This window comes from Burkholderia sp. AU30198 (assembly GCF_020419825.1).
In the GTDB taxonomy this organism is placed as follows: domain Bacteria; phylum Pseudomonadota; class Gammaproteobacteria; order Burkholderiales; family Burkholderiaceae; genus Burkholderia.
In genome coordinates, this window is record NZ_JAIZSA010000001.1 from 115,344 (window position 1) to 230,420 (window position 115,077).

Below are 115,077 nucleotides of genomic sequence, written 5' to 3' on the forward strand. Positions count from 1 at the left end.
GCCCGTCGTCGACAAGCCGCTGATTCAGTACGCGGTCGAGGAAGCGATCAACGCCGGTATCACCGAGATGATCTTCGTCACCGGGCGCAGCAAGCGCGCGATCGAGGATCATTTCGACAAGTCCTACGAGATCGAGGCCGAGCTCGAGGCGCGCGGCAAGGATAAGCTGCTCGAGCTCGTGCGCGGCATCAAGCCGAGCAACGTCAACTGCTTCTACGTGCGCCAGCCGGAAGCGCTCGGCCTCGGCCATGCGGTGCTGTGCGCAGAGAAGCTGGTGCATGGCGAGCCGTTCGCGGTGATCCTCGCCGACGACCTGCTGCACGGCGAACAGCCGGTGCTGAAGCAGCTCGTCGACGTGTTCGACCACTATCACAGCTCGGTGATCGGGGTCGAGACGATCGCGCGCGAGGACAGCCGTTCCTACGGCGTCGTCGAAGGCCGCGAATGGGAAGAGGACGTCATCAAGCTGTCGGGCATCATCGAGAAGCCCGCACCGGAAGATGCGCCGTCGAATCTCGGCGTGGTCGGCCGCTACGTGTTCATGCCGACGATCTTCGATCACCTGCGCAAGCTCAAGCCGGGCGCCGGCGGCGAGCTGCAGCTGACCGATGCGGTCCAGTCGCTGCTCGCGAACGAGCAGGTGCTCGCGTATCGCTACTTCGGCACGCGCTTCGACTGCGGCAGCAAGATCGGCTATCTCAAGGCCACCGTCGAGCTCGCGCTCCAGCATCCGGAAGTGAGCCGCGAATTCGAGGCCTACCTGCGTACCTGCTTGCCCGCGCTGGCTGCTGTCGCCTAAGCAGCCGCGCGCTCCGTTGTTTCAGGTGGTGGTTGTTCCGTTGGCCCCGGCCGCTCGCGCGCCGGGGCTTTTTTGCGTGTACGTGTGCCGGATGCGTGATCGAGGTGCGTGCCGTCGGCGGGTTTGCGGTGGCGGGTTCGCTTCGAGCGCTGTGCCGCGTGTGGAGTGGGGCGCTCTGACAAGAACGCGCGTCAAGCCTGAAACCGGTGCCGCGGCAGGCGACCGGGACACCGGATCGGCGGTTCTTCAATTGCGCGATGCACATCGACGTTCGTGACCGCACCGGTTCTGCCGGCGCTGGAAGCTGACGCGAAGCGACGCGTCGCTCGTCGCGCGTCAGCGTCCGGACGTGGCCGGTATCGCGGTTTTCCCGTTCGATCGTTGCCGCGTCGGTGTGGCGTTCAACGCGCCGACGTGCCCGGCCGTGCGACGAAATACCGGGCCAGCATCGCGGCGACCGGCTTCTTGAAGTCGAGCAGCCGCTTTTCAAGATAGCGCCAGGACAGATGCGCGAGCAGCACGGCGAGCGCGAATTGCAGCATCTCGGATAGCGCTTCGCGGACGATTTCCGGTATGGCGACGTGCGCGACGTGCGCGGGCAGTACACCGAAGCGTGCCGGAATCAGGTTGTGGAACAGGTAGAAGCCGTAGCTGATCGTGCCGAGATAGACGAGCGGCGCCCAGTCGAGCAGCGCCACGAAGGGATGCTCGGGTTCGCTGACGATCCACAGCAGCAGCGCGCCGAGCGATGCGGACAGGCCGAGATCCGCGAGCCCCGCGATCGCGTCGGGCAACGCCGTGCACGCGGGCAGCACGAGGAAGAATACGACGCCTGCCGCGCCGAGCCAGCCGGGTGGCATTCGCCGCACGGCAGCCGCGCCGCGATCGGCGAGCGCCATCGCGCCGACACCGCCGAGCGCGATCAGCGCGAAATTCCACGGGGAAAACGCATAGATCAGCACCGGCGACGCATCGGACAGGTAGAGCGCGAGATGCGCGACCGCGCACACCGCGACGGCCGCGATGCCGAGCGCGACGTGTCGCGCGGCGGGCACCGCGAGCAGTGCGAGCGGTGCGATCAGATAGAACTGCTGTTCAACCGCGAGGCTCCAGAAGTGCGACGTGGAGCCGGGCCAGCCGTCCTTGACGACGCCGATCCAGTAATTCGACAGGAACACCGCGTGCCACGCGAGCCCGAGGTTGACGCCGCGCTGGTAGAACAGCGCGTGCGCGATCGCGAGCGCGGCGAGCAGCAGGTAATACACGGGAAAGATCCGCAGCGCGCGCTTCGCGAGGAACAGCGCGAGCGCATGGCGGCGCGTCATGGTGCCGCACTCAACCGCCTGACGGTTGCGATGCAGCTCGCCGACGATCAGGAATCCACTGATGAGGAAAAACGTCCACACGCCAAGCTTGCCGACGTCGACGGCAAGGACATGGCCCTTGTGGGACAGGAAAACGAGGATGACGGCGAGGGCTCGCAGGCCGTCGAGTCCTTTGACGTATCTGGCTTCGCGCATGGCGGCATCCGGGCATTGAGCGAGCCCAGTATAGGTGCGCAAATATCGAACGTAATTCGCATTCGGGTGCCTACGTGAAGGCGTTTTTTGATGCTTAAGCGCCGATGAAATCGGTCGCATGCAAAAAAACCTGCGGGAAACCCCGCGAAAACGCATAAAAGTACTGCACGAAGCGTCAAGGCGCTTGTAGAATCCGGCGTTGAAGCGCGCGCGTTGCACGCTTCGTGTATCCAACGACCACACCTGGTAGGAGAAACATGGCGACTTCCGCAAAAAAGGTGGCCAAGAAGGCTGCCGCACCGGTCACCAAGAAAGTGGCTGCTAAAAAGGCTGCGCCCGCGAAGAAAGTAGTGGCCAAGAAGGTTGTCGCGAAGGCGGCACCGGCTGCTCCGACGCCGCTGAAGGACAAGTTCACGAAGGCATCGCTCGCAACGCACATCGCTGAGCGCGCAGCTGTCGAAGTGAAGGCTGTCAAGGCAGTGCTCGTCGCACTCGAGAACGTCGTGCTGGGCTCGGTCCACAAGAAGGGCGCGGGCGAGTTCACGCTGCCGGGTCTGCTGAAGATCACGGCACAAGTCGTGCCGGCGAAGAAGAAGCGCTTCGGCAAGGATCCGTTCACGGGCGAAGAGCGTTGGTTCCCGGCAAAGCCGGCCAGCGTGCGCGTGAAGGCACGTGCGCTGAAGAAGCTGAAGGACGCGGCAGCGTAATGCCGCGCAACGGCGCCGAATGCATGTCGGCAGCCGTTGCGATGTCCGACGATCCCCGTACGCGAAAGCGTGCGGGGATTTTTATTGCGCTGCGCCAATCGCGCGGCAGCGACCGTGAAGTCGCGCAAGGGCGGCATGCCCGGTTCGACGCGTGACGCACGCGGGATGGCATGCCGCGCACGCGCGATGACGAACGGTGTCCTCGACCGTGCTCGCGGTCGATCCGTCGCGACCCGTCGCGCTCGCTGCACCTGTTGCGCGACCATCGCGAGACACACGCATCGTGACTGAATCCATTCCCGACGAAATCGCGGCGCAGGTCGCCGCCGCGTGCGACACGATCGAGCGGCATCTCGGCGCGACGCTGAAGGCGATCCACCTGTTCGGATCGGCGCTCGATGGCGGACTGAAGCCGCGCAGCGACATCGACCTGCTGGTGACGGTGTCGGCCCGGCCCGACGACTCGACACGGCGCGCGCTGATGCGCGACCTGCTCGCGGTATCGTCGCCGCCCGGTCGCGCCGGTGGCTTGCGCGCACTGGAAGTGACGGTCGTCGCGCACGATGAAGTCGTGCCGTGGCGTCATCCGGCGCGGCGCGAACTGCAGTTCGGCGAGTGGCTGCGTCGCGACCTCGAAGCCGGCATCGTCGAGCCGGCGCTCGTCGATCACGATCTGGCGATCCTGTTGACGAAGGTGCAACAGCACAGTGTCGTGCTGGCCGGCCCGCCGGCCGCCGCGCTGCTCGAGCCGGTGCCCGCGCACGATTTTGTCGCCGCGCTGCTGGCGACCGTTGCTCAATGGAATACCGAACCGAACTGGCGCGGTGACGAGTGCAACGTGGGTGCTCGCGCTCACGCGCATCTGGTACAGCGCCGCGACCGGCAGGATCGCGCCCAAGGACGTCGCTGCGGCATGGGTGCTGGCGCGCCTGCCGGACACGTACCGGCCGGTTGTAGCGGCTGCGCGCGCCGCCTATCTCGGCGGCGAGGAAGACGCGGCGATCCTGTCGGGCGAACCCCTCGCCGCATTCATCGGTCATGCGCGGCGGACCGTCGAATCGATGCTGTCGACGTCGCGACAGATGCCGCGAACGTGATCGCGTTGCGGACGACACCGATGAGGGTCACGGGCCCTTGCACGGCAGCCGCACACACACACACACGCGCTCACGCAGCCGCAGCCGCACACGCATGCCGTCGAGCCGGACGCCGGTCGGTGACCCGGTGCGTCATCGCGCAGGCGCTGTCGCCGCGCGGCGTGCTTCGTCAGCCCGCCGTACCGGCATAGGCGGCCTTCAGCGCGGCGTCGTCGAGCTTGATCATCTGCATCATCGCGGCGGCCACGCGCGCGGCCCTGACCGTGTCCCGGTCGGACATCATCGGGATCAGCGCTTCCGGAACGATCTGCCACGAGACGCCATAGCGGTCTCTCAGCCAGCCGCAGGCGTCGGCCGTGCCGCCGTTGTCGAGCAGGGCGCTCCAGTAGCGGTCGAGTTCCGCCTGGTCGGCACAGCTGACCAGCAGCGAGATCGTGTGGTTGAACGTCTCGGTGCGCGGGTGGCTCATCGCGAAGAACGGCTGCCCGAACAGCTCGAATTCGACCATCCGCGTGCCGTCGGTGCCGGGCACCGCCGTGACGCGCACGACGCGCGAATCCGGAAAGATGCCCGCATAGAAGCCGGCGGCTTCTTCGGCTTCCGCCGCGTACCAGAGGAAGGGCGTGATCTTCTGAATCGTCATGGCGAATCTCCTGTCTGTATGGGCCGGGGCGCACATCGCGTGCCGACCTCGATACGACGGATGAAGGCCGTCGAAATCGACACGCCGGGGCGAACGGCCGTCGCGCCGGGTCGGTGGCACCGACAGTGCGGATGGTAGTCGTCCGGCGCGCACACAGCGAGGGAACCCGGCCTCGGAAAAGCGCGTTTCCGGCGCATGGCAGCCGTCAGGCGCCGCTGCCGGCCGATGGACGTGCATCGGTTCGGCAATCGACCGTCGGCCGCTGCAGGCCGTGTGGGCCCGCTGGCGACGGACGAAAAAAAAGCCAGCCACGGCCGAAACCGATGACTGGCTTTCCAGTTCGGCGGCAAGGCGTCGGAGACGCCATGCACGCCGGGTACGTCGTTTTTAGAACTTGTGGCGCAGGCCGAGTGCGACCAGCTCTTGCGAGCTCTTGCCGGCGATACCGTACGAGCCGATCGACGCTTGCGCATCGCTGCCGTCCGCGTTCTTGCCGCTTGCGTGCTGGTACGCGCCAACCAGGTAGACGTCCGTGCGCTTCGACAGCGAGTAGTCCGCGCCCAGCGAAACCTGATGGTACTTGGCGTTGTTGTCGCCGCTACCCTTCGTGTAGATGTAGCCGAGGCCCAGCAGCAGCGGTGCCGATGCCTGGTACGTCACGAATCCGCGACCGGTGTTGTACTTCTGGTTCGTGCCGAACGCCGAGCTGCCATCCGACTTGTACTGTGCGTTGCTGTAGCCGGCGCCGACCGTCACCGGGCCGAATGCGTACTGGCCGGCCACTTGTGCGATGCCGATCGACGACGACGACGTGAATGCGTTGTTGATGAACGTCGTGCCCGGATCGCCGTCGAAGATTGCGTCGGACGAGCCGGTCCAGCCGGAACGCGTGCCGGCGGTGATCGGAGCCGAGTTGTTGGCGTGGAAGTAGCCAGCAGCCAGGCCGAGCGGGCCGTTGTTGTAGGCTGCTGCTGCCGACCACGTCTGGCCGCTGCCGGTTGCGCCGGCAACACCGCCGAATGCGTACATGGCTTCGACTTGCAGGCCTGCCCAGACCGGCGACGTGTACTTCACTGCGTTGCTGACGCGCAGGCTGTTGTCGTTGTTGTCGACGTCGCCCGGCGTGGCGAACACGCTGCCGAAGTAGTTGTCAGCCGTGACTGCCTGAACCAGGTCGACGAGCGGGTCATATTGACGACCCAGCGTGACCGTACCGTACTGGTTGCTTTGCAGGCCGACGAATGCCTGGCGACCGAACATGCGACCACCCTGGCCCAGTGCGCCCGATGCCGAGTTGAAGCCGTTTTCCAACTGGAAGATCGCCTTCAGGCCGCCACCGAGGTCCTCGGAACCCTTCAGGCCGAAACGGCTGCCTTGCAGGTTGCCGCTACCCATCGACCACGAATTGTTGCCTTGACCTGCGTTACCGTGAACATAGGTGATCGACGTGTCGATCACGCCGTACAGCGTCACGCTCGACTGTGCCTGAGCAGCGCCGGCGGCGCCCAGCAGGGCGAGCGAGAGGGTCGAGAGAGCAAGTTTCTTCATCGTTGAGTTTCTCCACGCAAGTGATTCATCGTTATTTGTTGCGGATTGGAGAATAGCTCAGTGCCATAGACGCAAGAAAGCTTAAAAAATAAAGTGTCTCGAAAAGGTAACAGCGTGAAAAAGTCCATATATATCAAGCACATCAACAACTGTTCCTATTTTTGAAATAGTTGACAATTGCTGCGGCGCGATTGTTTCAACAGGTGATGCACACGGCAGCATCTCGCCGATTTCGGCGTATTGGCGCACAAAAACAAAGGCTGGCAAACGTTTGCGATTGCGGCGGCGATTGCGCGGTCATGTAAAGAACGCATCAACGCCACGCGGATGCGTGGCGGGCAGCGTGGTTGCAACGAGGCGGACAGGTGTGCGGGGTCGTGCGGCGGTGCGGCGAAAGGGGCGAGTCAGTCGTCGCGCAGGCGATCGGTGGGGCGATCGGCTTGCGCAGAAGCGGCCGGTGCGGTGGTGCCGGCGAGCCGATGCGCGTTGCCGCGCGCCGCCGCGAATTCCGCGCCGAGCAGCAGCACGATCGCGGAGAAATACAGCCACATCAGCAGGACCGCGAACGATCCGGCCGCGCCGAATGCGCTGGCGGTGCCCGCATGCGCGAGGTACAGCGCGAACAGCTTCTTGCCGCCGGAAAACAGGATCGCGGACACGATGCCGCCGATCGCGGCGTCGCGCCATGCGACGCGCGCATCGGGCAGGAACTTCATCAACGACGCGAACGCGGCCGCGAGCACCGCAATGCCGACGAAGAACTGCACGAGGTTCGTGACGATCACATACGGCGAATTGCCGAGCAGCCAGGTGCCGACGAACGTGATCGCGGTGTCGAGCACGAGCGATACGATCAGCAGGAACGCGACGCCGAGCACGAGCCCGAACGAGATCAGCCGCACGCGCACGAGCCCGAGCATGCTCGACCAGCGGCTTTCGGTGGCCGGCCAGATCACGCTGAGCGCGGCGCTGAGCGACGCGAAGGTGGCCGACGCGCCGATCGCGAGCGCGGCGAACGAGATCAAGGTTGCGAGGCCGCCACGCTCGCCCGCGCGGTGCGCGTTCTGCACGATCGTCTGGATGCTGGCCGCCGCGTCGTTGCCGATCAACTGGTGCGCCTGTTCGAACACCTGGCCGCGCGCGGCATCGTCGCCGTAGAACCAGCCGGCCACCGCGATCACCATCACGAGCATCGGCGCGAGCGAGAACGCGGAGAAAAATGCGATGCCCGCGGCCATCGCGGAGCAGCGGTCGGACGAGAAGCGCTTGAACGCGGTGAGGGCCCAGTTGGCCTGTTGTTGCGCGAGACGGGTGGCTTCGGAGGTGATCTGTCGTTTCATGACGGTTCGGTTGCGCGCGGAACGCGGATCATCGTGGGTAATCAGACAATTCAGTATTGATCCGAGGATTCGAACATAGTTGCGCGAACTGTCTATAATTCCTTTCAGTTTCCCCACCCCCACAATACCGCCGAGACCGCCATGCTACAAATGTCCCGGCGCCAGTTCCTGAAGGTGACGGCTACGTCGCTTGCCGGATCGAGTCTAGCCCTGATGGGCTTCTCTCCATCCGAAGCGCTCGCCGAAGTCCGACAGTACAAGCTGGCGCGCACAGTCGAAACGCGCAACACCTGTCCTTACTGTTCAGTGGGTTGCGGCATCCTGATGTACAGCCTCGGAGACGGCGCGAAGAATGCGCAGCCGAGCATCATCCACATCGAGGGCGATCCGGATCACCCCGTCAATCGCGGCACGCTGTGCCCGAAGGGCGCGAGCCTGATCGACTTCATCCACAGCCCGAGCCGCCTGACGCACCCCGAGTATCGTGCGCCCGGCTCGGACAAGTGGGAACCGATCTCGTGGAATGACGCGCTCGACCGCATCGCGAAGCTGATGAAGGCCGACCGCGACGCGAACTTCGTCGAGACGGCGGAAGACGGTGCGAAGGTCAATCGTTGGCTGACCACCGGCATGCTGGCCGCGTCGGCGGGCAGCAACGAGGTCGGCTACCTGACGCACAAGACCATCCGCAGTCTCGGGATGCTCGCATTCGACAATCAGGCGCGTGTCTGACATGGCCCGACGGTGGCAGGTCTTGCCCCGACGTTTGGCCGTGGAGCGATGACGAACCATTGGGTCGACATCAAGAACGCGGACGTGATTCTCGTGATGGGCGGCAATGCAGCCGAGGCCCATCCGTGCGGTTTCAAGTGGGTGACGGAGGCGAAGGCGCACCGCAAGGCGCGGCTGATCGTCGTCGACCCGCGCTTTACGCGTACGGCCTCGGTGGCCGACTACTACGCGCCGATCCGTACCGGCACCGACATCGTCTTCCTGGGCGGCGTCATCAACTATCTGCTGACGAACGACAAGATCCAGCATGAGTACGTGAAGAACTACACGGACTTCTCGTTCATCGTGCGCGAGGATTTCGCGTTCAACGACGGCATCTATTCCGGCTACGACGCGGAGAAGCACGCGTACCCGGACAAATCGAGCTGGGACTACGAGCGCGGCGACGACGGCTTCGTGAAGGTCGACCCGACGCTGCAGCATCCGCGTTGCGTGTACAACCTGCTGAAGCAGCACTACGCGCGCTATACGCCGGACATGGTCCAGCAGACCTGCGGCACGCCGAAGGAGAAATTCCTGAAGGTGTGCGAGATGCTCTCGACCACCGCCGTTCCCGGCCGCGCCGGCACGATCCTGTACGCGCTCGGCTGGACCCACCACTCGATCGGCGCGCAGATGATTCGCACCGGCGCGATGGTGCAGCTGCTGCTCGGCAACATCGGCATCGCCGGCGGCGGGATGAACGCGCTGCGCGGCCACTCGAACATCCAGGGGTTGACCGACCTCGGGCTGATGTCGAACCTGCTGCCGGGCTACATGACGCTGCCGATGCAGTCCGAGCAGGATTTCGACGGCTACATCAAGAAGCGCGTGCAGCTGCCGCTGCGGCCGAACCAGTTGAGCTACTGGAAGAACTACAAGGCCTTCCACGTCAGCTTCATGAAGTCCTGGTGGGGCGACGCGGCGACCGCCGAGAACAACTGGGGCTACGACTACCTGCCGAAGCTGGACAAGCAGTACGACCTGCTGCAGGTGATCGAGCTGATGAATGCCGGCAAGATGAACGGCTACATCTGCCAGGGCTTCAACCCGCTTGCGGCGTCGCCGTCGAAGGTGAAGACGGCAGCCGGCCTCGCGAAGCTGAAGTGGCTCGTGATCATGGATCCGCTCGCGACCGAGACGTCCGAGTTCTGGAAGCATCATGGCGACTACAACGACGTCGATTCATCGAAGATCCAGACCGAGGTGTTCCGTCTGCCGACCACGTGCTTTGCGGAGGAAAACGGTTCGCTCGTGAGTTCGAGCCGCGTGCTGCAATGGCACTGGAAGGGCGCGGAGCCGCCGGGTGAGGCGCGTAGCGACCTCGAGATCATGTCGGGGCTGTTCCTGCGCATGCGCAAGATGTACCAGACCGACGGCGGCAAGTATCCGGATCCGATCGTCAACCTGACCTGGCCGTATGCGAACCCGGAAAGCCCGACACCCGAAGAGCTTGCAATGGAGTTCAACGGGAAGGCGCTCGCCGATCTGCCCGACCCGAAGGATCCGTCCAAGGCGCTCGTGAAGAAGGGCGAGCAGCTGGCCGCGTTTGCGCAGTTGAAGGACGACGGCACGACCGCGAGCGGCTGCTGGATCTTCTGCGGTGCATGGACGCAGGCCGGCAACCAGATGGGGCGGCGCGACAACGCCGACCCGACCGGCATCGGCCAGACGCTGAACTGGGCGTGGGCGTGGCCGGCGAACCGGCGGATCCTGTACAACCGCGCTTCGTGCGACGTCGCCGGCAAGCCGTTCGACCCGACCCGCATGCTGATCGGCTGGAACGGCAGCGCGTGGAAGGGGGCCGACATTCCCGACTTCAAGGCGGACGAATCGCCGGAAAACGGGATGGGGCCGTTCATCATGAATCCGGAAGGTGTCGCGCGCTTCTTCGCCCGCGCGGGGATGAACGAAGGTCCGTTCCCCGAGCACTACGAGCCGTTCGAGACGCCGCTCGACGCGAACCCGCTGCACCCGAACAACCCGCAGGCGCTGAACAACCCGGCTGCCCGCGTGTTCCCGGACGACCGCGCGTCGTTCGGCAAGGTGGCGGACTTCCCGCACGTGGCGACCACGTACCGGCTGACCGAGCACTTCCACTACTGGACCAAGCATGCGCGGCTGAACTCGATCATCCAGCCCGAGCAATTCGTCGAGATCGGCGAAGACCTCGCGAAGGAAGTCGGCGTCGCGCATGGCGAGCGCGTGAAGGTGTCGTCCAAGCGCGGCTACATCATCGCGGTCGCCCTCGTCACGAAGCGGATCAAGCCGCTGACGGTCGACGGCAAGAAGGTCCAGACGGTCGGCGTCCCGTTGCACTGGGGCTTCAAGGGTCTGACGAAGCCCGGCTATCTCGCCAATACCCTGACTCCGTCCGTGGGCGACGGCAACTCCTATACACCGGAATTCAAGTCGTTCCTGGTGAAGGTCGAAAAGGCGTAAGGGGGAAGAGATGGCATTGCAATCGCTGGATATCAAGCGCGTCTCGGCCACCACGACGCCACCGCCCACGGTGCGCGAACCGGTGACCGGAAGTGTCGCGAAGCTGATCGACGTATCGAAGTGCATCGGCTGCAAGGCATGCCAGACGGCATGCATGGAGTGGAACGACCTGCGTGACGAGGTCGGCACCAACGTCGGCGTGTACGACAACCCGGCCGACCTGACCGAGCATTCGTGGACGGTCATGCGGTTCTCCGAATACGAGAACCCGGCGGGCGACCTCGAGTGGCTGATTCGCAAGGACGGCTGCATGCACTGCGAGGATCCGGGCTGCCTGAAGGCGTGTCCGTCGCCGGGCGCGATCGTGCAGTACAACAACGGGATCGTCGATTTCCACGAGGAGAACTGCATCGGTTGCGGCTATTGCGTGACCGGTTGCCCGTTCAACGTTCCGCGGATCTCGAAGAAGGATCATCGCGCGTACAAGTGCACGCTCTGTTCCGACCGCGTCGCGGTCGGCCAGGAACCGGCCTGCGTGAAGACCTGCCCGACGGGCGCGATCGTGTTCGGCACCAAGGAGGACATGAAGCAGCACGCGGCCGAGCGGATCGAGGACCTGAAGGAGCGCGGCTTCGAGCATGCGGGGCTGTACGATCCGCAGGGCGTCGGCGGCACGCACGTGATGTACGTGCTGCACCACGCGGACAAGCCGTCGCTGTACCACGGGCTGCCCGACAACCCGTCGATCAGCCCGATGGTGAAGCTGTGGAAGGGGATCGCGAAACCGCTCGCGGTCGCCGGTATCGCGCTGACCGCGCTCGCCGGGTTCTTCCACTATGTCCGGGTGGGTCCGAACGAGGTGAGCGACGAAGAGGAATCGGCCGCGCGCGACGAGGCGCGACGCATCAAGGAGGACGCGAAATGAAACACGACGACCCCAACCTGATCGTCCGCTACTCGGCGAACGAGCGCACGAACCACTGGATCACCGCGATCACGTTCGTGCTGCTCGCGCTGTCCGGGCTCGCGCTGTTTCATCCGTCGATGTTCTGGCTGACCGCGCTGTTCGGCGGCGGCCAGTGGACGCGGATCCTGCATCCGTTCGTCGGCCTCGTGATGTTCGTGTCGTTCGCGATCCTGGTGGTGCGCTTCTGGCACCACAACGCGCTCGACGCGGACGACCGGCAGTGGCTCAAGCAGATCGGCGACGTGCTGACCAACCAGGAAGACAAGCTGCCGCCGGTCGGGCGCTATAACGCCGGGCAGAAGCTGCTATTCTTTACGCTGGTGGCGTGCCTGCTGCTGCTCCTGCTGTCGGGAGTCGTGATCTGGCGGCGCTACTTCTCGTTCTACTTCCCGATCGGGGTGATCCGCGCGGCCGCTGTCGTGCATGCCGTGGCGGCCTTCGTGCTGATCGCGAGCATCATCGTGCACATTTACGCGGCGTTGTGGGTGAAGGGCTCGATCGGCGCGATGGTGCGCGGCACCGTCACGCTGGGCTGGGCTCGCAAGCATCACCCGAAGTGGTTCCGTGAAAGCGTGAAGTAACGCACCGGAGCGGGGCGGCTCGCCGAGCGCGGCGGGCCGGCCCGTCAGCCGTCGGAACCGCCTGAAGCGCCGACTTGTCGGCGCTTGTTTATTTGGAAGACATTTCTGTGACACAACGCATTCTCGAACCGACCGAGATCTCGGCACTCGATCATTCGGCCATCCCGCGCTTTCGCCTGCCGGAGCGCGCCACCGCGTTCTCGGCCCGCGCCGCGCGGCTGCGCAAGCTGGCCGACCTGAACCCGATCAGCGGCTACCTGCGGCTGATGGCCACCGTCGCCGATGCGCAGCACGCGACACTGCAAACGCTCGAACTGCCGCTGCCGTCGAAGGAAGCGATCGCGCGCGCGCAGCAGCATTCGATGCCGCTCGTGCCGGCGCTCGACGGCCAGCGCGATCCGCGCTGGCGCGCCGTGCTGTACGAACTGCTCGACCGCGTCGAAGGCGCGGGGCTCGTCAACCCGCAACTCGCGAAGCTGCTCGACCGGCTGCGCCTGATGGCGCCCGCCGAACTCGACGCGCAGGCCGACGCGATCCTCGCGCTGCGCTTCGCCGAAGTCGACCCGGCCACCGCGCCGTTCCTGATGGCCGCGCTGCAGGTGGTCTGGACCGATCTCGCCAGCCGCGTGTCGCCGGCCGACATCCCGTATCTCGACCAGCCGGGGCTGTGTCCCGTGTGCGGCACGCATCCGGTCGCGAGCGTCGTGCGGGTTGGCGGACAGTACCAGGGCTACCGTTTCCTGCAATGCGGGCTGTGCACGACCGAGTGGCACATGGTGCGCACGAAGTGCTCGCACTGCGATTCGACGAAGGGCATCGCGTATCACGGGATCGAGGGCGGCAGCGAAGCCGTCAAGGCTGAATCGTGCGACGAATGCAAGACCTATCGCAAGATCGGCTATCAGGAGAAGGACTACGAGTTCGAGCCGCTGGCGGACGATCTCGCGAGTCTCACGCTCGACCTGCTGATGAACGAGGCCGGCTACCAGCGCAGTTCGCCGAATCCGCTGCTGTGGCCGGATGTGTCGCGGGAAGCGGATTGACGACACGGGGCCGGAGGCGGTGCGCGAGCGCCGGCTTCGGCCGACTGCGAAGCATGAGACTGGAGCCACCACGACGTGACCGAACCGGGTTTGAATGAACTGAATGCCGTGCTGGCACGCGTACCGTCGGTCGAGCGCGTGCTGTCGTCGGTGCCGTTGCAACCGCTGCTCGCCGACTACGGCCGCACGCGCGTGCTGAACGCGGTGCGTGCCGAGCTGGAACGCTGGCGGTCCGCCGCGCAGCACGATCCGGAAGCGGCCGAGCCGCTCGACGAACCGCGCATCGCCGCGGCCGTCGCGCACACGCTGGCCGCGCAGAGCGCGGGTGCGGTGCGCGCCGTGTTCAACCTGACCGGCACCGTGCTGCACACGAACCTCGGGCGCGCATTGTTGCCCGACGACGCGGTGCGCGCGGTGGTCGACGTGCTTACGCGGCCGGTCAACCTCGAATTCGACCTCGCCACGGGCCGCCGCGGCGATCGCGACGACCTGATCGACGATCTGCTGTGCGAACTGACGGGTGCCGAGGCGGCGACCGTCGTCAACAACAATGCGGCGGCCGTGCTGCTGGCGCTGTCGGCGCTGGCGACGAAAAAGGAAGTCGTCGTGTCGCGCGGCGAGCTGGTCGAGATCGGCGGCGCATTCCGTATTCCCGACATCATGAGCCGCGCCGGCGCCAAGCTGCGCGAAGTCGGCACGACCAACCGCACCCACCTGCGCGACTACGCGGACGCGATCGGCCCGCGCACCGCGCTGCTGATGAAGGTTCACTGCAGCAATTACGCGATCAGCGGTTTCACGAAGGAAGCGACGCTCGCCGAACTCGCGCCGCTCGCGCGCGAGCACGGGCTGCCGGTTGCCGTCGATCTTGGCAGCGGCACGCTCGCCGACCTGTCGCAATGGGGCCTGCCGCACGAGACGACCGTGCAGGAAACCGTCGCCGCCGGCGCAAACGTTGTCACGTTCAGCGGCGACAAGCTGCTCGGCGGGCCGCAGGCCGGCCTGATCGTCGGCGATCGCGCGCTGATCGCGAAGATCAAGAAACATCCGCTCAAGCGCGCGCTGCGCGTCGGCAAGCTGACGCTCGCGGCACTCGAGCCCGTGCTGCGGCTTTACCAGTCACCCGAGTTCCTGCGTGACCGGCTCACGACGCTGCGCCTGCTGACGCGCCCGCAGCGCGAGATCGCCGAAGCCGCCGAACGCGTGCGTCCGGCGCTGCAGGCCGCGCTCGGCAGCGGTTTCGACGTGACGGTCGAGCCGATGTTCAGCCAGATCGGCAGCGGCGCGCTGCCGGTCGACCAGTTGCCGAGCGCCGGGCTCGTCGTGCGCACGGCGGACGGCAAGCGCGGCGGCCGTGCGCTGGCGCAACTCGAGAAACGGCTGCGCGAATGGCCGCGCCCGGTGATCGGCCGCGTGGCCGACAACGCGCTGCGGCTCGACCTGCGCTGCCTCGAAGCCGCTGACGAGGCAGTGCTCGTCGCACAGTGCGTGCCACCCGCAGGGAACGCAGCATGATCGTTGGTACCGCCGGACACATCGACCACGGCAAGACGACGCTGGCGCGTGCGCTGACGGGCGTCGATACCGATCGCCTGAAGGAAGAGAAGGCGCGCGGTATCTCGATCGAACTCGGCTACGCGTATACGCCGCTCGACAACGGCGATGTGCTCGGCCTGATCGACGTGCCGGGCCACGAGAAGCTGATTCATACGATGGCGGCCGGCGCGTGCGGGATCGACTTCGCGCTGCTCGTGATTGCCGCCGACGACGGCGTGATGCCGCAGACGCGCGAGCATCTCGCGATCCTGCAGCTGCTCGGCGTCACGCATGGCGCCGTCGCGCTGACGAAGTGCGATCGCGTCGACGCCGCGCGCGTGGCCGAAGTGCGCGACGAAATCGCCACGTGGCTGAACGACTCGACGCTCGCCGGCGTGCCGATCTTCGAAACACGCGCGACGGCCGCGGACGATCCGGGCGTCGCCGCGTTGAAGCGTCACCTGGCCGACGCGGCGATCGCGTGGCGCGCGCGCCGCGACGACGGGCTGTTTCGGCTCGCGGTCGATCGCGTGTTTACGCTCGCGGGGCAGGGCACCGTCGTGACGGGCACCGCGTTCGCGGGCCGCGTTGCGACCGGCGACACGCTCGCGATCGTGCGCACGGGCGGCGCGGCGCGCGTGCGCAGCATCCATGCGCAGAACCGGCCTGTCGAGACCGGCCGCGCGGGCGAGCGTTGCGCACTGAATCTGGCCGGGGTCGACAAGGCCGATGTCGAGCGGGGAGACACCGTCGCCGATGCGCGGCTCGTCGCGACGTCGCCGCGTCTCGACGTCGAGCTGACGCTGCTCGAGGATGCGGGGCTCACGCTGACGCACTGGGCGCCGCTGCACGTGCATCTCGGCACGCTGCATCGCGTCGCGCATGTCGCGCTGCTCGACGGCGACACGCTCGCGCCTGGCCAGCGGATGCGCGTGCAACTTGTGTTCGACGAGCCGGTGTTTGCGTTGCCGGGCGACCGGTTCATCGTCCGCAATCCGCAGGCGACGCGCACGGTCGGCGGCGGCCGCGTGCTCGACCCGTTCGGGCCGGCGCGCAAGCGTCGGACGCCCGAGCGCCGCGCGTGGCTCGACGCGCTGGCCGAATGGCTCGACGCAGGCCGTCTCGATGCGCTGCTCGCGCAGGCACCGCTCGGCATTCCACGCGCGATGCTCACGCATCTGACGGGGTTTGCGCCGAACGCGCTGGCGTTGCCGGATGACGCGCTCGCGATCGGGCAGCGCGACGCCGCGTCGAACGACGGCGCGGTGATTGCGCATGCGCACTGGCGTGCGTTGCAGACCCGGGCGATCGATACGCTGCGTGCGTATCACGAGCGCATGCCCGACGAGCAGGGGCTCGACGCCGCACGGCTGCGGCGGATGGCTGCGCCGCTCGCCGGCGATGCGCTGTGGCGCGCGCTCGTCGATGCGCTGGTGGCCGGCGGCGAAGTCGCGCGAAGCGGGCCGTGGCTGCACCTGCCATCGCATGCGGTGAGTCTCGAGCCGCGCGAGGAAGCGCTGGCGCGGCAACTGCTGCCGCTGCTTCTTGCGGGGCGCTTCGATCCGCCGTGGGTGCGCGACCTGGCCCGCGACACGGGCGCGGCCGAGGACGCGGTGCGGACCTTGCTGCGCAAGCTCGCGCGGCGCGGTGACGTGCACCAGGTCGTGCGCGACCTGTTCTATCACGCGGACGTCGTGCGCGAGCTGACGGAACTGATCGCGCATCTCGCGCCTTCACGCGGCGGCGGGCTCGATGCCGCGACGTTCCGTGACGCGACGGGGCTCGGCCGCAAGCGCGCGATCCAGATTCTCGAGTTCTTCGATCGGGTTGGGTATACTCGCTTCCACCGCGATCTTCACTTCCTGCGGCCTGACAGCGGTTGGGCGGGTAATCAGGCGTAGGCGCTCGTTGTTCTTTTGGCTTTTTCCCCACGGAAGGCATTCGTATCCGGTGGTACGGCCGGGCTTCAAACCCGGTTGGGGGTGTCAGACACTCCCGGGTAGGTTCGACTCCTGCTGCCTTCCGCCAGTCAAGGCTTCCAGCTCATTCCGATATCTTCCGAAGACGTCCTGTAGAGCGCTGATTTTAATTGCCGATTTTCAGCTTGCCTGTTGCTGACGCGTTGACGCTCTATCTTTGGACCGGTACGAGAGGCGGCGAGATCGTCGCAATGGAGAGAACCGAGGCGGCGGAGGAAGCTGGCGGCCGCTGGTGGACTATTCCAAAACACAAGACGAAGGGGCTGCAAAACGAGAGGGCAACGGATTTGTGCGTACCGCTTATAGGTCGTGCTGAGGTTGTTGTGCGGCGGCGCCTCGATCAGGCCAAGGGAATCTTTTTTGTGTCCACGCGTTACGGCGGGCCGAATCTCTCCGGCCGGCACACTGGCGAGCAAATTCCGCCGATGTGATCTGCGACATTCTTGCGGGCCTAGGGTCATAGCGGCGTATCGGCTAGCTACCACCACCTGCTAATTCCCCGGTGCATCGAGCGCGCTCGTCATTTCCTGTGCGGCGCGCTGCAGCGAAGGCAGAAAGCGTTTCACGGCCTCCGCTGGATTGATCGCGTGTTCGAGGTAGATCACGTTCAGCGCCGCCATCACTCGATCATGCGCGCTGACCGCGACGGCGAGCGAGCCGATTTTGCGTTGTTCGGTCCAATCGCCATGGTTCGATCCGAAACCATCGGCGCGCGTTCGCCGCACGAGATTGCGGATGAATGCGTCGTCCGACGCGAGCCGCTGTTGTTGTTCACCACCAGCACCGGTGCGCAGCAGGTCGAGAATATCCTCGCGCTCCGCGTCCTGGCACGACGCGAAGTAGATGCGGCCCGATGCCGTCAGCAGCATGGGGAGTCGGCGCCCGACCATCGAACGATGAAATGACAGCGGGCTGAACCGATGAGTCGTCTCGCGAATGATCATCGAATCGCCGTCCGGCGTCGTCAGGTCAGACGGCCACACGATTCGCTGCAGCAACGTGGCCATGATCGGCGGCGCGACCGTTGCAATGTGTTCGTCGTCGGTGAACCCTTCGCTCAGCGTGCGCACACGCAGCGTCAGTCGGAACGTGTCGTCCGACTCGCTGCGCCGCACGAATCCGCCTTCCACCAGCGTTTCTAGCAACCGCCGCACGGTCGTGCGGTGCAGCCCCGTGACTTCGCTCAGCTGCTGGCTCGTCGCGCGACCGTTCTCCAGCGCATTGAGGGCCTGCAGCACCTGCAGGCCGCGCGACAATCCTCGGACATTTGCGTACTTGCTCATCGGAAAATGTATTAAAAATCAACGACGTGCATTCCTTGCACATTTGGTTGAAATTGTTGAGCACGCGTCTGCAGCTCCCTAGACTTGCCTCCATCCCGCCGCCACGCGACGCGCCACGGAACCCGCGAAGTACCCCGGCCGGAATCCATCAGCATACGCAGCGACCACCGAGTCGCACGAGGAAGGAGACACATGAATCCCTCACCCAGTCCAGCCATGCATCGCGACCGGCCCGACCCGCTTTCCACCGACGTCGCAATCATCGGCGCAGGCCCGGTCGGCTTGATGATCGCCAACATTCTGGGCCTTCAGGGCGTGCGTGTCACGCTGATCGAGAAGCTCGAACGGATCATCGATTACCCGCGCGCCATTGGTCTGGATGACGAAGCATTGCGCGTGTTCCAGTCGATCGGCCTGGTCGATGAACTCGTGCCGCACACGACGCCCGATCACTGGATGCGATTCGTGACGAAGGACGGTCACTGCTTCGCATCGATCGAGCCGCGCACTGACGAATTCGGCTGGCCGCGCCGCAACGCGTTCATCCAGCCGCTCGCGGATCGCGTGCTCCACGAAGGCCTTGCGCGTTTCCCGCACGTCCAGGTGCTGTTCGCACACAGCGTTGCATCGTTCACGCAGGACGCCGACGGCGTCAGCATCGACGTGGACGATGCGGACGGTGAACGCCGGACCGTGCGCGCGGCGTACATGGTCGGCGCGGACGGCGGAAACAGCTTCGTGCGCCGCGTGCTGAACGTGCCGTTCGAAGGGCGCACGAAGCCGAACCAGTGGATCGTCGTGGACGTGCGCAACGACCCGATCGGCTCGCCGCACATCTATCTGCATTGCGATCACGAACGGCCGTACGTGTCGGCGGCGCTGCCGCACGGCATTCGCCGCTTCGAGTTCATGGTGATGCCGGGCGAGACCGAGGAAGAACTGTCGAAACCAGAGAGCATGGCTGCACTGATGCGCAAGGTGGTTGCGGATCCGGATGCAGTCGACTACATCCGCAAGCGCGTCTATACGCACAATGCGCGTCTCGCGTCGACGTTTCACGTGGGCCGCATCCTGCTCGCGGGTGACGCCGCGCACATCATGCCGGTGTGGCAGGGGCAGGGTTACAACAGCGGAATCCGCGACGCGAACAATCTCGGCTGGAAGCTCGCGATGGTCGCGCGGGGGCTGGCAGACAGCCGGCTGCTCGAAACCTATACCGTCGAGCGCCGCGCGCATGCGCGTTCGATGATCCATCTTTCCGAAGTGGCGGGCGATATATTCGCGCCGACGACACGTTTCGGCGCGCGCTTTCGCGACACCTTCGTGCGTGCGCTGACCCTGTTCCCGGCGGTGAAGCGCTACTTCGTCGAAATGCGCTTCAAGCCGATGCCGCGTTACGAGGCGGGCGCGGTACTGCTGCCCGCGCATGCCCCCAGGCGTGGCTGGCTTGCCCGCGTGCTCGAACGATCGGGCAATTCCGCACCGGGCCGGCTGCTCGGCCTGATGAGCGAAAAGCGCGATTCCTTGATCGGCCGGCTCGCGTACGGTCGCGATCCGTTTGCCGCGTCGCCGGTCGGGCGCATGTTCATCCAGCCCCGCGTGCGGCTGCCCGAGGGCCGCACCGTGCTGCTCGACGACGCGATCGGCACCGGTTTCGTCCTGCTGGGCTGGGGCGCGGATCCGACCTTCGGCATGACGCCGCAGGCGCGTGCGTTGTGGGCGCGGATCGGTGGCCGCTTCGTGATCGCGAAGCCGGACGCCCAGCTCGCTTACGCCGACGACGTGCCCTCGGACGTGCTCGCGATCGGGGACGAGACGGGCCGGTTGAAGGACTGGTTCACCCGTCTGCCGGAGTCGGTCGTGCTGCTGCGTCCCGATCGTTTCGTTGCGGGCGTATGTGCGCCACAGCAGGTGTCCTCGGCGATTGTCGCGTTAGCGGAAAAGCTCGGCATGACGGGGGGCGCGCGGCACGAGCACGGCGACGTCGCGCCATCGTCGCAGGGCCCGGTGTGCGATCGCGATGTCCTCACATACACGGCAGGAGCATGAGTATGCCGATTCATCTCGAATGTCTGTCCCATACGCCGCTGCACGGTTATTTCGATCCGGCGCCCGACGTGGTTGCCGAAGTCGAGCGCATCGGCCGAGCCGCGCGTGAACGTGTCGAGCGCTTCCAGCCTGACCTGATCGTCGTTTTCGCCCCCGATCATTTCAACGGATTCTTCTACGACATGATGCCGCCGTTCTGCATCGGCGCACGCGCCGACGCGATCGGTGATTTCAAGAGCCTGGCCGGCACGTTGCCGGTGCCGGGCGATCTCGCGCACGGGCTGGCGGAAAGCGTGCTGGCCGCCGACGTCGATGTTGCGCTGTCGTACCGGATGCAGGTCGACCACGGCTGCGCGCAGGCACTCGAAGTACTCACCGGCGGACTCGATCGCTATCCGGTGATCCCGGTATTCATCAACTCCGTCGCGCCGCCGATGGCGACGCTGCGCCGCGCGCGTTTGCTGGGCGATGCGATCGGTCGCCAGCTCGCGCGCACCGACCGCCGCGTGCTGGTGGTCGGCTCGGGCGGCATCTCGCACGAGCCACCTGTACCGGAACTGATCGGCGCGACGGCCGAAGTGGCGGAGCGGCTGATCGCCGGTCGCAATCCGTCGGCCGAGTCGCGCGCGGCGCGCCAGGCGCGTACCGTGGCCGCCGCCCGTTCGTTTGCCGCCGGCGACAGTCCGCTGCATCCGCTCAATCCCGAATGGGATCGCGCGTTCCTTGCCAGACTCGCATCTGGCGAACTGACAGCGCTGGACGGCGTGACCAATGACGCGATCACGCGCGACGGCGGCAAGTCCGCGCACGAGATCCGCACGTGGGTCGCCGCATTCGCCGCGCTCGCCGCGTATGGCCCGTACCACGCGTCACTTGACTACTACCGCGCGATTCCCGAATGGATCGCGGGTTTCGCCACCATGCACGCCACGCCGTCGACCGCCGTCGCGGCGCTGGCGTGACAGAACTCCAGGAGACCTCGATGTCCGATTCGAACCTTGTGACGACACTGGCCACGCGACTGCGCGAAGCCGAGGCGTCGCTCAGCACGATCGCGCCGCTGCGCGGCGAGGCCGCCGCGGGCGGCATCCCGCTCGACGCGATGACGATGGCATACGCGGTGCAGCAGGCCAACGTCGACCGGCGCGTCGCGAACGGCGAGCGCATCGTCGGCCGCAAGATCGGCCTGACGTCGCTCGCGGTGCAGGCACAGCTGGGTGTCGACCAGCCCGATTTCGGCGCGTTGTTCGCGAACATGGCTTGCGGCGACGGGGCGCCGATTTCGCTCGCGCAACTGATCCAGCCCAAGGTCGAAGCGGAGATCGCGCTCGTGCTCGATCACGACCTCACGCAAGACCGGCACACGTTCGTCGACATCCTGCGCGCGAGCGCTTATGCGCTCGCCGCGATCGAGGTGGTGGACAGCCGCATCCGCGACTGGGACATCCGCTTCGTCGACACAGTCGCCGACAACGCATCGAGCGCGCGCTTCGTGGTCGGCAGCCGTCCGGTGCCGCTTTCCCGGCTTGATCTGACGGGCTGCGCGATGACACTGGCCCGCGATGGCGAAGTGCTGTCGAAGGGCAGTGGCGCCGCCTGCCTCGGCAATCCACTCAACGCTGCCGTGTGGCTGGCCGACCGGATGGTGCAGCTCGGCACGCCGCTGCGCGCCGGCGACGTGGTGCTGACCGGCGCGCTCGGTCCGATGGTCGCCGTCCGCGAGGCCGGCACCTATGTCGCGCAGATCGACGGGCTCGGCAGCGTCCGGGCAACTTTCACGGCTTAACTCAGGAACTCGTATGGCTTCCGAAAAACTCAAGGCGGCGATCATCGGCTCCGGCAACATCGGCACGGACCTGATGATCAAGATCCTCCGTCACGGCAGGCATCTGGAAATGGCGGCGATGGTCGGTATCGACGCGAACTCGGACGGTCTCGCGCGCGCCGCGCGACTGGGTGTCGCGACCACGCACGAAGGCGTCGAAGGGCTCACGCGTCTTCCGGTATTCGACCAGATCGATTTCGTGTTCGACGCGACGTCCGCAGGCGCGCACGTTCGCAACGCCGCGCTGCTGCGCACGCTCAAGCCGTCGATTCGCATGATCGATCTGACGCCCGCCGCGATCGGCCCGTACTGCGTGCCGGTCGTGAATCTTGACGCACACATCAACGCGCCGAACGTGAATATGGTCACGTGCGGTGGCCAGGCGACGATTCCGATCGTCGCAGCTGTGTCGCGCGTTGCGAAGGTTCACTACGCGGAAATCGTCGCGTCGATCAGCAGCAAGTCGGCCGGGCCCGGTACGCGCGCGAACATCGACGAGTTCACCGAAACGACGTCGAAGGCGATCGAGGTGGTCGGTGGCGCCGCGAAGGGCAAGGCGATCATCGTGCTGAACCCGGCCGAGCCGCCGCTGATGATGCGCGACACGGTCTATACGCTGTCCGACCTCGCGTCTCGCGCGGAGATCGAGGCGTCGATCGAGGACACCGTCGCGAAGGTGCACGCGTACGTGCCTGGCTATCGGCTCAAGCAGAAGGTGCAGTTCGACGAGATTCCGGCGAGCGCACCGATCCGTATTCCGGGGCTGGGAACATTCAGTGGCCTGAAAACGTCGGTGTTCGTCGAAGTGGAGGGCGCCGCGCACTACCTGCCTGCCTACGCGGGCAATCTCGACATCATGACTTCCGCCGCGCTCGCGACCGCCGAACGCATGGCGCAGGCGCGCGTGAGCGCGTAAGGAGCAAACGGCGATGAGCAAGAAACTGTATATCTCCGACGTGACGCTGCGCGACGGCAGTCACGCCATTCGGCACCAGTATTCGATCGCGAACGTGCAGGACATCGCACGTGCGCTGGATCGCGCCAGGGTGGACAGCATCGAGGTCGCGCACGGCGACGGCCTGCAAGGATCGAGCTTCAACTACGGCTTCGGCGCGCATACCGATCTCGAATGGATCGAGGCGGTAGCGGACGTCGTCGAACACGCGAGGATCGCGACGCTGCTCTTGCCGGGCATCGGCACGATTCACGACCTGAAGGCTGCCTACGACGCCGGCGCGCGCATCGTGCGTGTCGCGACGCACTGCACCGAGGCGGATATCTCGAAGCAGCACATCGAATATGCGCGCGAACTCGGCATGGACACCGTCGGCTTCCTGATGATGAGCCACATGACGACGCCGGAGAATCTGGCCGTCGAGGCGAAGAAGATGGAAAGCTACGGCGCGACCTGCATCTACGTCGTCGATTCCGGCGGCGCGCTGACGATGTCGGACGTGCGCGAGCGGTTCCGTGCGGTGAAGGCGGTGCTGAAGCCCGAAACGGAAACCGGCATGCACGCGCACCACAACCTGTCGCTCGGCGTCGCGAACTCGATCGTCGCCGTGGAGGAAGGCTGCGACCGGATCGATGCGTCGCTCGCAGGAATGGGGGCGGGCGCCGGCAATGCGCCGCTCGAAGTGTTCATCGCGGCGGCCGAGCGGATGGGCTGGAACCACGGCACCGATCTCTACACGCTCATGGATGCCGCCGACGACATCGTGCGACCGTTGCAGGATCGTCCGGTGCGCGTCGACCGCGAAACGCTCGCGCTCGGCTATGCGGGCGTGTATTCGAGCTTCCTGCGTCACTCGGAAGCCGCCGCGAAGAAGTACGACATCAGCACCGTGGACATCCTCGTCGAACTGGGCAAGCGCCGCATGGTGGGCGGCCAGGAAGACATGATCGTCGACGTCGCGCTCGATCTGAAGAAGCGTGGCGAGGCCGCATAGGAACGGACGGCAGGACCGCGCACGACGCGGTTCGATACATGCCAGCCGCCGGCAAGAGCGGCCTGCCTATCAATCATTGGAGACTTTGAATGAATACGTCACGAACGGAAGGCGATACCGCGCGACATGGACGCACGGGACACGCGACGATCATGTTGTGCCTCGCGATTGCGTTGCTCGAAGGGCTGGACCTGCAATCGGCGGGGGTGGCCGGCCCGCGCATGGCGAAGGAGTTTTCGCTCGCCGTCGCGCAGATGGGCTGGGCGTTCAGCGCGGGCGCGCTCGGCCTGCTGCCGGGCGCCGCGCTCGGCGGCCGGCTGGCCGACCGGTTCGGCCGCAAGCGCGTGCTGATGTGGTCGGTCGCGATGTTTGGCCTGTTCTCGCTCGCGACGACGCAGGTCTGGAGCTTCGAGAGCCTGCTCGTTGCGCGACTGATGACGGGCTGCGGGCTCGGTGCCGCGATGCCGAACCTGATCGCGCTGTGCTCGGAAGCGGCGGGCCCGCGGCAGCGCGGCACCGCGGTCGGCGCGATGTACTGCGGGATGCCGTTCGGCGCGGCGATCGCCGCGGTAATCGGCATCGCGAGCGCGGGCGATGCGAATTGGCGTCACGTGTTTTACGTCGGCGGATTCGGGCCGCTCGTCATGGTGCCGCTGCTCGGCATGTTCCTGCACGAGTCGCGGCAGTTCGTGGCGACCCGGTCGACCGTGGCGGGCCATGTCGCCGGCCTGCCCGGCGTGAGCGACGCGCTGTGGCGACACGGCCGCGCGCGTACGACCATCGCGCTGTGGATCAGCTATCTCGGCACGCTGGTCGTGTTGTATTTCCTGATGAACTGGCTGCCGTCGATGGTGCTGTCGCGCGGACTGACAGGCGTGCAGGCCAACGTCGTGCTGATGATGTTCAACATCGGCGGTGGTATCGGGGCCGTCGCGATCGCGACGTTGATGGACCGCTTTGGACGGCGCGGCACGGTGATCGGCATGTATGTCGGCGTCGCTGTCGCGCTGACCACGCTGGCGAGCGCGGGCGGCGCGACGTCGATGGCGATCGGCGGTTTGCTGTGCGGGCTGTTCCTCGTCGGCGGCCAGTCGGTGCTGTATGCGCTGGCCGGCCATGCGTATCCGACCGAAGTGCGCGGCACGGGCGTGGGTGCGGCCGTCGCGGTGGGGCGGCTCGGTTCGATTTTGGGGCCGCTGGTGGCAGGGCAGTTGTTCGCGCTCGGTCAGAGCCCGTCGATGCTGGTGTCGGCGAGCATCCCGCTGATCGTGATCGCCGCGATGGCGGCGTTGACGGTGGTGGGCGCGTTTGCGCGCCAGCGCACGGGCGAGCCGCAGCGCGTGTAGCGATTCGGGCGGGCCGCGCGAGTGCGGCCCGCGATCGAGATCATTCATTTTTTCGGAAAGGACATCATCATGACTGCGACTACATCACCGATCACGGAAGCGTCGACGAGCCAGTTTGCACGCGTGAAGGACGGCGATCTCGAATTGCGGATCCACTATAACGACACGGGCGCCGGACCGACCGGCGAGACGGTCGTGATGCTGCATGGTTCGGGTCCTGGCGCGAGCGGCTGGGCGAACTTCAACCGCAACGTCGAGCCGCTGGTCGCGGCCGGCTATCGCGTGATCCTGATGGACTGCCCGGGCTGGAGCAAGAGCGATCCGATCGTCTGCACGTCCTCGCGTTCCGAACTCAACGGCCGCGTGCTGAAGGGGCTGCTCGACGTGCTCGATATCGAGCGCGTGCATATTCTCGGCAACTCGATGGGCGGGCATAGCGCGGTCGCGTTCGCGCTTGGCAATCCCGGGCGCGTGGGCAAACTCGTGCTGATGGGCGGCGGCACCGGCGGCCCGAGCAACTTCGCGCCGATGCCGACCGAAGGCATCAAGCTGTTGCAGGGGCTGTATCGCGAGCCGACGATCGAGAACCTGAAACGGATGATGAACGTGTTCGTCTATGACCCGAGCGCGCTGACGGACGAGCTGATGAAAGCACGCCTCGACAACATGCTCGCGCGGCGCGATCACCTCGAGAACTTCGTGAAGAGCCTCGCGGCCAATCCGAAACAGTTCACCGACTATGGTCCTCGGCTGGGCGAAATCGCGGCGCCGACGCTCGTCATCTGGGGGCGCGACGATCGTTTCGTACCGGTGGATATCGGGCTGCGGTTGCTCGCCGGGATGCAGAACGCGCAGTTGCACGTGTTCAATCGGTGCGGACACTGGGCGCAGTGGGAGCACGCGGACGCGTTCAACCGGATGGTGGTCGACTTTCTGCAGCATTGAGTGCAGCGATGCGGGCGCTGCTTTCGAACGGCATTTCACCGATCCGGGGCTAGCGCGTCGGCCGGATCGTCGCGTTGGCCTCGATTCGGATCACAACGGTCGCTTCCGGCCGCTTCCGCGGCGGCCCCCCTCGGGGGCGTTGTGGTCCGGTTCAACGGGATGATGCCGGCTCGTCTTTCGCGCGGCCGCCCATGATCCTGCGTAGTTGCGCACGATCCGGCCACGTCGAATGCGCTGGGCGCGATCTTCGTCCGACAGCGCATCGTGTTCAGTCATGGCGGCTGAAGGTTGCGCGGCGCATCAGGTCCACGAGGGCGCCCAGCTCCCGGGAATGCGGCTCCGCGCGCGTGACCATCAGCAGATCGATGTGGGGCGGTGGACTGGCAAGCGCGCGGCAGCACATCGATTCACCAACCAGCGCCGCGACGTACGCCGGCAGCAGGGCAACGCCGAGCCCCATCCCGACGAGGTTCAGGTTCAGCAGGATGTTCGTCGCGACCTGCACGACATCCGGGTGGATCCCGTGGTCGGTGAAGTACCGGTCGACGATGTCGTACAGCTGCCCCGCGTAGGCCGGATTGGTCTGGATGAACGCCTGGCCGTCGAGCATCGCGGGTGCGATGCGCGCATGCGCGGCGAGCGGGTGATCGGCCTGCATCAGCACGACGAGCGGTTCGGTTAGCACTACTTCCGCATGCAGATTCGGCGCCTGCACGGGCCGACGCATGAACGCGATGTCGATGTCGCCACGCAGCAGCGCGTCCTCCTGTTCCATCGTCGGCATGCTCCGCAGTTCGACGTGCACACCCGGACACTGCATCCGCAGCTTTGGCAGGATCGCCGGAAAGATGGCCACTTCCGCTGCCGGCACAAATCCGATTCTCACGGTCAGTGCTTGCCGCCGGCCCGTTTGACGAGCCCGTTCGACAGCGCGATCCGCCTGCGAGAGCACCAGCCGCGCTTCCGCAAGGAACACGTGGCCCGCTTCGGTCAGTTCGACCTTACGCTTCGAGCGCTCGAGCAGCCGCGTGCCGACCTCGTCCTCGAGATCGCGAATCTGTTGGCTCAGCGACGGCTGTGCGGTGTGCAGCCGTTGCGCGGCGCGCGTGAAGTTCAGCTCGTCGGCGACGGCAACAAAATATCGTAAGTGTCGGAGTTCCATTCGGCTGTCATCGCCAAAACGTCTAACGGCAAACAAACAAACTATTTCACAACGAACGCACGACCGACGATCATCCTCGCGTGCCTGTCCGTATGGAACGGATGGTGCCACGGAGGAGACGCAAATGACAGAGAAGCTTGACATCGACGCACTGGTCGACTCACGCAACGGCCGCGTGGCGTCGTCGATCTATACCGATCCGGCGATCTACTCGCTGGAGCTCGAACGCATCTTCGGACGATGCTGGCTGTTCCTCGCGCATGTGAGCCAGATTCCGAAGGCCGGTGATTTCTTCAACACGTACATGGGCGAGGACCCCATTGTCGTCGTGCGGCAAAAGGACGGCTCGGTGAAGGCATTCCTGAACCAGTGCCGGCACCGCTCGATGCGGGTGAGCTTCGCCGACTCCGGCAATGCGCGCTCGTTTACGTGCCCGTATCACGGCTGGTCGTACGGCACGGACGGCGCGCTGATCGACGTGCCACTTGAGGCGCGCGCGTTTCCGCATGGCCTCTGCAAGCAGCATCTCGGGCTGCAGGAAGTCACAAGGGTTGCGATCTACAAGGGGTTGGTGTTTGGTAACTGGGACGCCGATGCGCCGGATCTCGACGCCTATATGGGCGACATGGCGTGGTATCTCGATGGCGTGCTGGATCGCCGGGAAGGCGGCACCGAGATCGTGGGCGGCGTGCACAAATGGGTGATCGACTGCAACTGGAAATTCCCGGCCGAGCAGTTTGCGAGCGACCAGTATCACGCGTTGTACTCACACGCGTCGGCGATCGAGGTGCTCGGCGTGAAGGCCGGTGCCGGCGACAAGGCCCTCGGTGCGGGGCAGACCGCGCGCCCCGTGTGGGAGACCGCAAAGGACGCCCTGCAGTATGGTCAGGCCGGCCACGGCAGCGGCTTCTTTTTCACCGAGGAGCCGGACGCGAACGTATGGGTCGACGGTGAAGTGTCCCAGTATTTCCGCGATACATATGAAGAAGCGGAGGCGCGCCTGGGGACGGTGCGCGCGCGCCGTCTCGCGGGCCACAACAACCTGTTCCCGACGATGTCCTGGCTGAACGGCACCGCGACCTTGCGCGTGTGGCATCCGCGCGGCCCGAACCAGGTCGAGGTGTGGGCGTTCTGCATCGCGGACAAGCAGGCGTCGGACGAAGTGAAGGCCGCATTCGAGCGCAGCGCGACACGCGCGTTCGGCCCGGCCGGCTTCCTCGAACAGGACGATTCGGAGAACTGGGTCGAGGTGCAGAAAGTGCTGCGCGGCAACCGCGCGCGCAAGACGCGGCTCTGCGTCGAAATGGGCCTGGGCGGCGAGCGTGTGCGCACGGACGGCATTCCGGGCATTACCAACTACATCTTCTCGGAAACGGCGGCGCGCGGGATGTACCGCCGCTGGGCCGACCTGTTGCTGTCTGACAACTGGGGCGAAGTCGAGCGCCGGACGCGCGAATATGAACAGGAGCTGCTGAAATGAGTGACGCCGCCACGATCGAACGGGTGCCCGTGACAGCGGCGCTGCATCACGACATTACGCAGTTCTTGTATCGCGAGGCCGACTGCCTCGATACATGGCGCTTTCGCGACTGGCTCGCGCTGCTGAGCAACGACGTGCAGTACACGATGCGCACGACCGTCAACGCCCAGACGCGCGACCGCCGCAAGGGCGTTCAGCCGCCCACCACGTGGATCTTCAACGACACGAAGGCGCAGCTGGAGCGCCGCATCGCACGGCTCGAGACGGGCATGGCGTGGGCTGAGGAGCCGCCTTCGCGCACGCGGCATCTGATCGCGAACGTCCGGGTCGAACCGACCGACGCGCACGGAGAATACGACGTGTACGTCAACTATCTGCTGTACCGCTCGCAGAAGGAGCGCGACGAGACGTTCTATGTCGGGGCGCGCCGCGATCGCGTGCGTCGTGCGGACGACGTTGGCGATTGGCACATATGCCGCCGAGAAATCGTGCTCGACCAGGCCGTGCTGTCTTCCCATAACCTCAGTGTGCTTTTCTGATCATGGCTCGAATCCTCGTAGGACCCATCGACGCGCTCGCCGACGGCGACGCGACGCGCGTGAACGGTGCACACGGCGCGATCGCGGTGTTTCGCGTGCAGGGCACGTATTACGCACTGTCCGATCGCTGCACGCACGGCAACGCGTCCATGTCCGACGGCTATGTCGAAGACGATGCGACTGTCGAATGTCCATTGCATGCCGCGCGCTTTTGCCTGAAGACCGGTGCGGCGCTGTGCCAGCCTGCGACGGACGCATTGCGTACGTTCCCGGTCGTCGTCGACGCCGGTGCGCTGTACGTCGACGAGCCGGAGTTCGCATGAGCTGGCTCGATGGAGAAGTCGCGCTGATCACGGGCGGCGGGTCGGGCCTCGGGCTCGCGCTCGTCGAGCGCTTTCTCGCCGAAGGCGCGCGGGTCGGCGTGCTCGAACGTTCGGCGGAAAAAGTCGCCGCATTGCGTGCGCGCTTTGGTGCGGATATCGAAGTGGTGTGCGGCGACGTGCGCGTGTACGACGACAACCGGCGCGCGGTCGACGCGACTGTCGAGCGTTTCGGCAAGCTCGATACGTTCGTCGGCAACGCCGCGCTGTGGGATCACGGCGCGGGCCTGCTGGGCCTGTCACCGGAAAGGCTCGACGCCGGGTTCGACGAATTGTTCGCGGTCAACGTGAAAGGGTACCTGCTGGGTGCGAAGGCGGCTGCAGACGCGCTGGTGGCATCGCAAGGCAGTATGATTTTCACGCTGTCGAACGCGGCGTTCTATCCGGGCGGCGGCGGTCCGTTGTATACGGCGAGCAAGCATGCGGCGGTCGGCCTGATTCGCGAGCTGGCGTACGAGCTTGCGCCGCACGTGCGCGTGAACGGCGTCGGGCCGTGCGGGATGGCGAGCGACCTGCGTGGCCCCGACGCACTTGGACAGTCGCAGCAGCGCATCATGGATACGCGGACCCCGGAGGCGATCGCCAGTATTCTCCCGCTGCAGTTTTTTCCGGCGCCGGCGGATTTCACCGGACCGTTCGTGCTGCTTGCATCGCGTGCGAACAATCGCACGCTATCCGGCGTGATGATCCAGGCCGACGCAGGCCTCGGCATTCGCGGGATCCGTCATGTCGCTGGAGGCCTCGATGTCGCTCGACCGTGAAGCAGGTGGTGCGGCCGGCGAGGCCGCCTGCGTGATCGTGGGCGCGGGGCAGGCGGGCACGACCGCGGCAGCCGAGCTCCGGCGGCGCGGCTTCGACGGACCTGTCGTGCTGATTGGCGATGAACCGCATGTGCCTTACGAGCGACCGCCGCTGTCGAAAGAGGTGTTGCTGAAACCGGATGGCGCGTGCATTGCGCTTCGTCCGGAGACGTTCTACGCCGACCAGAGGATCGAGCGCAGGCTCGGCACCCGCGTCACGGCGATCGATCCGGCGCAGCGCACGCTGACGTTTGCCGATGGGACGCTGCTCGAATTCGGCAAGTTGTTGCTGGCGACAGGGGCGCGGGTCAGGAGGCTGCCGATGCTCGACCGTCTGGGCCCGGGTGTGCATACCTTGCGTACACTCGACGACGCGCATGCGTTGCGTCGAGCGCTTCAAGGCGGCACGCGGCTGTTGATCGTTGGCGGTGGCGTGATCGGGATGGAAGTCGCATCGAGCGCGATCGAGCTTGGGGCCCGGGTGACGGTGATCGAGCAGGGACCAGACGTGATGGCGCGCTGCGCGCCGTTGCCGGTGCGTTCACATTTGCTCGCGCTGCATCGTGCGCGGGGCGTGGATGTGTGGACCGGAGTGAAGCTGCTCGACGCGGCGCGCAACATCGATGGGTTCGTGTTGACGCTCGAAGATGGCACCGCCGTACGCGGCGATGTCGTTGTTTACGGGATCGGCGTCGAACCGGACGATGCGCTCGCGAGGGATGCCGGCCTGTGCACGGACGGCGGGATTCTCGTCGACTCTGCCTGCCGGACGTCGCATCCGGACATCTTCGCCGCAGGCGACAATACGGCCGAAGTAGACCCACGCGGTGGCCCGCCTCTGCGTCGGGAAAGTTGGGATAACGCAAATCGACAGGCCGTGCGTGCGGCCTCGGCGATGCTCGGTGAGCCGGATGACTTACCGCAGATGCCGTGGTTCTGGACCGATCAATGTGGCGTGAACCTGCAGTTCGCAGGCGACATGACAGCCTCCGAGTGGATCGAGCGTGGTGATCTCTCCGGATCCGCGTGCGTGCTGTTCGGATTGCGCGACGGGGTGGTGACGGCTGGTGTGACGCTCAATCGCGGGCGCGACATGCGCTTCGTACGTACCCTGATCGAGCGACGCGCCAGGCTCTCGGTGGACGTCCTCAGCGATTGTGCACAAGATCTGCGTGCGCTCGCGAATAATGTGTGACGTAGAGCGAACTGGTCCGTGATTTCGTCGGCGAGGCATATCGTGAGGTGCGGTAGCGCTATTGAGGTCGACCGCATGCCGTGGGACGCTGCGCCTACGCCAGTCTATTATCCCGTCACGGCATTTTGGGCGTCGCGCGCTTCATCTCCGTCCACAGCGGAGAGCGCGCTTCTGGTGTTGGCATTCGAGATATACCGAGTGGCGTGAGCCGACCGTGCAGGCGGCACCGGGACGGGCCACGGGGCGTTGGCACAGCTGCACGGACGGCGTTTCAATCGGGGCGAGCGTGCGGGTTGCCCGAGAGGGTCGGGGGATGCGCTTCGTTCGGACGTGTCCTGCTGTAGCGCGAATGCCGCGCTTACGAGCCGCTGATTCTCGGGCACGCCTTCGATCTGCGCGCGATCGGCATCATTGAGGTTCTCGCCCGGCGTGGCAGTTGGCGAGCCGATCGGATTGCGGAGCTGCGTCCGTGACAGCACTACGTTTGGCGGTCCGGCATAGCTTTGGCTACGCTCGACATGAATTTTGACTTGACATAAATGTATCTCTCGCCGGATCGCATTCCAGCATCGTACCGGCTTGTGGGGAGCGTCCCGAATGCAGGCGAGTCCGTGAGGGTAGAGTTTTTTGTTGAATTTTTGCGAGAAACTGCTCGGCCGCCGTTTCTCATCAGGGCGTTGCGGCCGATATTGGATTGCCGCTGAGCTCAATATGGGCAGGATTGTGGGTAGGAGGCTATCTGCGATTGCGGGAGTCTTACCTGGCGGATCCGTGCGAGCGATGATCAGAGTCTGCTGCCTGAAGAAAATATAGTGCAGGGCAACGGATAGGTCACTAAGCGCGTCTGCCTGACGCCTGAGCATCGAAAGATGCTGGAAAACCAGGACGTCGGTCCGCCCGGCTACACCGGCGCCGCGCTGTCCGGCGCGCGGCCGGTTTCCGCGCGCGCACGTGGCGCATGCAATGTGACGCTGCAGCCGACGTCGACGTCATCGAAGCGCAGCGTCATCCCGTGCATCGTCGCGATCGCGGCAGCAAGACTGAGCCCGAGGCCGCTGCCCGCCGTGTGGCGGCTCGTCTCCGCGCGATAGAAGCGCTGTAGCACCGCCTGCCGCTCATCCGGTGCGATGCCCGGGCCGTCGTCGACGATCGTGATGCCGATGCCCGTCGAATCGCGAAACGGCTGGATCGACACGTGACCGCCGTCCGGCGCGAACTTGATCGCGTTGTCGACGAGATTGGCCAATGCCTCGAACAGCAGGTTGCGGTCGCCCCGCAATTCAAGCGAAACATCCGACACGCGCCGATAGTCGAGCGTAATGCGTTTGTTCTCGGCAGTCGGTTCGTAGTACTCGACGACATCGTTGGTGACGGTGGCGAGATCCACGACGGAAAAATTCTGCTGGCGCGCGTGCGATTCGATCTCGGAGATGCGCAACATCGCATTGAAGGTGTGCAGGATACTGCCGGCCTCGGCGATCGTGTCGTCGATTGCGGCGCGATAATCGGCCTCGCTGCGCGCGCGCCGCTGCGCACGTTCGAGCCCCGCGAGGAGGCGCGTGAGCGGCGTACGCAGGTCGTGTGCGATTGCGTCGCACACGCCCTTGACCTCGTGCATCAGCCGCTCGATCTCGTCGAGCATGCCGTTGACGACATGCACGAGCCGCCCCATGTCGTCGTGTTTCGTATGGACCGGCAGGCGCTGGCTCAGGTTGCCGGACACGATCTCCTCGATCGATCGCGTGACGGCGTCGAGCCGCCGCACCGCACCGACGCCGACGAACGCCGCGCCGACGAGCCCCGTCAGCAGCATCAGCAGCCCGGCCGTCGCGAGTACGTGCAGCAGTTCCTCGTCGAAGTGGTCGAGTTCGCGCGTGTTCTGGCATTGGATCGCGGTGCGGCCGTCCGGCAACCGCGTGGCGATGCAGCGGCCCGGAACGCTGTGTTCCCCGTTCACGGTCAGCCGCATCGAGAAAGGCTTGTCGAACACCGGGATCGGCGGCCGGTCGCCCATGTAGCCGCCCGCGACGTGCTTGCCCTGCGCGTCGAACAGGCCGAACGGCCGCTGCTGGCGCGGATCGAACTGACTCTGGTGCATGAAGCGCGCGGCGAGGTCGGCGTTGGCGTCGCGCACGATCGCAGCGTGTTCGCGCACGAGCCAGTCGTCGACGCGCTCCGTCTCGAAGCCGGTGATCTCGATGTACAGGTACGCGAACAGCACGAGCGATACGATGCCGAACATCGCGAGGAACAGCGTCGCGAGCCGGAAGCTGGTGGTGCGGTGGAGGTCAGTCAGTTGCACGGAGCGTATATCCCGAGCCGCGTACCGTCCGGATCAGCGACAGCGCGCCGGTCGGATCGAGTTTCTTGCGCAGGCGGCTGACATGCACGTCGATCACGTTGGTGCGCTCGTCGAGCCGATAGCCCCAGACGGCCTCGAACAGCATCGTGCGGCTCACAGTCTGGTCGGCATGCCGCATCAGGAATTCGAGCAGCAGGTATTCGCGCGGCAGCAGCGCGACCGGCCGCCCGGCGCAGGTGACTTCGCGCGTCAGCAGGTTGAGCGACAGCGGCCCGACCTGGTAGGCGTGCTCGGCGCTGGCGGGCGCGTCGCGCCGGCGCATCAGCGCGTCGAGGCGGGCGGTCAGCTCGATGAAGTCGAACGGCTTCGTCAGGTAGTCGTCGCCGCCCACGCGCAGGCCGCGCACGCGCTCGTCGACCGCGGACAGCGCGCTCAGGATCAGCACGGGCGTGGTCACGCCCGCGCTGCGGATCGCCGCGAGCATGCCGAGCCCCTCGAGGCCGCCGGGCAGCATCCGGTCCAGCACGATCGCGTCGTACTGCTTCGCGACCGCGAGCATGAGGCCGTCGCGGCCGGTCCGCGCGGATTCGACCGCCCAGCCGTAGTCGGTGAGCGCGGAGACGATTTCGTCGAGGGTCTGATGATCGTCTTCGACGACCAGGAGTGTGGGCATCTGGGATCCGCCAGGGAAGGTGCATCGGCTCGCCGGCCGCGCGCGAAGCGTAAACTAGGCGCTGGCAGTATGTACCGGCTTGTCCAACATCCGGTTCGCGCCAACATGAAATAAATTTAACCTAATTCGTTCCAGCATGCGGATCCTGATCGTCGAAGACGACGCGCGCGGCGCGCAGTTCATCGCGCGCGGCCTGACCGAGAGCGGCCACGTCGTGGATACGGCGGGCGACGGCGCGCTCGGGCTCGCGCTCGCGCGCGAGGGCATCTACGACGTGATCGTCACCGATCGCAAGCTGCCGGGGCTCGACGGCATCGAGCTGGTGCGGCGCCTGCGCGAGCACGATCGCGCGACGCCGGTGCTGATGCTGTCCGCGATCGCGGGCCTGGGCGAGCGGGTCGCCGGGATCCGCGCCGGCTGCGACGACTACCTTGCCAAACCCTACGCGTTCTCCGAGCTGCTGGCGCGCGTCGAGGCGCTGGCCCGCCGAGCCGACCGCTCGCGGCTGCAAGACGAATTGCGGGTGGCCGACCTGTCGCTCGACCGCCGCACGCGCCGTGCGAGCCGAGGCGGCCGCGACCTGCAGCTGCAGCATCGCGAATACCTGCTGCTCGAGTGCCTGATGCGCCATGCAGGGCAGGTCGTCACGCGCAGCATGCTGCTCGAGGCGGCCTGGGACTACCAGTTCGAGCCGCGCGGCAACGTGATCGACATGCACATGCACCGGCTGCGCGGCAAGGTCGACCGCGATTTCGCGCAGCCGCTGATCCATACCGTCGTCGGCGCAGGCTACATGGTGCGCGCGAGCGATTGAGCCGGCACGCGGCGCACGCCGTCGCGCATGAAATTTAATTCATCTTCGAGCGAAAGGCCGGACAGGAACGCGTCGCTATCCTCGCCGCATTTCAGTCGCGAGGGAGTTGCTTCATGCTTCGGTCGAACGGATCGCCGCCCCGGCGCGCCGCATCGCGCCTGTCGTTTCGTGGCCAGGCCGCCGCCACGTTGCTGGCGGTTTCGCTGGCGCTGGCAGGTTGTTCGTTCGTGCCTGCCTACCAGCGGCCGGCCCAGGCCGCGCCCGCCGCGTGGAACGATGCCGCGCAGGCGTCGCTCGCCGGTACCGTGCCGGTGGCGAGCGGCTGGTGGCGCGCGTACGGCGACAGCGCGCTCGATGCGCTCGTCGAGCGCGGCCTGCAGCACAACTATTCGCTCGCGTCGGCGCTTGCCTGTGTCGACGAGGCGCGTGCCAACGCGGAGAAGGCCGGCGCGCCGCTCTATCCGTCGCTATCGCTGAACGGTACGTTCGACCGTAGTCATCACCGCAGCGGCAGCAGCGGTTCGTCGGGCTCGGGAAGTTCGAGCCGCAGCCAGAGCCTGTTCGCGGAGGCGAGCTACGAGATCGATTTCTGGGGCCGCAACGCGGCCAACGCGAACGCGGCGGGCATGCTCGCGCAAGCCGCGGGCTTCGACCGCGACACGGTTGCGCTGACCCTGACCGCATCGATCGTCGATACCTATTTCCAGGTGCAGAGCCTGCGGCAGCGCGTGGCGCTCGCGCAGTCGATCTCGGCGAATGCCGCGCGCATCCTTGCGTTGCTGCAGGCCCAGCAGGCGGCGGGTGTCGCGACCGAACTGCAGGTGCAGCAGCAGCGCAACGCGCTGGCGAGCTTCGATGCGACGATCCCGGCGCTGCGCCAGCAGCTCGGGCAGAACCTCCATCTGCTCGCGACCCTCGTCGGCGCGGTGCCGGAAGGCTTCGACGTCGCGGCGGTGCCGCTCGCGGGCATCGCGGTGCCGCAACCGCGCCCGAACCTGCCGGCCAGCCTGCTCGACACGCGCCCCGACATTCGTGCGTCCGAAGCGCGCTTGCAGGCGGCCAACTACGACGTCGGTGCGGCACGCGCTGCCTTCTTTCCGAACCTCGTGCTGACGGCTGACGGCGGCCTGAGCAGCGGTGCGCTGTCGCATTTCCTGTCGAGCCCGTTCGCGAGCGTGGCCGCGGCGCTGACCGCGCCGATCTTCGACGGTGGTGCGCTGCGTGGGCAACTGCACGCGACCGAGGCGGCGTCCGCGAAGAGCGTCGCCGACTACCGGCAGACGATCGTCACCGCGCTGCAGGACGTCGAGGACATGCTGAGCGCCGCGTCGCAGCAGCAGCAGGTCGAGACGGCCGACCAGGAGGCCGCCGACGCAGCGGGCAAGGCCGCGCAGCTCGCCGAGGCGCAGTACCTCAGCGGCACCGTCGATTTCCTCACCGTGCTCGATACGCAACGCACGCGCTACCAGTCCGACGACACGCTCGTGCAGACGCGCCTCGCGCGGCTGCAGGCCTCCGTCGGATTGTTCCGCGCGTTCGGCGGCGGTTTCGGCGTGACGGAGCCGCCGCCGGCCGTGGCCAGCGCGACCGTTCCCGCCCCGTTGCCCGACACTTCATCCCATTCCATCGCGCCATGAATCACGCTGCCGATCTTCCTCCGCAACAACCGCCGCGGCACGGCCGCCGCCTTTCGCCGGGGTTCGCCGTCGGCGCCGCCGCCGTGCTCGCGCTCATCGTCTGGTGGCAGTGGCCGAAACACGCGGCCCATGCCGCCGTGCCTGCCGTGCCCGTCGTCGCCGGGCATCCTGTGCTGGCCGATTTTCCGATCCGCGCCGTCGCGGTCGGCACCGTGCAGGCGCGCAACGCCGTCGACGTGAAGGTTCGCGTCGATGGCCAGTTGCAGCGTGTGCTGTTCGCGGAAGGACAGGACGTCAAGGCCGGGCAGCTGCTCGCGCAGCTCGATCAGGGGCCGCTCACTGCCCAGTTGCACCAGGCCGAGGCGACGCAAGGCAAGGATCAGGCAAGCCTCGAGAACGCCAGGCTCGATTTCGACCGCTATTCGAAGCTCGTCGGCATCGGCGCGGCGACGACGCAGAGCGTCGATACGGCGCGCGCGCAGGTCAAGGCGCTGACGGCGACGGTCGCGGCCGATGCGGCGATCGTGCAGAACGATCGCCTGCAACTGGGTTTCACGACGCTGACGGCGCCGTTTGCCGGGCGCGTCGGCGTGCGCGAGGCCGACCTCGGCGCGATCGTGCATCCGGGCGACGCGACGGGTATCGTGACCGTGACGCAGATGGAGCCGATCGACGTGCAGTTCTCGGTGCCGCAGGACGTGCTGCCCGACGTGCTGGCCGGCCAGCAGGGCGCGCCGCTGCCGGTGACCGTCACGGCACGCGCGGGCGGCGCGCCGCTCGCGCAGGGCACGCTGAGCTTCATCGACAGCCAGGTCGACCGTACGACCGGCCAGATCCGGCTGAAGGGCGCGTTCGCCAACACCGATCGCAAGCTGTGGCCGGGCGAACTCGTCACCGCGCAGGTGCTGCTGCGCACCGACCGTCAGCGGCTCGCGGTGCCGAGCCGTGCGATCGTCAACACGCAGGCGGGCCCGCAGCTCTATGCGATCGATGCGTCGGGCACCGCGCGACTGCGCGCGGTGCGGACGGGGGCGGCGGTCGACGGGATGATCGAGATCGCGAGCGGCGTCGCTGCCGGCGATCTCGTCGTGTTCGAAGGACAGAGCCGCCTCAATCCCGGCACGCCCGTCGGGGCAAAGCGGGTCGACGCGCGCGATGAAGCCGTGGCACCCGTGCCGCCCGCCACGCTGGATGCGTCGTCATGAGCCTGCTCGAACTGTTCATCCGCCGACGCATCGCGACGTCGTTCCTCGCGGTCGCGGTCCTGCTCGTCGGGCTCGTCGCGTACTTCATGCTGCCCGTCGCGCCGCTGCCGCAGGTCGATTTCCCGACCATCCAGGTCGTCGCGAAGCTACCCGGCGCGAGCGCGGACACGATGGCGACCTCGGTCGCGACGCCGCTCGAGCGGCAATTGTCGAACATCTCCGGCATCACGCAGATGACGTCGTCGAGCTCGCTCGGCACGACCTCGATCGCGATCCAGTTCGATCTGTCGCGCGACATCAACAGCGCGGCGCAGGACGTGCAGACGGCGATCAACGCGGCGGGCGGCACGCTGCCGAAGAACCTGCCGAATCCGCCGACCTACGAGAAGGTCAACCCGGCGGACTTCACGCTGCTGTCGCTGGCGCTGACTTCGCCGTCGCTGACGCTCACGCAGCTCGACAGCTACGCGGAGAACTTCCTCGCGCAGCAGATCTCGCAGATGCCCGGCGTCGGCCTCGTCGATTTCCACGGGCAGCAGCGCCCGTCGGTGCGGATCCGCCTCGACCCGGACAAGCTCGCGGCGCGCGGGCTTACGCTGGAGGACGTCCGCTCGATCGTCGGCGTGCAGACCGTCAATGCGCCGAAGGGCAACCTCAACGGCCCGGACCGCTCGGTCGTGCTCAATGCGACCGACCAGCTCACGTCGGCGGCAAGCTACCGCAACCTGGTCGTGGCCTACAAGAACGGCGCACCGGTGCGGCTCGACGATCTCGGCACCGTGGTCGAGGCGGCGGAGGACACGCAGCAGGCCGCGTGGCTGCAGCACGAGCGCGCGATCATCATCGACGTGCACAAGCAGCCGGGCTACAACGTCGTCCAGACGATCCGCAATATCACTACGCGCCTGCCGCAGCTCGAGGCGTCGCTGCCCGCGGCCGCGCACGTGCAGGTGGTCGGCGACCGCACGCAGACGATCGACGCGTCGGTGCACGACGTGCAGTTCACGCTGATGCTGACGATCGCGCTCGTCGTGATGGTGATCTTCTCGTTCCTGCGCAACGTCTGGGCCACGGTGATTCCGAGCCTCACCATCCCGCTGTCGCTGGTCGCGACGTTCGGCGTGATGTATCTGCTCGACTACAGCCTCGACAACCTGTCGCTGATGGGGCTCACGATCGCGGTCGGCTTCGTCGTCGACGATGCGATCGTCGTGATCGAGAACGTGATGCGCCACATCGAGGAGGGCGTGCCGAAGATGCGCGCGGCGTTGCTTGGTGCGCGCGAGGTGCGTTTCACGATCGTGTCGATGACGATCTCGCTGATCGCCGTGTTCATCCCGATCCTGATGATGGGTGGCATCGTCGGCCGCCTGTTCCGCGAATTCGCGGTGACGGTGAGCGTCGCGATCGTGATGTCGGCGCTGGTCTCGCTGACCGTCACGCCGATGCTGTGCGGCTGGCTGATTCGCCCGCCGGGCTCGGACGGCGGCCGGCTGCGCACGCTCGAACGCTGGCTCGAAGTCGCGTTCGTCGCGGTCGAACGCCGTTACGAGCGCGGCCTCGACTGGGCGCTCGCGCATCGCAGGACGATGCTCGCGGTGACCATCGGTACCGTCGCGCTGACGGCTGCGCTGTTCGTCACCATGCCGAAAGGCTTTTTCCCGCAGGAGGATTCCGGGCTGATCATGGGCGTCGCGCAGGCCGCGCCGGACATCTCGCCGCAGGCGATGGCGCAGAAGATGCAGCAGCTCGGCCGCATCGTCGAGGCCGATCCGGCCGTCGACAACACCTATTACTGGATCGGCCCGAATCCCACCGTGAGCCAGGGGCGCGTGATGATCAACCTGAAGCCGTTCGGCGTGCGCACGGCGAGTGCGGCGCAGGTGCTTGCGCGGTTGCGGCCGAAGCTGGCGAAGGTGACGGGAATCACGCTGTCGATGCAGGTCAGGCAGGACATCCAGGTCGGCGGACGGATCAGCGCCGCGCAATACCAGTACACGCTGCAGGACGCGGACGTGCAGGAGCTGAACCAGTGGGCGCCGCGCCTGACGAAGCGCTTTGCCATGCTGCCGCAACTGACCGACGTGACGTCCGACCAGCAGGCGTCGGCGACGAGCGCGACGATCGTGATCGACCGCAACACCGCGTCGCGCTTCGGCATCACCGCGCAGGCGATCGACGACACGCTGTACGACGCGTTCGGCCAGCGCCAGATCGCGACGCTCTTCACGTCGCTGAACCAGTATCACGTCGTGGAGGAGGTCGATCCGGCCTTCCAGTTGACGACTGACGCGCTCGCGCACCTGTACGTGCGGTCTCCGCTGACGAGCGAACTTGTGCCGATGAACGTGCTGGTGAGCATCGAGAACAATGTGTCGCCGATCTCGGTCAACCACCAGGGACTGTTCCCGGCCGTGACGATCTCGTTCAATCTCGCGCCGGGGCAATCGCTCGGCAACGCGGTCGCGGCCATTCGCGCGGCGGAGGTGGCCGCGGCCAAGCCCGACACGCTCTCGGGCACGTTCCAGGGCACGGCTCAGGCGTTCCAGGCATCGCTCGCGAGCGAGCCGTACCTGATTCTCGCCGCGCTCGTCGTCGTGTACCTCGTGCTCGGGATGCTGTACGAGAACCCGATCCATCCGCTGACGATCATCTCGACGCTGCCGTCGGCGGGCGTCGGGGCGTTGCTTGCGCTGCAGCTCTTCAGGCAGGACCTGTCGATCATGGGCATGATCGGCATCATCCTGCTGATCGGCATCGTCAAGAAGAACGCGATCATGATGATCGACTTCGCGCTGGTGGCCGAACGCGAACAGGGCCTCGCGCCGGTCGCGGCGATCCGCCAGGCCTGCGTGCTGCGCTTCCGGCCGATCATGATGACGACGCTTGCCGCGCTGTTCGGCGCGCTGCCGCTCGCGATCGGGCATGGCGCGGGCGCCGAGCTGCGCGTGCCGCTGGGCATTGCGATCGTCGGCGGGCTGATCCTGTCGCAACTGCTGACGCTGTTTACGACACCCGTCGTCTACCTGTATTTCGACCGGCTGGCGCGGCGTTTCGAACGTGGCGCGGGAGAGGACGATTCGCTGCTGGAGCCGGTGGCGGAGACGGAGCGGTCGCGGTGATGGCAACTAGGGATGGCTTCAACTGCAGGGAGATGTTCGGCAAGGCCATTCGCCGGCGCGGTTTCGTGGGCGACTTGTCACCTGTGCGGTTCGAGCGGCGCCAAGCGCTGAATGGCTCGTGAGTGTCTATGACACGCTGGCTGGTCAGGCGGCTTGCAGGGCGTCTTGTCTGGCGGGTCTGTACGAGCGGTGGTTGGCGTTGGCCGCCTTCCGCCGCAACAGTTTTCCGCGATGTGAGTGCTGCGGGTGGCGTGCCGTGTATCGCTCGATCGATGTGATCGACGCGTGCACGGGCACGCGACCTGCCATGTCGAAGTCGATTCCTCCGTCGATCCTTTTCAACGCGGTGCGATGCCGCCGGTCGTGACAGGGACATCCCTCCCTCCCGAGTAGCAGGCGCGAAATCTTTCAAATTGGTATTTCGAAGTAAAAGGGCGGCGCGAATTGCCAAGGGGCTGGTTTGGGCAGCAGGATTTCAGCAATTGCATAATAAAGGGGCTTGATTGTGCGGTGCGGAAGTTCTCCGGTTGACATCATCTTTATCGATGATCCGCGCGCCGAATCGAAATGCCTGGATAAATGAATAAGTGAATTAATGCGTTGATTAAAACGCGGCGCGATTGTGTGATTTCCGGAAATTGTCAAGCTGATTGCTGAGCGTATTTCGATTGGGAATGTTTTGTGACATCGGCTTTACAAATCCGCCTCGTCATCCAGCTGGACGGCCGTCCAGCGGCGTGAGAACCCCCATGCGCCGCGTGCAACGAGACGTTCGGCCGCTGATTTTTCTTTCGAAATCTGTCGAAAATGTAAGGCGTTACAAACCGAAATCGTGGACTGATTATTCCAGTTGCTGTGTGTGACTTTATTTGGCAGGATTTTCATCTGGTTGCTCGGTTCAAAAAAACAAAGCGGTCGACAATTCAATTAACCGAAATGACACGCGCCGGGCGAGCAACGGTTTGACAGACGGATGACAAAAACAGGTGGCGAGGCGGCGAACAGGCGACATTGTTCGCAATTGGTGAATCAATCGCTTGCCCGGCAGTGTCGATGCGTCACCGCATCGATGATCCGGGCGAATCCGACGCGGGGCGGTCATGGCGATACTCAAGAACGGTTCTTCCGGGGAAGCGTGCCTGCTTCGCGCATATCACGTGTTCGGTCGCGATGCCGCGCGCTGTGACACGGTCATCCGGGATGCGTCGGTGTCCCGCGTCCATGCCCATATCCGCTGGAGCGGCGGGCAGTGGGAGCTCCACGATCACAGCAGCAACGGCACGCTGGTATCGGGCGTTCCGTTGCGCGACGGCGAGCATGCGGTGCTGCAACCCGGCGACGTGATCCGGTTCGGCCGGGACGGTCTCGCACCCTGGCGTGTCCATGCGCTCGACGATCCGGCCGATACGCTGTGGCCGATACGAGGCGCCGCGCCGCCGATCGTGCTCGCGCCGCGCCAGATCCTGCCGGCCCGCGCTGCGCGGCCGGTCACGATCGTCCGGTCGGCGGTCGGCGAATGGCTGTGCGACGACACGCTTCCGGCTCGCGCGCTCCACGACGGCGATGAAGTGTCGACCGGCGACTTCACGTGGCGCGTGGCGCTCGTGAGCAGAGGCTCGACGATGATGCTCGCCGTGCCCGCCGATCCGGCCGCGCCGGCGCAACTGCTCGAATTCTTCGTCAGCCGTAACGAAGAGCACGTGCGCATGCTGCTGCACGTGCGCGGCGGCGTGGTCGACCTCGGCGAGCGGGCCCATCACTACAGCCTCGTCACGCTCGCGCGCGCACGCTCGGCCGACATGCAGGCCGGCTACGACGCCGCCTCGCAAGGCTGGATCGACCTCGGGCGGCTGGCGCACATGCTCGGCATCGATACGTCCCATGTCAACGTACAGATTCACCGCGCGCGGAGCCAGTTTGCGGCGCTGCCGGGGCTCGACGCGAGCCAGCTCGTCGAGCGCCGGCGCGGCAGCGTCCGCTTCGGCGACTTGCCGTTCCGCGTCATGCGCGGCGAGCATCTCGAATGCCAGTCGGTGCCGGGCGTCGAGCTGCGCATCGGCGCGCATCGTCCGGCGCCGGGCCAGATCGTCCACTACTCGTGAACGCGGACGAGCCGGCTGTGATGCCGATCGTGTCCCGCGCCCCCGTCGAGCCGAGAACGCCTGAATCGCGGCAGCCCGTCGCGCCTTTCGCGGTGCTGGCCGGCAAGTGGCATTACCGGCTCGGCCCGCTGCTCGGCGAAGGCGGCAACGGGGTGGTGTTTCGCGCGACCTGCGGTGAAACGGGGCAAGCGGTCGCGATCAAGCTGATGCGCGACGACGCCGGACGGACCGCGGCGGAGCGCGCGCACCAGCGTGCGCGCTTTCGGCGCGAGACGAGCCTGTGCGAAGTGCTGCGGCACCCGAACATCGTGGCGCTGCTGGATCAGGGGGAAGCACCGGACGGGCGGCTGTTCGCGGTATTCGAACTGGTGCAGGGCCGGACCCTGCGCGACCGGCTCGCGGCGGAAGGGCCACTGTCGGCGGTCGACACGGGGCGGCTGATGACGGAGGTGCTCGACGCGCTCGCGGCCGCGCATCGGTGCGGCATCGTGCATCGGGATCTGAAGCCGCAGAACATCGTGATTGCGATGGCCGACGACGGCCCGCACGCGAAGCTCCTCGATTTCGGCATCGGCGCGTTGCTGCCCGGCACGCAAGACATCGCGCGCCAGACCGCAACACTGGCGACCGAGGTGCTCGGCTCACCGTCATATTGCGCACCGGAGCAATTGCGCAACGAGCCGCCCACGCCGCGCAGCGACCTGTATGCGTGGGGCCTGGTCGTGATCGAATGCCTGACGGGGGACGTCGTGATGCACGGCGCCAGCGTGGCCGACATTCTCTATCAGCAGCTCAGCCCGGTGGATGTCGCGCTCCCGCCTTCGATCGCATCGCATCCGCTCGGTTCGGTATTGCGGCGCGCGCTGAACAAGAATCTGGAGCAACGCGCGGCATCGGCCGACGAACTCGCGGCGCAGTTCCGCGCGCTCAACTTCGCGGCGCTCGTCGGCCGGTTCGAGGCCAGCCGCGCAAGCCGGCGGGCGCATCAGCACCCATTCGCACCGCGCAGCGAGACGATCGAAGCGGCCGACGAGTACCGGCAGGTCACCACGCTGTGCTGCTGCGTGACGATCGCCGGGGAGGGCAGGCAGCGCCATGCGGGACCCGATCACGGCGATTTGCTCGACGGTTACGAGGAGCAATGGCTGACGAAGTGCGCCGACATCGCCGTCGGCTACGGCGGGCACGCCGGCGGACGGCTCGGCGACACGCTGTTGTTCCATTTCGGCTTGCAGGGCGACATCGACCGGCCCGAGCGCCGCGCGGCACGCGCGGCGCTCGACATGGTTCGGATGGCCGAGCGCGCGCGGCTGTCGGTGCCGGTGACTGCGGGCGGCATCGGCGGCGGCGAAGGCTGGCGCGTCGAAGTGGCCGCCGCGATACACGTCGGGCAGGTGCTCGCGCACGCATCGCACATGTCGGGTGTATCGACGCCCGCCGCGGCGTCGCGATTGCTGAGGCTGGCCGGACCCGGGCAGATCCTGATCAGCGACGATGCACGGCTCGCACTCGAACGGCATGCCGACCATCGGCCGACCGCCATGCGGCTGGCGCGCGCGGGCCTCGTGCCGCAGCCGGTTCACGAATTGCTCGGCGAGCGGCGCGCCGATACGCCGTTCGATTCGCTCGACACCGGCATGCGGGCGCCGATGGTCGGCCGCGCGCGCGAACTCGACGCGCTGTTGCGCGCATGGCAGGAGACGCTCGCACGGTATCGCCGCGCGATGCGAGGCGAGCCGGCACCGCACGGCGTGCCGCGGCTGGTCGTGGGCGACGCCGGCATCGGCAAGTCGCGCCTCGTGCACGAGCTGTGCGAGGCCGTGCGGGGCCAGGGCCACGCGTTCGCCCATTGCGGGTGCCTGCCCGAGCGCGAGAATCATGCGCTGTTTCCGATCCTGCGGTTCATCGGCGCGCACTGGCATATCGATGCCGACAGCCAGGCCGGCGGCGCGCTCGCGGCGATCGACGCGATGATCGCGCCGCTCGAATGCGATCATGCGGCCGCCCGCGCCGCGCTCGCGACCTGGCTGGGGGTGCCCTGCGATGTGCAGGGGTTCCTGTGGTCGAGCGCGCGCGAACAGCACGCGCTGTTTGATGTCCTCGAGCAACTGATCGTGTCGCTCGGCAACGGCGCGCCGGTGTTGCTCGTCGTCGAGGACGTCCAGTGGCTCGACCGCTCGACCGAGGATTTTCTTGCGCACCTGCAGCGCTCGCCGCGCGCCGCGGCGCTCGCTGTCGTGTTCACGTCGCGCCCCACCAGGCTGGAGCGCTGGCGCGGCGCGACCGAACGTCTGATGCTGCGGCGCCTGCCGCGCGACGACGCGCAGCGCCTGATGTTGGCGCATCTGGGGCGAGGTGCGTTCGATCCGGCCTGGCTCGACCAGTTGGCCCACCGCACGGCGGGCATCCCGCTGTTCATCGAGGCCGTCGCCCGCGAGCTGACGGCGAGCGGCGCCGACGGCTCGCTCGCGGGGCTGCGGGCCACCGATCCCTGTCCGCTTCCGCTCAGCCTGGGCGGCATGCTCGGTCTCGCGTTCGACCGGATCGACGACGCGCGCGATACCGCGCAGCTCGCCGCGACCATCGGGCTCGAGGTGGATGCGCAACTGCTCGCCGACGCATCGCCTCATGATCGGGCCACGCTCGACGCACACCTGCGGCTGCTGCTCGAAGAGCGGATCGTGTATGCGCAGCACCGGCGCGATCGTGTGTTCTATGCGTTCCGCCACGCGCTGATTCGCGACGCGGCCTATGAATCGATGCCGCTCGCCGTGCGGCGCGGCAACCATGCGCGTGTCGGCCGTGCGCTGACCGCGGAAGCCGATCGCGGCGCCGGTGCGCACACGTTCGGTGTCGCCGGGCACTTCGCGCGTGCGGGAGGCCTGACCGACGCGATCGCCCATGGCATCGACGCGTCGCGTCGCGCGCTCGCATGCTCGCGGTACGACGATGCGATCCGCTATGGGCAGTGCGTGTTCGACTGGCTCGGCAACGCCGACTACGCGCAACGCGAACATGACAGCGCGCGCATCCGTGCGACGTTGACGCACGCGACGATGGCGCGGTTCGGCTGGGCGAATCCGCAGGTGCGCGAACATGCGGAGCAGCTGTTGCGGCAGATGCAGACGCTCGACGACCCGGAGCTCGAGATCAGCGCGCTATGGACCTTGTCGACCTACTACCACGTCGCGGGCGACCGTCCCACCGTGCGCGAGATCGGCTTGCGGCTCGATGCGCTCGCGAGCGAGCGCGGCGATGCCGGGGCTCAGGTCGCGGCGGACGCGATGCGCGGCATGAGCCTGTGGGTCGACGGCCACTATGCGCGCGCCCGCGCCGCGTTCGACGCGGTGCTGGCAGGCTACGACGTGCGGCGCGATGCGGATCACCGGCGCATCCTCGGGCTCGATACGCGCGCGTGGACGATGGCGTCGCTGGCCAGCGTGCGCTGGTGCATGGACGACGATCCACAGGCCGCGCTCGCGTTGGCGCACGACGCGGTGTATTGCGCGACCTGCCTCGATCATTTGCCGACGCTCGGCGTCACGATGATGTACCTCGCGCGCACCTACCAGCTCGCGGGCGATCGCGACGCGGCACTCGCGCTGTCGGAAGCGATCCTGCGGCTGTCGGAGGTCCACCGGTTGCGCGCGGTCGGGCACTACGCGGCGATCATTCGTGCGTGGGCGCAGGGGGATCGTGCGGGGGTCGTCGCGCATCTCGATGCGCAGTGGCAGTCGGGCGGATTGCTCGGGCTGACCTACTACACGTCGTTGCTGGCCGAGCTGGATGCCGCGCGCGGCGATTACGGCGCCGCGCTCGCCCGGATCGAAGAATGCCTCGCGTGGTGCGAGTCGACCGGGGAGCGGTATTACGAAGCGCAACTGCTGCTGAAGAAGTGCGAGTACTTGCGCCTGGCCGATCCGCGATGCGGCGGCGTGGCCGCGCTGGATGCGTGCCGGCGCGCAGTCGAAATTGCAACAACGGCGGGCATGGGCCGCATCGCCAGGTTCGCCGGAGCGCTGTTGCAGTCGTTGCCGTAAGTGGTTCAATTCGTCAATCAGGAGAACAGAGAGATGAGCAAGGATCTTCGATTACCGACGTACGAACAGTTTCTCGAATACCGTGCCACCGTCATCCGGGCGATCGCGCTGGCGTGGCATTCGCCGGCGTTTCTCGACGAACTCGAGGCCGATCCGATCAAGGCGCTGCGCGAGCATTTCGACTATCACTTTCCGTTCCGGCTCGACCTGAAGGTGCAGCCCAAATCGTCGGTGTGGACGCCGACCGTCAACGGCGACTGGACGGCCGGCCGCAGAAACAAGCTCACGCTGTACCTGCCGCCCGCGCCGGCGGACGAGGCGCAATTCGCGCAGGCGCTGGCCGCCTACAACGCGAACCACATCACCATCATGGAATGACCTCGGGGAAACCGACATGGCAAACAACAACGCCAATCCGACGCTCGAATCGATGCTGGAGTTCCAGAAGGTCTATCTGCGCGCCATCGCGCTCTCGTGGCGGGACCCGGAATTCAAGGGCGAGCTGCTGGAGAAGCCGCTGGAGACGCTCGCGAAATACTTCGGTTACCAGTGTCCGTGGATCGTCGACATCGAGGTCGTCAAGACGTCCGGCAATCATGGCTGGACGAACCACGGAAGCGGCAGCGGGAGCTGGAACCTGCCGCGCAACGTGATGACGGTCGGCATACCGGAGCAGCCCGCGAGCCTGGACGAGGAGGCCGTTGCACTCGCGGCCTACTGCGACGCCGGGCCGAGCTACCTGTTCACCTGCTGCTGACGCGGCGCGGCCGCGCCGTGTGCCGTCGCGCGGCCCCGAGGCAGTGCCCCGGGGCCGCGCGACGTTCGTTTACCCGCCGCATGGAACCCGACGATGCTCGATGACCTTTCGCGCGTGTTGCGCTTCAAACCGCATTTGCTCGTGCTCGATGCGGGGCCCGAGACCCTGTTCGTCGTCGACGAATTCAAGCGCGTGATGCTGCCCGGCGCGATCTTCGTGCAAATCGCGGCCTGCTTGCGGGCGCGGATGACGATCGCCGAGATCGTGACGTCGCTCGCCGGTGCGTTCGGCGAATGGGACGTGCTCGCGCGTCTCGATCAGCTGGTGCGTCGCGGGTACGTGCGCGCTGACGCGCCACACGACGACGATGCGGCACGCGGCTTCTTCGAGCGCGCCGGGCTCGACGGCGACGCGGCCTGCACGCACGTCGCGCAATTGCGCGTCGCGGTCGAGCGGTTCGGCGCCGACGACACGGCGCTCAGGCGCGCGCTCGACATGGCCGGCATCGACGTCGTGACGGATGCCGGGCTGACCGTCGCGATCGCCGATACGCACGACCGCGACGATCTCGCCGCGTGCGCCGCCCGCGTTGCGGCGCGCGGCGGGGCGTTGCTCATCGTGACGGCCGGCGGCGTGCAGACGCTGATCGGGCCGTTGCTGGCCGGGAGCGGCGCGCTTGCCGACGCGCCGTGCATCGAATGCGTGCGCTACTGGATTCGCGTCAACCGGCCTGTCGAGGCGCTGCTCGCGCGCCATCACGGCGGCGACGCGGCGCGTGTGCCCCATGCTGCGTCGCGTGCGGCGGCGTCTGCCGCGGCGGCGCTCGTGGCGGCGACGGTCGAGCAGATTGCCGTCAATCCCGCGGCATCGGAACGGGCGCAGACCCATCTCGTGGCGCACCGTATCGACACGCTGGCCGCCGAGCGGCACCGCGTGCTGCGGCGCCCGCAATGCCCGTGCTGCGGCAATCCTGCATGGATGCGCGAACAGGCGGCGCGGGCGCCGCGGCTGACCGATGATGCGCCGCTGGCGCGCGCCGACGGCGGCTACCGCACCGCCGATCCGCAACAGGTGTTCGCGCGTCATGCCCACCTGATATCGCCGGTCAGCGGCGCAATCGCGTATCTGCATCCGATGCCGAAGCGGCACGCGGGCCTGCGCAAGGTCTACGCATCGGGCTTTCTCGTGTGCCCGGCGGCGGTGCCGGGCAGCAACCGGTTCGACAGGATCTGCTCCGGCAAGGGCCGCACCGACGAGCAGGCGCGTGCGAGCGCGCTATGCGAGGCGCTCGAGCGTTTCAGCAGCGTGTATCAAGGCGACGAGGCGACGCTGACGGGAAGCATGGAAAGCCTGCTCGCCGATCCGGCGTGCGACGCCGCCCCGATCCACGTGAACGACCTTCAGCAGTTCAGCGAACGGCAATTCGACACGCGCGAGGCGATCAACGCGTTGACCCGCGATGTGCGAAAGCAGGTGCCGCCGCGCTTCACGGCGCGCGACGTCATCGACTGGACGCCGGCCTGGTCGCTCGTGACCGGCCGGCGCCATCTCGTGCCGCTGAGCTACTGCTATGCGGAAACGCCCGACCGTGCGCAGGCGCCGGCCGCATGCGTGCACAACCCCAACGGCTGCGCGGCGGGATCGAGCGTCGACGAGGCGATCCTGCAAGGCATGCTCGAATTGATCGAGCGCGATGCGGTCGCGATCTGGTGGTACAACCGGATGCCGCGCCCGGGCATCGAACTCGCGAGTTTCGAGGATCCGTATTTCGATGCGCTCGTGCGCGAATACGCGACGTTCGGATGGCGTTTGTGGGCGCTCGACATCACCGCCGATCTGGGCGTGCCGACCGTGGCCGCGCTGGCGGAAAACCCGCAGGACGGGCGCTTCTCGATCGGCTTCGGCTGCCATCCGGACGGCCGTATCGCGGTGCAGCGGGCGCTGACCGAAGTGAACCAGTTGCTCGATGTCGCGGCGGATGCCCCGCACCCGTGGGATCGCGACAAGCTGCCGGATACCGGATTCCTGTATCCGGCGGCGGATGTGCAGTGTACGACCCGCTCGACGTGGCCGTCGATCGACGCCGCGTCGTTGCCGGCGGCGATCGCGGATGGCGTCGGACGCATCGCGGCGGCCGGCATGGATGTGCTCGTCGTCGACAAGACGCGGCCCGACATCGGTTTGTCCGTGGTGCAGGTGATCGCGCCGGGGCTGTGCCATTTCTGGCCGCGTTTCGGCGCGCCACGGCTCTATTCGGTTCCCGTTCGGCTGGGCTGGCGCAGGGAGCCGTGCCGCGAGCCGGAGTTGAACGAGGCGCTGCTGTTTCTTTGATGCGCCGGGCGCAGCGAGCAGGTGGCCCGGCACCGCATCGACGGCGGTCGTGCGGCGGTGCCCGGCGAGCTTGCCCGAGTACCGCCGCACGGTGCCGCGTCAATGCCGGCTCGTGCCGCGACGATCGACCGGCGTCACGCCAGCGCCTGGGCGGGAAGGCGCTTCGCGACGGCCTCGTCGGACTTCAGCGACACGGCCAGATGCAGCGCGGTCGTTGTCATGCCGCCCAGGCCGACGATGACGAGCAACGCGAGGAGCGAGATACCCTCGGTCGCGGCGACCACCGTCTTGACGCCCAGGAAGCGGAACACCTGGCTGGTGATCGTGTCGACGAATGCTTCCGCCGCCTCGAAGCCATCCAGTTTCTCGCCGCTCTTCACGGCCCACACGATCGTCATGGCCAGCCGCGCGCAGCCCCACAGGTTGACGGTGACCTGATCGACTTCCGCGGGGATCTTGTACTTCTTGCCGGCGATCTTGAGCGCCCCGGCCCGTCCGTAGCCCACGACGGTGTTCAACAGCCACAGCAGGTTGCTGAGCCCCTTGGCGTCGTTGCACGAAAAACCGCCCGCATCGCTCGCGATCATCCACGGCACGCTGAAGAATGCGGAGCCGAAGCCCATGAACAGCGAGCCGGTGCTGATTGCCTCGACCTCGACCTCTTCGGTTTGCAACGCGATCTCGATGGTGTCGAGAATGGTCGCGGCAAAGATGCAGACCGACGCCGATACGCCGAAGAAGATCGAGATCGCCGATTTCTGCTCGGCGCTGACCATCAGCGACACTTCGGACTTCGGCGCGATCCCGCTCTGCTCGGCCAGCCACTGCGCGGTGAACGACGACTTGAAGCGGGTCACGCTCGCGGCGTCGGGGAACGGCGCTTCATGTTTCACCAGCTTGTACAGCAACGTGCCCGGGATCGCGACGATGTACGAGAACAGGTCGCACACCTTGAAGCTCAGCGACGAGCCGGTGATCAGCTTGTAAAGCTGCGACACGAACGGGATCTCCCATTCCGTGTTGAACAGGGCCTTGATCGCGTCGATCACGTCGCCGACCAGGTCGAGAATCGTCAGGACCAGACCTTTGGCCGCGCTCAGTGCAAACTGGGTGACGGCTTCCATCACCTTGACGGTGCCGGCGAACAGCAGGTCGAGCACGCGATCGGGGGTGCGGCCGATTTGCTCGAAGTACGTGGCGGCATCGTGGAACGCGTTCTTGCCCTGACCGAACTCGAAGTTGTCGGCGACGTCCTTCAGCTTCTCGCACAGGTCCTGGAGCGGATCGGCGGCGGCAGCCAGCGCATCGCCCCGCGCCAGGACGCGCGTCGCCTTGTAGTTGTCCGAAAATGCGTTGAGCAGCACGTTGTGGCTGGTCGACTCGTCGATGCGCGGGTCGGGTTGATCGACGTTTTCTGCGTACTGGCCGATCGCGAGCTTCGGGTCCAGTTGCGCGAGGAACGTGTTGACGGCCTTGTCGATCTCGGTCTGCAGGTGGTCGAAGCCTGCCGCCACCTGGCCTTTCACCGCATCGACCGCCAGGAGCAGATAGTCGAAGGTCGCGTCGAACGTATGGCGGGTCGCCTCCGCCGACCGCTTGATGTCGCCCCACGAGAAGAAGAAGGCCAGCCACTCGTACAGTTCCTTGAAGAACACCTTGAGCTTGTTCCAGATGCCCTCGACGATGTCGAACGCCTGCTGGAAGAGCTTGATGGTCTTGTCGATCAGGTACGTCACGCCATCGATGAGGAAATTGAAGACGACCTTGATCTCGTTCACGAGGCGCGTGACCGGATCGACGATGGTCGTCACGACGAATTCCTTCAGGCCGTCGACGATGCGGCCGACGCCGTTCTTGATCGCGTTCCAGATATCGCCCCAGTCGATGCCGAGGAAGCCGGCGTTCGCCAGGGTTGCATCGCCGGACGACGCCAGTGTGCGGGAACGCAGCAGGTACGCGCCGGCCTGGTCTGCGGTCAGGTCGTCGTAGTGCACGCCGGTATCGGTGAACGACACCCGCCAGTGCTGCGCGGGCACGTCCTCCGGCACGAGCGCGAACGGATCGGCGGTGCCGCGCACCGTATGCCGCAGCCCGACGACGGAGCGGTTGGCGCCGAGGTACCGCAGGCTCCGGGCCGCCGCGCTCGCCGGCATGCCGAACGACATCGACTGCCGCATGATCTTCGCCATGTTCTCGGCGTTGTCGCGGGTCCGGAATTCCCCGGTCAGCAGGTAGGCGCCGGAGGCGGTCTTCGCGTTCCAGACGGCATCGGTGTCGACCGCGTGCATCTTCTCCTGCAAGGCGCCGTTCGGCTCCACGGTGACGCCTTCGCCCGGCTGCATGTACTGGGTGCGGATGTGGTAGCTCGGGCTCGCGAGGCTGTTGGTGAAGCGCTCGATCACCACCTTGCCGCCGCCGCCCGACAGCACCGGGATCGTGTAGTCGGGGCTGGCCTGGTAGTACAGGCCGTTGATGCGCAGCGGCACCATCGACGCGGCATCGATCTCGACCTGCGCATGGACGGCGAGCTGGCCGGCGTCGTCGAGCACGATGATTTCCGTTGCATGGGTCGGTACCGACGTCATCTCGCCGGAGCCCTGCAGGCGGATTTCCTCGTTGGTCCACTGGGTCGTCTTCGGGTCCTGCCAGAAACGATACAGCTTGCTGTCCGACGACACGGAATACGCTTCCGAGTAGCCGGCGGCGTTGCGGCCGACCGTGAATTTCGTGTTGGGCACCGGGTTGCCGAGCTCGAACAGGCTCGACCAGCTCACCTTGTTGAGCCCGCTGCTGATCTGCCGCGTATGGTAGAGCCGCTGGTCCTTGCCGATCGCGAAGATCTCGAGCAATCCGCCGGCGTTGATGACCGCCCGCAGCGACGTCACCGGGGCCGCGTTGCTGACCAGCACCCAGTCGTCGAACTGGATGCCGGACGAGCTGTACTTCTTCTCGCGCTTTTGCCAGATGCCGAAGTCGGTATCGACGATGAAGATGTTCAGGCGCTTCTCCTGATCGGACACGACGGCGAGGTCGATCGCCTTCTTGTAGCCGAGCGTCGTGAAGTAGGAGAACCGGAAGTCGCTCTGCGCGAACAGCACGGCGTTGTCCGGGCCGATGGCGAACAGCGACTGCTGCACCGGATCGTTCGCGCACATCGCGATGCGCTTGACGGTGGCGTTGTCGGTGCTGTCCTGGCTCTTGCGGATCGGCACCCAGTCGGTCGACCCCCAGGTGCCGTCCTTCCTCAGGTAGCTGCTGCCGACTTCGTCGTTGTCGAGCACGACGTTGACGTAGACGTTGCCGAAATTCCGGGTCGACAGCATCTGCTTGAGCGGGCGTTTGGCGCCGGCGGGCTGGCAGTCGGCCTGCGCGTAGCGGCCATCCTTCCACTGGCTGAGCGTCAGCTTGCCGTTCGTGCCGATGCCGAGGAGGTTGGGGTTGTCGTAATCGTCGCTGCGCGCGAGGTAGGGGCTGACCTGGCTGGCGGTGACGCCGAGGTCGGCTTCGGCCCAGCCGGTGTCCGACTGGTTGTCCGCGCGGATCCGGTAGACCTTTTGCGCGGTACCGGACGAATAGATATCGAGGCGTCCGGCGGAATTGAGGAACGTCGAGATGTCGCTCGCGCCGGTGACCGGGCCGATGATCTCGTAGCTTTCCATCAGACGGGTGCTGACCTGCAGGCCCGATTTCGGATCGGGTGCGTTGCCGTAGAGCGAAGCGGACAGGGACGGCGGGACGGTATGAACGCCAGGCATGGAATCTCTCCAGTTGAAGGGTTGGGCGGTGACGGCTAGGGCGTGTCGCGCGTGAGCGTGCGCGCCGTTTGCAACAGGGGCGCGGTCCAGAGCCAGCGCCGGTCGGTGGACGAGAAGACGGTGGCGTGCGCGCCGGCATGCGGGGCGAGCATGCCGGCCAGCTGCGCGGCGGCGGGTGCAAAACCGGCCACGCCGCGCCGTGCGCCGCGGCGCAGCGCATGCACCAGTTCCCACAGGTCGGGGTAGAAGGCGGTCAGCCGGGTGCGATGCGCGGGGTTCTCCGCGACGAACGCGATGGCGTCGAGCACGGTGTCGCGCGCCGCGCGGCAGGCCGCGTGGCCGGCGCAGCCAAGCGAGGTCAGCGCCGTCGCGACGTTCGCATTCACGCACGCATCCACCGGATTGGGCACCGCACGGCGGTCGAGCCAGGTCCGGCATGCCCCCTGCGCAACCCACGGATCGACGGACTCCGGACGGTAGTGCAGCCGCCACGGATGCAGCGCGCGGTCCAGCGCGTCGACGGCCTGGGCCGCGCTGCGTCGCCCGAACCGGGCGAGCAGCGTCAGCGCGAGCGCGGTGTCGTCGGCGTCCGCCGGCAGGTCGACGCCCAGCCAGGACGGCATGCGGTCGGGCGGGTAGAAATGAAACGCGCCCGCGCAGGTCGGCGATGCGCAGCGTTCGAGGAAGTCGAGGCCGCGGGCGATGGCGCGATCGGCCGGGCCGGCCGGCAGGCGCGCCAGCTCGTCGAGGACCAGGGCCGTGACGAACGCATTCTCGTCCGCGTAGCGGTGGTCTCCGACGGTCACGCTCGACGGGAACGCACCGCTCGGCCGTTGCGCGGCGATGAGCGCGTCGAGCGATGCGCCGGCTGCGCGGGTGGGCAGCGTGGCGCTCATGACAGCGTCTCGGGCTGGTCCGGCGTCAGGCCGATGGCCACGGTCGCGGGCTGGTCCGATGCCACGACGATGCCGAACATCCCGTGCCGTGTCACGAAACCGCTCGCATCGGCCAGCGGTTCGCTCAGCGCGCGATAGAAGTGCGTATTCCATCCGCGGGCGGCGGCGACACGGAGCACCGTTTCGCGGATGCGTCCGTCGCCGCCGAACAGGTCGTTGGCGACCGCGTACAGCGTGAAGGTCGACGTGCCGTCCGGGCCGGCGCCGATGCTGACGCCGAAGTCGGCCGCCGGCAGCGCGGCCTCGATGGCGCTGCAGCAGGCATCCTGCAGCAGACCGAGGACTTCGTCGGCGCGGTGCTCGAGTCGCGCCGACGCCATCAGCAGCGGCACATCCGAGCGGAACAGCCGGCGCGTGCGGAGGTAGAGCTCGGCCCGCCGGCCCGCGGGCTGCCAGCCGGCCATGACGGGCCACGCGCCGCGCCGGACGATGCCGGACAGGTCGCCGAGATGGCGGGTGCCCCAGGCCAGCGCGTGCTCGGCACCGCGCTCGGGCACTTCCGCATAGAGCTTGAAACGGGGCTTGCCGTCGCCGTGCCGGCCGCCGATCCAGGCGCCGTAGGCGAGCGCCGCGTTGTCCTGGAAGGACGCGATCGCCGCGAGATCCGCGGGTTCGATCGATTCGTCCGATAGCGCGGCGATGGCCGCGGCCGCGCGGCTCAACCGGCGTGCGGGCGGAATGTCGGGGCCGGCGGGCTCGACGGTGTAGCGCAGTTCCGGGCGGCCGAACGCGATGGAAATTTCCACCGGAAAGCCGCTGCGTCCCAGCTTGCTGTCGTTCCACGCGGCAGGTTCCGCCGGTGAACGGTCGCGCAGCAGGTGGCGCAGCGCGGCGTCCGGCGCGGGCGCTGCGACCCGGCGTGCCGGCGTCCCGTACGAGGACGCCAGCGCCAGCGCGCGCTGCACTGCCGGGTGGAGTTCGGCCATGGGCATGGTGGGCGATCGTGCGTGAAGGCCGCGGTCAGGAGACGGTCGGCGGCAGCGACAGAGTCGGGTTGTCGCTGGCCGCAGGTGCCTTGTGCAGCGGCGACGTGCCGTCGGCCGGATAGTAGGTCGCCGACCAACGGAACGTCGGGCCGTAGGTTCCCGATGGCGGCACGTAGGCCCACCACGCATCGCCGCTGTTGCGGTCGAAGGCGATGGTCTGTTCGTTCTCCCGTTTCGCATCGCTGCCGGTCCACAAGGTCGCTTCCACGCGGACGTAGCGCTGCCAGGAGACCGACTGGGCGGATACCTGGACCGTCGCGAGCGTGATCTCCGGCCCTGCGGGCGTCATCTCGAATGGCGACCGGGTGAGCGGGATCGGCTTTGTCTTGCCGCCGCCATCGGGCGTTGCCAAACCCGCGAAGATCAGCGCGACCCGCTCCGGATCGACCGCGGCGACGCGCGTTTCCCAGGTCGGCGCGCTCGGGGTGAGGGTGATCGGCTGCAAGCCGGTCTGGAGCTGCCAGCCGGAACCGACCTCCAGCGTCTGGACCGACGTGAGCCTGATCGTGCTGTAAAGCGGCGGCGTGGTCAGCATGCCGGGCGCGAAGACACGCACGAGCCGCGTGCTGAGCGGATAGGGCACCTCGAAGCGGCCCTGCGGCACCGCCTCGCCCTCGAGGTTCGTCGACCCGCTGGACAGTGCATAGGTCAGGCCGACAACCAGCGGCCGCGCGCGATCGTAGTCCTGGCCGGGGCGCAGCAATACCGACCGCTGCGCGCGCGACAGCTCGGCGGTCTTGGGGGTGTTGTTGTACTGCCAGGACAGCGTCACGGTCTCGACCACCTCGAAGTCGATCTCGTCGCTGGCCAGCAGGATGCGGCCGAGATCGTCGAGCACGATCGACCGCGCGCCGTCGCTCGAGCGGGCGGGCGCGATCCACGCCGGCGTGCCGTCGGTATAGGTGACCGTCCAGTCGTAGACGAACCACGCCTGTTTCGGCGGTGCGAACGGCAGCGAAAGCGTCACGCTCGGCCGCGTCTTGTCGAGTTCGGCGGTCCTGACCACGCCGTCGTAGCCGGTCACGCGCAGCGCGACGGCGGCGACCGCGAACGCGTCGAAATCGGCCGCGACGATCGAGAAGCTGACCTCGGCCGGCGGCGCGGGGATGACGGCGACGCCTTGCGTGGCGACGCCCGTGCCGGATCGTTTGGTGTCGTCCGTCATCGTGTAGTCGGCGGTCCATTCGACGATGCCGGGACTGGGCAACGCGAACCACCACGCATACGGCCGCTCGCGGGAGAACGTGTGGGACGTCCCGCCGACGGTGACCCGAACCGAGGAGACGGCGCTCCAGTCGAGCGCGTCGAGCAGCGCCACGACGGAGACGGGCTCGGCCGGTCCGCCGATGGTGGCCTCGGTGCCGATGAAGGCGACCGGGGGGCGCACGACCTGTTCGCTGGCCTCGTAATCGAGCACCGAGGAATAGAACGCCTGCCCGGTGTCGGCCGCGGTCGCGTCGACCTGCCACGTGCGCTGTGGCGTGTCGGCGTCGAGGACGAGCGTCGTTTGCCGGTAGGTGTAATTGACCGGATCCTTGAACTCGAGCAGCAGCCTCGCGCGCCGGGGGGCGGGAGGTGACGCGGAGCCGGATTCGGTCGCCAGCTTGACGGTGTAGGTGAGGGTCGTCATGGTCGTGCGCCTTGGTCGGTCGGGATGGCGGTCAGGCCAGGTCGGTCTCGTCGGCCTCGTCGGTCTCGTCGAGGTTGCGGGTCACGACGTCGCTTGCCGGCAGCCGTACCGAGTAGACCGGCTTCGTCCCGCCTTTCGCGTCGTGGGGCAGGGTCAGTATGTTGCTGTCGTAATTGCCCGCCGGGCCGGGGATGCCGCGTTCGCTCCCGATTTCGAAGTAGGTCAACGCGTAGTGGAATTCCGTCGTCGCATCGACTTCGCGCGAGAAGGTGTAGTAGTAGGGCGACGGGAAGACCTTGGTGCCGTTCGAGAGGGTCACGGGCTTGAAGGTTTGGGAGTCGATGTCGGTCTTGCCGTATTTCGACGTGCGGTACACATCTATCGTGACCTGGACATACGCTTTCCAGTCGACCAGTGACGGGTCGACGGTCACGGTGAACGGCAATTCGACCGGGAACAGGTTCAACGCGAAGATCGGCTGGTTGCCGTAACGCACCTTGCGGACCGCCACGGTTTTGCGCGTGTTGTTCCGGTCGCGGTAATAGACCGTGCCGTCGACCTGAACGGTCGAGGTGCTTCGCTTGACAGCCTGATATTCCCAGGTACTGGTGTAGTAGTCTTCGATCCTCAATTGGGTGAAGTTGTGCGTCTGGTGGTCCGGGCTGTCCGGCTGGTCCGTGTAGTCGGTCGACAGCGAGATGCCGGTGATGGACGGCAGCGCGATACTGCCCCCCGGGATCGTGTCGTTCATGACGGTGACCGTGAAGTCGGCGGCGCCGATCACGCTGTAGACGGTCAAGGTCTTGCTGTTCACCACCGGGTACACCGACTGCGGCTGGTTGACGATGATGTTGCCGTTCGTCAGCACGTAGGTGACGGTGTATGTATAGGCCGCGCCACTCGGCTGATAGCTGTGGCTCCTGAATTGCACGGCCTCGCCGTTCTTGATGACCTTGCGTTGATCGACGTACAGCTTGCCGTCGGTGGTCGGCAGGTACGTGAAGTCGATCAGCACGAAGTCGACCTCGTTCTTCGGGTTTTCCGACGCGAACGCGATGTTCGAGCAGATGAACTCGGCTTGCTGGTAGCCGAGGTCGGTGTTGGAGATCTGAAGCTGGTTGCTGCTGCTCTTGAGCTTCGGCGACGTGAAGGCATCGCCGCTTTCGGGCTCGACCTGGTACCAGTACGTGTATTCCGAAACGAATTTCTTGCCGGCGTCGAAGAAGCCGTTGGAATGGTAGGACCACGTATTGGCGGTGGTGGCCGTGAATGCGTTGGATTCCGCTTGAGCCTTGCCCGGATAATCGATGGTCACGGTGACCTTCTTGATGCCCGCGCTCTTCAGGTCGGCCGACATCGTCACGGCCACGTCCAGCGTGCGGTTGTCGACCGTCTTGTCCAGCCGGCTCCAGACACTCTTGTCGAAGGTCGGCAGGAAGCCCTGCGGCATGATCGTCCAGTCGATGACCTCGTTTTCCTCGTAGACGCGCTGGAACGAGCCGATGGAGTTGATGCTGAAATCGTCGGCTGCGCTCGCGCCGAGGCGGCGCGCAACGTCGTCCGCGGCTGCCTGGACCAGCCCCTCGAGCGTCGTGAACGCCCAGTCATGGACGCGTTGCCGGAACTCGTCCGACGGCTGCACCGACCAATCGAGCTTGACCTTGCCGGAATCCGACTTCTGCATGTATTCACGGATCGTCGTGCGCCGCCCGGTCTCGCTGCCCCAGACGTTGCGGTCGATCTGGACGGTCTTCTGGTAGCTGGCGGCGATCGCGCAGTCGTAGGTCACGGTGGCCTTGACGGCCGGCAGCTGGCTCAGCGTCGTGGCGACGTACTGGATCGACCAGGTCGACAGGCCGACGCCCGTGTCGAAGATGTCGCGGATCGTCTTGACGTCGGCGGCGGTTTTCAGGTCGATGATGAACGTCGCCGCGTTGCTGCCGAAGTTGGACGGCGTCACGTTGATCTGCGTGTCCGGCTGGCCGGACGGGAGCGTCAGCGTCAGGAAAGCCTGGGCGTCGTTCCACGCGAACTGGCCGAATTCGATGCCCTGGCCCAGGACGTTCTTCACGGCCTGGTAGGCCTCCTGGTCGATCACGAGCTCGGCCGTGAACGTCACCGTGCCGGCCGAGCCGCTGTTCGTCCTGAACTCGGTCAGCGAGAAAGCGGGGAGGGTGATGCCGTCGACGGTCTGGGTGGCCAGCTGGGGCTTCGGCACGATATACCAGAGATTGGTGTTCGTGAAATCGCGATAGACAGTGACGCTCTTCTTGTCGTTGTCGTACTTGATGACTCGGGAGTCCTGAATATTGATCATTTCCATCTCCGGTTGAGAACGTGCGGTGTGTTATATCGGGTCCGGCAGGCATTCGCGCGCGGTGTGGCGCGACTGCCTGCCGCGGATCGGAGGCCGGGTTAAGGTGCCGATTTTCTGAAATGCCCCATTCCGGACAGGTGCCGGGTTGATGCGCAAAGCTCGCGGATCCTTCGGGGCGATCGAGCGGGTTGCATCGGCGCGCCGAATGTACAGGTGGAAATTAGGCAGTTTGGAGGGGCGGTTCAATTACACTCGATTACGCCTGGGGCGACGGCGTGAAATCGATAGGCGGCCAGGCGCAGCGCGCGGGCGGGCGGCCGAGAACGGGAAAACTTGATCGGTACAAGCCCTGAAGCCCCGTGAATTATTTCCCGGCTATAGTGGGCATGCTGGCGGCAGGCGCGGAGCTTTTTACCGATACCTGCCAAGGAATGACTGTAGACGGGTGCTGTATGAAAAATAAAATCGAAAAGACTGCCGGACCGATCTGGGGCGTGGCTGCAGGATTGCTTCTTGCTATCGCTGGATTGAGTCTCGGTATTTTCCCGAAGTCCCTGCACAGCTCGGGAAGCGCGAACGACTTCATGGCATCCGGTGTCGCGATGCTGGGGATTTTCCTGGTCGTCTATTCCACGCACGAATTGCGAAGAAGGCGTTCGCACTGAGCGCTCGCGCGTCCGCGGATCCACGAAAAACGACTTGAGCCGGCCGCCGGCTCACGCGTGCGCTCGTCCGTCGCGCGCTACGCCTTGGTGATTTCGTGTTGGTGAACGAGTTCGACGATTCGCTTCGTCGGAATGCTGGCGCGCAATCCGTCGACGCTGTCGATCGGAAACCACTTGCATTTCTCGATCTCGTTGTTCGCTTGCGGCGTCTGGTCCGGGTCGACTTCCGCGAAGAACACGTGATGGATCTTGGCGAGCCCGGTGAACTGCATCGAGTACACGAGATGCTGGCCGGTCATGCCCGTTTCTTCGCACAACTCGCGATGCGCGGCTTCGAGCGGCGTTTCCCCGCGCTTGATCGTGCCGCCGGGTAGGGCCCAGCGCGACGCCGCGCGGGCGACGAGCAGGACCTGTTCGCCGCGGTAGCAGACGATGGTCGCGCGTTCCTTGACCGGGACGGCGCTCGTTTCGGGGGCGGTGTTGGGGGCGGGGATCTGGGGCATATCGTGATTCTAACCAGCACAAAACGATCGGCCAAGGCGGCCTGACCGGGTTTGACGTTTGATCGCCATCGACACGCGGCCGCTTGTCCGGAGACCCGTCGAACGTGCAGGGTGGGGGCGGGACACATGGCATGTGCCAGCCGGCCGGACGCCCTTGCGAGGGGTGGGGGTATGCCGCTTGCATCGCCGCGGTACGTTACGATCGCCGGACTGTCCGTACGCGCTTTCTCTGCGAGCAAGCCTCGCATGGAGCCCGATACGGCGCGCTCAAATGCGGCCGCCGGTAACGTCGCGTCGCGACAACCATCGGGAAACCCGTCATGAGGATCATGATTGTCGGCGCCAGCAGAGGGCTGGGCCGTGCGCTCGTTGAAGGCGTCTGCCGCGCCGGCGACACCGTTATCGGCGTATCGCGCACGCGTCCGGACGCAGTGACGTTGCCGCCGGGTGTCGAGCTTCGGTGGATCGAGGCCGACATGGCGTCGCCTGCCGAAGCCGCCGCGCACATTGCGCAGGCCGCGCCGTCCGCGTTCGATGTGCTGATCTGCAACGTGGGTATCTGGGAGGCGACAGCCTTCACGGGCCGCTACGCGTTCCTGGACGAGCCGGACGATGCGATCGTCGATCTGGTGAACGTCAACATCACGGCCACGCTGCTGCTGCTCAAGCGCCTGGTGCCGCGCTTGCTGCAATCACGCAAGCCTCAAGTCATCCTGACCGGTTCCACGTCCGCGCTTCGGCAAAGCGGGCGGCCGGAAGTCGCGTTCGGCGCGTCGAAGTTCGCGCTGAACGGCGTGGCCGATGCGTTGCGCGAAGGATTCAGAGGGAGCCGGCTGGCCGTCACGTGCCTGCAACTCGGCAACCTGAATACCGACGATGCGTTGTCCGTTCCGATAGAAGAGGCGGCGGCGCGCGGCGATGGCGGGCTGGTGCCGGTTCACGACGTGGTGGCCGTCGTGCGTACGCTGCTGCATTTGTCCGATGCCGCGTTCGTACGGGAACTGGTGATGCCGGCGATAGCGGACGAGCGGTTTTGACGGTGACGCGGCGCGGCACGCAATCGGTGCGACGGGTGGTGTGACCGGAATCGGCCGGTTGGCGATGCGTTGATCGCGCAGCCTGCACCGGCAGCCGCGGGTGCCGGCTGGCACGACACGCGGTGCGGCCCGTCAGGCGCACCGCGCGTCGCGCGGTTGATCCGCTTACTTCTTTTCCGGCAGGAACCAGTTCATCACGAGCGCGCAGATGCCGCCCGTTGCCACCCCCGATTCCAGCACGTTCTTCAGCGCGTGCGGCAGGCTGTTGAGGATGTCCGGCACCTGCGACACGCCGAGGCCGAGCGCGAGCGACACCGCGATGATCAGCAGTGCGCGACGATCGAGATGGACGCCCGAGAGGATGTTGATGCCCGATGCGGCCACCGCACCGAACATCACCATGGCCGCGCCGCCGAGCACGGGTTCCGGCACGGCCTGCAGCACACCGGCGACGACCGGGAACAGGCCGAGCACCACGAGCATCCCCGCGATCCAGATGCCGACGTAGCGGCTCGCGACGCCGGTGATCTGGATCACGCCGTTGTTCTGCGCGAATACCGAGCTCGGGAACGTGTTGAACACGCCGGCCAGCAGCGAGTTCGCGCCGTTGACGAGCACGCCGCCCTTGATCCGTTGCATCCACACCGGGCCTTCGACCGGCTCGTTCGAGATCTTGCTGGTGGCCGTGACGTCGCCGATCGCTTCGAGCGACGTGACGAGGTAGATGATCAGCATCGGCACGAACAGCGACCACGAGAAGCCGATGCCGAAGTGCAGCGGCGTCGGGACCTGGAACAGCGCGGCCTGGTGCATGCCGGTGAAGTCGAGACGGCCGAGGAACGCGGCCGCGAGATAGCCGATGACGAGCGCGATGACGAGCGCGGTGCTGCGCACCCACACGATCGGCACGCGGTTCAGCAGGATGATCGTGCCGAGCACGAGGCCCGATAGCGTCAGGTTCTCCGCGCTCGCGAACGTGCCCTTGGCCATCGCGCCATAGCCGCCGCCCATGCTGATGAGGCCGACCTTGATCAGCGTGAGACCGATCAGCAGCACGACGATGCCGGTGACGAGCGGCGTGATCAGGCGCTTCACGAACGGCAGGATGCGCGACACGCCCATCTCGACGAACGACCCGGCAATCACGACGCCGAAGATCGCGGCCATCACGGTTTCGACCGGCGTGCCTTGCTTGACCATCAGGCTGCCGCCGGCGATCAGCGGGCCGACGAAGTTGAAGCTGGTGCCCTGGACGATCAGCAGGCCGGCGCCCAGCGGGCCGAAGCGCTTGCACTGGACGAAGGTGGCGATGCCGGAAATCACCAGCGACATCGACACGATAAGGGTCGTATCCCGGCTGGACACGCCGAGTGCCTGGCAGATCAGCAGGCCGGGCGTGACGATCGGCACGATGATCGCCAGCAGGTGCTGCAGCGCGGCGACGAAGGCGACCATCGGCGCCGGCCGGTCGTTCGGGCCGTAGACGAGGTCGCGGGCCGAATCTGCGGCGTCGGCGCCGTGGACGGCGGGTTGGGCGGGGGAGGCGGGTTGCATGGCGAGCGGGCCGGACAAGGTGGAAAGTGCGGCATTTTAGCCGAACGGCCCGGCGCCGCCGCCGGGGGCGCTGCAATAGCGGGGATTCGGCGAATCGGGAAAACGGTGGCGGATCGGTAGCCGGGCGGCCGTGAACGCGGCGCCTTTCGGTCAGCGGGCTCGACGCGAGGCGGGCACGGTCGGGGTGGTGGCCGGGGCGGTGGTCGCCCGGAACCCGGGCAGTTCGGGAATCCGCCGCTCCATGAACTGCAGGAACGTGCGGGTCCGCAGCGGCAGATAGCGGCGCGACGCATAGACGAGGTGCAGCGCATGCGGCGGCACCATGTCCCACTTCGGCAGCAACCGCACGAGCTGCCCGCTGTCGATCAGGTCCTGAACGAGCCACGCCGGCCCGCTGCCCACCGCGTTCCCGGCCAGGAAGCATTGCCGCAGCGCCATCGAGCTGTTCACGCGATACCGGCCGTGTACCGGAACGATGGCCTGCTCGTCGCCGCGGGCGAAGGTCAGTTCGTTGCCGATGTCCGCGCGTGCGTAGCCGACATATTCGTGCCTGGCGAGATCTTCCGGCCGGCGGAGCTTCGGTGCCCGTGACACGTACCCCGGCGTGGCGACCAGCAGGCGCGGCGACGTCGCGATGTGGCGCGCCACGGCGTCCGGCGGCAGCAGGTGGCCGAGGCGGATGGCGACATCGACGCCTTCTTCGACCAGATCGATCACGCGGTCGGTCAATTGCAGCTCGACCTCGATCTCCGGCCACGCGGCGAGGAATTCGAGCACGAGCGCGTTCAGCCGCAGCTCGCCCAGCCCGAGCGGCGCATTGACGACCAGCTTGCCGACCGGCCGCACCGTTTGCCCGCGCACCTCGGCGACCGCGCTCGCGTATTCGTCGATCACGCGCTTGCAGCGATCGTAGAACCGGCGGCCTTCGTCGGTGGGCGCGAGGCTCGTGGTCGAGCGTTCGAGCAGGCGCACGCCCAGTTCCTGTTCGAACGCGGCGACGATCTTGCTGATCGTCGGCTGGCCGGTGCCTTCCTCGCGCGCGACCGCCGAGAAATTGCCGAGCTCGATCGCGCGGACGAACACGCGCATGGCTCGCAGCGAATCCATCTTATTCCTTTATGGCATGAACCTTATTCAAGTCTCCCATGTTCCAATGCGTTAGGGAATGACCTAACGTTCGCGAACCTTCAATCCCTGATGAGGAGTCGACATGAACGAGGCAACGCAATCTTCGGCACTGGACGGTGCGCACGTGGTGGTATTCGGCGGGGGCTCCGGAATCGGCCTCGAGGCGGCGGCCGCCGCGAAGGCGAACGGCGCCAGCGTCACGCTGGTCGGCCGGACCCGCGCGAAGCTCGAGGCCGCCGCGCAGGCGATCGGCGGCGCGCGCATCGCGGTGGCCGACATCGCGGACCGGCATGCGGTGCAGGCCGTCTTCGACACGATCACGCGCGTCGATCACCTGGTCGTCACCGCCGGCCGGTTCATTGCCGGCAAGCTGAACGAGACCGATCCCGATCACCTGCTCGCCGCGCTGCAGGAGCGGATCGCCGGGCCGGTCTACGCGATCCGGGCCGCGTTGCCGCTGATGCCCGCCACCGGCTCGATCGTGCTGACCGGCGGGCAACTGTCGGATCGTCCGGCGCAGGGCGTGTCCGTCATTGCCGCCGCCGTGCGCGGCGTCGAGGCGCTGGCGCAGTCGCTCGCGCTCGAATTGAAGCCGATTCGCGTGAACGTCGTCGCGCCGGGCTTCGTCGAAACGCCGCTGTATGACGCGTTCGGCCCGGATATGCGCGACACGATCCTCGCGGGCGCGGCATCGTCGCTGCCCGGCGGCCGAGTGGGGCGTGCCGATGAGGTGGGGGAAGCGATCGCGTTCCTGCTGGGCAACGGCTTCATGAATGGCGAGATCCTGCACATCGACGGCGGCGGCCGGCTGGTCTGAGCCGCGCGTCAGCCTGTCGCGCGCGTGCCGGTGCGGCGCACCGGTGTGCGCGGCGCGCGGCCATCCGGATACGCGCGCTGGCAGACGGCGATGACTGCATCGCGCAGGCGCTGATGTACGGGGTCGCCGTGCATGCGCGGGTGCCACAGCGCGGACACGAGGATCTCGGGCAAGGGCACCGGGATCTCGAAGCGGCGCAGCCCGAGGGCCTCCGTGAGCCCTGGCGAGAAAGCGTTGCCGAGGCTCGAGCGCGGCACGAGCGCGATCAGGTCGGTGCTGGCCGCGACCCGCATCGCATCGGGGTAGCCCGGTACGACGACGTGCACGGTGTGGCCCGAGCCGGCCTTGTCGGTCGAGTCGTCAGCCGGCCCGCCGAAATCGCCGAGCTGCGACGCGATCACGTGACGGCAGGCCGCATAACGCGCAGGTGTGATCCTGCCGGATGCGAACAGCGGATGCCCGGTGCGTGCCACCGCGACGTGCCAGTCGTGAAACAGCATGCGCGTGTGCAGTTCGGGCGCATCGTCGCCGCGCTTGCCGATTTCCAGGTCGACGGCGCCGTCGCGCAGCGCTTGCGGATCGCGGTCGGGCTTCGGGACGAAGCGGATGCGCACCTGCGGCGCGATTTCGCCGAGGGCGGCGACCACCGGGCCGGACAGCATTTCCATGAACGATGCGGCCGCGCGGAGGGTGAACGTGGCCGCGTGCGTCGCCATGTCCACGTCGGCCGTCGCCGGTTGCAGCACCGCGCGTGCATCGCTTGCGATCGCGTGCACGCGGTCGCGCAACGCGGCTGCGTGAGGCGTCGGCACGAGCTTGCGCCCGGCGCGCACGAGCAACTGATCGCCGGTGGACAGCCGCAGCCGCGTGAGCGTGCGGCTCATCGCGGACGTGCTCAGGCCGAGCCGGCGCGCGGCGCCGGTCACGCTGCCTTCAGACAGCAGCACGTCGAGCGCGGTGACGAGGTTCAGGTCGATGTCTTCCATGGCGACAGGATACGCCTCTGCGCGGATTGGCATGGCGTTTGATGCAACTAAGCGTTGAGTTTGGTGCGTCTGGCGCCTGTCGTGGTGCGCACCTATAGTGGCTGCATGACGAATCCCGGCAAAGGCGGAAACCATGCAATCAATCGAATCGAACGGAAATGTCCCCGCGATCCTGCTCGTCGCGGCCTCGCGCGGCCTCGGGCTCGCGATGGCGGACGCGTTCCTGGACAAAGGCTGGCACGTAACGGGCACCGTTCGCGCAGGATCGGGGCGCACGAAGCTGCACGACCTCGCCGATCGGTTCGACGGCCGGCTCGACATCGAGACGCTCGACATCTGCGAGCCGACGCAACTGGCCGCGCTGCGCGAGCGACTGTCGGGCCGGCGCTTCGACATGCTGTTCGTGAATGCGGGCACGACGAACGAGCCGACCGAAACGATCGGCGAAGTGACGACCGACGAATTCGTGCGCGTGATGATCACGAATGCGCTGGCGCCGATGCGCGTGATCGAGACGCTGCAGGATCTCGTGGCCGCGGACGGCCTGATCGGCGCGATGTCGTCGGGGCAGGGCAGCGTCGCGAACAACGTCAGCGGGATGCGCGAGGTGTATCGCGGCAGCAAGGCCGCGCTGAACCAGTTCATGCGCAGCTTCGCGGTGCGCCAGGCCGATACGCGGCGCGCGATGGTGCTGATGGCGCCCGGCTGGGTCCGCACGGAGCTGGGCGGGCCCGATGCGCGCCTGACGATCGAGGAAAGCGTGCCGAGTCTCGTGAACGTGCTGATCGCGAAGCGGGTGCGCCCGGGGCTCGAGTATCTCGACTATCTGGGGAGGACGGTGCAGTGGTGATCGTCGCATCGGCACATCGCGCGGCGGGTAGCGGCCAGTTGCGATCCTCGGGGCCGTGAACGGGGCGCAGGATCCGCGAGGTTGTTCGCGGCGCGGTGGCGGCGCTGCGCAGGCCGTGCCGATTCAATACAATGCGACGACCCGCCAGTGACACGGCGTAGTGCCGTCGCGTTCGAATCCCTCCGGTTCGCCGCGCCTGGCGTGCGTCCCCGTCGTGACGGCCCCCAGTCGAACCCGGAGCGCAACATGAACGAACCCTACCTTCAGGTCATCGCGCATTACTACGCGAAACCCGGCAACGGCGACCGCGTGATCGAATTGCTCGCCGAGCTCGCGCCGGCCACGCGCGCCGAGCCGAAGAATCTCGACTATGGGTATTTCCGGTCGCCGGAGGATCCCGACCACATCGTGATCCTCGAACGCTACCGGGATGCTGATGGCCTCGATGTGCATCGGGAAACGCCGCATTTCCAGCGGATCGGGATCGGCGCGATCATTCCGTTGCTCGATCGCCGCGACGTGTCGCGCTACATGGTGCAGCCGGACACCGGCACGGCGACGCCACCGGGAGGCACCCGATGAACCCGTTTCAATTCCGTACCGTTCCGACGCAGGTCGTCGAATTCGGCGCCGCGCGCCGGCTCGGCGCGCTGTTGCGCGAGCGCTTTCCGGCGCTCGTGCGGCTGTGTGTCGTCACCGACGCGTTCCTGCATCGCAGCGGCGTGCTTGCGCCCGCGCTGGAGAGTCTCGCCGCACATGGCTGGCAGGTTACCGTGATCGACGACGTGATCGCCGATCCGCCCGAGCACGTGGTGCTGGAAGCGACCGAACGGGCCGTCGCGGCCGATGCCGAGATCGTGCTCGGCCTGGGCGGCGGATCGTCGATGGACGTCGCGAAGCTGATCGCGGTGCTCGCGCCGGGGCAGCAGGCGCTGGCCGACATGTACGGCGTCGACAAGGTCACGAGCGCGCGGCTGCCGCTCGTGCAGATGCCGACGACGGCTGGCACGGGCTCCGAAGTGACGGCCGTGTCGATCGTCACGGTCGGCGAGGCGCGCAAGATGGGCGTCGTGTCGCCGCATCTGTTCGCGGACGTCGCGATCCTCGACGCCGAGCTCACGCTCGGCCTGCCGCGCGCGGCAACAGCCGCGACGGGCATCGACGCGATGGTGCATGCGATCGAGGCGTACACGTCCGCGCGGCTGAAGAACCCGGTGTCCGACATGCTGGCCGTGCACGCGCTGACGCTGCTGTCGCGCAACCTGCTCGCGGCGTGCGACGACGGCGGCAACCGCGACGCGCGCGAGGCGATGCTGGTCGGCGCGATGTTCGCGGGGCAGGCGTTCGCGAATGCGCCGGTCGCGGCCGTGCATGCGCTGGCCTATCCGGTCGGCGGGATCTTCCATGTGCCGCACGGGTTGTCGAATGCACTCGTGCTGTCGCACGTGCTGCGTTTCAACGCGCCGGCTGCCGCGCCGCTGTATGCGGAACTCGCGGCGATCGTCGCGCCGTCGGCGACGGGCAGCGACGAAGCGCGCACGCACGCGCTGATCGCCGAGATCGACCGGCTGATCGTCGCGACGGGCATTCCACGCACGCTGCGCGAGGTCGGCATCGGGGAGGGCGACCTGCCGAGGATGGCGTCGGATGCGATGCTGCAGACGCGCCTGCTCGTGAATAACCCGCGCGAGGTAACGGAGGCCGATGCGCTGGAGATTTACCGGCAGGCGTGGTGACGCGGCGGGCGGGCGCGTCGCGCCGCCCGTGATGTTTCGCGATGCGCTCAGGATCGCGAGCGGCGCGCGGCCGCCCGCCAACCCGGCTTACCCGCGTGACGCGTCGGCGCCGGTTGCCACGACATACGCCGAAGCCTGCTTCGTGCCGTCCGGCCGGGTTTCCAGATAGACACCCTGGATTTCCGGCTCGAAACCCGGCAGCGCGTTGATCCCGGCTTCGAGCGCGCGGAAGTAGTCGAGCGCCGGGCCGCCCCATACTTCGCCGGGCACCACGCAGAAGATGCCGGGCGGGTAGGGCAGCGCGCCTTCGGTCGCGATCCGGCCTTCGATGCGATCGAGCGTGACGAGCTCGACGTTGTTGCGGATCAACTCGGCATTCGCGGCCTGCGGCGATATCGCCTGCTTCGGGAATTGCGCGCGCCGGAACATCAGCTTCTGCAGATGCTTCATGTCGTGGCTGCGGTAGAAGTCGTGCATCCGCTGGCACAGTTGCCGCAGGCGCATGTTGCCGTACAGCTCCGGATACGCTTCGCACAATGACGGAATCGCTTCGCGCAGCGGCGTGTCCTGGTCGAGATGACGCTCGAACTGCGCGAGGTGCGCGACCAGATGCTGCAGCTTGCCGAAGCTTTCCGACGGCGTGAGCAGGAACAGGATCGTGTACAGGTCGGCCTTCTCGGGCACGACGCCGTGCTCGCGCAGGTAGCGCGCCAGAATCGGCGCCGGTGCGCCGAATGGCGCATATTCGTGCGTGTCGCGATCGATGCCGGGTGTCGTCAGCAGCAGCTTGCACGGGTCGACGAAATACTGGTCGTCCGCATAGCCTTCGAAGCCGTGCCACGTATCGGCCGGGTGGAAGCGGAAGAAGCGCAGGTCGTCGACGATCTGCTCGGTCGGGTAGTCGGCCCACGGGCGGCCGTCGATCTGCTGCGGCACGAACGGACGGATCTGGCGGCAGGTCTTCATCAGCAGCTTGCGCGCATCGACGCCGTGCGCGACGCAGTCGCGCCACAGGCGCTTGCCGGCCGGGCCCGCATGCATCTGCGCGTTCACGTCGAGCGCCGCGAACATCGGGTAGAACGGGCTCGTCGACGCATGGATCATGTACGCGTTGTTGAAGCGCCGGTGATCGCAGAAGCGCTTCTGGCCTTCGATGTGGCTGTCCTTCTTGTGGATCTGCGACGTCTGCGAGAAGCCGGCCTGCTGCTTGTGCACCGACTGCGTGACGAAGATGCCGGGATCGTCGGGGCCGAGCGTGAGCATCAGCGGCGAGCAGTCCTGCATCATCGGGATGAACTGCTCGTAGCCGACCCACGCCGAATCGAACAGGATGTAGTCGCACAGGTGGCCGATCCGGTCGACGATCTCGCGCGCGTTGTAGATCGTGCCGTCGTAGGTGCCGAGCTGGATCACCGCGAGCCGGAACGGGCGCGGCCGGTCGGCGCGCTCCGGGGCGACGTCGCGGATCGCGTCGCGAATGCGGGCTTCGTCGAGCGCCGCGCTGTCGACGCCGCCGATGAGGCCCCACGCGTTGCGCGCGGTTTCGAGGTAGACCGGCCGCGCGCCCGACAGCACCAGCGCGCCGAGATGCACCGACTTGTGGTTGTTGCGGTCGAACAGCACGAGATCATCGGGGGCGAGCAGCGCGCTCGTGACGACCTTGTTCGACGTCGACGTGCCGTTCAGCACGAAGTAGGTCTTGTCCGCGTTGTAGATCCGCGCGGCATTGCGCTGCGCTTCCAGCGCGGGGCCTTCGTGGATCAGCAGGTCGCCGAGCCGGACGTCGGCGTTGCAGAGGTCGGCGCGAAAGATCGTCTCGCCGAAGAAGTCGAAGAACATCCGGCCGAGCGGGTGATTCGAGAAGAACTGGCCGCCTTGGTGGCCGGGGCAGTCGAACTCGACGTAGCCGCGCTGCACGTATTCGCGCATCACCTTGAAGAACGGCGGCAGCAGGTTTTCGCTGTAGATGTCGGCGGCGGCGGAGATCTGCCGGCCGTAGTAGTGGCGCCCGCCGTGGCGGAGCTGGATCACGCCGCTCGCGCTCGGCAGGATCGATGGCGGCACTTCCTGGTCGGGCTCGACCGCGACGAAAAACGGAATCGCGAATCCGGTTCTTTCGACGGTTTTCAGTACCTGTTGCGCCGAATCGATTCCGACGACGATTGCCGCGATATTCGTGAAATCGGTCTGGAATACATCGACCTGTTCATGCGTGGTGAGGAAGGCGCCAATCAGCGCCGGCTCGACTGCGATTTTCAACAGGCTCACGCGAACTCTCCCGTAAATGTGCGGAAGCGGGAGCCGCATTCGCACGGCTGCATAATCCGCGTAATCCGATACGCGCTGCAGCCGATTGAAATGCTCCCGCGAATGCTGAATGCCGAATGGCGCGCCGCACGAAGAAGCCTTGTCCGGCGAGGCACGGCCGCCATCGGTCAATGCACGGCGCAGCCGATCGTAGCAACAAAACCACGCGAATTCAATCGACCGGAATCGACAATCTCAGTGTTGGATGAGAATGATCAAATAATCAGGAATTGGCATGCTGCAATGCACATAAAAATGAACCAATCGTGAAATACTATTTGAAAACAGTCACCAGTTTCGCCGAATCGCCTGCTGTTCACCGAATGGCATCTATGGCATAGTCGGCACCGAATTGGATGGCGAATCAAATCGGATTTGCGAGCGTCTCACGCCGCCGCCCGTGGCCTGCTGTCCGCGTGCTCGTGAGATGCATCACCCCAACGAAGCATCGGAACAACGAGGGCAACAACATGAATACGTCCGTCGGTGGCATTCGCCGTCTCGGCATGCGCGCGCTTTTGGTCGACGACGAGATCACCCAGGAATCGGCGACCGGGCGTGCGGTCCGCACGCTGAGCGCGGAGCTCGCGCAGCGCGACATCGACGTGCTCACGGCAACCTCGGCCGACGACGCGATCATGCTGATCCGTTCCGATCCGTCGATCCAGTGCGTGCTGCTCGACTGGGATCTCGGTGTGGACGGTCATGGCCCGTCCGAGGCCGTGGTCGACGCGATCCGGCAACGCAACGGCAACGTGCCGATCTTCCTGCTGGCCGACCGCAGCGTCGCATCGACGGTGCCGTCCGCCGTGATGGGCCAGGTCGACGATTTCGTGTGGCTGCTCGAAGATACGGCCGACTTCATCGGCGGGCGCATCCATGCGGCGATCGAACGCTATCGCGCCACCGTGCTGCCGCCGATGTTCGGCGCGCTCGCGAAATTCTCGCGTGTCTACGAATACTCGTGGCATACGCCCGGCCACACGGGCGGCACGGGCTTCCTGAAATCGCCGGTCGGCCGCGCGTTCTTCGAATACTTCGGCGAAGCGCTGTTCCGTTCCGACCTGTCGATCTCGGTCGGCGAGCTCGGCTCGCTGCTCGACCACTCGGGCCCGATCGGCGAAAGCGAGCGCTACGCGGCGCGCGTGTTCGGCGCGCATCGCACGTATCACGTGACCAACGGCTCGTCGACGTCGAACCGCATCATCCTGATGGCGAGCGTGAGCCGCGACCAGATCGCGCTGTGCGATCGCAATTGCCACAAGTCGGCCGAGCATGCGATGACGATGTCGGGCGCGATCCCGACTTACCTCGTGCCGACGCGCAACCGCTACGGGATCATCGGGCCGATCGCGTCGGAGCGCCTCACGCAGACGGCGATCCGCGAGGCGATCGCGTCGAACCCGCTCGCGGCCGGGCTCGCCGACCGCCAGCCGAAGCACGCGATCATCACCAACTCGACGTACGACGGCCTGTGCTACAACGTCGCGCGGGTCGAGGAACTGCTCGGCGCGAGCGTCGACCGGCTGCATTTCGACGAAGCCTGGTACGGCTACGCGCGTTTCAACCCGATCTACCGCGATCGCCATGCGATGCACGGCGACCCGCGCGACCATCGTGCGGACCGCCCGACGGTGTTCGCGACGCAGTCGACGCACAAGCTGCTGACCGCGCTGTCGCAGGCGTCGTACATCCACGTGCGCGACGGCCGCAACCCGATTCCGCATGGCCAGTTCAACGAAACGTTCATGATGCACGCGTCGACGTCGCCGAACTACGCGATCATCGCGTCGAACGACGTTGCGGCCGCGATGATGGACGGCCCCGGCGGCGCGGCGCTCACGCACGAGTCGATCGAGGAGGCCGTCGCGTTCCGGCAGATGATCGCGCGGATGAACGGCGAGTTCAGCGCGAAGGGCGACTGGTTCTTCGAATGCTGGCAGCCCGACACCGTGCTCGAGACGCGCACGGGCCGCACGCTGCCGTTCCACGACGCACCGCCCGAGCTGCTCGCGAGCGACCCGTCGTGCTGGGTGCTGCGCCCCGGCGCGCAATGGCACGGCTTCGGCAATATCGAGGACGGCTACTGCATGCTCGATCCGATCAAGGTGTCGATCGTCACGCCGGGCGTCGCGCCGGCCGGCGGCCTGATGCCGGTCGGCATTCCGGCGAGCGTCGTGACCGCGTATCTCGATGCACGCGGGATCGTCGTCGAGAAGACGACCGACTTCACGATCCTGTTCCTGTTCTCGATCGGCATCACGAAGGGCAAGTGGGGCTCGCTCGTCAGCGCGCTGTGCGATTTCAAGCGCGACTACGACGCGAACCTGTCGCTCGACATGGCGATTCCGTCGCTTGCGAAGGAGCATGGCGCGCGCTATGCGGGCATGGGGCTGAAGGATCTGGCCGACACGATGTTCGCGGCCATGGAGCAACTCGGCACGACGCGGCTGATGTCGGAAGCCTTCTCGATCCTGCCGAAGCCGGAGATGAGCCCGGTACGCGCGTACGAGCATCTGGTGCAGGGCCGTGTCGAGCAGGTCACGCTCGAAGAGCTGGCCGGACGCACGGTCGCCACCGGCGTCGTGCCGTATCCGCCGGGCATTCCGCTGCTGATGCCGGGCGAGAACGCGGGGCCGGCCGGCGGCCCGGTGCTCGGCTACCTGAGGGCGCTCGAAGCATATGACCGGCGCTTCCCGGGCTTCGCGCACGACACGCACGGCGTGGAAGTGGAAGACGGCACGTACCGTGTGTACTGCCTGACGGCCTGAGCATCCGGCCGGACGAACGGACAAACATGCGACCGGCCGCTCCGGCGGCCTCACATCGAAGGATCGACATCATGGAAAACACAGCGCGCATGTCCGGCGCGGCCTCGGCGGCCGCGCCGAAGAACCGGATGAATGTCTGGCAGCTGACTATCCTCACGGCGGTCAACATGATGGGCTCCGGCATCATCCTGCTGCCGTCGAAGCTCGCGCAGGTCGGCACGATCTCGCTGCTGTCGTGGATCGTCACGGCGGGCGGCTCGCTCGCGCTGGCCTATGCGTTCGCCCGCTGCGGGATGCTGAGCCGCAAGCCGGGCGGGATGGGCGGCTACGCGGAATACGCGTTCGGCAAGGCCGGCAACTACATGGCGAACTACACGTACGGGCTGTCGCTCGTGATCGCCAACGTCGCGATCAGCGTCACGGCGGTCGGCTACGGCACCGTGCTGTTCGACGCGACGCTGTCGCCGCTGCAAACGGGCCTGTGGACGATCTTCCTGCTCGTGCTCACGACGGTCGCGAACTTCGGCGGCTCGCGCATCACCGGCCGGATCGGCTCGGTGACCGTGTGGGGCGTGATCATTCCGGTCGTCGTCGTGTCGCTGATCGGCTGGTTCTGGTTCAGCGGCGCGACCTGGGGCGCCGCATGGAATCCGAACCACCTGCCGCTCGGGCCGGCCGTCAGCAGCTCGATCGCGGTGACGCTGTGGGCGTTCCTCGGGCTCGAATCGGCGTGCGCGAACTCGGACGCCGTCGAGAATCCTGAGCGCAACGTGCCGATCGCCGTGCTCGGCGGCACGATCGCATCGGCGATCTTCTACATCGTGTCGACCAACGTGATCGCGGGGATCGTGCCCAACGCGATTCTCGCGAAGTCGAACGCGCCGTTCGGCATCGCGTTCGCGACGATGTTCACGCCGACGGTCGGCACGATCGTCACCGCGCTGATGGTGATCGCGTGCATCGGCTCGCTGCTCGGCTGGCAGTTCACGGTCGCGCAGGTGTTCAAGAGCTCGGCGGATGTCGGCTACTTCCTGCCGGTGTTCGCGCGGGCGACGCGCACCGGCACGCCGATCGTCGGGATGGTGATCCTGCTGGTCGCGCAGGTCGCGCTGGCGCTGATGACGATCAGCCCGGAGCTGAGCAGCCAGTTCCAGAAGATCGTCGATCTCGCGGTCGTCACGAACCTCGTGCCCTACGTGATGTCGATGGCCGCGCTGATCACGATCCAGAAGGTCGCGAAGGTGCCGCCAGCGAAGGCGCTGCTGACGAACGTGATTGCGATGGTCGCCACCGCGTACAGCTTCTATGCGCTGTTCAGCTCGGGCGAGCAGGCGCTGATGCTCGGCGGCCTGTGCGTGTTCCTCGGCTGGACGCTGTTCGGCTTCGTCAGCGCGCGCTTCTACCAGATGGAAGTTGACGCCCATGTGAAGGAGCCGGGGAAGTCGCTGCAAGCGTGACGAGGGCGGCGGTCGCCGCCGTTATCGGGCAGGGCGGGCCAGCAGCGGCGGGAGATCCTGCTTCAGCAGGTCGACGACGGCCCGCACGCGCGGCGGCAGCGGCCGCTGCGCGTGCACGAGCACGTTGAGCGCGAAGTCGGGAATCGCATGCCGCGGCAGGAGCTCGACGAGCGTGCCGGCCGCGAGCGCGTCGGCGCAGGCCGGCTGCTGGACCACGCCGATGCCGCCGCCGGCCACGATCGTGTCGAACATCGGGCGCCAGTGGCTCGTCGTCATGATCGTGCGGATGCGCACGTATTCGAGCGCGTCGCCTTCGTGCTGCAGCGGCAGCCGTTCGCTGGCGAAGACGCCTTTCACGCGGATGAACGGATGGTTCGCGAGCTCGGCCGTCGTGTCGATCGGGCCGTGCCGCTCGAGATACGACGGCGCGGCGACGAGCCGGCGGCCGACCGCGCCGACCGGATGCGCGACGAACCCGCCGTCGCCGAGCTGGCCGACGCGGATCGAGATGTCGACGCCTTCCGTGACCGGATCGACGATGTCGTCGTTCAACACCAGATCGATGTGCAGGCCCGGATACGCGCTGCGGACATGCATCAGCACGCCGGGCAGCACGACCTCGCCGACGCATTGCGGCGCCGCGAGCCGGATCGTGCCGTCGAGTGCGTTTTCCGTCTTCGAGACCGAGGCGACCGCTTCGTCGGCCGCTTCGAGCAGTTCCTTGCTGCGCGCGTAGAAGATCCGGCCTTCTTCCGTGCACGCGAGGGTGCGCGCACTGCGCAACAGGAGCCGCGTGCCGAGATGCTTCTCGAGTCGCTCGATGCGCTCGCTGACGGCCGGCTGGCCCATGTCGAGATCCCGCGCCGCGCCGGACATCGTGCCGCGCTCGACGACCCTGACGTAGATACGCATCGTCGCCAGCAAATCCATGAAGTCGCGCCCCTTGTCCGGTTCCGGTTGATGCCGATCGACGGATGGTACCAAAGCAGGGCGGCCCGAAGGTGGGCGGCGAGCCGATACTGACCATCGGCTGCCGATGCCGCGTGTGTTCGCCGGCGCGATGCGCGACAATCCGCTTCCGTGCGATCGACTGGAGACGACGACATGACGCAACAGGATGAAGCGGTGCGCACGCGCTGCGTCGCATGGCAGATCGTGCAGACGTGGCAGGCGGCCGAATGGTGCAGGCTCGTCGAGTCGCGAACGGGAATCGACCTGTCGGGATCGGTGTCGGGTGCGATCGACGGCGCGCCGTTTCGGATCGATTACACGATCGCATGCGGCGCCGACTGGCGCACGCGCTCGGCACGCATCACGCAGTGGGGCGGCACGCAGCCGCCGCGGCAGTGGGCGATCGCGTGCGACGCGGGGCGGTGGACGATCGACGGCGTCGACGTACCGGCGCTCGCGGGCGCGACCGACCTCGATCTCGGTTTCAGCCCGTCGACGAATACGCTGCCGATCCGGCGGCTCGGGCTGGCCGTCGGCGAGGCGGCCGTGATCCATACCGCCTGGCTGCGCTTTCCGGATTTCGAATTCGTGCGCGGCGAGCAGCGTTATACACGCACGGCGGCGCACGTGTACCGCTACGAAAGCGGTACGTATGCGGCCGATATCGCGGTCGACGAAGCGGGCCTCGTCACCGACTACGACGAATGGCGGCGCATCGGCTCTGCTTCCGTGCGCTGACGCGTGCTTGCCGCGCCTTGCATCAGCGAGCGCTCGCCACCGACAGCTTGCCCGGAATCAGCTTCAGCGTGCTGAACGCATCCGCGATGTTCTGCTGATACGCGAGCGTCGCATCGGTGATCGGCTGCACGCCGTAGCCGGCGCGCTTGAGCGCGACTTCGAGCGTCGGCGCGTCGAGGCCGACGAGCGGCGACAGTTGCGTGGCGACTTCCGCTACATGGTCGCGCGCCCAGCGATCGACCGCGTCGACTTCGTCGAGCAGCGCGCGCAGCACCTGCGGGTGAGCGGCCGCGTACTTGCGTGCGGCGAGGTAGTACTGCGTATTGCGCACGAGCCCTTCGCCGTTCGCGATCACGCGCGCGCCGATCTGCCGCTCGGCGGCGGCCAGGTACGGATCCCAGATCACCCATGCATCGACGTTGCGCTGCACGAACGCGGCGCGCGCATCGGCGGGCGTCAGGTAGATCGGCTGGATGTCGGCGTACGTCAGGCCCGCGTGTTCGAGCGCCTTCACGAGCAGGTAGTGGACGTTCGAACCCTTGTTGAACGCGACTTTCTTGCCGCGCAGCTGCGCGACGTTCCGGATCGGCGAATCGGGCAGCACGACGATCGCTTCGCCCTGCGGCGCGGGCGGCTCGTTGCCGATGTAGACGAAATCGACACCGCCCGCCTGCGCGAAGATCGGCGGCGTCTCGCCGACCGTGCCGACGTCGATCGCACCCGCGTTCAGGCCCTCGAGCAACTGCGGGCCGGCCGGAAATTCGAGCCATTGCACGGTGACGCCCTGGCTCGCGAGCCGCTTCTCCAGCGTGCCGCGTGCCTTGAGCACGACGAAGTTGCCGTATTTCTGGAAACCGATGCGCAACCGTGTGCCGCTGTCTTGCGCGTGTGCCGGCAGGCCCGCGAGCGGGCCGAGCGCGAGCCCGGCCAGTCCGGCGGCCGCGCCTTGCAGCCACTGGCGGCGCTGCGGATTCGCCGGTGTCGGTTCAACGTCTGCGTGCGGTGTGTCGTTCATCGAGGCGTCCTGCGTGCGGGTTCACGGGCCGCGCGATAGGCGGCGCGGTCGGCGCAGGGCGGGGCCCGATGCGGGCGTTGCGCGCCACGGGCCGGCCCGCGCCGGATTCAGGACGATACGGCCGCGCGGGCCGGCGGCCAACCAACGAATCCGCATATGCAAATCAGCGGCGGACTCGGTGGCGTCGTTCGGACGGGTGACGCGCACGGGAACCGGCCGGAACGCGCCGGCACGGCGGGCCGAGCAGGCGACATCGCGGCGTCGCACGCGCGGCCGCCCGGCGCGCGACGCACGGCTGCCGCGAGGCTCAATCGGAGCCGGCCGGGCTTTCCTCGATCGAATCGACGCGATCCGGATAGAACGCGAGGTGTCCGCGGATCGCATCGACGGCCGGATACGGCGCTTCATAGGTCCAGACGGCATTGATCGCTCGCTCGCCGCCGGCCGGAATCGAGTAGTAGGCGGCGTCGCCCTTGTACGGGCAGTACGTCGCGTGATCGGTGCGTTGCAGCCGCGTCATGTCGGCATCCTCGCGCGGGATGTAGAGCACGGCCGGATAGCTGGCTTCGCGCAGCGCCAGCGCGCGGCGCGTATCGGCGACGACCTGGCCTGCCACCTTGACCACGACGCGCTGCGGATGCGGTTCGACCGTGATCGGATGATCGGGGCCCGGCGATTTCACGGGACGAGAAGACGTATCGGGGCGGATCGACATCGTGTGTGTCCTCCAGGAAACGGCGGAGCGGCGCCGCCGGGCGGATCCCGGCGCGCCCGAGCCGGCGTGTGCCAGCCGCTACGATGCGCCATTTCGGGAGAATCTGCAGGGGGCCGGAAGAGAGCGGCGGGAGAAGGCCGCCTGGCGCTCGCATGGACATTTTCATGCACGGGCAGCGGGATGCATTCACGGCGATAAGCAACGCGAAATTAATTGGTAAGCGATCGGCGAGCGACGCGCGAAGATCGGCCGTCGTCAGTTGCATGACAGCCCTCTCTCATCTCCGTCGCCATGAAGAACGCTTTCGTTTCGCCCGCTGCGCGTCGCGCGCGTGGCATCCCTCATGCCGCTGCCGCCCTGCGCTGCATCGCGGCGTCGCTGCTGTTCGCCGGCGCGGCCACGCAGGCGCTCGCCGCGCCGGCCGGCAAGACGCTCGTGTATTGCACCGAAGGCAGCCCGGCCGGCTTCGATCCGGGCCAGCATACGACGAGCACCGATTTCGATGCGAGCACGTACCCGGTCTACAACGGGCTCGTGCAGTTCAAGCGCGGCACGCTCGATCTCGAACCGGCGCTCGCGACGAGCTGGGACGTGTCGCCCGACCAGCGCACGATCACGTTCCACCTGCGGCGCGGCGTGAAATTCCAGACCACCGCGTGGTTCAAGCCGACGCGGCCGTTCCAGGCCGACGATGTCGTCTTCACGTTCCGCCGGATGCTCGACCCGGACGATCCGTTTCGCAAGGCCTATCCGGTCAGCTTCCCGTATTTCAGCGATCTCGGTTTCGACCGCAATGTCGAGCGTATCGACAAGGTCGACGACTACACGGTGCGCTTCGTGCTGAAGACGCCCGACGTCGTGTTCGTGCGCAACCTCGCGATGGCGTTCGCGTCGATCCTGTCGGCCGAGTATGCATCGCAGCTCGCGGCGCGCCATCGCGAGGCCGACATCAACCAGTTCCCGGTCGGCACCGGGCCGTTCCTGCTGCGCACGTACCAGAAGGACGCGCTGATTCGCTACGACGGGAATCCCGACTACTGGAAGCCCGACGACGTGAAGCTCGCCCATCTCGTGTTCGCGATCACGCCCGATCCGGCCGCGCGCCTGCAGAAGCTGGTGGCCGGCGAGTGCCAGGTATCGGTGTTCCCGCGGCCGGCCGACCTCGACACGGTGCGGCGCGACCCGAAGCTGACGTTGTTCTCGGGGATGGGCTTCAACGTCGGCTTCGTCGCGTACAACACGCAGCATGCGCCGCTCGACCGCGTCGACGTGCGGCGCGCGCTCGACATCGCGATCGACAAGTCGGCGATCGTGAAGACCGTGTTCAACGGCGACGCGAAGATCGCGACGAACCCGATGCCGCCGTCGCAATGGTCATACAACCCGCGCCTGAAGGACGCGCCGCGCGATCCCGCCGCTGCGAAGGCGCTGCTCGCGCGGGCCGGGTTCCCGAACGGCTTCGACCTGACGCTGTGGGCGATGCCGGTGCAGCGCCCGTACAACCCGAATGCGCAGTTGATGGCGCAACTGATCCAGCAGGACTGGGCGAAGATCGGCGTGCGAGCGAAGATCGTCAGCTACGAATGGGGCGAATACAACCGCCGCGCGAAGCACGACGGGCAGCACGACGCGATCCTGTACGGCTGGTCGGGCGACAACGGCGATCCCGACAACTGGCTCGGCACGCTGCTCGGTTGCGACGCGGTGCACGGCAGCAACCTCGCGAAGTGGTGCAACCAGGATTTCGAGAAGCTGGTGGACGCGGCGCGTTCCAATGCGGACGTCGCGAAGCGCACGGCGCTGTACGAACAGGCGCAGGTCGTGTTCAAGGACCAGGTGCCGTTCACGCCGATCGCGACGTCGATCGTGTCGCTGCCCGTATCCACGCGCGTGCACGGGCTGACGTTCTCGCCGCTTGGCGGGCACCGCTTCGATGGGGTCTGGCTGGATTGAAGGAAGCGCCACGCGGACGATGGTTTCGTCCGCGTGGTGTGACGGCGGGAAAGGCCGGCGCGATGCAGTGCGCGCCGGTTTTCGTCAGGTCGGGCCGGTTCAGTTGAGCGCGACCGCCGCCGCGGCTTCGACCGGCGAGCCTTCGAGTGCGACCGATGGCCTGCCGTCAGGGCCGACGGGCACGTCGCCGGTGAGCGTCGTGCGATAAAGCTGGCGGTCGAAGTCGAGATCGAAGATGTCGACGGGCGCGAGGTGGGCGGTCGCGCGGTTGTCCCAGAACGCGATGCTGCGCGGTTCCCACTTGAAGCGGATCGTGAATTCCGGCCGTGTCACGTGTTCCCACAGCAGTTCGAGCAGGGCCTGGCTCTCGCGCGGTGTCAGCCCGACAACCGATTTCAGGAAGCTCGGGCTCACGTACAGCGCGCGTTCGCCGGTCTCAGGATGCACGCGCACGAGCGGATGCTCGGTCACGAGCGGGCGGCGTTCGACCGCCTCGTCGAACGCACCGGTGGCGCGCGCGCCGGCCGGCGGCGTGAAGCGGTGAATGCCGCGCAGGCCGTCGACGAAGCCGCGCAGCGGCGCGGACAGGGTGTCGTACGCCCGCACGAGGTTGGTCCAGTGCGTATCGCCGCCGTAGGGCGGGATCGTCACGCCGCGCAGGATCGACGCCCACGGCGGGTTCACGGCGGCCGTCACGTCGGTGTGCCAGCCGGTCCACGGCCGGCGCACCGGCTCGCCTTCGAAGCGCGTCGCCTTGCGATGCTTCGCGACCGAATAGACGGCCGGATGCCCGTCGACGTGCCCGAACACCGGGTGGCCGACCGTCGGCTCGCCGAACTGCGCGGAGAACGCGACGTGCTGCTCGTGCGTGAGGAACTGTTCGCGGAAGAAGATGACGCGCCATTTCAGCAGCGCGGCGCGGATCGCCGCGATCTGCGGCGTGGTCAACGGTTGCGTGAGGTCGACGCCGCGGATTTCCGCTCCGATATGGGCGGACAGCGGGATCACGTCGACCGGCTGGGAGACGGGTTCGAGTAGGGCGCTCATGCGACGCTCCTGGCGGAAGTGAACGGGATGGAGGGCCGACATCGTTGCGCGTGCAGGCGTCGGTCCGGTGGCGGGAAGGGCATGGTCGGTGTCCGGTAGCAGAAAGCGGGGCGGGCGCGGCGGCGCGCACGGCGCGCCGCCGCCGCGGGACGCGCGCGTTATTGCAGCGTCGCGCCCGGCCCCTTCAGCACGACGCTCTGGCGGCCGTCGATGCCGACCGGCACGTCGCCGTGCACGGTCGCGCGGCGCACGACACGGCGCGCATCGCCGTAGTCGTTGATCGCGTAGTGCTGCGTCGCGCGGTTGTCCCAGATCGCCACGTCGCCTTCCTGCCAGTTCCAGCGCACGGTGTTCTCGAGACGCGTCACGTGCTCGTGGAACACCTGCAGCAGATGCGCGGAATCCTGCGCCGACAGCCCCTTGAGCCGCTGCACGAAATGCCCGAGCACGAGCGTGCGTTCGCCGGTTTCCGGATGGACGCGCACGACCGGGTGCTCGGTTTCGTAGACGGTCGACGTGAACACTTCGCGGTAGCGCTTCAGTTGCGTATCGTCGGCATGCACGTGCGTCGACGCGTAGTCGTACGCGTTCGTATGCAGCGCCCACAACGTGTCGGCGAGCGCGCGCAGCGGGTCGGGCAGGTTCGTGTACGCGGCGGCCGTGTTGGCCCACACGGTATCGCCGCCGAACGGCGGAATCACGACCGCGCGCAGGATCGAGATCTTCGGGTACGCATCGACGAACGTCACGTCGGTGTGCCACGAATTGGCGCGCGCGCCGTGCGCGGAATCGAGTTCGAGCAGGTGTGCGCTGCCGTCGACGGACGGCACGGTCGGGTGCGCGACGGTCGTGCCGAAGCGGCGTGCGAACGCTTCCTGCGCGGTGTCGTCGAGATGGTGCTGGCCGCGGAAGAACAGCACCTTGTGGCGCAGCAGCGCGGCCTGGATCGCGTCGAACGTCGCGTCATCGAGCGTGCCCGACAGCCGCACGCCGGCGATCTCGGCGCCGATCCGACCGGCGACCTGGCGAAGCTGGAGCGGAGTGGCGGCCGTGCGCGGCGCGGCGTGCGAAGCATGCGAAGACGGGTGAGCGGCGTGCTGGACTTCGGACATCGGGAGTCTCCTGGAGTCGGGTCGGTCGAGTCTCCATTCAAGCAGGGACCGCGCGCAATCGGAACCGATGAATCGTCACAACCTTAGCGTGTGCGCAGCGACGATCGATATGCATCGTCATGCTGAACAACCCGGCGCGTCATGCGTGCTACCACGCAAGCCGCCACTCGCCGATCCGGTGCGGGCGCGGCGTGTCGATGCGCTTGCCGCCCGGGCGATCGTCGCCCGGCGGTTCGCTGTCGTCGAAATCGGCGAGCACGGTGTCGCGCAACCGCGCGAATTCCGGCGAATCGCGCCGGCGCGGGCGCGGTAACGCGACCTCGACGATGCGTTCGATGCGGCCCGGGCGCGGCGCCATCGTCACGACGCGGTCGCCGAGATACACGGCTTCGTCGACGTCGTGCGTGACGAGGATCATCGTGATGCGCTCCTGTTCCCAGATGCGCAGCAGTTCGTTCTGCATCCGCGCGCGCGTCTGCGCGTCGAGCGCGCCGAACGGCTCGTCGAGCAGCAGCACGCGCGGGCGGTTCACGAGGCCGCGCGCGATCGCGACGCGCTGCGCCATCCCGCCCGACAGCTGGTTCGGGTACGCATCCTCGAAACCGTTCAGCCCGACCAGCGCGATGTGATCGGCAACCGCGCGCCGCTTCGCGGCCGCGTCGAGTGGCGCGTTGCGCAGCGCGGCCTCGATGTTCTGCGCGACGGTCAGCCACGGGAACAGCCGGTGATCCTGGAACACGATCCCGCGCTGCAGCGACGTGTCGCGCACGCGTTCGGCGCCGGCCCGGATCTCGCCCGCGTAGTCGGCGTCGAGCCCGGCGATCAGCCGCAGCAGCGTCGACTTGCCGCAACCGCTCGCGCCGACGATCGTGACGAATTCGCCGGCGCGCACGTGCAGCGACACGTCGTCGAGTACGGCGAGCGTAGCGCCGCGTTGCGCGTAATGCTTGCTGACGTGGAGGATGTCGAGCGAATCGGAGGCGAGGGTCGTCATGGCGGTGCGAGGAAGAGGGTGGCGGGGAAGGAACGGTCGATCAGCGCGGCAGGTCGCCGCGCCGGGCCAGCACCTTGCGTTCGATCGCCCGTGCGATCGCGTTCAGCGCCCAGCCGGTCACGCCGACGACGATGATCCCGAACAGCACGAGATCCATCCGGAACTGCTCGCTGCCGTCGATCAGCGTGTTGCCGATCCCGCTGCCGGCGACCAGCAGGTATTCGGCGCCGAGCGTCGCGAGCCACGAATAGATCAGGCCGAGATACAGCCCGGTGAAGATCGACGGCAGCGCGGCCGGCAGGATCACATGGCGGACGAGCTGAAGCCGCGAGTAGCGCAGCGCGCGGGCGACGTCGACATAGGCGCGCGGCACCGCGTGAATGCCGTCGCAGGTGTGCGCGGCGACGGGCAGCAGCGCGGCGAGCGACAGGAACACGACCTTGGCGACGTCGCCGAGGCCGAACCACACGGAAATCAGCGGAATCCATGCGAACAGCGAGATCTGCTTGAACGTGTCGAAGCTCGGGCCAACCATCCGCGCGGCGACGCGCGACAGCCCGAGCGCGGCGCCGAGCAGCAGCCCGCCCGTCGCACCAAGCGCGAAACCGCAGGCTTCACGTGCGAGCGACGCGGATAGCGCGCGGCCGAGCGCACCGCTCGTCGCCTGCGCCCACGCGGTGTGCAGCACGTCGGCCGGGCCGACCAGCAGCCCGCTGCTCACGAGGTGGGCGGAGGCGATCGCCCACCACAGCGCGAACGCGACGAGCGGCAGCACGAAGCCGCGCCAGTCGGGCGCGCGCAGGCGGCGGGTGGCCGTAGAGGCAGGCGGGGTGGCGTCAGGCGCGGCAGCAGGATACGTCAAGGGTGGGACTCCTTCGGTGGCGCGGGCAGGGCCGGCGGTTCAGCCGCGGAACGCCGACGGCACGCCGCGGCGCAGGCGCGCTTCGAGCGCGTCGAGCAGCCGGTTGATCAGCAGGCCGACCGCCCCGACGACGATCACGGCCGCCATCACGAGATCGAGCTGGAACAGTTGCCGCCCGTACACGATCAGGTAGCCGAGCCCTTCGGACGATGCGACGAGCTCGACGACGACGAGCGCGAGCCACGATTTCGTGAACGCGAGCCGCACGCCGGTTGCGAGCGTCGGGATCGCGGCAGGCAGCACGACGTGCGCGATGCGTTGCCGGCGCGTGTAGCCGAACACGCCGGCGACTTCATCGAGCGCGGGCGGTGTCTGGCGAAACCCTTGCAACGTGCTCAGCGTGACGGGGACGAGCGCCGCATGCGCGATCAGCAGGTACTTGAGCGGTTCGCCGACGCCGACGAGCAGCAGCAGGAACGGCAGCCAGCCGAGCACCGGAATCTGCACGAGCGCATTGAAGCTGGGCAGGACGTACGCTTCCAGCGTGCGCGACAGGCCGAGTGCGACGCCGGTCGCGAAGCCGAGCAGCGTGCCGGCCGCGAAGCCGACCAGCACGCGCTGCAGGCTGATCAGCGTGTGGCGCACGAGATCGCCGCTCGTCGCGAGATCGGCAAGCGCGTCGAACACGCGTTCGGGTGGCGGCAGGATTTGCGGCGCGATCCAGCCGCGCGCGCTGCCGATGCTCCACAGCGCGAACAGCAGCGCGGGCAGCAGCCACGGCGCGAGCCGCCACGACCACCGTTTTACGCCCGCCGCACGGTGCGGCGACGCGGCGAGCGCGTGGCGCTCGGATGACGGGATGGAAAACGCGGTGTCGCTCATCGGGGGCGGGTCCGGGTCAGGAAAGGGGCTTGCCGGCCGCGTCGTAGCGTTGCCAATAGTTTTCGAGCTTCAGCGTGCGCAGCGCATTGTCGACATACTTCGGCTCGAACCAGCCGTCGACGTCGACCGGCTGGCGGATCAGCTTCAGCGCCAGCGCATCCTGCGCGACGGACTTGTAGCGCGCGACGACGAATGGATCGATCAGCGGCGACAGGCGATCCTTCAGGCGCTGGTTCGCATAGTCGGCCTGCCACGACGAAACCGGCACGCCGCTCTTCGCCCACAGCTTGAACAGCGCATCGCGGTTCGCTTCATCGGACGACCATTGAGCGCCCTTCACGAGCGCGGTGACGACACGCTGCACGATGTCCGGATGCGCGCGCTCGAAATCGTCGAGCACGAGCAGGTGGGTCTGGCGCGTGAGCTGCGGGCCGTCGTTCTGCGATTCGTAGATGATCTTCGCGAGCCCGGCGTCGCGCAGCTTGTACAGCTGGTAGTCGCCCACCGACGCGTCGATGCCTTTCGACGCGAGTGCGGCGAGCGCGCTCGCGGCGTCGAGGTTGATCACGCGCAGGTCGCGTTCATTGAGGCCGTTTTTCGCGAGCGCGTTGTCGGCGACGAGCTGCAGGTTGGTGCCGCGGAAGATCGACACGCGACGGTCCTTCAGATCCTTGATCGAGCGAATGGTGGAGTCGGGCGGCACCGCGATCTTGACGCCCGAGCGCACGCTCGCGGCGAGCAGCAGGCGCGTCTTGATTCCGTTCGCACGCGCGAGCACGGCGGGCAGGTCGCCCTGGTATGCGAAGTCGAGCGCCTTGTTGGCGATCGCCTCGTTGACGGCCGGCCCCGCGCCCTTGAAGAACAGCCACTGCACCTTGATGCCGTCGGCCGCGAATTCCTTTTCGACCAGCTGCTGCAACTGCGCAGTGGCGGCGCTCGATCCGCCGAACGTCGGCGGATCGCCGGCGCCTTGCTGGGCGACGCCGATGCGGATGGTGGCGGGCTTGTCGGCGTGCGCGGCGGCAGCCGGCAACGCAATGAGGGACGCGATCAGCAGCGATCGAAGCAGACGCAGTGGAAGCATGAATCGATGGATCCGGAACGTTGGGGAGCGAGGCCGGGCGGCAGCCCGTCGACGCATTCTCGATGGCGCCCCGGGGCCGGACAAGCAACGATTTGAACTATGCTTATCGCCGCTTGGCGGGTTGCCGCGCCGGGCGTTTCGTTCTATCCGGATGAGAACGGCATTCACATGCATCTGACATTCAATCAGGATTCCAATCAAGTCGATTGAAGCCGGCCGCGGAATCAGGCAATGGAAGATTGAAAAGTCGCGCTGAAGGCGAGCGTAGATTCACGCGGGGATCACTGGCCGAATCAGGGTGGATAAGCGCGGGCGGGTCGCGGGGGAAACATGATGCGAGGCCGTCATGTTTGCCGGGAAGGCAGGCCGGGCGCGGCGAGATGCGCGCATGCGGATCGACCCCGCATGCGATAAATCGAATGAAAACAGGGTCGGTAAATCGCGCGATGCAACCGTCGCCACGTTTGTTCCGATAGGCGAACCATTCGACCTGCGTCGAGAAAAAATGACCGCAAATGAACGGATGGATTTCATCGTTGCAGGGTGGAATCCATAAATGCATTCCGACGCCAAATAATTTGAATTCGCCTGAAAAATTGTCTATACCCTAGACGAATCAGCGCGGTTGCATCGTGCGGGAATACCGCCCCACGGATGCAGACACGCAACGACCCATGTCGTCGTTGCACGCCGCGTGTTGCAGTGATCGAGAGAGAGAATTCCGGGGGATGCGAACGACCTTGTGCCAGGGTCGCACGCATGGATAGCAATGGGCGAATGCCCTGCGCAACCACCGGAGCAACGGAGCGTCTTTGCGTTCAACGGTCGGTCACCGACCCGTTACACGGAGGTTGCCATGCTGCAATACGTCAAGTCCCTGCTGCGTGACGAACGTGGCGTCAGCTCGCTTGAATACGCGGTGCTCGCCGGAATCGTCGTGGTCGCGCTGGCGGCGGTCGGCGTGATCCTCAGCAGCACCAGCGGCGGCTTGCCGAGCGTGTTCACGACGCTGATCAACAAGGTGACGAGCCTGATCTGATCCCCTGAACCCGCGCGCCACCGACGAACACCGGGATTCGCAGCGGTAGAACGTATCCGGCCGGGGCGTGTCGACGGACGGCTCTCCCATGCTCACGCTCGTGCAGTCGGTGGCCACGGTCTTGCTGGCCTCGCTCGCCGCGCAGGATCTGCGCGACCGGCGCCTGTCCAATCGCGTGGTGCTGGCGTTCGCGGCGCTGTATTTCGTCGCGGCGGCGCTCGCACGCGACGGGTTCGCGCCGCTGGCCGGCCATGTCGCGACCGGCGCGGCGATGCTGCTGCTGTTCGCCGGCATGCGCCACGCGGGCTGGATCGGCGGAGGCGATGTCAAGCTGGCGGCGGCGGTATTCCTGTGGGCCGGCCCGGCACTGGTGTTTCCGGTGCTGACGGGCATCGGCGCGGGTGGTGCGTTGTGCGGCCTCGCGTTGCTGGCGTCACGGCCGCGGCGCGCCGCGCCGGTCCGCGCGGTCGCCGCACGCGGCGTGCCGTACGGCGTTGCGCTCGCGCTCGGCGGCACGCTGGCCGTCTGGGTATCGTTTCCACACACGGTTTCGCTGACCTAGCCGGGGGGACGCACGCCGCCATGCCCAAACCGCTGAGACTGGCCGTGCTCGTCGTTGCCGCCGGCATCGGTGCGTTCATGCTGCGCGAACTGTACGTCGCCGCGTCGACGCCGTCGGTGCCCGCCGAAACGGATCAGGCGCGTGTGCGGGTTGCGGCTGCCGATCTGCCGGAAGGGCTGCTGCTGCGCGACAACGATCTTGCGTGGAAGCGCATGCCGCGCGCGCAGGTGCCGGCTGGCGCGTTCGTCGAGTCGCAGCCGGGCGCGGACCTGAAAGGTGCGCTGCTGCGCAGCCACGTCGGTGCCGGCGCACCGATTCGCGTCGAGAACGTGATTCCGGCCGGTGCGCCGGATTTTCTCGCGGCCGCGCTGCAGCCCGGCATGCGCGCGATCTCGGTGCCGGTCGACGACGTGTCGGGCAACGCGGGGCTGATCCAGCCGGGCGACTTCGTCGACGTGCTGCTGACGCAGCAGATCGGCGGCTCGGCGACGTCGCCCGGCACGTTCGAAGCGGAGACGGTGGTGCGGCGCGCGCGCGTGCTCGCGGTCGGTTCCGAATTCCAGCGCGTGAAGGCGCCGGCAAGCGCGCCGGACGCGACGGCCCGCGCACGCACGGTCACGCTCGAGGTCGCGCCGCGTACCGCGCAGGTCGTGCTGGTGGCGACACGCCTCGGCTCGCTGTCGCTCGCACTGCGCAGTTTCGCGACGAGCGACCGGCGGCAGCCGGCGGGCGGCGACGAGCAGGAGCCCGATACGCAGCCCGTGTGGGCCGGCGACGTGTCGCGCGCGGCCCGCGAGGTCGCACGCGAACCGTCCGCCCGGCCGGAGACGGGCGCGCGGCCGGCGTGGCGGAGCAATGCGGTCGTGATCTATCGCGGTTCGTCGGTCGACGACGGATCGCGTGGCGGCGGTACCGGCACGCCGGGCGTGCCACCGCTGCCGTCCGGGCTGCCGGCCTGGCCGGCGATACCCGCGATGCCCGCGATGCCCACGACGACGGGCGGCGCCAATGTCGCGGCGGATGCGACTACGCAGCCGGCAGGAGTGGCGGCGCAGTGACGGATTGACGATTCGGGCCGGCCGCCCGGCGGCCGGCATTTGACGGGAACACGCATGGTGCGCATGGTTCGTTGGATCGCTTTCTGGTGCCTGGCCTGCGTCTTTGCGTCCGGGGGCGCATTCGCGCAGGTCGCGCGGTCGCCGGACGCGGGCGCGGCGCTGTCGATCGCGACCGGCAAGGGAGAACTGCTGTCGCTGCCCGAGCCCGCGACCGCGATGTTCGTCGCCGATCCGGCCATCGCGGACATCCAGGTGCCGTCGCCGCGCACCGTATTCGTGTTCGGCAAGAAGGCGGGCACGACCACGCTGATCGCACTCGGCGCGAACCATCGTCCGATCCTGCGCAAGACGGTGATCGTGCAGGTCGACACGGCGTCGCTGCAGGGTGTGCTCGACAGCCGCTTTCCGCAGCTGAAGCTGTCGGTGTCCGGTGCGCCGGGCTCGCTGATGGTGTCGGGCAAGGTGCCGAGCGCGGCCGACGCGGACGCCGTGATGCAGTCGCTCACCCCGTACCTGCACGACAAGGAAAAGATCGTCAACCGGCTCACGCTGTCGCGCCCGATCCAGGTGAACCTGCGCGTGCGGGTGACCGAGGTGAGCCGCAACATCACGCAGCAGCTCGGCATCAACTGGAGTTCGCTGGGCGGTGCCGGCAACTTCGTCGGCGGGCTGTTCAACGGACGCACGCTGTTCGATCCGACGAACGGCCTGTTCAACCTGTCGCCGACGGGCGCCTTCTCGGTGCTCGGCGGGTTCCGCGCGGGGCGCTGGTCGATCGACGTCGTGCTCGACGCACTCGACCAGGAGGGCTTGATCACGATGCTCGCCGAACCGAACCTCACGGCGATGTCCGGCGAGACCGCGAGCTTCCTCGCGGGCGGCGAGATTCCGATCCCGGTGGCGCAGGCCGGTTCGTCGACCGGCGCGATCACGGTCGAGTTCAAGCCGTTCGGCGTGTCGCTCGACTTCACGCCGACCGTGCTCGCCGACAACCGGATCAGCCTGAAGGTGCGGCCGGAGGTGAGCGAGGTCGATGCGAACAACAGCGTGACGACCGGCGGCGTCAAGGTGCCGGGGCTCACGGTGCGGCGCGTCGACACGACGGTCGAGCTGTCGAGCGGGCAGAGCTTCGCGATCGGCGGGCTGCTGCAGAGCCAGACGGCCGACACCGTGTCGCAGATTCCGGGGCTCGGCCGGCTGCCGATCATCGGCCGGCTGTTTTCGTCGAAGAACTTCCAGGACAACAAGACCGAGGTGGTCGTGATCGTCACGCCGTACATCGTGCAGCCGGCCGGGCCCGGCCAGCTCGAGCAGGCGATCGACACCGTCGCGCGGCCGAGCAGCGACCTGGAGTTCGCGGTGCAGCACAACCTGGGGCTCGACCTGCTGTCGGGCGACACGCCGCGCCTCGTCGGCGCCGCGGGCTTCGTGTACTGAACCGGAGGAGCGCACATGCGAACCCGATCGACCGTTGCCGCCCTGCTGCCGCTGGTGCTCGCAGGCTGCCTGTCGGCGCCGCCGCCGGTCAACCTGCCCGATGCGCGGTCGATCGGCTTCGACGGCACGCATGCGGTGCCGCCCGATTGCGCGAAGCTGATGCAGCCGTCGCATCTCGTCGACGCGGGGTTTGCGCGGCCCGGCATGCCGTTCGGCTGCGCGACCTACTCGAACCTCGCGGCAATGCTCGCGCGGCCGGAGGATCTCGTCGCGCCCGTACCGTACGGTGGCGCGGACGCGCAGACCGCGGCCGACGCGGTGCGCCGCTACGTCGAGGATCGCGTGAAGCAGCCGACGCCAGGCAAGACGCTGACGACCGGCTCGCCCAGCCATTGACCGGACCCGGATGCCATCACGATGCCGCCCATGAACCTCCTCGACCGTCAGAACGCCCGGCGCGCCGTGTCCGCGGGCGCGGCCGATCTCGTCGCGGTCGTCGCCGATTCGGGCAGCGAGGACGTGATACGCCGCGTCGCGCAGGAGCTGTCGATCACGCGCACCCACCTGCAGGCGGGCACCTGCGACGATGCGATCCGGCTGCTGCAGCAGTACGAGCGTTCACCGCGCCAGCTCGTCATCGACGTGTCGGATTCGGTGCTGCCGGTGTCGGACCTGATGCGGCTCGCCGACGTGTGCGATCCGTCGGTGCGGGTCATCGCGATCGGTACGCAGAACGACGTCGGGCTGTTTCGCAACCTGCTCGGCATCGGCGTGCAGGACTACATCGTCAAGCCGCTGACCGTCGAGCTGATGCGGCGTGCGCTGACCGCGACGGAATCGGTCGTCCAGGCGCGCACCGGCAAGGTCGTCAGCTTCGTCGGCGCGCGCGGCGGCGTCGGCGCGACCACGATCACGGTGAGCCTCGCGCGCTTCCTGGCGGGCGAGAAGCGCCGCCGCGTGGCCTACGTCGACCTGAACCTGCATGGCGGCGGCGCGAACTCGATGTTCGGGCTGTCCAGCAACAACGGGCTGATCGAATTGCTGAACATGGGGCAGCGTCCCGACGACGCGTTGTTCGAGCGCATGTTCGTGACGAAGGGCGACCGGTTGCACGTGCTGTCCGCCGAACTGGCGTATGGCGCCGACGCGCCGTTGGTCGACGAGGCCGTCGCGCGCCTGGTCGACATGCTGAAGGACCGCTTCCATTACGTGCTGTTCGACGTCGGGAGCGGCGCGGGCAAGCTGCTCGAGGACGCGCTCGCGGCGTCCGATCTCGTCCATGTCGTGGTCGACCGTTCGGTGCATGCCGCCTATGAAGCCGCGCGGCTCGTGCGCTTCGTGCGGGAGCTGCCCGGCGAGCGGCTGCTGTCGATGGTGCTGAACAATCCGCTCGCGCCGGTCGCGGGCCGCGTCGAGCCGGTCGATTTCGAGGACGCGTTCGGCGGCGCGAAGCTGCACGAGCTGCCGCACGAGCCGCAGACGCTCGCCGTTGCCGAGAATCTCGGCGAGCCGATCGAAGGCGCGAAGCGGAACGGCTTCCTGGATCAGATCCGCCAGCTCGCGAACGGCATCACCGGCGAACCGATGGTCGTCGCCGAGCCGTGGTACGCGCGGCTCGTCAAGTGGAGGAAGGGATCGTGACGTTCGGTACCCGCAACCGGCCGCCGGCGGACCCCGTGCCGGCCGTGACGCCCGCCGTGGCGAACGAGCCTGCCCCGGCGCCGGTGGACGCACCTTCGCCCGAGTCTGCGCCGGCCCCGACCCGCACATCGGTGGCCGCCGATACCCACGCGCTGATCCGGTCGAGCAAGTTCGACGCGATCCGCACCGCGGTGTTTGCGTCGATGAACATGTCGGCGGCGCTGATGAAGACGCGTGACGAAGTGCGCGCCGGCATCGAGCAGGTGGCCGCGCACACGGTCGATCGCGAGCGGCTGAAGATCACGGCCGGCGAGCAGGTGCTGATCGTCGATGCGATCCTGAACGACATGTTCGGCGTCGGGCCGATCGAGCCGCTGCTCGCCGACGACACGGTCACCGACATCCTCGTCAACGGGCCCGACCAGGTCTACGTCGAGCGCGCGGGCCGGCTCGAACTCACGTCGCTGAAGTTCCGCGACGACGCGCACGTGGCGAGCGTCGCGCAGCGGATCGCGGCGGCGGTGGGGCGTCGCGTCGACGAGAGCAGTCCGATGGTCGATGCGCGCCTCGCCGACGGCAGCCGCGTGAACGTCGTGCTGCCGCCGATCGCGATGCGCGGCACGTCGATCTCGATCCGCAAGTTCGCGAAGCGCGACATCACGCTCGCGCGGATGGCGCAGCAGGGCAACATCTCGCCTCCGATGCTGCAGGTACTGAAGGTTGCGTGCGCGTGCCGGCTGAACATCGTGATCTCGGGCGGCACCGGCTCGGGCAAGACGACACTGCTCAACGCGCTGTCGCAGCACATCGAGCAGCACGAACGGATCGTGACGATCGAGGATGCGGCCGAGCTGCAGTTGCTGCAGCCGCACGTCGTAAGCCTCGAAACACGGCCGGAAAATACCGAGGGGTTGGGCGGAATTTCCCAGCGCGATCTCGTGCGCAACGCACTGCGCATGCGGCCCGACCGCATCATCCTCGGCGAGATTCGCGGCCCCGAGGCGTTCGACGTGCTGCAGGCGATGAACACGGGGCACGACGGCTCGATGACGACGATTCACGCGAATTCGCCGCGCGATGCGGTCAGCCGGCTCGAGAGCATGGTCATGATGGCGAACGCGAACCTGCAGTTGCTGTCGATCCGGCGCCAGATCGCGAGCGCCGTGCACCTGTTCGTGCAGATCGAGCGAATGCGCGACGGCGTGCGGCGCGTCACGCGAATCACCGAGATCGTCGGGATGGAAGGCGAGGTGGTCATCACGCAGGACCTGTTCGTGTTCCGTCAGGAAGGCGATACGACGCGCGACGCGGTGAAGGGCGTGTTCGACGCATCGCCATTGCGGCCGGGATTCGCGGCGCGCGCCGCGTATTACGGCGTCGAGGATGCGCTCGCCGAGGTGTTCCGGCAATGAGGGCCGCCGACCTGTTCGCGGCGGGCGCGTTCGTGATGATCCTCTTGATCGGGCTCGCGCTGTCGTCGTGGTTCGATCGCGCGAGCCACACGCCGGCCCAGCGCATCCGCGCCCGGATGCGCCGGCTGTCGCCGTCGCTCGCCGGGCATGACGGGCGAGCGTCCGCCACGCCCGGTGTCGCGCTGTTCAACCTCGAGCGCCGGCAAGGCCGCCTGCGCGCGTGGCTGCAGCGCCGCGTGACGCGCGTGCGTGCGGTCGGCGGCAAGGGCGGCGTGAGGATCGTCGTCGCGAGCACGATCGCCGGTGCGATCGCGGCGATCGTCGCGGTGAAGCTGATCGGGCCGCCGGGCTTCCTGCGTCCGTTGATCTACGCCGGGCTGCCGCTGGTCGCGATGCGCGCCAGCTACCGTGCGCTGGTGGAGCGCTTCCGGATTCGTTTTCTCGAAGCGTTCCCGGACGCGATCGACGTGATCGTGCGGGCCGTGCGCGCGGGCATTCCGGTCACGCAGGCGATCAGCATGGTCGGCGACAGCGCGGCCGAGCCGGTACGCGCGACGTTTCGCTCGATGGGCGACAGCCTGCGTGTCGGCGCGGATCTCAAGGACGTGCTGACGCACGCGGCGGATCGGCTGATGATCGCGGACTTCTCGTTCTTCACCGTCTACCTGCTGCTGCAGCGCGAGACCGGCGGCAGCCTCGGCGAAACGCTCGACGAGCTGTCGAGCATCATCCGCACGCGCCGCGACATCCGCCTGAAGACCCGCGCGCTGACCGCCGAAGGGCGCATCACGACGAACATCATTTCGGCGGTGCCGTTCGTGATGATCGGCGCGCTGTTCCTCGTGAACCGCGACTACGTGATGCTGCTGTTCACGACGCACCCGGGGCACACGATGCTGACGCTCGCCGCCGGGTTGCTGACGGTCGGCCTGCTGGTGATCCGCAAGATCTCGAAACTGGATACCGCGCGATGACGATGTCGATACTGGCCGCCCGTGGCCTCGAGTTGCTGTTGTTGCTCGGCTGTGTCGCGGTGGCGCTCGCCACGCCCGGCGGCAGTACCCGCCAGCGAATCGCCGCGCGCGTGCGGCTGGCCGCCGGGCAGCATCCGCCGGCACCGGTGGCGGGGTGGCTGCAGCCGGGCGGCGTCCGCCTGGACCTGACGCGCCGCCTCGCGCAGCTCGGCGAACGGCTGCCGGTGCTCGACCCGATGCAGCGCGTGAAACTCGGCCTGCAGCTGACGCGCGCGGGCTTTCGCGAACGCCGCGCGGTGTCGGTGATGATCGGGATCAAGCTGAGCTGCGGCGTGCTGTTCGCGTGCGGCGCGATCGTGTTCAGCCCGCTGATTCCGCGCTTCGGCGAATACTTCGTGATCCGCGCGCTGGCGATGATCGCCGCGTTCGTGATCGGCGTGATCGTGCCGGAATACGTGCTCGGCGCGATGATCCGGCGGCGGCGGCGCATCATCGCCGCGTGCTTTCCGGATGCGCTCGACCTGCTGGTGATCTGCACGATGGCCGGCAACAGCCTCGCGTCGGGCATCCGGCGCGTCGCGCACGAACTGGCGCGCATCTGCCCGCCGCTCGCGGACGAGCTGACCGTGTGCGCGGACGAGCTGACGCTGAGCGGCGACGTGTCCGCGACGCTCGCGCATTTCGCGACGCGCGTCGATTTCACGTCGGCGCGCTCACTCGCGACGACGCTGACGCAGTCGCAGCGGTTCGGCACGCCGATCACGCAGGCGCTGCGCACGCTGTCGCGCACCGAGCGCACCGAGCAGATCGTCGCGCTCGAGGAACGGGCCGCGAAGCTTGCGCCGAAGATCACGCTGCCGATGATGCTGTTCATCCTGCCGACGGTCTGCCTGATCGCGGCGGGCCCGGCGGCGATTCGCCTGCTTGAGGTATTCAGATGACACGATCCGTCGCACGTGCGTTCGCGCTCGCGGCCGTGCTGCCGGTGCTGGCCGGCGGCTGCGGTGCGCCGGGCATCCAGACGCGGCCGGTGCTGTCGCACAAGAGCGACGATCCGCAGGCCGAATTGCGCATCGCCGACAGCGCGCTCGCCGGCGGCAACGTCGATCTCGCGTCGACGCTGTACGAGAAGGTGCTCGCGAAGCATCCCGATTCGCTTGCGGCGCGCCTGGGGCTCGGCGACGTCAACTACCGCGCCGGCGACCTGGAGCGCGCGCGGATCCTGTACGACGAAGCGCAGCGGCAGGCGCCGGCAGAGCTCGGCCCGCGGCTCGGGCTGGCGCGCGTCGCGTTGCGGCAGCGACGCCTCGACGAAGCCGCGCAGCGCTATCGCGATCTGTTGGCCGCGCAACCGAACCATCCGCTCGCGGCGGAAGGGCTCGGCACCGTGCTCGACCTGCAGGGGCGTCATGCGGATGCGCAGGTCGTGTATCGCGACGCGCTGCGCGCGCATCCGGACGCGCAGGGGCTGCGTGTCGACCTCGGGTTGTCGCTCGTGCTGAGCAACCGGCCACGGGAAGGCGTGAACGTGCTGCTCGACGTCGCCGGGCTGCCGTCCGCGCCGTGGCAGGCGCGCCAGAACCTCGCGTTCGCGTACGGCGTGCTCGGCAACACCGATTCGGCGAAGAAGCTGCTGGCGGCGGACATGCCCGCGTCGGCGGTGGCCGACAACCTGCGCTTCTACCAGGCGGTGCGCGCGCGGCTTGCGTCGCGCGGGGGCGCCGGGGTGGCCGGTCGCGCGCCGCCGTTGTCCGGCGCGGCGCTGGAGCCGGGCGTCGTGCCGCCGGGTGCGGGGGCCGCAAAATGACACGCGGGGCGACGGGCGCCCGCCATGCGCGCGGCGTCGTGTCCCTCGAATTCGTGCTGATGCTGCCGTTCCTGCTGATGGTGCTGATCGGCATCATCGATACGAGCCTGCTCCTGTGCGACAAGGCCGTCATCACGAACGCGAGCCGCGAGGCGGCGCGCGCCGGCGTCATGTTGCGCGTGCCGATGCTGACCACGACGCAGATCGCCAGCATTGCGCAGAACGCGATGCAGAACAGCCTGATCACCGGCGGTGCCGCGACGACACCGGCGGTGACCGTGACGCAGGCGAACGGCACGACGGCGGGCACCGCGCTGACGGTGACCGTGACCTACACGTATTCGGGGCTCGTGCTGGGTTCCGCGTTCAGCGCGCTCACCGGCCCGGTGACGGTCTCGGCGACGTCGGTGATGCTCTATGAGTGACGTGACCGCCACACCGTCCGTCGACTCCGCACGGCAGCGCGGGTCGGTGGCGCTGTTCTTCCTGCTGTTCCTGATTCCGCTGCTGTCGTTCGGCGCGCTGGCGATCGACATCGCGTGGGTGGTCACGGTGAACAACCAGTTGCAGAACGCGGCCGACGCGGCCGCGCTCGCGGGGGCCGATGCGATGATGTCGCCGAGCGGCGGCGCGGTGAACTGGTCGCAGGCCGCGCCGGCGGCGAACGGTGTGATCGCGCAGAACTCGGCGGCCGGCGCGGCGCTGTCGACCGGCACGGTGACCACCGGATACTGGAACGTCACGCGCACCCCTGCATCCATGCAGCCGACGACCATCACCCCCGGCCAGTACGACGTGCCGGCGGTACAGGTCACCGTGTCGCGCGCACCCGGCGTGAACGGCGGCTCGATTCCGCTGCTGCTTGGCGGGCTGCTGGGGATCCCCGGTGCATCCGATAGTGCGACCGCGGTGGCGGTGCTGGCGGCGCCGGGCGGGGTCGGGGCAGGCGGGCTGTTTCCGGTCGCGATCGACCAGTGCGTGTACAACCTGTACTGGAACGCGGCGACCAACCAGCCGCTGATCAATCCGCTGACGGGCCAGCCGTTCGAATTCTCGATCACGAACGGCCAGACCTACGGCCTGCTGTGCATGGGCGGGCAGTGGACGTCGTTCCAGTCGACCGCGACCGACACGACGACGATGGGCGGCCTGATGGTGACCGGCAACCCGACGACGCTCAACATCGGCGACAGCATCAACCTCGCGACCGGGGTGAAGGCGACGCTCTATACGTCGGTGCCGGTCGGCACGACGGTGGTGCTGCCGGTCGTCACGCAGACCGCGACCAGCACCAGCGTGCCGATCGTCGCGTTCGCGCCGTTCCATATCGACGTGTCGCTCGGCGGCTCGTACAAGTACATCCAGGGCCATTTCGTCGCAGGCGTGAAGATGACCGGCGTCGCGACCGGCGTCGGGCCGTACTACGGCATATACGTGCCGCCGCGGCTCGCGTTTTGAGCCCCCGGGCCGGCGCGGCGCAGCAGCACGAGGAGCGCGAACAGCGTCACGGCCGGGCCGATCTGCGGCCAGTGCAGCCAGGGGTTCAGGTATTCGACCGCCGGCAGCAGCCACATGAGCGCGATCGCGGTCTGCTCGCCGCGCAGCCAGCCGTCCTGCCAGCCGATCGCCAGCATGCACGCGATCGCGATGCCGAGCCAGGCGAGTTCGTAGTGCCACACGTACGGGTTCGCCGCGAGCGTCGCGACCGCCAGCACCGCCGCGCGCAAGCGGATGTCGCGCGAGCGCGTCCACACGAGGCAGGCGACCGCAATCGCCAGCGCCGCAATGCACGCTTGCGCGGCATACGCGACGCCAGGCGGCAGGCCGGCGAGGCGGAACGCGGCGAACGGCGCCGGCGACGCGAGCCAGAACACGACACCTTGCTCGAGGAGGAGCGACCGCGCGAGCGCCGTGCCGGCGACGAACAGGCGTAGCGACTCGATGCCGCAGATCAGGACGCTCGTCGCGGCGAACGCGGTGGTGGCCAGCGCGGCCCACGCGATCGTGCGCCATGCGCGCGTGGCGACCAGCACGAACGGGAACAGCAGCGCCATCTGCGGCTTGGCCGACAGCAGGCCGATGCAGAGCCCGGCCCACATGGGCCGACGGTCCGCCCAGCAGACCGCCAGCGCCGCGCACGACGCGGTCAGGAACGCGTTCTGCCCGAACATCCCGGTGACGAACACGCACGGGGCGGCGACCAGCGCGAACCCGCCGATGCGCGAGGCGCCGGGGATCGCGCCGAGGCCCGATACGCGGGAGGCGGCGAATCCGAACACGACGACGCCGAACGCGACGAACAGTGGATAGCCGACTGCATACGGCAGCAACGCCAGCGGCGTCACGAGCAGCAGGTTGGTGGGCGGGTACAGCCACGCGACGAGGTCTTCGCGCCGGAACTGCGGAAACAGTTCCGCAGCCAGCCGCGAGAAGGTCGGCAAGTCGTACGCTTGCCACGGCGAGCCGTGCAGCATCACGTACGACGCCGACCAGAACACGGCGTAATCGGGGCCCGGGCGCGACAGCGCGGTGGCGGGCGCGTGACGGACGACGGAGACCCAGATGGCGACGAACAGCGCGTAGCACGCGAGCGCGACCGCACTGTACGCAACGACGCGCCGGGGTGTCAGCCAGGCGCGGACGGGCTGGTCCGCCGATCGTATCGATTGCCGGATGAGATCCATGCGTCGTGCGCGCGGTTACTTGACGGATGCTTTCCGCGCGGCACCGTGGCCGGCGGCTGCGGGTATCGCCGTCCGGCGGCGGGCCGCGTGCGCGCGCTTGAGCGGAAACTGCAGCAGCTTCGATGCCGGATGCGCGGCGGCGTCCCGCTGCGCGTGATAGCGCCGCCGCACGAGATAGACCGGGCGCTGCTTCGACTCGTGATAAATGCGGCCGAGGTATTCGCCGATCACGCCGATGCCGATCAGCTGGATGCCGCCGATGAACAGCATCACGGAGATCAGCGACGCGTAGCCGTGCACGGGATTGCCGAACAGCAGCGTGCGCATGACGATGAATGTGCCGTAGACGAACGACAGCGCGGCGAACGCGAGGCCGATGTAGGTCCACACGCGCAGCGGCACGGTGCTGAAGCTCGTGATGCCTTCGAGTGCGAAGTTCCAGCGCCGCCATCCGGAGAATTTGGAGCGACCGCCGCTGCGTGGCGCACGCGTGTATTCGATGATCTCGGTGCGATAGCCGACCCACGCGAACAGGCCTTTCATGAAGCGCCGCCGCTCGGGCAGCGCGCGCAGCGCGTCGACGACCTGGCGGTCCATCAGCCGGAAATCGCCGACGTTTTCGGGCATCTCGACTTCGGAGAGCCGGTTGTGCACGCGGTAGTAGAGCGCGGCGGCCACGCGTTGCATCAGCGGGTCGCACAGGCGATCGGTGCGCTTCGCGGCAACGACCTCGGCGCCGGCGAGCCAGCGTTCGATCATCGCGGGGATCAGCGCGGGTGGGTCCTGCAGGTCGGCATCGATCAGGATCACCGCGGTGCCGGCGGCTTCGTCGATGCCGGCGGTGAGTGCGGCTTCCTTGCCGAAGCGCCGGGTGAGATCGACGATGCGCACGCGCGCGTCGCCCGCCGCGACATCGATCAGCCTGCCGAGCGTATCGTCGCGGCTGCCGTCGTTGATGCACACGATCTCGAAACGGACCGACTCGACCGATTCGAGGATGGGCAGTGTTGTTGCAAAGAACACGTCGATTGCTTCGTCCTCGTCGTGGAACGGCACGACGAGCGAGACCAGTGGCTTTCTGGCGTGCGCGGACATACGTCCCCCGAGAGATCCGGCCTGTGCTGCACCGTATGGATCCGGTTGCCGTCCGTTGCAGGCCGGACGACTGGCGTTCTGAACATTGTAGGCAGGAATCGGGGATTCGTAGCACGAATCGATGCCGGTGCGGCGGATGCGTAGACGGGCACGTCGACGTTGCGTGACGCGGCGGCGGGGTTCCGATGGCTGGCAGCCCCGTGCGGAGGACGCAGGGCGTCACGCTTCAGCAATATGGCCGGCACGCTGGCAGGGCGCCGTGGCGTCATCGGAGACGCAACGGACGCGCGTGCAACGGTTAGCATGTCGACTTGACGACGACGGTCACGGAGACAGTCATGCAAGTCCAGGATCTGACAGGTGCGCCGCTGGATTACTGGGTCGCGGTCGCGGAAGGCCACGACGCCCCGCGTGCCGATGCATCCGGATGTACGTCGATTCGCGCGGCGGGCGGGGTGCCGACGCCGTTCGCACCGTCGACCTCGTGGACGGACGGCGGCCCGATCGTCGAGCGTGTGCCGTTCGCCGCATTCGAGCGCGACGGCGGGCACGGCGCGTGGCGGGCCGTACTGCACCGGGCCGTGCCGGCCGCGGGCGAGCGCTGCACGTTCAACCAGTCGGGGCCGACGCTGCTGGTCGCCGCGATGCGCACGCTCGTCGCGTCGACGTTCGGCGACGACGTGCCGGACCTCGACATGGCGCGGCCACGCTGAGCACAGCTACGCGCGGCATCGTTCAGGCCGACACGTTCCGGATCGCGATCGATGCGACATCGACGCGCCGTGGCAGGATCGCGTCGGCCGCCGCGCGGTCGGCGACCCGCTGCAGCACGTCGATGTCGGCGCCGCTGAGGCTGCGCTGCGCGAGCGCGGCCCGGCGCACGATGTCGGTGGCCGCATCGGGAGGCAGGCGCGTGAGCGACGCATACACGTTCGCATAGTCGGCCGGATGGGCGAGCGCCCATTGACCCGCGCGGGCGAGCCGCGCCAGCACGTCCGCGAGCGCCGCGCGCTTGGCGCGATCGTCGAGCGTTTCGACCGGCGACGTGAGGAACGCCAGCCCGGAATTGATGCCGCTGCCGTCGCGGAGGATGCGCGCGCCGCGCCGTACCGCATGCCCGTAATACGGGTCGAACGTCGCCCAGATGCCGATCCGCTTCGCCTCGAACGCGGCGAACGCGTCGACGGGCAGCACGAAGCGCACGTCGACGTCGCGCGGCGCGAGGCCGTGTTCGTGCAGCGCGCCGTACAGCTGGTACTGCGAGATGCTGCCGCGCGCGGACGATACGACGACGGTCTGCCCTTTCAGGTCGGCGACGGTGCGGACCGGCGAATCGGGCTGCACGACGATGCCGAGCGACGCCGGTGATCCGACGCGCGTCGCGACGATCCGCAACGACGGGTCGCCGAGCGCGGCCGTCAGCACGGGCAGGTCGCCGGCCGGCGCGAGATCGATCGCCCCCGCACGTTGCGCCTCGAACAGCGGCGCGGCACCCTGGAAGTTGGCCCAGCGGAACCGGTAACGCGTACCGTCGAGCACGCGCGCGGCTTCGGCGAGCGCGCGCAGGCCGCCGGCCTGGTCGCCGAGCACGAGCGTGACGCCCGACAAGTCGGCGCCGGCCGCATCGGCGGGCAGGGCGATGCCGCCGGCAAGCGGCGCGGCGGCGAGGGCGGCAAGACGCTGCAGCACGCGGCGGCGCGCCGGGGCGGAGGATGGATTCATCGGCGGGGTGTCCTCGGTGATCCGCGCGCAGGCGGCGCGGCTGCCGGGCAGGTTACGGAATCGGTTTCCGGCCGACAAACATCGAATCGTGCAATGCATATTCACGCCGCAGCGGCCAGCACGGCCGCCATCGCCGCACGCGGGCGTTTTGTTTGGCGTCTTAAGCAGGGTCTTGCGCGGCGGCCGGAACCGTCCGCAGGAACGCGCGCACCGCCGGCGCCTTTTCGAAGCGCCGGTGCACGAGCGCCAGTTCCGACGTGATCGGCTTGCCGGCGATCGGCCGGTACACGACACCCGGCAGCGACACGCAGCCGGCGAGCGCATCGGGAATCACCGCGACCCAGCCGTTCACCGACACGCACGCGAGTACCGCCAGCAGGCCGCCCGGGCGCGCGGCGATCAGCGGGGCGAAGCGGCCGCGGCGCGCGACTTCGAGCGTGCCGCGCTCCTGTTCGGGCACCGCGAAGCGCGCGTCGGCGAGGTCGGCCGCACGAAGGGTGGCCAGCGACGCGTAGCGCGACCCGGCCGGCACGGCCGCGACGAACACGTCGCGCTGCAGCGTGACGATCCGCAGGCCGCCGGGCAGCGGCAGCGGCGGGCGCACGTATGCAAGATCGAGCTGGCCCGTGTCGAGCTGGTTCGCGACGTCGTCCATCGGCACTTCGCGCAGGTTCAGCTCGATGCGCGGGTGCGCGGCACGAAATGCGCCGACCGTGCGCTGCAGCGTGCCCGAATAGACGGCCGACGACACGTAGCCGATCTCGATCCGGCCGAGTTCGCCGCGCTCGGCCAATGCCGCGAGTTCGCGGCCGCGCTGCAGGTGTTCGACCGCGGCACTGGCCTCGGCGAGATAGGCTTCGCCGGCCGCACTCAGCGTGACCGCGCGGCGCGACCGGTGAAAGAGGCGCACGCCGAGCACGCGCTCGGCCTCCTGGATCTGCCGTGTGAGCGCGGGCGGCGCCATGTCGAGCGCTTCGGCCGCGCGGGCGAAGTGCAGGTGCTGCGCGACGCTCAGGAATGCGCGCACGTGACGGAATTCGAGCCGATCCATGATTGCAATTTTCGTCAATAAAACAGCATCGGAGTGTCAATGACAGGCAATACGGGACAAGCCTAGCATACGGTTCGTTCATCCTGTTCCGGAGTAGCCGATGTCCCAGCCTTCACCGGCGTCGCGCACAGGCGCGGCTGCCGCCCTGCGCACGGGCGCCCGCCTGCCGGCCGCCGCGACACTCGCCGTCGCGTCCGCGACCTGCTCGCTGATCGTGCTCGACACCAACGTCGTCGCCGTGTCGCTGCCGAGCATCGCGCGCAGTTTCCATGCGAGCTTCGCCGATATCGAATGGGTCGTGAGCGCGTACATGACCGCGTTCGCCGCATGCCTGCTGCCGGCCGGCGGGCTCGCCGACCGCTTCGGGCGCAAGCGGATGCTCTTCGCGGGGCTCGCGCTGTTCTTTCTCGCGTCGCTCGGCTGTGGCGTTGCGCCGTCGGCCGGCTGGCTGATCGCCGCGCGGGCAGTGAAGGGCGGCGGCGCCGCGCTGCTGCTGACGGCCGCGCTCGCCGTGATCGCGAACCGTTTTCCGGAAGGGCGCGAACGGGCGCGCGCGTGGGCGATCTGGGGCATGTGCATGGGGATCGCGACGGCCATCGCGCCGCTCGTCGGCGGCGCGATCACGCAATGGATCGGCTGGCGCTGGGTGTTCCTGCTGAACCTGCCCGTCTGCGTGCTGCTCGCGGCCGGCGCGCGCGTCGCGATCGACGAGTCGCGCGATCCGCACGCGAAACGCGTGGATGCGGCCGGCAGCCTGCTGTTCGGCGCGGCGCTCGCGTGCGCGATCGCGGCGCTGATCGGCGCACCGTCGCACGGCTGGCTGTCGGCCGCGACGCTCGGCCGGCTCGCGCTCGCCGCCGCGCTGTTCGCGGCGTTCCTCGGCGCGGAGCGCTGGCAGGCGCGGCCGATGATCGATCTCGCGCTGTTCCGCCAGCCGCGCTTCGTCGGCGCCGTGCTCGCGATGTTCGGCTATGCGGCATGCGCGCAGGTGATGATGACGTTCCTGCCGCTGTACCTGCAGAACGCGTTCGGGATGTCGGCGATCGACGCGGGGCTCGGGATGCTGCCGTTCGCGTTCGCGATGATCGCCGGGCCGTCGCTCGGCGCGGCGCTCGCCGCGCGCGTGTCGTCCGGCGGCGTGCTGGCGGGCGGGCTCGCGCTGATCGGCGCGGGCAACCTCGCGACCGCGGCGCTGACGGCCAGCGGCGACTACCGGCTCGTCGCGCTCGGCATGTTCGTGACGGGCTGCGGCGCGGGCATCATGAACGGCGACACGCAGAAAGCGATCATGGCGTGCGTACCGCCGAACCGCACGGGCATGGCGTCGGGCATCAGTACGACGACGCGCTTCTCGGCGATCGTGACGGCCGTCGGCGTGCTCGGCGCGGTGCTGGCGGCGAGCACGCAGGCGCGGCTCGACCGGCTGCTGTCCGCCGCGCCCGGCTTGCGCGCGTTCGCCGATGCGCCGTTCATGTCGAGCCTGCTGGCCGGCGACCTGGCGCGGGCGCTCGAGCGCGTGCCGCCGTCGGCCGCCGGTTCGCTCGCGCAGGCGGCGCCCGTCGCGTTCGCGAGCGGGTTCGCCGATGCGCTGACGGTGAGCGGCGTGCTGGCGCTCGTCGCGGCCGTCGTTGCCTACAAGTTGCTTACGCAACCGATGCGCGACGGCGCGTGACGCGCGGGGTGGCACGCGCCGCGCATTGGACGCGACCCGGCGGAACCATTAAGCTGGCGCGTCCCGGTTTCACGCAGCGTATTCCAGATGTCATCGACGATCGAGATTCTGTTGCCCGTGTTCGGGCTGATCGCGGCAGGGTTCCTGTGCCGCCGGCGCGGCGTACTCGGACCGGCGGCGGCCTCGGAACTGAACCGCTTCGTCGTGTGGCTCGCGCTGCCCGCGCTGCTGTTCCAGATCATGGCGCACGCATCGTGGCACCAGCTTTATCAGCCCGCCTTCGTCGCCACGTTCGCGCTGACCTGTGCGCTCGTGTTCGCCGGAGTCCTCGCGTGGCGCCTGTTCGCGGGGCGCGGGCTTGCCGATGCGAGCATCGACGCGATTGCCGCGTCGTATCCGAACACCGGCTATCTCGGCTTCCCGCTGTGCCTGCTCGCATTCGGCCCCGACAGCCTCACGCCGACCACGATCGCGACCATTCTCGTGGCGTGCGTGCTGTTCGCCGGCGCGATCGTGCTGATCGAGATCGGGCTGCAGCGCGACCGCGCGCCGCTGAGGCTGATGTGGAAGGTGGTCGGCGCGCTGCTGCGCAACCCGCTGATCGTTGCGCCGCTGGCCGGTGTCGGCGTGTCGGCCGCGCAGGTGCCGCTCGGCGCGCCGGTCGACACGTTCCTGAAGCTGCTCGGCGCGGCCGCGAGCCCGTGCGCGCTCGTCAGCCTCGGGCTGTTTCTCGCGGAGAAGCGGGAAGGGTCCGGCGCGGCGCCGCGCGGCAGTGTTGCGCTGACGGCGGTGAAGCTGTTCGTGCAGCCTGCACTCGCGTGGTGGCTCGGCGTGCGCGTGTTCGCGCTGCCGCCGGTGCTCGCGCAGATCGCCGTCGTGCTTGCCGCGTTGCCGACCGGCACCGGGCCGTACATGCTGGCCGAGTTCTACGGGCGCGAAGCGCAGGTGACGTCGCGCACGATCCTGCTGTCGACGCTCGGGTCGATCGTGTCGCTGTCGGTGCTGCTCGCGCTTGCACGGCACGCGTGATAGGCGCGGTCGATCACGCGCCTGGCGCTGCAGCGCGTATCGCGTATCGCGTCTTGCGAATCGCGTCGCGACGAAGTCGCCTTGCATTGACTGGTGCGATCGACAGGCGAAATGACCGGTGGATATGCAGCTCAGGCTACGTCGACAAGCAGTTCGGGGTCGGCTGTTTTGCCGGGCTGCGTGTCGACGTAGCCCGAGCCGTGTATTGACGTATTGGCCCGTTGTCGTGCCTGTCGATCGCGCCAGTCAATGCGACTTCGTCGCGAGGCGATGGACGCGTGCCGCATGGGCGACACGCCGCGGATGCGACGCATGGCAATGCGTTGACTGCCTGCGGCGCGTGCGTCGTGTGGGTTCGGGCGTATCGGTCGCGGCTGGCGTACCGTTTTGCGCGTCCGCGTTCGCGACTGCGTCGGCCGCCACCGCCGCAACAGCCGGCAGCCTGGCCTCCGCGTCGAGCCACGCGCGCGTCGCTTCCGCGATTAACCCGCGCAGCCAGCGCACGCCGTCGGCGCACGCGCCCGATTCGTTCCAGGTCATCCGGTACACGATGTCCGGCGGCTCCGCCGGCAGCGCGAGCGCGGCGAGCGGCAGCAGCTTCGCATAGTGCCGTGCGAGCCGGTACGTGGTGGTCAGCAGCAAGTCGGTGCGCACGAGCGCATGCGCGGCGAGTTCGAAGTGCGGCAGCGTGACGACGATCCGCCGCTGCAGACCCACGCGTTCGAGCTGCCGGTCGATCGCGCCGGATGCTTCGAGCCACGACGGTGTCGGGCACAACTGCGGCGCTTCGGCAAAATCGGCCGCCGTCATCGTGCCGCGCCGTGCGAGCGGATGCGTCGCACGCATCAGGCACACGACGCGATCGTCGAACAGGTCGTCCTGCCGGAACCGCGACGAGCGCGCCGGGCGATTGTCGATCACGACGTCGAGCTCGCCGTCGGCGAGCGCGCGCTCGTCGTCGAAGCCGTCGCCGAGCGGATGGAACACGAGCTGCGCGTTCGGCGCACGTTCGCGGAACAGCGCGACGAGCTTCGGCACGAACAGCACGTTCAGGTAGTCGGGGCAGCCGATCCGGTAGGTGCGCACCGACGTGCGCGCGTCGAACGTCGGTTGCTGGATGCGGATGAAGTCGATCACGCGCAGCGCGTTGCGCAGCGGGTCGATCAGCCGCGCGCCGAATTCGGTCGGCACCATCCCGTAGCGGCTGCGCACCAGCAGCGGATCGCCGAGCAGCGTGCGCAGGCGCTTGAGCGCGGCGCTCGTCGCCGGCTGCGACATGTTCAGGCGCACGGCCGCACGCGACACGGTGCGCTCGGTCAGCAGCACGAGCAGGATGCGCATCAACCGTGCATCGAGCGCGTCGAGCGCGCCCGCGGCGTCGGACACGTCGCGGGGCAGGGCGTTCGGGTCTAGCGTGTCCCGCATGCCGAACGACCTCCCGGCGACCCGGCGCCCGAGCGCGACGCAGCAGTAGGCCGGCGGTGCGTCATTTGGCGAAGGTGCCCGGCCAGCCGACGATCCGCTTCGGGCGCGGCGGCGCGTACGTGCGGACCTTCGACGTTTTCAGTTTCAGGCGCACCAGCGACTCGGCGAGCGCGACCGCGGCCGATACGCCGTCGACGACCGGCACGCCCGTGCATTCCTCGATCTGCCGGTCGAGGCCGGCCATCCCGCCGCAGCCGAGGCAGATCACTTCCGCGTGATCGTCCTTCACCGCGCGCTGCGCTTCGGCGACGATCGACTCGATCGCGCGGGCCGGGTTCTCTTCGAGCTCGAGCACCGCGAGGCCGCTCGCGCGCACCGACGCGCAGCGCGCGTCGAGCCCGGCGAGCTTCAGGCGATCCTCGATCAGCGGCACCGTGCGGTCGAGCGTCGTGACGACCGAGTAGCGATGGCCGAGCAGCATCGCGATGCTTGCGGCCGCTTCGGTGATGTCGACGACGGGCACCGTCAGCAGTTCCTGCAGACCTTCGCGGCCGTGTTCGCCGTAGCCGGCCTGGATCACCGCGTCGTACGGCTCGTCGTAGCTCAGCACGCGATCCATCACGGCGATCGCTGCAAGGTAGCTCTCGAAGTTGCCTTCGACCGACTCCGCGCCGAAGCGCGGCGTCAGGCCGACGATCTCCGTGCCCGGCGACGCGGCGGCCTGCGCCTGCGCGGCGATCGCGTCGGTGATCGACTCGGTCGTGTTGACGTTGACTACCAGGATCCTCATTGCGACTCCGTATGCATGTGTTTCAGTGTTGGGCGCAGGCGACTGCGATGGGTTCGCCCGAGCGCTCCTCGTAGTGCCGTTTGCGATCGGCCAGCAGCCAGTACACGCTGCCCGCGATGGCCGCGCCGAGCAGCCACGAGAACGGCGTCATCGCGCTGAAGGCCGGCACGACGGCGAGCGTGATCGAGATCAGCGCGGACGGCACGAGCGCCGCAAGCGCCTTGCGGTTCACGCCGCGCGTGTAGAAGTAGGTGCCGGTCGGCGCTTCGGTATAGAGGTCGGGCACGTTCACGCGCTGCTTGCGCACGAGCCAGTAGTCGACCGTGATGATCCCGTACAGCGGGCCGAGCAGCGCGCCGAGGCCGGACAGGAAGTAGACGATCACGATCGGGCTGTTGTACAGGTTCCACGGCAGGATCAGCACGGCGACCGTCGCGCTGATCAGGCCCGCGCGGCGGAACGACAGGCGATGCGGCGCGAGGCTCGTCAGCACGAAGGCCGGCGCGACGAAGTTCGCCATGATGTTCACGGCGACCGTCACGATCAGGAACGCGAGGCAGCCGAGCACGAGGAACAGCTTGTTCGGCACCGTCGCGATGATTTCCGTCGGGCTGTGGATGATGTGGCCGTTCAGCTTGAACTGCGCACCGGCGAGCACGAAGCTGATCGTCGCGAACACGAGGATGTTCACCGGCAGGCCCCAGAAGTTGCCCACGCGCACCGTCTTCGCGCTCGGCGACGAACGCGCGAAATCGCAGAAATTGAGCACCAGCGTGCCGTAGATCGCGAGCCACAGCGAGCCACCCGCGAAGATCTCCGTCCACATCTTGAAGCCGGTCAGCGGCTTGCCGATCGACATCGCGAGATGGCCGCCGGTGCGGCTGACCATCCACGCGGCGAGCGACAGCGTCGTGACGAGGATCACCGGGCCGGCCAGCCCCTCGTACTTGCGGACCATTTCCATTCCGAACGTGAGGATGCCGATCTGCACGAGCCAGATCGCGACGAACGTGACCCAGCCGAGCGTCGACAGCCCGAAGATCGCATTCTGGTCGAAGGCGGCTAGGCCCGGCCAGATCGCGGTGAGCAGCACGCGCAGCACGACCGACGCGAGATAGGTCTGGATACCGAACCATGCGATCGCGATCACCGCGCGGATCATCGCGGGCAGCAGCGCACCGTAGATGCCGAAGCTCATCCGGCTGATCACCGGGAACGGCACGCCGGTCTTCTGGCCCATGTAGCCGGTGAGGTTCATGAAGCAGTACACCAGCACCGCGCCGATCGCGAGCGACGCGAGCATCTGCCAGCCCGACAGGCCGAGCGCGAACAGCCCGATGGCGAACGAGTAGTTCGCGATGTTGTGCACGTCGTTGGTCCACAGCGCGAAGATGCTGTAGCGGCCCCACGTCCGGCCCTCGGCCTTGGTCGGCGCGAGGTCGGGATTGTGCAGCCGCGGGCTCAGCGCCGCATCGCGCGCGGCCGAATCGGGTCGATACGATGCGTCGTCCGCGCCGAGCACGATGCCCGGGCGGTGGGTGGCTTCCAGTTGCACGCCGTTGTCTCCTTCCATGTTCGGGGCGCGAAACCGGCAACGTGGGAACGCTGCGCCGGCCCGGCCGCCGTGGACGTTATGTCTCGGATTTGTTCGCGAGTATGGAAGGCCGGCCCGATGATGGGAAATTAAATATTCGGTTAGGCGTCATTTGAAAAATGAATGGAATTCGGGTGGCTGCGGCGGCCGCGCGGCACGCGAATTGCTCGCCAGCGGGCTCCATCCACATCGACATCAGCGGAGGTGCCATGCAGCGCTATTCATTTCGTCATGTATCGCGAGCCGTCTTCGCCGGCATCCTGATTGCGGGTCTGGCGGCAGGCGCGGGTTGCCAGAAGAAGAGCGACAGCGACAGCGGTGGCGCGAGCTCGGATACGAGCGCCACGGGCGGCATGTCGGCCGCGCCGTCGGGCACGCCGGGCAGCGGCGGCGCGGCCGGCAGCAGTGGCGGCGAAAGCGGTGGCGCCAGCATGCCGGGCGCGGCCTCCGCGCCGGGCGGCGCGAGCGGCGGCTGACCCTCGGCTGACCAGGGCGGTGGACGTCGCGCCGGCCGCGCGCGGGGGCGGCGTTCGCGTGACGGGTGACGGGTGCCGCCGGCCTGGCACGAGCGCCCGGGTGGTGTGCGTGCGCTCTGCCGCGCACATGAAAGATTTGCAAGGACCGTTGTAGCGATTCCCGGACCGGCGGCGACAGCCTGATGCCGGCGCGCGCCGGCCAGGCAAGGAGATGCGATGCAGCACGCATGGCACCTGCTTGCGATGCGGGATCGCCGCGCGAAGGGGCGCGCGGTGCGCAGCGCCGGTTGAGGGAAGGATGCGGTCCGCCGGATCGGCGGGCGCGTCGATGACGCAAGCGATGTGCCCGCGTGGCTACGCGCCGGGCTTGGGGGATGGTTTCGACGGTCGGCCCATGGCTGACCTGCCGCGCACATCCGCGCCATGCGCCGAAAGCAGCCGACACGGCGGAGCCTCGTGGAAGCACCGAAAGGATCCGCCACTAATCTGCAGGCGGAGAACGCGATGCGGCGATACGACGATACGACGATACGGCGATACGGCGATACGGCGCGGCGGTAGGGCGGCGGGGCGGCGATACGGCAGGGCAACAGGGCAAAACTACCCGTTGGCGGCATCTGGCCCTGAAACGGGGCGAAAATATTGCCCCATTTTCATCATCGTTTAACCATTCGAAACAATGTGTTCACTGAAAGGGGCATGATCTCCGGCGATCGAGCAGGCATACTGTCGCCTATGTTGCTCAATGCGCGTCGAACGGCGCGCGCTTGCCCCCATGTCCACTCCAGTTTCCTTTCGAACCCTGCGATGGTTGACCGTCGCGGCTGCTGCATGCTTGCTCGCCGCGTGTTCGACCTCTTCCGACGTGACCGCGACGTCGAACCCGAACGTGTTTACCGTGACGACGCGCACGGTCGGCGTGTCGACGACGTGGGCCGACGCCCATACGAAGGCCTTCGACGAAGCCACCAACTACTGCACGCAGCGCGGGATGCGCGCGAGCATGAAGCAGGAATCGCTGACCAGCGGCAGCCGTGTCGGCGCGCGCTCCGAACTCGCGTTCGAGTGCCATCCGACCTTCGAGACGGCGTCGAACCCGCGCGGTTGAGCGACCGGCGGCGTTGACGCGCCGCCGCCTGCCGCGTTTTCCTTCCCCGCACGCAAAACGACCCGCGATGCCGTTCAGGCACATCGCGGGTCGGCGCACGTCCGGCGTCGGCTGCGGCGGTTACGCCGGCTGCGCCTCGTACAGCTTCACGCACGCGGAGAAGTCGAGCGTGCCGAGCCCCTGCTGGCTCATCGACTGATAGAGCTGCTGCGCAAGCGCGCCCATCCACACCGGCTGGTGCGCGCTCCGTGCCGCTTCGGTCGCGAGCCCGAGATCCTTCAGCATCAGGTTCGCCGCGAAGCCGCCCGCGTAGCCGCGCGCGGCCGGCGCGGTGTCGCTCACGCCCGGATACGGGTTGTACGTGTCCGAGCTCCAGCAGCGGCCGGTCGACGTATTGATGATGCCGGCCAGCACGGCCGGATCGATCCCGAGCGCGGCGCCGAGCGCCATCGCTTCCGACACGCCCATCATCGAGATCCCGAGCAGCAGGTTGTTGCAGATTTTCGCGATCTGCCCGGTGCCCGTGCCGCCGCAATGCACGACGTTCTTGCCCATGGCGAGCAACACGGGGCGGATGCGCTCGAACAGCGCGGCGTCCGCGCCGACCATGAAGGTCAGCGTGCCGGCCTGCGCGCCGCCGGTGCCGCCCGACACGGGCGCGTCGGCGAGCGGGAAGCCGCGCTGCGCGGCGGCGTCGGCCACCGCGCGCACGGTGCCGGGATCGATCGTGCTGCAGTCGATCAGCGTCGCGCCGGCGCGTGCGCCGGCCAGCACGCCGTCGTCGCCGAGGTAGACCGCGCGCACGTGCTGCGCGGCCGGCAGCATCGTGATCACGATGGCGCCTTGTGCGGCGGCTTCGCGCGGCGAGCTGGCGGCCGTCGCGCCCGCGCGTACCGCGACCTCGACCGCGTGCGCGTCGAGGTCGAACACTGTCAGCGCGTGGCCGGCTTTCAGCAGGTTGGCGGCCATCGGGCCGCCCATGTTGCCGAGTCCGATGAATGCAATTTCCATGTATAGGTCTCCGTGTCGACCGGACTTGGCGCTTCAGCGCCTAGTCCGGTCCCATGCTTCGCGGTCGACCGGACTTGGCGCTTCAGCACCTAGTCCGGTCCCATGCTTTGCGGTCGACCGGACTTGGTGCTTTAGCGCTTGGTCCAGTCCCATGCTTCGCGGTCGACCGGACTTGGTGCTTTAGCGCTTAGTGCGGTCCCATGCTTCGCGGTCGACCGGACTTGGCGCTTTAGCGCTTAGTGCGGCCCCATGCTTCGCGGCCGACCGGACTTGGCGCTTTAGCGCTTAGTGCGGCCCCATGCTTCGCGGCCGACCGGACTTGGCGCCTTAGCGCTTGGTCCAGTCCCATGCTTCGCGGCCGACCGGACTTGGCGCCTTAGCGCTTGGTCCGGCCCCATGCTTCGCACTCAGCGCAGCGCGATCGTCGTGTTCACACCACCGGCCGTCGCGTCGTCGTCGAACCAGCGCGCGGTGACCGTCTTCGTCTGCGTGTAGAACTGCACGACCTGCTTGCCGTACGGGCCGAGATCGCCGAGCTTCGAGCCGCGCGAGCCCGTGAAGCTGAAGTAGGGCACCGGCACCGGAATCGGGATGTTGATGCCGACCTGGCCGATGTCGATCTCGCTCTGGAACTTGCGCGCGGCCGCTCCGCTCTGCGTGAACAGCCCCACGCCGTTGCCCATCGGGTTGCGGTTGACGAGCGCGATCGCTTCGTCGAGCGTGTCGGCTTCGAGCACGACCACCACTGGCCCGAAGATTTCTTCCGTGTAGATCGACATGTCGGTCGTCACGCCCGAGAAGATCGTCGGGCCGACGAAGTTGCCCTGCTCGTAGCCGGGCACCTTCACGTCGCGGCCGTCGAGCAACAGCGTCGCGCCTTCCTTCACGCCCGCGTCGATCAGCGACAGGATGCGTTCCTTCGCCGCCTTCGACACGACAGGCCCGACGTCCGTACCGGCTTCCGCGCCCGCATTGACCTTCAGCGCCTTCGCCTTCTCGACGAGTTCGGGCAGCCAGTCGCGCGCCTTGCCGACCAGCACGACAACCGACGTCGCCATGCAGCGCTGGCCCGCCGCGCCGAAGCCCGCGCCGACGAGTGCGTTGATCGACTGCTCGCGGTGCGCATCGGGCAGCACGACTGCGTGGTTCTTCGCGCCCATCATCGACTGCACGCGCTTGCCGTGCTGGCTGCCGAGGTTGTACACGTGCGTGCCGACGCGCGTCGAGCCGACGAACGAGATCGCCTTGATGTCCGGATGCGTGCAGAGACGGTCGACCACCGTCTTGCCGCCGTGCACGACGTTCAGCACGCCCTGCGGCACGCCGGCTTCGATGGCGAGTTCGACGAGCTGCATCGTCGACAGCGGGTCCTGCTCCGACGGCTTCAGCACGAACGTGTTGCCGCACACGATCGCCATCGGGAACATCCACAGCGGGATCATGCCGGGGAAGTTGAACGGCGTGATGCCCGCGCACACGCCGATCGGCTGGCGCAGCGTGTAGGTATCGACGCCGCCCGCGACGTTCTCCGCGAATTCGCCTTGCTGCAGCGTGCCGATCGAGCACGCGTGCTCGACGACTTCGAGACCGCGGAAGATGTCGCCCTGCGCGTCGGGCAGTGTCTTGCCTTGTTCGGCGGTCAGCGTGTGCGCGATCCGTTCGAGATTGCGGCGCACGAGATCCTGGAACTTCAGCATGATGCGCAGCCGCGCGCCGATCGGCGTCGTCTTCCACGTCTGGAACGCGCGCTGCGCGGACGCGATCGCGGCGTCG

The 115,077-nt window shown here is 67.5% G+C and carries 94 protein-coding genes, 1 tRNA gene and 2 pseudogenes (2 of these 97 running past the window's edge); 59 read left to right on the forward strand and 38 right to left on the reverse strand.

Translation table 11 applies throughout. From position 1 onward, the window contains the following. Positions 1-799 carry the 3' portion of a UTP--glucose-1-phosphate uridylyltransferase GalU gene (galU, locus tag LGN19_RS00495; protein ID WP_122949244.1) on the forward strand. 89 nt of this gene lie to the left of the window's left edge, so 799 of the gene's 888 nt are visible here — the last part of the coding sequence; its start codon lies beyond the left edge, outside the window; the stop codon is at positions 797-799. Positions 800-1,200: 401 nt separating this feature from the next. Here the strand turns inward: galU and LGN19_RS00500 are convergent, their stop codons facing one another. Further along, a complete protein-coding gene (locus LGN19_RS00500) occupies positions 1,201-2,319 on the reverse strand; it encodes an acyltransferase family protein (protein WP_226212811.1) in 1,119 nt (372 codons plus the stop codon). A 257-nt stretch (positions 2,320-2,576) separates the two neighbouring features. Here LGN19_RS00500 and LGN19_RS00505 point away from each other — a divergent pair, with 257 nt between their 5' ends. Both LGN19_RS00505 and LGN19_RS00510 read left to right on the forward strand, forming a co-directional pair. After that, positions 2,577-3,026: an HU family DNA-binding protein gene (locus LGN19_RS00505; RefSeq protein WP_122949246.1), complete on the forward strand. Its 450-nt coding sequence runs from the start codon at positions 2,577-2,579 to the stop codon at positions 3,024-3,026. Between the two features lie 283 nt (positions 3,027-3,309). Then, positions 3,310-4,123: pseudogene (locus LGN19_RS00510) on the forward strand (AadA family aminoglycoside 3''-O-nucleotidyltransferase). Between the two features lie 169 nt (positions 4,124-4,292). Here LGN19_RS00510 and LGN19_RS00515 read toward each other — a convergent pair. The 3 genes from LGN19_RS00515 to LGN19_RS00525 all read right to left on the reverse strand — a co-directional run bounded on the left by LGN19_RS00515 (position 4,293) and on the right by LGN19_RS00525 (position 7,654). Beyond that, positions 4,293-4,766, reverse strand: a complete 474-nt coding sequence (locus tag LGN19_RS00515; protein ID WP_226212812.1) for a VOC family protein — start codon at positions 4,764-4,766, stop codon at positions 4,293-4,295. 387 nt (positions 4,767-5,153) lie between these two features. Continuing rightward, positions 5,154-6,314 carry a porin gene (locus tag LGN19_RS00520; RefSeq protein ID WP_122949248.1) on the reverse strand — a complete coding sequence of 387 codons (1,161 nt, stop codon included), beginning with the start codon at positions 6,312-6,314 and terminating at the stop codon, positions 5,154-5,156. A 404-nt stretch (positions 6,315-6,718) separates the two neighbouring features. Then, on the reverse strand, positions 6,719-7,654 hold the full coding sequence (locus tag LGN19_RS00525; RefSeq protein ID WP_226212813.1) for a YihY/virulence factor BrkB family protein: 936 nt from the start codon (positions 7,652-7,654) through the stop codon (positions 6,719-6,721). Positions 7,655-7,795: 141 nt separating this feature from the next. On the opposite strand from LGN19_RS00525, the gene fdnG reads away from it, so the two are divergent. From fdnG to LGN19_RS00565, 8 genes and pseudogenes are all read left to right on the forward strand, one after another. Then, entirely contained in the window at positions 7,796-10,867 is a 3,072-nt protein-coding gene (gene fdnG / locus LGN19_RS00530) for a formate dehydrogenase-N subunit alpha (RefSeq protein WP_226212814.1), read from the forward strand. 10 nt (positions 10,868-10,877) lie between these two features. Next, complete coding sequence (fdxH, locus tag LGN19_RS00535; protein ID WP_043177545.1) at positions 10,878-11,792, forward strand: formate dehydrogenase subunit beta; 915 nt, start codon at positions 10,878-10,880, stop codon at positions 11,790-11,792. Beyond that, the gene (locus LGN19_RS00540) at positions 11,789-12,415 is read left to right on the forward strand and encodes a formate dehydrogenase subunit gamma (RefSeq protein WP_039370262.1); all 627 of its coding nucleotides are present in this window, start codon (positions 11,789-11,791) and stop codon (positions 12,413-12,415) included. Before fdxH ends, LGN19_RS00540 begins: the two co-directional genes overlap by 4 nt. A 107-nt stretch (positions 12,416-12,522) precedes the next feature. Beyond that, positions 12,523-13,458 carry a formate dehydrogenase accessory protein FdhE gene (gene fdhE, locus LGN19_RS00545; protein WP_174958433.1) on the forward strand — a complete coding sequence of 312 codons (936 nt, stop codon included), beginning with the start codon at positions 12,523-12,525 and terminating at the stop codon, positions 13,456-13,458. A 75-nt stretch (positions 13,459-13,533) separates the two neighbouring features. Further along, the gene (gene selA / locus LGN19_RS00550) at positions 13,534-14,973 is read left to right on the forward strand and encodes an L-seryl-tRNA(Sec) selenium transferase (protein WP_226212815.1); all 1,440 of its coding nucleotides are present in this window, start codon (positions 13,534-13,536) and stop codon (positions 14,971-14,973) included. After that, on the forward strand, positions 14,970-16,895 hold the full coding sequence (gene selB / locus LGN19_RS00555; protein ID WP_226212816.1) for a selenocysteine-specific translation elongation factor: 1,926 nt from the start codon (positions 14,970-14,972) through the stop codon (positions 16,893-16,895). Before selA ends, selB begins: the two co-directional genes overlap by 4 nt. Before the next feature lie 31 nt (positions 16,896-16,926). Beyond that, positions 16,927-17,022, forward strand: a tRNA-Sec gene (locus LGN19_RS00560). A gap of 61 nt (positions 17,023-17,083) precedes the next feature. Next, positions 17,084-17,353 (forward strand): annotated as a pseudogene (locus LGN19_RS00565) (alpha/beta hydrolase); the annotation flags it as partial. 111 nt (positions 17,354-17,464) lie between these two features. Here the strand turns inward: LGN19_RS00565 and LGN19_RS00570 are convergent. Then, positions 17,465-18,256, reverse strand: a complete 792-nt coding sequence (locus tag LGN19_RS00570) for a DNA-binding transcriptional regulator (RefSeq protein ID WP_226212817.1) — start codon at positions 18,254-18,256, stop codon at positions 17,465-17,467. Positions 18,257-18,448: 192 nt separating this feature from the next. Between LGN19_RS00570 and LGN19_RS00575 the strand changes: the two genes are divergently transcribed. The 7 genes from LGN19_RS00575 to LGN19_RS00605 all read left to right on the forward strand — a co-directional run bounded on the left by LGN19_RS00575 (position 18,449) and on the right by LGN19_RS00605 (position 26,370). Further along, positions 18,449-20,305 (forward strand): bifunctional 3-(3-hydroxy-phenyl)propionate/3-hydroxycinnamic acid hydroxylase, encoded by a 1,857-nt coding sequence (locus tag LGN19_RS00575; RefSeq protein ID WP_226212818.1) that lies wholly within the window; start codon positions 18,449-18,451, stop codon positions 20,303-20,305. Between the two features lie 2 nt (positions 20,306-20,307). Then, the gene (locus tag LGN19_RS00580; protein WP_226212819.1) at positions 20,308-21,267 is read left to right on the forward strand and encodes a 3-carboxyethylcatechol 2,3-dioxygenase; all 960 of its coding nucleotides are present in this window, start codon (positions 20,308-20,310) and stop codon (positions 21,265-21,267) included. 20 nt (positions 21,268-21,287) lie between these two features. Continuing rightward, positions 21,288-22,091 (forward strand): fumarylacetoacetate hydrolase family protein, encoded by an 804-nt coding sequence (locus tag LGN19_RS00585; protein WP_226212820.1) that lies wholly within the window; start codon positions 21,288-21,290, stop codon positions 22,089-22,091. A 13-nt stretch (positions 22,092-22,104) separates the two neighbouring features. Further along, positions 22,105-23,046, forward strand: a complete 942-nt coding sequence (locus LGN19_RS00590) for an acetaldehyde dehydrogenase (acetylating) (RefSeq protein ID WP_226212821.1) — start codon at positions 22,105-22,107, stop codon at positions 23,044-23,046. Positions 23,047-23,059: 13 nt separating this feature from the next. Further along, entirely contained in the window at positions 23,060-24,079 is a 1,020-nt protein-coding gene (dmpG, locus tag LGN19_RS00595) for a 4-hydroxy-2-oxovalerate aldolase (protein WP_226212822.1), read from the forward strand. A gap of 89 nt (positions 24,080-24,168) precedes the next feature. Further along, the gene (mhpT, locus tag LGN19_RS00600; RefSeq protein ID WP_226212823.1) at positions 24,169-25,425 is read left to right on the forward strand and encodes a 3-(3-hydroxy-phenyl)propionate transporter MhpT; all 1,257 of its coding nucleotides are present in this window, start codon (positions 24,169-24,171) and stop codon (positions 25,423-25,425) included. 69 nt (positions 25,426-25,494) lie between these two features. Further along, positions 25,495-26,370, forward strand: coding sequence for an alpha/beta fold hydrolase (locus tag LGN19_RS00605; RefSeq protein WP_226212824.1), 876 nt, complete (start codon positions 25,495-25,497; stop codon positions 26,368-26,370). Between the two features lie 268 nt (positions 26,371-26,638). Here the strand turns inward: LGN19_RS00605 and hcaR are convergent, their stop codons facing one another. Beyond that, entirely contained in the window at positions 26,639-27,568 is a 930-nt protein-coding gene (hcaR, locus tag LGN19_RS00610; RefSeq protein ID WP_226212825.1) for a DNA-binding transcriptional regulator HcaR, read from the reverse strand. An 88-nt stretch (positions 27,569-27,656) separates the two neighbouring features. On the opposite strand from hcaR, the gene hcaE reads away from it, so the two are divergent. From hcaE to hcaD, 5 genes are read left to right on the forward strand one after another with little or no spacing between them, the layout of a single operon-like run. Beyond that, positions 27,657-29,012, forward strand: a complete 1,356-nt coding sequence (gene hcaE / locus LGN19_RS00615) for a 3-phenylpropionate/cinnamic acid dioxygenase subunit alpha (protein ID WP_226212826.1) — start codon at positions 27,657-27,659, stop codon at positions 29,010-29,012. Continuing rightward, positions 29,009-29,551 carry a 3-phenylpropionate/cinnamic acid dioxygenase subunit beta gene (gene hcaF, locus LGN19_RS00620; protein WP_226212827.1) on the forward strand — a complete coding sequence of 181 codons (543 nt, stop codon included), beginning with the start codon at positions 29,009-29,011 and terminating at the stop codon, positions 29,549-29,551. Before hcaE ends, hcaF begins: the two co-directional genes overlap by 4 nt. 2 nt (positions 29,552-29,553) lie before the next feature. Next, complete coding sequence (hcaC, locus tag LGN19_RS00625; RefSeq protein WP_226212828.1) at positions 29,554-29,874, forward strand: 3-phenylpropionate/cinnamic acid dioxygenase ferredoxin subunit; 321 nt, start codon at positions 29,554-29,556, stop codon at positions 29,872-29,874. Beyond that, positions 29,871-30,692: a 3-phenylpropionate-dihydrodiol/cinnamic acid-dihydrodiol dehydrogenase gene (gene hcaB / locus LGN19_RS00630; protein ID WP_226212829.1), complete on the forward strand. Its 822-nt coding sequence runs from the start codon at positions 29,871-29,873 to the stop codon at positions 30,690-30,692. Before hcaC ends, hcaB begins: the two co-directional genes overlap by 4 nt. Next, a complete protein-coding gene (hcaD, locus tag LGN19_RS00635) occupies positions 30,658-31,926 on the forward strand; it encodes a 3-phenylpropionate/cinnamic acid dioxygenase ferredoxin--NAD(+) reductase subunit (protein ID WP_226212830.1) in 1,269 nt (422 codons plus the stop codon). Before hcaB ends, hcaD begins: the two co-directional genes overlap by 35 nt. A 901-nt stretch (positions 31,927-32,827) precedes the next feature. On the opposite strand, the gene LGN19_RS00640 is transcribed toward hcaD, so the two are convergent. Beyond that, a complete protein-coding gene (locus LGN19_RS00640; RefSeq protein ID WP_226212831.1) occupies positions 32,828-34,228 on the reverse strand; it encodes a sensor histidine kinase in 1,401 nt (466 codons plus the stop codon). After that, positions 34,215-34,901, reverse strand: a complete 687-nt coding sequence (locus LGN19_RS00645) for a response regulator transcription factor (RefSeq protein WP_226212832.1) — start codon at positions 34,899-34,901, stop codon at positions 34,215-34,217. The genes LGN19_RS00640 and LGN19_RS00645 overlap by 14 nt, the downstream gene beginning before the upstream one ends. 136 nt (positions 34,902-35,037) lie before the next feature. On the opposite strand from LGN19_RS00645, the gene LGN19_RS00650 reads away from it, so the two are divergent. From LGN19_RS00650 to LGN19_RS00665, 4 genes are all read left to right on the forward strand, one after another. Further along, complete coding sequence (locus LGN19_RS00650; RefSeq protein ID WP_122949258.1) at positions 35,038-35,715, forward strand: response regulator transcription factor; 678 nt, start codon at positions 35,038-35,040, stop codon at positions 35,713-35,715. A 113-nt stretch (positions 35,716-35,828) separates the two neighbouring features. Next, the gene (locus LGN19_RS00655; protein WP_226212833.1) at positions 35,829-37,352 is read left to right on the forward strand and encodes an efflux transporter outer membrane subunit; all 1,524 of its coding nucleotides are present in this window, start codon (positions 35,829-35,831) and stop codon (positions 37,350-37,352) included. 83 nt (positions 37,353-37,435) lie between these two features. Then, positions 37,436-38,557 carry an efflux RND transporter periplasmic adaptor subunit gene (locus LGN19_RS00660; protein ID WP_226212834.1) on the forward strand — a complete coding sequence of 374 codons (1,122 nt, stop codon included), beginning with the start codon at positions 37,436-37,438 and terminating at the stop codon, positions 38,555-38,557. After that, positions 38,554-41,679, forward strand: coding sequence for an efflux RND transporter permease subunit (locus tag LGN19_RS00665; protein WP_226212835.1), 3,126 nt, complete (start codon positions 38,554-38,556; stop codon positions 41,677-41,679). The genes LGN19_RS00660 and LGN19_RS00665 overlap by 4 nt, the downstream gene beginning before the upstream one ends. Positions 41,680-42,372: 693 nt before the next feature. Here LGN19_RS00665 and LGN19_RS00675 read toward each other — a convergent pair. Beyond that, positions 42,373-42,564 (reverse strand): hypothetical protein, encoded by a 192-nt coding sequence (locus LGN19_RS00675; protein ID WP_226212836.1) that lies wholly within the window; start codon positions 42,562-42,564, stop codon positions 42,373-42,375. 215 nt (positions 42,565-42,779) lie between these two features. On the opposite strand from LGN19_RS00675, the gene LGN19_RS00680 reads away from it, so the two are divergent. The 5 genes from LGN19_RS00680 to LGN19_RS00700 all read left to right on the forward strand — a co-directional run bounded on the left by LGN19_RS00680 (position 42,780) and on the right by LGN19_RS00700 (position 50,909). Beyond that, positions 42,780-43,781: an FHA domain-containing protein gene (locus LGN19_RS00680; protein WP_174958459.1), complete on the forward strand. Its 1,002-nt coding sequence runs from the start codon at positions 42,780-42,782 to the stop codon at positions 43,779-43,781. A 20-nt stretch (positions 43,782-43,801) separates the two neighbouring features. Further along, positions 43,802-47,821 carry a TOMM system kinase/cyclase fusion protein gene (locus tag LGN19_RS00685; protein ID WP_226212837.1) on the forward strand — a complete coding sequence of 1,340 codons (4,020 nt, stop codon included), beginning with the start codon at positions 43,802-43,804 and terminating at the stop codon, positions 47,819-47,821. A gap of 33 nt (positions 47,822-47,854) precedes the next feature. Continuing rightward, on the forward strand, positions 47,855-48,199 hold the full coding sequence (locus tag LGN19_RS00690) for a BMA_0021/BMA_0022 family TOMM bacteriocin (protein ID WP_043179516.1): 345 nt from the start codon (positions 47,855-47,857) through the stop codon (positions 48,197-48,199). A 16-nt stretch (positions 48,200-48,215) separates the two neighbouring features. Next, positions 48,216-48,578 (forward strand): BMA_0021/BMA_0022 family TOMM bacteriocin, encoded by a 363-nt coding sequence (locus LGN19_RS00695; protein WP_226212838.1) that lies wholly within the window; start codon positions 48,216-48,218, stop codon positions 48,576-48,578. 93 nt (positions 48,579-48,671) lie between these two features. Beyond that, positions 48,672-50,909: a TOMM precursor leader peptide-binding protein gene (locus tag LGN19_RS00700; protein WP_226212839.1), complete on the forward strand. Its 2,238-nt coding sequence runs from the start codon at positions 48,672-48,674 to the stop codon at positions 50,907-50,909. A gap of 134 nt (positions 50,910-51,043) precedes the next feature. Here the strand turns inward: LGN19_RS00700 and LGN19_RS00705 are convergent, their stop codons facing one another. From LGN19_RS00705 to LGN19_RS00725, 5 genes are read right to left on the reverse strand one after another with little or no spacing between them, the layout of a single operon-like run. Beyond that, positions 51,044-54,664: a hypothetical protein gene (locus tag LGN19_RS00705; protein ID WP_226212840.1), complete on the reverse strand. Its 3,621-nt coding sequence runs from the start codon at positions 54,662-54,664 to the stop codon at positions 51,044-51,046. 35 nt (positions 54,665-54,699) lie between these two features. Then, the gene (locus LGN19_RS00710; protein WP_226212841.1) at positions 54,700-55,560 is read right to left on the reverse strand and encodes a hypothetical protein; all 861 of its coding nucleotides are present in this window, start codon (positions 55,558-55,560) and stop codon (positions 54,700-54,702) included. Then, positions 55,557-56,552 carry a hypothetical protein gene (locus LGN19_RS00715; RefSeq protein WP_174958464.1) on the reverse strand — a complete coding sequence of 332 codons (996 nt, stop codon included), beginning with the start codon at positions 56,550-56,552 and terminating at the stop codon, positions 55,557-55,559. The genes LGN19_RS00710 and LGN19_RS00715 overlap by 4 nt, the downstream gene beginning before the upstream one ends. Positions 56,553-56,580: 28 nt before the next feature. Then, a complete protein-coding gene (locus tag LGN19_RS00720) occupies positions 56,581-58,236 on the reverse strand; it encodes a hypothetical protein (RefSeq protein WP_174958465.1) in 1,656 nt (551 codons plus the stop codon). A 31-nt stretch (positions 58,237-58,267) separates the two neighbouring features. Further along, complete coding sequence (locus LGN19_RS00725) at positions 58,268-60,553, reverse strand: hypothetical protein (protein ID WP_226212842.1); 2,286 nt, start codon at positions 60,551-60,553, stop codon at positions 58,268-58,270. Between the two features lie 452 nt (positions 60,554-61,005). Between LGN19_RS00725 and LGN19_RS00730 the strand changes: the two genes are divergently transcribed. Beyond that, positions 61,006-61,218, forward strand: coding sequence for a hypothetical protein (locus LGN19_RS00730; protein ID WP_226213504.1), 213 nt, complete (start codon positions 61,006-61,008; stop codon positions 61,216-61,218). Between the two features lie 77 nt (positions 61,219-61,295). Here the strand turns inward: LGN19_RS00730 and LGN19_RS00735 are convergent, their stop codons facing one another. Beyond that, positions 61,296-61,721: an NUDIX hydrolase gene (locus LGN19_RS00735; protein WP_174958467.1), complete on the reverse strand. Its 426-nt coding sequence runs from the start codon at positions 61,719-61,721 to the stop codon at positions 61,296-61,298. A 320-nt stretch (positions 61,722-62,041) separates the two neighbouring features. On the opposite strand from LGN19_RS00735, the gene LGN19_RS00740 reads away from it, so the two are divergent. Then, positions 62,042-62,758, forward strand: a complete 717-nt coding sequence (locus LGN19_RS00740) for an SDR family NAD(P)-dependent oxidoreductase (RefSeq protein ID WP_226212843.1) — start codon at positions 62,042-62,044, stop codon at positions 62,756-62,758. A 165-nt stretch (positions 62,759-62,923) separates the two neighbouring features. Here LGN19_RS00740 and LGN19_RS00745 read toward each other — a convergent pair whose 3' ends face one another. Both LGN19_RS00745 and LGN19_RS00750 read right to left on the reverse strand, forming a co-directional pair. Beyond that, a complete protein-coding gene (locus tag LGN19_RS00745; RefSeq protein ID WP_122949273.1) occupies positions 62,924-64,312 on the reverse strand; it encodes a nucleobase:cation symporter-2 family protein in 1,389 nt (462 codons plus the stop codon). 150 nt (positions 64,313-64,462) lie between these two features. Further along, positions 64,463-65,419, reverse strand: a complete 957-nt coding sequence (locus LGN19_RS00750) for a LysR family transcriptional regulator (protein WP_226212844.1) — start codon at positions 65,417-65,419, stop codon at positions 64,463-64,465. Positions 65,420-65,522: 103 nt separating this feature from the next. On the opposite strand from LGN19_RS00750, the gene LGN19_RS00755 reads away from it, so the two are divergent. Further along, on the forward strand, positions 65,523-66,257 hold the full coding sequence (locus LGN19_RS00755) for an SDR family oxidoreductase (protein WP_226212845.1): 735 nt from the start codon (positions 65,523-65,525) through the stop codon (positions 66,255-66,257). Between the two features lie 8 nt (positions 66,258-66,265). Here the strand turns inward: LGN19_RS00755 and LGN19_RS00760 are convergent, their stop codons facing one another. After that, positions 66,266-67,243, reverse strand: coding sequence for a LysR family transcriptional regulator (locus LGN19_RS00760; protein WP_226212846.1), 978 nt, complete (start codon positions 67,241-67,243; stop codon positions 66,266-66,268). A gap of 133 nt (positions 67,244-67,376) precedes the next feature. Between LGN19_RS00760 and LGN19_RS00765 the strand changes: the two genes are divergently transcribed. The 3 genes from LGN19_RS00765 to LGN19_RS00775 all read left to right on the forward strand — a co-directional run bounded on the left by LGN19_RS00765 (position 67,377) and on the right by LGN19_RS00775 (position 69,829). Beyond that, a complete protein-coding gene (locus LGN19_RS00765; RefSeq protein WP_226212847.1) occupies positions 67,377-68,093 on the forward strand; it encodes an SDR family oxidoreductase in 717 nt (238 codons plus the stop codon). 246 nt (positions 68,094-68,339) lie between these two features. Then, positions 68,340-68,675 (forward strand): putative quinol monooxygenase, encoded by a 336-nt coding sequence (locus LGN19_RS00770; protein ID WP_174958473.1) that lies wholly within the window; start codon positions 68,340-68,342, stop codon positions 68,673-68,675. After that, on the forward strand, positions 68,672-69,829 hold the full coding sequence (locus tag LGN19_RS00775) for an iron-containing alcohol dehydrogenase (RefSeq protein WP_226212848.1): 1,158 nt from the start codon (positions 68,672-68,674) through the stop codon (positions 69,827-69,829). Before LGN19_RS00770 ends, LGN19_RS00775 begins: the two co-directional genes overlap by 4 nt. Positions 69,830-69,916: 87 nt before the next feature. Here the strand turns inward: LGN19_RS00775 and LGN19_RS00780 are convergent, their stop codons facing one another. Further along, the gene (locus LGN19_RS00780; protein WP_226212849.1) at positions 69,917-72,097 is read right to left on the reverse strand and encodes an ornithine decarboxylase; all 2,181 of its coding nucleotides are present in this window, start codon (positions 72,095-72,097) and stop codon (positions 69,917-69,919) included. Positions 72,098-72,606: 509 nt separating this feature from the next. On the opposite strand from LGN19_RS00780, the gene LGN19_RS00785 reads away from it, so the two are divergent. Both LGN19_RS00785 and potE read left to right on the forward strand, forming a co-directional pair. After that, positions 72,607-74,907, forward strand: coding sequence for an Orn/Lys/Arg decarboxylase N-terminal domain-containing protein (locus LGN19_RS00785; RefSeq protein ID WP_174958476.1), 2,301 nt, complete (start codon positions 72,607-72,609; stop codon positions 74,905-74,907). A 71-nt stretch (positions 74,908-74,978) separates the two neighbouring features. Then, positions 74,979-76,364, forward strand: coding sequence for a putrescine-ornithine antiporter (potE, locus tag LGN19_RS00790; RefSeq protein ID WP_226212850.1), 1,386 nt, complete (start codon positions 74,979-74,981; stop codon positions 76,362-76,364). A 21-nt stretch (positions 76,365-76,385) separates the two neighbouring features. On the opposite strand, the gene LGN19_RS00795 is transcribed toward potE, so the two are convergent. Next, on the reverse strand, positions 76,386-77,294 hold the full coding sequence (locus tag LGN19_RS00795) for a LysR family transcriptional regulator (RefSeq protein WP_226212851.1): 909 nt from the start codon (positions 77,292-77,294) through the stop codon (positions 76,386-76,388). A gap of 174 nt (positions 77,295-77,468) precedes the next feature. Here LGN19_RS00795 and LGN19_RS00800 point away from each other — a divergent pair, with 174 nt between their 5' ends. Beyond that, entirely contained in the window at positions 77,469-78,053 is a 585-nt protein-coding gene (locus LGN19_RS00800) for a putative glycolipid-binding domain-containing protein (RefSeq protein WP_226212852.1), read from the forward strand. Positions 78,054-78,075: 22 nt separating this feature from the next. Here LGN19_RS00800 and LGN19_RS00805 read toward each other — a convergent pair whose 3' ends face one another. After that, a complete protein-coding gene (locus LGN19_RS00805) occupies positions 78,076-79,068 on the reverse strand; it encodes a sulfonate ABC transporter substrate-binding protein (RefSeq protein ID WP_175221515.1) in 993 nt (330 codons plus the stop codon). Between the two features lie 307 nt (positions 79,069-79,375). Then, entirely contained in the window at positions 79,376-79,783 is a 408-nt protein-coding gene (locus tag LGN19_RS00810; RefSeq protein ID WP_174958480.1) for a DUF427 domain-containing protein, read from the reverse strand. A 291-nt stretch (positions 79,784-80,074) separates the two neighbouring features. Between LGN19_RS00810 and LGN19_RS00815 the strand changes: the two genes are divergently transcribed. Further along, on the forward strand, positions 80,075-81,736 hold the full coding sequence (locus tag LGN19_RS00815) for an ABC transporter substrate-binding protein (protein ID WP_226212853.1): 1,662 nt from the start codon (positions 80,075-80,077) through the stop codon (positions 81,734-81,736). Positions 81,737-81,835: 99 nt separating this feature from the next. Here LGN19_RS00815 and LGN19_RS00820 read toward each other — a convergent pair whose 3' ends face one another. The 7 genes from LGN19_RS00820 to LGN19_RS00850 form a co-directional block, all read right to left on the reverse strand. Next, positions 81,836-82,783 (reverse strand): TauD/TfdA dioxygenase family protein, encoded by a 948-nt coding sequence (locus tag LGN19_RS00820; protein WP_122949287.1) that lies wholly within the window; start codon positions 82,781-82,783, stop codon positions 81,836-81,838. 158 nt (positions 82,784-82,941) lie between these two features. Beyond that, positions 82,942-83,895 carry a TauD/TfdA dioxygenase family protein gene (locus LGN19_RS00825; protein ID WP_174958482.1) on the reverse strand — a complete coding sequence of 318 codons (954 nt, stop codon included), beginning with the start codon at positions 83,893-83,895 and terminating at the stop codon, positions 82,942-82,944. A 148-nt stretch (positions 83,896-84,043) separates the two neighbouring features. Beyond that, positions 84,044-84,889, reverse strand: coding sequence for an ABC transporter ATP-binding protein (locus LGN19_RS00830; protein WP_226212854.1), 846 nt, complete (start codon positions 84,887-84,889; stop codon positions 84,044-84,046). Between the two features lie 40 nt (positions 84,890-84,929). Next, entirely contained in the window at positions 84,930-85,751 is an 822-nt protein-coding gene (locus tag LGN19_RS00835) for an ABC transporter permease (RefSeq protein ID WP_226212855.1), read from the reverse strand. A gap of 39 nt (positions 85,752-85,790) precedes the next feature. Continuing rightward, on the reverse strand, positions 85,791-86,633 hold the full coding sequence (locus tag LGN19_RS00840; protein WP_226212856.1) for an ABC transporter permease: 843 nt from the start codon (positions 86,631-86,633) through the stop codon (positions 85,791-85,793). A gap of 16 nt (positions 86,634-86,649) precedes the next feature. Beyond that, on the reverse strand, positions 86,650-87,717 hold the full coding sequence (locus tag LGN19_RS00845; protein WP_226212857.1) for an ABC transporter substrate-binding protein: 1,068 nt from the start codon (positions 87,715-87,717) through the stop codon (positions 86,650-86,652). 181 nt (positions 87,718-87,898) lie between these two features. Beyond that, positions 87,899-88,279: a hypothetical protein gene (locus LGN19_RS00850; RefSeq protein WP_226212858.1), complete on the reverse strand. Its 381-nt coding sequence runs from the start codon at positions 88,277-88,279 to the stop codon at positions 87,899-87,901. A 294-nt stretch (positions 88,280-88,573) separates the two neighbouring features. Between LGN19_RS00850 and LGN19_RS00855 the strand changes: the two genes are divergently transcribed. From LGN19_RS00855 to LGN19_RS00910, 12 genes are all read left to right on the forward strand, one after another. After that, complete coding sequence (locus tag LGN19_RS00855) at positions 88,574-88,756, forward strand: Flp family type IVb pilin (RefSeq protein ID WP_041493341.1); 183 nt, start codon at positions 88,574-88,576, stop codon at positions 88,754-88,756. A gap of 88 nt (positions 88,757-88,844) precedes the next feature. After that, entirely contained in the window at positions 88,845-89,318 is a 474-nt protein-coding gene (locus LGN19_RS00860) for a prepilin peptidase (RefSeq protein WP_175221523.1), read from the forward strand. 20 nt (positions 89,319-89,338) lie between these two features. Further along, positions 89,339-90,376 (forward strand): Flp pilus assembly protein CpaB, encoded by a 1,038-nt coding sequence (cpaB, locus tag LGN19_RS00865; protein ID WP_226212859.1) that lies wholly within the window; start codon positions 89,339-89,341, stop codon positions 90,374-90,376. Positions 90,377-90,430: 54 nt separating this feature from the next. Then, complete coding sequence (locus LGN19_RS00870; protein ID WP_122949295.1) at positions 90,431-91,813, forward strand: type II and III secretion system protein family protein; 1,383 nt, start codon at positions 90,431-90,433, stop codon at positions 91,811-91,813. Positions 91,814-91,828: 15 nt separating this feature from the next. Further along, entirely contained in the window at positions 91,829-92,209 is a 381-nt protein-coding gene (locus LGN19_RS00875; protein ID WP_122949296.1) for a CpaD family pilus assembly lipoprotein, read from the forward strand. 21 nt (positions 92,210-92,230) lie between these two features. Continuing rightward, positions 92,231-93,454 carry an AAA family ATPase gene (locus LGN19_RS00880; protein ID WP_226212860.1) on the forward strand — a complete coding sequence of 408 codons (1,224 nt, stop codon included), beginning with the start codon at positions 92,231-92,233 and terminating at the stop codon, positions 93,452-93,454. After that, complete coding sequence (locus LGN19_RS00885; protein WP_226212861.1) at positions 93,451-94,866, forward strand: ATPase, T2SS/T4P/T4SS family; 1,416 nt, start codon at positions 93,451-93,453, stop codon at positions 94,864-94,866. The genes LGN19_RS00880 and LGN19_RS00885 overlap by 4 nt, the downstream gene beginning before the upstream one ends. Continuing rightward, complete coding sequence (locus LGN19_RS00890) at positions 94,863-95,840, forward strand: type II secretion system F family protein (RefSeq protein WP_226212862.1); 978 nt, start codon at positions 94,863-94,865, stop codon at positions 95,838-95,840. The genes LGN19_RS00885 and LGN19_RS00890 overlap by 4 nt, the downstream gene beginning before the upstream one ends. Then, positions 95,837-96,781, forward strand: coding sequence for a type II secretion system F family protein (locus tag LGN19_RS00895; protein ID WP_226212863.1), 945 nt, complete (start codon positions 95,837-95,839; stop codon positions 96,779-96,781). The genes LGN19_RS00890 and LGN19_RS00895 overlap by 4 nt, the downstream gene beginning before the upstream one ends. Further along, a complete protein-coding gene (locus tag LGN19_RS00900; protein WP_174958495.1) occupies positions 96,778-97,647 on the forward strand; it encodes a tetratricopeptide repeat protein in 870 nt (289 codons plus the stop codon). Before LGN19_RS00895 ends, LGN19_RS00900 begins: the two co-directional genes overlap by 4 nt. After that, on the forward strand, positions 97,644-98,072 hold the full coding sequence (locus LGN19_RS00905) for a TadE/TadG family type IV pilus assembly protein (protein WP_226212864.1): 429 nt from the start codon (positions 97,644-97,646) through the stop codon (positions 98,070-98,072). The genes LGN19_RS00900 and LGN19_RS00905 overlap by 4 nt, the downstream gene beginning before the upstream one ends. Beyond that, positions 98,065-99,105, forward strand: coding sequence for a TadG family pilus assembly protein (locus LGN19_RS00910; RefSeq protein ID WP_226212865.1), 1,041 nt, complete (start codon positions 98,065-98,067; stop codon positions 99,103-99,105). The genes LGN19_RS00905 and LGN19_RS00910 overlap by 8 nt, the downstream gene beginning before the upstream one ends. Here the strand turns inward: LGN19_RS00910 and LGN19_RS00915 are convergent. Next, positions 99,069-100,331 carry a glycosyltransferase family 87 protein gene (locus tag LGN19_RS00915; protein ID WP_226212866.1) on the reverse strand — a complete coding sequence of 421 codons (1,263 nt, stop codon included), beginning with the start codon at positions 100,329-100,331 and terminating at the stop codon, positions 99,069-99,071. The two genes, LGN19_RS00910 and LGN19_RS00915, sit on opposite strands and share 37 nt — an antisense overlap. 15 nt (positions 100,332-100,346) lie before the next feature. Next, the gene (locus LGN19_RS00920) at positions 100,347-101,426 is read right to left on the reverse strand and encodes a glycosyltransferase family 2 protein (RefSeq protein ID WP_226212867.1); all 1,080 of its coding nucleotides are present in this window, start codon (positions 101,424-101,426) and stop codon (positions 100,347-100,349) included. A 338-nt stretch (positions 101,427-101,764) separates the two neighbouring features. Between LGN19_RS00920 and LGN19_RS00925 the strand changes: the two genes are divergently transcribed. After that, complete coding sequence (locus LGN19_RS00925; RefSeq protein ID WP_226212868.1) at positions 101,765-102,139, forward strand: phage protein NinX family protein; 375 nt, start codon at positions 101,765-101,767, stop codon at positions 102,137-102,139. A gap of 22 nt (positions 102,140-102,161) precedes the next feature. Here the strand turns inward: LGN19_RS00925 and LGN19_RS00930 are convergent, their stop codons facing one another. Both LGN19_RS00930 and LGN19_RS00935 read right to left on the reverse strand, forming a co-directional pair. After that, positions 102,162-103,148, reverse strand: coding sequence for an ABC transporter substrate-binding protein (locus LGN19_RS00930; protein ID WP_226212869.1), 987 nt, complete (start codon positions 103,146-103,148; stop codon positions 102,162-102,164). Positions 103,149-103,308: 160 nt separating this feature from the next. Continuing rightward, a complete protein-coding gene (locus tag LGN19_RS00935) occupies positions 103,309-104,199 on the reverse strand; it encodes a LysR family transcriptional regulator (protein ID WP_226212870.1) in 891 nt (296 codons plus the stop codon). Positions 104,200-104,299: 100 nt separating this feature from the next. On the opposite strand from LGN19_RS00935, the gene LGN19_RS00940 reads away from it, so the two are divergent. Then, positions 104,300-105,871: an MFS transporter gene (locus tag LGN19_RS00940; RefSeq protein WP_226212871.1), complete on the forward strand. Its 1,572-nt coding sequence runs from the start codon at positions 104,300-104,302 to the stop codon at positions 105,869-105,871. A gap of 87 nt (positions 105,872-105,958) precedes the next feature. After that, entirely contained in the window at positions 105,959-106,900 is a 942-nt protein-coding gene (locus LGN19_RS00945; protein WP_226212872.1) for an AEC family transporter, read from the forward strand. A gap of 246 nt (positions 106,901-107,146) precedes the next feature. Here the strand turns inward: LGN19_RS00945 and LGN19_RS00950 are convergent, their stop codons facing one another. The 3 genes from LGN19_RS00950 to LGN19_RS00960 form a co-directional block, all read right to left on the reverse strand. Further along, positions 107,147-108,325 carry a LysR family transcriptional regulator gene (locus LGN19_RS00950; RefSeq protein ID WP_226212873.1) on the reverse strand — a complete coding sequence of 393 codons (1,179 nt, stop codon included), beginning with the start codon at positions 108,323-108,325 and terminating at the stop codon, positions 107,147-107,149. A gap of 61 nt (positions 108,326-108,386) precedes the next feature. After that, the gene (locus tag LGN19_RS00955; RefSeq protein ID WP_226212874.1) at positions 108,387-109,115 is read right to left on the reverse strand and encodes an aspartate/glutamate racemase family protein; all 729 of its coding nucleotides are present in this window, start codon (positions 109,113-109,115) and stop codon (positions 108,387-108,389) included. A 22-nt stretch (positions 109,116-109,137) separates the two neighbouring features. After that, positions 109,138-110,688 (reverse strand): NCS1 family nucleobase:cation symporter-1, encoded by a 1,551-nt coding sequence (locus LGN19_RS00960; RefSeq protein WP_226212875.1) that lies wholly within the window; start codon positions 110,686-110,688, stop codon positions 109,138-109,140. Positions 110,689-110,918: 230 nt separating this feature from the next. Here LGN19_RS00960 and LGN19_RS00965 point away from each other — a divergent pair, with 230 nt between their 5' ends. Both LGN19_RS00965 and LGN19_RS00970 read left to right on the forward strand, forming a co-directional pair. Beyond that, on the forward strand, positions 110,919-111,185 hold the full coding sequence (locus tag LGN19_RS00965; protein WP_226212876.1) for a hypothetical protein: 267 nt from the start codon (positions 110,919-110,921) through the stop codon (positions 111,183-111,185). Positions 111,186-111,960: 775 nt separating this feature from the next. Beyond that, on the forward strand, positions 111,961-112,293 hold the full coding sequence (locus LGN19_RS00970; RefSeq protein WP_174958506.1) for a hypothetical protein: 333 nt from the start codon (positions 111,961-111,963) through the stop codon (positions 112,291-112,293). Between the two features lie 120 nt (positions 112,294-112,413). Here the strand turns inward: LGN19_RS00970 and mmsB are convergent, their stop codons facing one another. Together mmsB and LGN19_RS00980 are read right to left on the reverse strand one after the other, a co-directional pair. Continuing rightward, positions 112,414-113,304: a 3-hydroxyisobutyrate dehydrogenase gene (gene mmsB / locus LGN19_RS00975; protein ID WP_174958507.1), complete on the reverse strand. Its 891-nt coding sequence runs from the start codon at positions 113,302-113,304 to the stop codon at positions 112,414-112,416. Positions 113,305-113,711: 407 nt separating this feature from the next. Next, on the reverse strand, positions 113,712-115,077 hold the 3' portion of the coding sequence (locus tag LGN19_RS00980; RefSeq protein WP_085043171.1) for a CoA-acylating methylmalonate-semialdehyde dehydrogenase. The gene runs 161 nt beyond the window's last position; 1,366 of the gene's 1,527 nt are visible here — the last part of the coding sequence; its start codon lies off the right edge, out of view; it ends in the stop codon at positions 113,712-113,714.

Excerpts from the sequence above, each read along its gene's own strand:
- LGN19_RS00500 (WP_226212811.1), bottom strand. The coding sequence starts at position 2,319 with ATGCGCGAAGCCAGATACGTCAAAGGACTCGACGGCCTGCGAGCCCTC.
- selB (WP_226212816.1), top strand. The coding sequence starts at position 14,970 with ATGATCGTTGGTACCGCCGGACACATCGACCACGGCAAGACGACGCTG.
- cpaB (WP_226212859.1), top strand. The coding sequence starts at position 89,339 with ATGCCCAAACCGCTGAGACTGGCCGTGCTCGTCGTTGCCGCCGGCATC.
- LGN19_RS00920 (WP_226212867.1), bottom strand. The coding sequence starts at position 101,426 with ATGTCCGCGCACGCCAGAAAGCCACTGGTCTCGCTCGTCGTGCCGTTC.
- LGN19_RS00540 (WP_039370262.1), top strand. The coding sequence starts at position 11,789 with ATGAAACACGACGACCCCAACCTGATCGTCCGCTACTCGGCGAACGAG.
- LGN19_RS00910 (WP_226212865.1), top strand. The coding sequence starts at position 98,065 with ATGAGTGACGTGACCGCCACACCGTCCGTCGACTCCGCACGGCAGCGC.
- LGN19_RS00695 (WP_226212838.1), top strand. The coding sequence starts at position 48,216 with ATGGCAAACAACAACGCCAATCCGACGCTCGAATCGATGCTGGAGTTC.
- LGN19_RS00880 (WP_226212860.1), top strand. The coding sequence starts at position 92,231 with ATGCCGCCCATGAACCTCCTCGACCGTCAGAACGCCCGGCGCGCCGTG.
- LGN19_RS00705 (WP_226212840.1), bottom strand. The coding sequence starts at position 54,664 with ATGCCTGGCGTTCATACCGTCCCGCCGTCCCTGTCCGCTTCGCTCTAC.
- LGN19_RS00895 (WP_226212863.1), top strand. The coding sequence starts at position 95,837 with ATGACGATGTCGATACTGGCCGCCCGTGGCCTCGAGTTGCTGTTGTTG.
- LGN19_RS00960 (WP_226212875.1), bottom strand. The coding sequence starts at position 110,688 with ATGGAAGGAGACAACGGCGTGCAACTGGAAGCCACCCACCGCCCGGGC.
- LGN19_RS00745 (WP_122949273.1), bottom strand. The coding sequence starts at position 64,312 with ATGCAACCCGCCTCCCCCGCCCAACCCGCCGTCCACGGCGCCGACGCC.
- LGN19_RS00935 (WP_226212870.1), bottom strand. The coding sequence starts at position 104,199 with ATGGATCGGCTCGAATTCCGTCACGTGCGCGCATTCCTGAGCGTCGCG.
- hcaD (WP_226212830.1), top strand. The coding sequence starts at position 30,658 with ATGTCGCTGGAGGCCTCGATGTCGCTCGACCGTGAAGCAGGTGGTGCG.
- LGN19_RS00970 (WP_174958506.1), top strand. The coding sequence starts at position 111,961 with ATGTCCACTCCAGTTTCCTTTCGAACCCTGCGATGGTTGACCGTCGCG.
- LGN19_RS00805 (WP_175221515.1), bottom strand. The coding sequence starts at position 79,068 with ATGAACGACACACCGCACGCAGACGTTGAACCGACACCGGCGAATCCG.
- LGN19_RS00890 (WP_226212862.1), top strand. The coding sequence starts at position 94,863 with ATGAGGGCCGCCGACCTGTTCGCGGCGGGCGCGTTCGTGATGATCCTC.
- LGN19_RS00650 (WP_122949258.1), top strand. The coding sequence starts at position 35,038 with ATGCGGATCCTGATCGTCGAAGACGACGCGCGCGGCGCGCAGTTCATC.
- LGN19_RS00770 (WP_174958473.1), top strand. The coding sequence starts at position 68,340 with ATGAACGAACCCTACCTTCAGGTCATCGCGCATTACTACGCGAAACCC.
- LGN19_RS00700 (WP_226212839.1), top strand. The coding sequence starts at position 48,672 with ATGCTCGATGACCTTTCGCGCGTGTTGCGCTTCAAACCGCATTTGCTC.
- LGN19_RS00810 (WP_174958480.1), bottom strand. The coding sequence starts at position 79,783 with ATGTCGATCCGCCCCGATACGTCTTCTCGTCCCGTGAAATCGCCGGGC.
- hcaB (WP_226212829.1), top strand. The coding sequence starts at position 29,871 with ATGAGCTGGCTCGATGGAGAAGTCGCGCTGATCACGGGCGGCGGGTCG.
- LGN19_RS00570 (WP_226212817.1), bottom strand. The coding sequence starts at position 18,256 with ATGAGCAAGTACGCAAATGTCCGAGGATTGTCGCGCGGCCTGCAGGTG.
- LGN19_RS00590 (WP_226212821.1), top strand. The coding sequence starts at position 22,105 with ATGGCTTCCGAAAAACTCAAGGCGGCGATCATCGGCTCCGGCAACATC.
- LGN19_RS00730 (WP_226213504.1), top strand. The coding sequence starts at position 61,006 with ATGAAAAATAAAATCGAAAAGACTGCCGGACCGATCTGGGGCGTGGCT.
- LGN19_RS00760 (WP_226212846.1), bottom strand. The coding sequence starts at position 67,243 with ATGGAAGACATCGACCTGAACCTCGTCACCGCGCTCGACGTGCTGCTG.
- LGN19_RS00605 (WP_226212824.1), top strand. The coding sequence starts at position 25,495 with ATGACTGCGACTACATCACCGATCACGGAAGCGTCGACGAGCCAGTTT.
- hcaC (WP_226212828.1), top strand. The coding sequence starts at position 29,554 with ATGGCTCGAATCCTCGTAGGACCCATCGACGCGCTCGCCGACGGCGAC.
- LGN19_RS00940 (WP_226212871.1), top strand. The coding sequence starts at position 104,300 with ATGTCCCAGCCTTCACCGGCGTCGCGCACAGGCGCGGCTGCCGCCCTG.
- LGN19_RS00840 (WP_226212856.1), bottom strand. The coding sequence starts at position 86,633 with ATGAGCGACACCGCGTTTTCCATCCCGTCATCCGAGCGCCACGCGCTC.
- LGN19_RS00775 (WP_226212848.1), top strand. The coding sequence starts at position 68,672 with ATGAACCCGTTTCAATTCCGTACCGTTCCGACGCAGGTCGTCGAATTC.
- LGN19_RS00875 (WP_122949296.1), top strand. The coding sequence starts at position 91,829 with ATGCGAACCCGATCGACCGTTGCCGCCCTGCTGCCGCTGGTGCTCGCA.
- LGN19_RS00870 (WP_122949295.1), top strand. The coding sequence starts at position 90,431 with ATGGTGCGCATGGTTCGTTGGATCGCTTTCTGGTGCCTGGCCTGCGTC.
- LGN19_RS00815 (WP_226212853.1), top strand. The coding sequence starts at position 80,075 with ATGAAGAACGCTTTCGTTTCGCCCGCTGCGCGTCGCGCGCGTGGCATC.
- LGN19_RS00680 (WP_174958459.1), top strand. The coding sequence starts at position 42,780 with ATGGCGATACTCAAGAACGGTTCTTCCGGGGAAGCGTGCCTGCTTCGC.
- LGN19_RS00655 (WP_226212833.1), top strand. The coding sequence starts at position 35,829 with ATGCTTCGGTCGAACGGATCGCCGCCCCGGCGCGCCGCATCGCGCCTG.
- LGN19_RS00795 (WP_226212851.1), bottom strand. The coding sequence starts at position 77,294 with ATGGATTTGCTGGCGACGATGCGTATCTACGTCAGGGTCGTCGAGCGC.
- LGN19_RS00900 (WP_174958495.1), top strand. The coding sequence starts at position 96,778 with ATGACACGATCCGTCGCACGTGCGTTCGCGCTCGCGGCCGTGCTGCCG.
- LGN19_RS00850 (WP_226212858.1), bottom strand. The coding sequence starts at position 88,279 with ATGCATTTATGGATTCCACCCTGCAACGATGAAATCCATCCGTTCATT.
- LGN19_RS00525 (WP_226212813.1), bottom strand. The coding sequence starts at position 7,654 with ATGAAACGACAGATCACCTCCGAAGCCACCCGTCTCGCGCAACAACAG.
- LGN19_RS00925 (WP_226212868.1), top strand. The coding sequence starts at position 101,765 with ATGCAAGTCCAGGATCTGACAGGTGCGCCGCTGGATTACTGGGTCGCG.
- LGN19_RS00740 (WP_226212843.1), top strand. The coding sequence starts at position 62,042 with ATGAGGATCATGATTGTCGGCGCCAGCAGAGGGCTGGGCCGTGCGCTC.
- LGN19_RS00965 (WP_226212876.1), top strand. The coding sequence starts at position 110,919 with ATGCAGCGCTATTCATTTCGTCATGTATCGCGAGCCGTCTTCGCCGGC.
- LGN19_RS00825 (WP_174958482.1), bottom strand. The coding sequence starts at position 83,895 with ATGTCCGAAGTCCAGCACGCCGCTCACCCGTCTTCGCATGCTTCGCAC.
- LGN19_RS00820 (WP_122949287.1), bottom strand. The coding sequence starts at position 82,783 with ATGAGCGCCCTACTCGAACCCGTCTCCCAGCCGGTCGACGTGATCCCG.
- LGN19_RS00955 (WP_226212874.1), bottom strand. The coding sequence starts at position 109,115 with ATGAGGATCCTGGTAGTCAACGTCAACACGACCGAGTCGATCACCGAC.
- LGN19_RS00725 (WP_226212842.1), bottom strand. The coding sequence starts at position 60,553 with ATGATCAATATTCAGGACTCCCGAGTCATCAAGTACGACAACGACAAG.
- LGN19_RS00585 (WP_226212820.1), top strand. The coding sequence starts at position 21,288 with ATGTCCGATTCGAACCTTGTGACGACACTGGCCACGCGACTGCGCGAA.
- LGN19_RS00800 (WP_226212852.1), top strand. The coding sequence starts at position 77,469 with ATGACGCAACAGGATGAAGCGGTGCGCACGCGCTGCGTCGCATGGCAG.
- LGN19_RS00755 (WP_226212845.1), top strand. The coding sequence starts at position 65,523 with ATGAACGAGGCAACGCAATCTTCGGCACTGGACGGTGCGCACGTGGTG.
- LGN19_RS00505 (WP_122949246.1), top strand. The coding sequence starts at position 2,577 with ATGGCGACTTCCGCAAAAAAGGTGGCCAAGAAGGCTGCCGCACCGGTC.
- LGN19_RS00765 (WP_226212847.1), top strand. The coding sequence starts at position 67,377 with ATGCAATCAATCGAATCGAACGGAAATGTCCCCGCGATCCTGCTCGTC.
- LGN19_RS00945 (WP_226212872.1), top strand. The coding sequence starts at position 105,959 with ATGTCATCGACGATCGAGATTCTGTTGCCCGTGTTCGGGCTGATCGCG.
- LGN19_RS00915 (WP_226212866.1), bottom strand. The coding sequence starts at position 100,331 with ATGGATCTCATCCGGCAATCGATACGATCGGCGGACCAGCCCGTCCGC.
- LGN19_RS00645 (WP_226212832.1), bottom strand. The coding sequence starts at position 34,901 with ATGCCCACACTCCTGGTCGTCGAAGACGATCATCAGACCCTCGACGAA.
- hcaF (WP_226212827.1), top strand. The coding sequence starts at position 29,009 with ATGAGTGACGCCGCCACGATCGAACGGGTGCCCGTGACAGCGGCGCTG.
- mmsB (WP_174958507.1), bottom strand. The coding sequence starts at position 113,304 with ATGGAAATTGCATTCATCGGACTCGGCAACATGGGCGGCCCGATGGCC.
- LGN19_RS00675 (WP_226212836.1), bottom strand. The coding sequence starts at position 42,564 with ATGAAAATCCTGCCAAATAAAGTCACACACAGCAACTGGAATAATCAG.
- LGN19_RS00905 (WP_226212864.1), top strand. The coding sequence starts at position 97,644 with ATGACACGCGGGGCGACGGGCGCCCGCCATGCGCGCGGCGTCGTGTCC.
- LGN19_RS00750 (WP_226212844.1), bottom strand. The coding sequence starts at position 65,419 with ATGGATTCGCTGCGAGCCATGCGCGTGTTCGTCCGCGCGATCGAGCTC.
- LGN19_RS00710 (WP_226212841.1), bottom strand. The coding sequence starts at position 55,560 with ATGAGCGCCACGCTGCCCACCCGCGCAGCCGGCGCATCGCTCGACGCG.
- LGN19_RS00665 (WP_226212835.1), top strand. The coding sequence starts at position 38,554 with ATGAGCCTGCTCGAACTGTTCATCCGCCGACGCATCGCGACGTCGTTC.
- LGN19_RS00580 (WP_226212819.1), top strand. The coding sequence starts at position 20,308 with ATGCCGATTCATCTCGAATGTCTGTCCCATACGCCGCTGCACGGTTAT.
- LGN19_RS00735 (WP_174958467.1), bottom strand. The coding sequence starts at position 61,721 with ATGCCCCAGATCCCCGCCCCCAACACCGCCCCCGAAACGAGCGCCGTC.
- LGN19_RS00715 (WP_174958464.1), bottom strand. The coding sequence starts at position 56,552 with ATGCCCATGGCCGAACTCCACCCGGCAGTGCAGCGCGCGCTGGCGCTG.
- LGN19_RS00520 (WP_122949248.1), bottom strand. The coding sequence starts at position 6,314 with ATGAAGAAACTTGCTCTCTCGACCCTCTCGCTCGCCCTGCTGGGCGCC.
- LGN19_RS00930 (WP_226212869.1), bottom strand. The coding sequence starts at position 103,148 with ATGAATCCATCCTCCGCCCCGGCGCGCCGCCGCGTGCTGCAGCGTCTT.
- LGN19_RS00575 (WP_226212818.1), top strand. The coding sequence starts at position 18,449 with ATGAATCCCTCACCCAGTCCAGCCATGCATCGCGACCGGCCCGACCCG.
- LGN19_RS00690 (WP_043179516.1), top strand. The coding sequence starts at position 47,855 with ATGAGCAAGGATCTTCGATTACCGACGTACGAACAGTTTCTCGAATAC.
- LGN19_RS00720 (WP_174958465.1), bottom strand. The coding sequence starts at position 58,236 with ATGACGACCCTCACCTACACCGTCAAGCTGGCGACCGAATCCGGCTCC.
- LGN19_RS00785 (WP_174958476.1), top strand. The coding sequence starts at position 72,607 with ATGAATACGTCCGTCGGTGGCATTCGCCGTCTCGGCATGCGCGCGCTT.
- potE (WP_226212850.1), top strand. The coding sequence starts at position 74,979 with ATGGAAAACACAGCGCGCATGTCCGGCGCGGCCTCGGCGGCCGCGCCG.
- hcaE (WP_226212826.1), top strand. The coding sequence starts at position 27,657 with ATGACAGAGAAGCTTGACATCGACGCACTGGTCGACTCACGCAACGGC.
- LGN19_RS00515 (WP_226212812.1), bottom strand. The coding sequence starts at position 4,766 with ATGACGATTCAGAAGATCACGCCCTTCCTCTGGTACGCGGCGGAAGCC.
- LGN19_RS00685 (WP_226212837.1), top strand. The coding sequence starts at position 43,802 with ATGCCGATCGTGTCCCGCGCCCCCGTCGAGCCGAGAACGCCTGAATCG.
- fdxH (WP_043177545.1), top strand. The coding sequence starts at position 10,878 with ATGGCATTGCAATCGCTGGATATCAAGCGCGTCTCGGCCACCACGACG.
- LGN19_RS00845 (WP_226212857.1), bottom strand. The coding sequence starts at position 87,717 with ATGCTTCCACTGCGTCTGCTTCGATCGCTGCTGATCGCGTCCCTCATT.
- LGN19_RS00950 (WP_226212873.1), bottom strand. The coding sequence starts at position 108,325 with ATGCGGGACACGCTAGACCCGAACGCCCTGCCCCGCGACGTGTCCGAC.
- LGN19_RS00860 (WP_175221523.1), top strand. The coding sequence starts at position 88,845 with ATGCTCACGCTCGTGCAGTCGGTGGCCACGGTCTTGCTGGCCTCGCTC.
- mhpT (WP_226212823.1), top strand. The coding sequence starts at position 24,169 with ATGAATACGTCACGAACGGAAGGCGATACCGCGCGACATGGACGCACG.
- LGN19_RS00855 (WP_041493341.1), top strand. The coding sequence starts at position 88,574 with ATGCTGCAATACGTCAAGTCCCTGCTGCGTGACGAACGTGGCGTCAGC.
- LGN19_RS00830 (WP_226212854.1), bottom strand. The coding sequence starts at position 84,889 with ATGACGACCCTCGCCTCCGATTCGCTCGACATCCTCCACGTCAGCAAG.
- dmpG (WP_226212822.1), top strand. The coding sequence starts at position 23,060 with ATGAGCAAGAAACTGTATATCTCCGACGTGACGCTGCGCGACGGCAGT.